The following is a 92,574-nucleotide window of genomic DNA, read 5'->3' on the forward strand; positions in this document are numbered from 1 at the left end:
AACACATCCGTGCTCGATCGAACTATGCGCCCCAAGCGCACGCAAACCAGCCTGGTGCATATCGAGCGGACGCGAACCGATCGCGTCGCCGCCTGGCAGCGCGACCACCGCACGATGACACCGCGCCATCAGCGGCCCCAGTACGCAGACCGAGGCACGGAACTGCTTCACGGCATCGAAATCGGCGTGATACTTCGGTTCAGCCGGAACATCGATGGTGACGGTGTCGTGGTCGACTTCGACGGTGGCGCCGAGGCCGCGGAGGACATCGGCCATCAACGGGACGTCGGCGATGTCGGGTGAGTTGGTCAGCACGGTCGTACCTTCGGCGAGCAAAGCGGCCGCCATCAGCTTCAACACGCTGTTCTTGGCCCCGCCGACGGACACCTCACCGGATAAGCGGGCACCACCGGTCACCAGAAAGCGATCATTCACCCAGACAGTTTATCTGTCCGACCACGCGGGTAGATTGCCAGCATGGCCGTGCATCTGACTCGCATTTACACCCGGACCGGCGACGACGGCAGCACCGGCCTGTCGGACTTCTCACGGGTCGCCAAAACCGATGCACGCGTCGTCGCCTACGCCGACTGCGACGAGGCGAACGCTGTTCTTGGCACCGCACTGACACTTGGTGCGCTCCCCGATGACGTCGCTGTCGTATTGCGAACCGTTCAGAACGACCTGTTCGACGCTGGTGCGGATCTCTCGACGCCGGTCGTCGAAGATCCGAAGTATCCACCGCTGCGCATCGAGCAGTCCTATATCGACGCCCTGGAGTCGTGGTGCGATTCCTACGGCGAGGATTTGCCCGCGCTCGATTCGTTCATCCTGCCCGGCGGGACGGCCGGCGCAGCGCTGCTCCATCACGCCCGGACCGTCGTACGTCGGGCCGAACGTTCCGCGTGGGCGGCGATCGACGAGAATCCCGACAACACCTCGGTACTGCCGGCGAAATACCTCAACCGACTCTCGGATCTGCTGTTCATCCTCGCGCGCGTCGTCGCGCGGCGAGATGGGAGTGGAGACGTGAAGTGGGTGCCGGGCGGCGAACGGGCACGGTAGTTTGTCGGGCCACCGGTTTAGCGTCAACTAGCGCTGGCCGAGGTACGTGGTCTCGATACACCCGGCTCGGCTAACGCCTCGCCGGGCACTCGACCAGCCGAAGGGGTGCCGGCACCCCACTTACCGGCGTTACCTCCGACGTTGCGAACGCGCCGACTGCCGCGATTCGAGCCACGAGGTGAACGCGGTCATCGCCTCGGCGCTCATCGCCAACTCGAATGCTCCCCCGATACCGTCGGCGCCTGGCTCCAATTCGACGATGCGCATTCCGGCGAGGATTTCATCCTCGGTCCCCTCCGGCCCGCGACGTCGTTGAATCTCGATGGCGGTACGGATGAGAGTCACCGTTGGCCCCGGCCTCAGCGACGACAGGCGGTAGAAACGCAAAACCTCGTCGCTGTACGCGATGGTCCCGTGCCGCCAGCCCTCGTCGGCCGCGGCGGGCACCAAACGCAACAGCACCGGAGTGCCTTCCCTACGCAACTCGGTCAACCGATATGCGATGAGGGCGAAGAACAGAATCCCGACGATCAGTGCGACGCCCAGCGCGATCAGTACAGCGCCCATCGGCTCACACCTCCTGCTCTCGTCCCGGTCCCCCTCCAGAATGCCAGTCGCCCGGAAGGTTCAAAACAAACCTTCCGGGCGATCAGCATATATGCCTTGCGAACTGCTACTTGGCGAGCTGCTCGGCGGCTACCAACCGCGAACGAGCACGCGCGTAGTCTTCCGAACCTGGCTCAGCCGCTTCGACGGCTTCGCGCTCGGCGGCGACGTCGACATCGTCGGCCCATTCGGCGAACTCGGCGAGGATAGTGACTACCTCGCCGGTCACCGAAAGGAATCCACCCGTGACCGCAGCGGCACGACGGTTTCCGCCTTCCTCGACGATCACCACGAACCCACCGGAGATCAGCTCTCCGAGCAGCGGCTCGTGGTTGGCGAGGATGCCGAGTTCACCACTGGTGGTGTGCGCGATGACGAAGGTGGCACTACCCGAGTACAACCGGTCATCCGCCGAGACAATCTCGACCTGAAAGCTCTTGTCTGCCATCGCGGACCGCTACTTTCCGGCGATCTTCGCGGCGGCAGCCTCCACGTCGTCCAGACCACCGCAGCTGTCGAATGCCTGCTCGGGCAGGTGATCGAACTCGCCCTTGCAGACGCGGTCGAATGCCTCGATCGTGTCGGCAAGCGGCACAACCGAACCGGTCTGACCGGTGAACTTCTCAGCGACGAGGAAGTTCTGACCCAGGAACTTCTGAATGCGGCGGGCACGCTGAACGGTGACCTTGTCCTCTTCGGAGAGCTCGTCCATACCGAGGATAGCGATGATGTCCTGCAGTTCCTTGTACTTCTGCAGGATGCGCTTGACCTCGTTAGCGACGCGGAAGTGCTCGTCACCGACGATCGATGCCTCCAGGATGCGCGAGGTCGAGGTCAGCGGATCCACGGCCGGGTAGATACCCAGCTGCGAGATCGGGCGCGAGAGCTCGGTGGTCGCATCGAGGTGGGCGAAGGTGGTCGCCGGCGCCGGGTCGGTGTAGTCGTCGGCGGGGACGTAGATCGCCTGCAGCGAGGTGATCGAGCGACCCTTCGTCGAGGTGATGCGCTCCTGGAGCTCACCCATCTCGTCGGCCAGCGTCGGCTGGTAACCCACGGCCGACGGCATACGACCGAGCAGCGTGGAGACCTCGGAACCGGCCTGGGTGAAACGGAAGATGTTGTCGATGAACAGCAGCACGTCCTGCTCCTTCACATCGCGGAAGTACTCCGCCATGGTCAGGGCCGACAACGCCACGCGCATACGCGTGCCTGGGGGCTCATCCATCTGGCCGAACACCAGCGCGGTGTCCTGCAGAACGCCCATCTCCTCCATTTCGAGGTGAAGGTCGGTGCCCTCACGGGTGCGCTCACCGACGCCGGCGAACACCGACGTACCGGAGAACTCACGCGCGATACGGGTGATCATCTCCTGGATCAGAACGGTCTTGCCGACACCGGCACCACCGAACAAACCGATCTTGCCGCCCTTGACGTACGGGGTCAGCAGGTCGATGACCTTAATACCGGTTTCGAGGATCTCGGTCTTACCTTCGAGCTCGTCGAATGATGGGGGCTTGCGGTGGATGCCCCACTGCTCGCCGTCGCGGCCGAGTCCGGGGGTGTCCAGGCAGTCGCCCAGTGCGTTGAAGACGTGACCCTTGACGACGTCGCCGACGGGCACCGAGATCGGCTTGCCGGTGTCGGTGACGGTGGCGCCACGAACCAGACCGTCGGTCGGCTGCATCGAGATAGCGCGGACCAAGTTGTCACCGAGGTGCTGGGCAACCTCGAGTGTCAGAGTCTTGGCCACCGACGGCAGCTCGACCTGCGAATGCAGGGCGTTGAACAGGTCGGGCACCGAGCCACGAGGGAACTCGATGTCGACCACGGGGCCGATGATGCGAACGACGCGCCCTGCCGCGGAGTCGCTCGCATTCGAGGATGCGGGATTTGTTACTGCAGCGGTCATTGTGGTTGGGTCACTTTCCTCTTCGGGGGTCTGGGTGGCAGCGATCTGGCGTGGGACTCGGGGCTAACCGAGCGCGCTCGCACCGCCGACGATCTCGCTGATTTCCTGGGTGATCTGGGCCTGGCGCAACTGGTTGGCCTCGCGCGACAACGACGTCGAGAGTTCTTCTGCGTTGTCGGTAGCAGCCTTCATCGCGGTACGGCGCGCGGCCGACTCCGATGCGGAACTGTCGAGCAGTGCCGCGTAGACGCGCGTCGCGACGTACTTCGGCAGCAGCGATGACAGCAAGTTCTCCGCGCTGGGCTCGAAGTCGTAGTTCCGCGACGGCTTCGAGTCGGCGTCGTCGGAATCGTCCTCGGTGACCACCAGCGGTGCCACCCGACGAACCTCGGGATTCTGCGTCAGCATCGACACGAACTTCGTGTAGACGATGTGCAGTTCGTCGACGCCCTCAAGGGAGCCTTCGCCGTCCGGCCGCTCGACGTCGGTGCCCGACCCCGCCACGAACAGGTCGACCAGGAAGTTTGATGCGGTGGCCGCATCGGAGTACTCCGGTGCCTGCGAAAAACCGGTCCACGAATCGGCGACCTCGGTGCCGCGGAAGCTGAAGTAGCCCAGCCCCTTCTGACCGGTCACGAACAGAACCGGCTCTTTCCCCTCTTCGCCGAGCAGCGAGAGGAGTTCACGCGTTGCCTTGAGCACATTCGAGTTGTAGCCACCGCACATACCGCGGTCACTGGTCACGACCAGCACCGCAGCACGCTTGGGGTTCTCCCGCTCGACGAGCAACGGATGATCGAGCGAACCTGCCGAGGAGGCCAGCTCGGAGAGCACCGTCGTCATCTCCTGCGAGTACGGCTTAGCCGCCGCGACCCGCGCTTGTGCCTTGGTGATACGCGAGGTCGCGATCAGTTCCTGCGCCTTGGTGATCTTCTTGGTCGACTGAACCGACCGGATACGCGAGCGCAACTCGCGAATGCTTGCCATCAGCGCACCCTCCTCTCAGATCGTGTAGAGCTCGATACAAATTCGATCATGGTCAGGACTTCCGGACCTTGATCTGCTCGTTCTCCACGTCCTCGGCATCCATCGCCTCGGCGGCCGCCTCGTTGACGACGCGCTTGCCGTCGTGGGTGAGGTAGCCGTTCTTGAACTTGTTGGTCTCGGCGACCAGCGACTCGGCCTGATCCGACGACAGCTTCGCGCCGCCGGCGATCGAGTCGTAGACACCCTGTGCGTTGTGGTGCAGGTGGCTGAGCAGCTGCTCCTCGAAGTTGCGGATGTCGTCGATCGGCACCGAGTCGTAGTGGCCCTCACCGCAGAGGTAGATCGAAACGATCTGATCCTCGACCGAGTACGGGCTGTACTGATCCTGCTTGAGCATTTCGACCCAGCGAGCACCGCGCTCGAGGCGAGCCTTCGAGGCATCGTCGAGGTCGGAGGCGAAGGCCGAGAAGGCTTCGAGCTCACGGAACTGTGCGAGCTCCAGACGCAGCGAACCGGAAACGGCCTTGAGGCCCTTAGTCTGTGCGGCACCACCGACACGCGACACCGAGGTACCGACGTTGATCGCGGGGCGAACGCCCTTGTTGAACAGGTCCGACTCCAGGAAGACCTGGCCGTCGGTGATCGAGATGACGTTGGTCGGGATGAACGCCGAGACGTCGTTGGCCTTGGTCTCGATGATCGGCAGGCCGGTCATCGAACCCGCACCCAGCTCGTCGGAGAGCTTCGCACAACGCTCCAGCAGGCGCGAGTGCAAGTAGAAGACGTCACCGGGGTATGCCTCGCGGCCCGGCGGGCGGCGCAGCAGCAGCGAGATCGCGCGGTAGGCCTCAGCCTGCTTGGTGAGGTCGTCGAACACGATGAGGACGTGCTTGCCGTCGTACATCCAGTGCTGACCGATGGCCGAACCGGTGTACGGAGCGAGCCACTTGAAGCCGGCCGAATCCGATGCCGGGGCTGCGACGATGGTGGTGTACTCCATCGCGCCGGCCTCTTCGAGAGCGGTCTTGACGCCGGCGATGGTCGAACCCTTCTGACCAATCGCGACGTAGATGCAGCGAACCTGCTTGGTCGGGTCGCCGGTCTCCCAGTTCGCCTTCTGGTTCAGGATGGCGTCGATGCAGACCGCGGTCTTGCCGGTCTTGCGGTCGCCGATGACGAGCTGACGCTGGCCGCGGCCGATGGCGGTCATGGCGTCGATGGCCTTGATTCCGGTGGCGAGGGATTCCTCAACCGGCTGGCGCTCGAGCACACTGGCTGCCTGCAGTTCGAGAACACGCTGCGCTTCGGCTTCGATGTCGCCCTGGCCGTCGATCGGCTGACCGAGCGGGTTGACGACGCGTCCGAGGAACTTGTCGCCGACCGGCACCGAGAGCACGTCGCCGGTACGGCTGACCTGCTGGCCTTCTTCGATCGTGTCGTAGTCACCCAGGATGACGGCACCGATCTGGTCCTCGTCGAGGTTAAGGGCAACGCCGAGCACTCCGCCGGGGAATTCCAGCAGCTCGTTGGCCATCGCGCCGGGCAGGCCACTTACGTGGGCGATGCCGTCGGATGTGTCGGTTACGGTGCCGACCTCTTCGCGGGAGGCATCGGCGTCGAACGACGAGACATAGCTCTCGATCGCTCCCTTAATCTCGTCTGGTGAGATCGTCAACTCAGCCATTGGGTTCTCGTCCTTCTTTTAGCGTGGCTTGTGGGATTCGGTGGTTAGCGCGTGCTAACTCGGTAGGTTCTCGGCGGCCTTCTGCAGTCGCGTCGCGACATCGCCTTCGATGACGTCGTCGCCGACGCTGATCCGCAATCCACCCAGCAGTTCCGGGTCGATTTCGGTCTGCACCGACATCGCGCGCCCATAGATATCGCCCAGCACCGAGGTCAGGCGAGTGGCCTGCGCGTCGGTGAGCTCCAACGGCGACACCACGTGCGCGACGGTTTCGCTCCGGCGGGCGGCGGCCAGTTCGGCCAGATTGGCGACAGCGACGTCGGCGTGCTGTCCGTTCAGGCCGGTGATGGTCTGTGTTAGCAGCGCTGCGGTGTGCGAACCGATCTGATCACCGAGTACCGACGTCAGCAGGCTGACACGACCGGCAACCGGCGTCGAGGTATCCGACAGATGCCGAGTCAGCTCAGGATTCGCATCGAGCAGGCGCCCGACGCGGAACAACTCGTCTTCGACTCGGTCGATGACGCCGTCGTTCTCCGCGGCCGCGAGGACCGCCAAGTCGCTCTGGCGCTGCAGGGCCGCGGTGAAGTCAGTACCCGACGACCACTTCTCCGCACTCGCCACCGCGACGATCGATACCGCGGCATCGGAGACCTTGCCGCGCAGCAGCGACGCTGCGAACGCCTTCTTGGCCTCACCGGCGTCAGCCGGCTCGGCAAGCTTCTTACGCAACACCGGCTCGCTGTTGAGCAGCGCGACAACCTGCGCCAGCTCGCCGCCGAGCGATGTCAGAGCCGCCGAATCGAGACCGTCGGTAACGGAGGTGAATTCCCGCGAAACCGCTTGTGCCGCATCGCGACTCGACGCACGCATGCCATGCAGGCCCACGAGGTCGGCGCTGGTGGGCACCGCGGTGTCGGGGCGTCCGCTACCGGACATCGCCGACAGTTCGTCGATCACGCGGTCGACCGACGCCGACTGCTCGGCCGGGTCGGCCAGTTGCGCCCGCACCAATTCGTCAGCACGCACGACCGCGGCCTGTCCCAGCTCACCGCGCAGGTCGCGCAGCAGGTTGGCGCGTTGCAGTTCAGCCTGCGATGCACCATGGCTGGAGATCCGCTTGACCTCTGCTTCCGACGCCGCGTGCAGATCCTCGGCGATAGCCTCGGCATCCTTGGCGCCGTCGGCCTTCAGCTGCTCGGCCTCGACCTTGGCATCGGCCACGGCCTGGTCGTGGGCGGCCTGCGCCTTGAGCAGGTTGGCCTTGGCGGCCTCACTCTCGGCGACCTGATCTTCGATCTTCTGCTGCGACGATTTGACCGCCTTGTTCAGCGGTGGCCATACGTACTTCCACAGCAGGAAGACGATCACGGCAAAGCCGATCAGCTGTCCAATGAAAACGCTCACTAGTTATTCACCTTCGCATCCGGGCGCGAACTTGCGGACTGACCCTTGAGGTCGCTACCGAGAATTCGACCGGCCAGGGTGGTCGCGAGATTGTCGAGGTCACCACGCGCGGACGATGCCGCGTCGGCTCCCTGGGCGGCCAATGCCTCAGCAGATGCGGCACGTGCCGCGTCTGCCTCGGCGGTCGCTTGATGGCGTGCGGCCACCAACTCCTCGTTGCCCTTTGCACGAGCCGCGTCGCGAAGGCCGGTGGCCTCGCCACGCGCATCCTTCAGCGCGGCCCGGTATTCCGAATCGGCACTCTCGAAGCTCGCCGCGGCAGCCTTGTTGTCCTCAGCCGTCTTAGCCACCATCGCCTCGCGCTCTTCCATTGCCTTCTTGATCGGCGGCACCACAAAGATGCCGATCACAGCGAAGACCACAAAGAAGATCACCAAGCACACAAAAAATGTGCCATTGGGGATGAGGAAGTTTTCTGCGGCGAGATTCGTCGTCATGTCGCTCCGTTTACTAGTTGTGCTCCGTCTCGCGCAGACTTAGGAAGTCTGGCCGCTGATGGGGGTAGCGAAGACGAACAGAGCCATGAAGGCCAGGTTGATGAAGTATGCGGCTTCAACCAGACCGACGGTGATGAAGAACGGGGTGAACAGGCGTCCCTGAGCCTCAGGCTGACGGGCGATGCCAGCGATCAGCTGCGCGCCGGCCAGGCCGTCACCGATACCTGCACCGATAGCACCGCCGGCCATGATCAGGCCGCCGCCGATGAGTGCACCCAGGCCAATCAGATTGGGATCCATTGAGAACTTTCCTTTCGGGTTACTGACAAGTCGCTTGTCAGGTCTGTGGTCCGAGCCGACACCGTGTCGGCCAGGAGGTCATTCAGTTGGGTCGATAGGTCTTCGCGTTGCCGCGGCGACGTTGTTCTCGCTGCTAGTGAGCGTCTTCTTTAGCCGTGGACTGGCTGAAGTAGAGGATGGTCAGCAATGAGAAGATGAAGGCCTGGATCAGTCCGACGAACAGGTCGAAGGATTTCCAGAGTGCGTTCGGCGCCCACAAGATGTAGGCGGGGAACATCGCGATCAAACCGACCATGATGCCGCCTGCGAACAGGTTGCCGAAGAGACGAAGACTGAGCGAGATCGGCTTGGCGATTTCCTCGATGATGTTGATCGGCGCCAGGCCCCAACCGTGCCCCTTGACCAGCAGTTTGGGATGGCCGATGATGCCACGCTCCATGAAGCCGGCGATGTGGTAGGCGAGGAAGACGAACAGTGCCATCGCGTAGACGAAGTTGGCGTCGGAGGCCGGCGGCTTGAGCCACTCACCTGCCGACGGGTTGCCGTGCTCGTTGGTGGTGCCGTACTGCACCGGCAGGACCGACAGCCAGTTGGCGACCAAAATGTAGACGAACAGCGTCACCGACAGCGGCAGCACGAAGGCGCTGATGCGGTGGCCGATCGAACCCTCGATCTGGCTGCGCATCTGCACAAAGATCAGTTCGAAGAAGGACTGGACCCAGCCCGGCTTACCCGAGGTGACCTTCCAGCGGACGATGAACGCCAGAGCGATGACGATGATCGCCGCGACCGAACTTCCCAAGATGGTGTCGGTGTTGACCGTCATGCCGAACCACTCGGCATGGGTGTGGTGACCGACCTCTAGCTCGAACTTCCCTTCCTCGCCACCTTCAGCGAGGAAAGTCGTCAGCGCCGCGGTCGGCGTAGATGACAGGATTGTCATGGTTGCTTGCGAAGTCCTTTCATCACCGGAATCACCGTATTCAGAACCAAGATGACCTGACCGATGGCGAGTCCAAACATCACGCCCAGCCCATCAGGCTGAACCAAAAACGCTGCGATCAGGGCGAGGACCGTGATGGTCCCTAGCCGAACCGCGGAATTAACCGCAAGAATCTTCTTACGTGGGTGGTCTTCGGCCGTGACCGCCTTGACCGAGTTGATCACCATCTGCGCGTTTCCGAAGATGGCGGCGGTGCCTAATAAAAAGAAAACGCCGAACCACGGGTGGTCCAGCGCGATGGCGGCGGCGGCAACGGCGAGTACGACGACCCCCACGATGATCGCGGGGCGACGCATACTGGTCGGAGCGGTCGGAAATACGTATGGCATGGAGTCGGCTGACGTGCTAGCGCTCATGAGCCTCTCCTCCACTCTTAGCGGGGCACCCTTCTTTGGGCACCAATCATCGTGCGTGCGTCGTCGACTATGCGGTCGCGGCGTAAGCTCACGAATTTCTCAGACTGTACCAAGCCGCCCTTACCTCCCTCACCGGGGGGTATTCCTAGCTACCGAGCGGCTACTACAGCCCATAGTACACGGTTCTTTACCAGGACATTAATCGCGGCGCCCGACGCCAACTCTGCGACGGCCGACGGCCTGATTGAGTACTCCGAGCGCGGACAATACCAGCACCACGACGACCATTGCTACCAACTGAGTACGCGCATCGTCGTCGGTCAGCATCAACACGGTCAGTGCGGCGAGCAATGCGAGCGCGAGAAACCCCGAATAGGGGTAGCCCCACATCCGTACCGGCAGATCACCCTCGGCGTCGAACTTGCGGCGCAACACCAGTTGAGCTGCCGCCGACATACCCCAGATGAAGAGCAACGTGGCACCAACCGCGTTGAGCAGGAAGGTCAATAGTCCCTTGATCTCCAGGAAGTTCAGCAGCACCACCAGAAAACCAGCAGCCACCGAGACCAGCAGTGCCACGGTCGGAACGCCTGACCCGCTGACCCGAGCGAGCGCGCGTGGACCGGCCCCCCGACGACACAGCGCGTACATCATCCTCGACGTCCCGTACATCTGGGCGTTGAACGCCGAGAGCAACGCAATCACGATCACGACTTCCATCACTCCGACGATGCCGTCGATCTTCGCCATCGACAGCACCGCGGTGAACGGGCTCTGAGCGGCCTCGTCTGCCTTGGCGAGGGTGTCCCACGGCAGCAGTAGCGCGATGATCAGCACCGATCCCAGGTAGAACACGACGATCCGCCCGACGACACTGCGCACCGCTCGACGTACCGCCGTCGCCGGATCGGAGGATTCCGCGGCGGCGATCGTCACCAATTCGATGCCCCCAAATGCGAAAGCCACCGCGAGCAAACCCGCTGCCACACCGCTCCACCCGTTCGGCATGAACCCCCCGTGGTGGAGCAGGTTGTCCAACCCAGGGGCGTCGGTGTTGGGCAGCCAGCCGAATACCAGCAGCACGCCGATCACCAAAAACGCGATAATTACCGCAACTTTGATGAACGCGAACCAGAATTCGAACTCACCGAAATTGGCGACCCGAGTCAGGTTGACGACGGTGAACCCGACCATGGCGATCATCGCCGGGATCCACGGATCGACGTCGAACCAGCCCCCGACAATCTGCGCCGCGCCGGTCAACTCGGCGCCCATCACCATCACCAGCATGTACCAGTACAACCACCCGGTCACAAAGCCGGGAAGTCGGCCGAAAGCCAGCTCGGCATAGGTGGAGAACGACCCCGACTCCGGGCGTGCCGCTGACATCTCGCCGAGTCCCCACATGACCAGCACGACGAGCAAACCCGCGGCCGCGTAGGAAAGCAGGACCGCCGGACCTGCGACGTTGATGGCCGCGCCGGTGCCGAGGAACAACCCCGCACCGATCGCCGAGCCCAACCCCATCATGGTGAGGTGGCGCGTCTTCAGTCCGGTTGATAGCGACTGTGTGCCAGCGTCGCTCCCCTGCGTGTCGGCCACGAGCCGCCTTTCATTTCGGTCACCCAGATATTCGGGCGTGAACAATCGGATCAGTCAACTCGCGTATGCGAGGTTCGCCAGCCGGCGATATTACGCCGGATGCGGGGAGCAAAAGTCGCCAATAGCGCCAACACAACACCGCAGGCGAATGCCGGTACTACCACCGAGAGCGGAAAGAGGGTGCTGGCCGCCACGGAGAACGCAAGCACGCCAACCCACAGGTAGATCACTAAGGCCACGCGACTCTGCGAGTGACCCAATTCCAGCAGCCGATGATGCAAATGCATCTTGTCCGGCGTGTAGAACCCGACGCCGGCCCGAGTACGTCGGATGACGGCCATCAGCATGTCCAGCATCGGAATGAAGGTCACCGCCGCGACCAGGATCAGCGGCGACAGAAGCGTGAACACGTCGGCCGGTCCGTAGGCGTTGACCGCGATACGACCCGACGCGCTCGTCGACGCCGCCGCGAGCATCAGGCCAATCAGCATCGCGCCGGAATCCCCCATGAAAATGCGGGCGGGCGAGAAATTATGCGGCAGAAAGCCGAGGCAGGCACCGGCCAGCGCGACTGCGATCAGCGCCGGCGGGTAGTAGCTGACATTGCCGCCCTGGTCGTGCAGCAGTCCCAGCGAGAACATGCAGATCGCCAGCGCCGCAATCAGTCCCAATCCGGCGGCAAGACCATCGAGACCGTCGACGAAGTTCACCGCGTTGATGGTCGCGACGGTAATCGCGACGGTCAGCAGGCCGGATTGGAGTGGATCGAGGACCAGGGTGCCAATATTGCCGAACGGCACATAGATGACATTCCAACTCACCCCCATCAACACCATCACACCCGCCGCGGTGAGCTGTCCGGCGAATTTTGTCAGGGCATCGAGCCCCCAGCGATCGTCGATGACGCCGACCAGCACGATGACCAGGCCCGAAACGATGACTGCCATCATGTCCGGCGTGTACGCGAAGCCTCGGTTGAGCGCCGGTAACTGCGCGGCGAGAGCAATCGCCGCGACCGCGCCGACAAACATTCCGACGCCGCCGAGTCGAGGCGTCGGGATGACGTGCACGTCGCGTACCCGCGGTACCGCGACGGCACCAACTCGAATCGCGAAGACCCGGACCAGCGACGTGAGGAAATAGGTGATGGCAGCGGCAGAGAGCCCAATCAGCATCAACTCGCGGATCGGTACGCCGATGCCGCCGCTGTTACTCGGCGCGGCTAATTCCCACATCGCTGCTCGATCTGGTCCTTGATCTCGGCCCGCGCCCCTTCGTCGGTCAATGCTCGTGCGATCCAGTCGGCGACGGTCGTCATCTCGGGCGCGGCGAATCCCTGTGTGGTCAGTACCGCTGTGCCCAGGCGGATCGCGGAGCCGTCGGCAACCGGGGCGGTGTCGTATGGCAGTACCGCCTTATCGACGACAATGCCGGCGTCGGCCAATGCGGCGGCCGCAGCGCGGCCAGTCAGTCCCGACGACGTCACGTCGATGACCGCCAAATGTGTGTCCGTTCCCGCCGATACCGTCCGTAGGCCCCGCTCGGCCAGCGCGATACTCAGCTCCTGCGCGTTGCGCACTACCGCGCGAGCGTATTCGGCAAACTTGGGTGTCGCCGCTTCGGCAAAGGTAATCGCTTTGGCCGCAATAGAATTCATGGCAGGACCACCCTGCAAGAATGGAAATACCGCCTTCTGCAGCGCCGGGGCATGCTCCTCGCGAGCCAATATCGCGCCACCGCGCGGACCCCAAAACACCTTCTGCGTCGACACCGTTACGACGTCGGCAAACGGAACCGGCGACGGCGCGGCGCCGCCCGCCACGAGCCCGGCCAAATGAGCGGCGTCGCACCAGAGGATGGCGTCGGCTTCGTCGGCGATCGATCGCAGCGCGGCCCAATCGATATGTCGCGAATAGCTCGACGAACCAGCCACGATGATCCCCGGCCGATGCACCAGCGCGGTATCACGCAGTTGGTCGTAATCGATCAATTCATCGTCTTCCCGCACGCGATAGGTAATCGGCGAGAACCAGCGGCCGGAAAAGTTCGCGCGCGACCCGTGCGTCTGATGGCCGCCGTGCATCAGTCGTAACGCCAACACCGGGTCACCCGGCTGGGCGAATGCCGCGTATACCGCTTGCCCGGCCGCAGATCCCGAAATCGCCTGCACGTTGGCGTAATCCGCGCCGAAGAGTCCACGCGCGCGCGAGATCGCGAGATTTTCTACCTCATCGACAACGCCGCAACCCCCGTGGTAGCGCGCACCCGGGTAGCCCTCCGCGTACTTGTCCCCCAGGTCGCTGGCTAGCGCGGCGCGCACCGCGGGCGACGCCACCGACTCGCTCGCGACTAATTGCAGTGTGCTGCGGCGCCGAGTCGATTCGGACTCGATAAGTGCGGCAACTTCCGGATCGGCATCAGCCAGCGACGAAGAGACAGCGGAGAAGGTCATGGACGCGGCTCCAGCAGCTCCTCGACGGCGATGTCGAGGACCTCGGCGACCGCGGTTGCGGCGACCGCGCCCTCGCGCAGGATGCGTGGAGTAGACGTAGACACATCGACGATGGTCGATGCCACCGCTGCCGTCGCCGGCCCACCGTCGAGGTAGACGGACACGTTGTCGCCCAACTGATCTCGCGCTTCACCTACCGTCGTCGCGGGCGGAAGACCGGATACGTTGGCACTCGACAGAGCCATCGGCCCAACCTCGCGCAATACTTCGATCGCCACTGGATGCAACGGCATGCGCAACATGACCGTGCCGTCGGTGTCACCCAAATCCCAGGCGAGCGAAGGTGCCTGCTGGACAACCAGACTCAATCCACCGGGCCAGAAGGCCTGCACGAGATCACGTGCCTGCTGCGATACCGACAACACCAAACCCTCAATGGTGTGCCAGGAGCCAACCACCACCGGGACCGGCATGTCGCGGCCGCGGTTCTTCGCACCGAGGAGATCGGCGACCGCGTCGGAATCGAAAGCGTCGCAGCCTATTCCATAGACGGTGTCGGTGGGCAGGACGACCAGCCGGCCGCCCTTCGCCGCACGCACCGCGGCGTCTATGCCGGCCGAGCGCGTCTGCGGATCGTTGCAGTCGAAAACCGTGCTCATCTATTCTCCCGTCGGGTGGGCTCGCCCTGTACTTTTCCCGTCGCGGGCTCGCGTTTGTCACATTCCGTCGTGCTCGCCTCTGTCATCCTTCCACGCGGGTCGCCGTGACGAACCGAGGCCGTCCGGCCAAGTCGCGATGCCCGGCGATTGCGGTGAAGAGGCCGTCATCTGCCAGTCGTGCACCTACCGCGTCGGGAGTGCTGTCATCGTGCTCGATGCCGACAACCCCGCCGGCCTTACAGACCTTGGCCAGCACCGGCACCATCGGATTAATCACGCTCATCCCGTCGAACCCCGCGAACACGGCCTCGGCCGGGTCGATATCGACCTCCGGCTCAACCTCGGTGTCCTCGGGAACATACGGCGGATTTGCCACGACAACATCGCAGGACGCCGGAGCCAGCCACTTCGCGACGTCGGAAGCTCGGGTCACGTCAGCATGAACCACCGTTATCCGGTCCGCCACATCGGCTGGCTGGGCGGCGACATTCCGCTTGAGCCACATCAACGCGGGTAGTGATTCTTCGATCGCGACCAAGCGCGCGTTCGGCAACTCGGTTGCCAACGAAATCGCCAACGCACCACTGCCACTACAGAAGTCGGCAATCAGGCAATCTCCATGGGGCGCAACCGAAATCGCCCACTCAGCCAAGAGTTCAGTCTCCGGCCGCGGGATAAACACACCATTGCCGACCTGTAGTTCCAGCGTACGAAAGGCCGCGGTGCCGACCAGGTACTGCAACGGGTAGCGCGCGGCCCGCGCTCGCACGAGGCGGCCGAACTCAGCCACTGCCCCGGCATCGATCTCATCCACGATCACCAATCGACCTCGGTCGACATCGGCAACATGCGCCAGCAGCCACTGCGCGTCCGCCAGCGGCGACGACACCCCCGCGTCATGCAAAAGTCCAGTGGCCCAGGCTAATTGATCATCGGTCCGCCGGGAACTCGGTTGCCCGCCGACACTCTCGCTCGCCCCGGTGACATTCCCCGTCGCTTCGATCACTGTGCTTGCAACCGCGCTTGCTTGTCGGCGTCCACTAGCGCGTCCAACAATGCGTCCATCTCTCCGTTCAGCACGGCGTCGAGGTTGTTGGCCTTGTAACCGATGCGATGATCGGTAATGCGGTTCTCGGGAAAGTTATAGGTACGGATGCGCTCGGAACGGTCGACCGTGCGAATCTGCGCGGCGCGGCCCTCAGCGGCGGCTGCATCGGCTTCTTCCTCAGCTAGAGCTTGCAAACGCGCGGCGAGTACCTGCATCGCGCGCGCCTTGTTCTGCAGCTGCGATCGCTCGTTCTGACAGGTGACGACGATGCCGGTGGGCAGATGGGTCAGCCGGACCGCAGAGTCGGTGGTGTTGACACCCTGACCGCCCTTGCCCGAGCTGCGGTAAACGTCCACGCGCAAATCGGTTTCGTCGATGACAACTTCGGCGACCTCTTCGGGTTCGGGGTAGATGAGCACGCCCGCTGCCGACGTATGGATACGCCCCTGCGACTCGGTGACGGGCACCCGCTGCACGCGGTGCACGCCGCCCTCGAACTTGAGTCGCGACCACACGCCGTCGCGCGTCGCCTCTTTCGACTTGATGGCGATGGTGGCCTCTTTGTAACCGCCGAGGTCGGATTCGGTGACACCGAGCAACTGAGCTTTAAAGCCCCGTCGCTCGCAGTATTTGAGGTACATCCGCGCGAGGTCCGCGGCGAACAACGCGGACTCCTCGCCCCCGGCACCCGATTTCACTTCCAACACAACGTCATCGCCGTCGTGCGGATCGCGGGGTGCCAGCAGATCGGTGAGCGTGGCGTCGAGTTCAGCGACCGACTCGGTCAGTGCCGGGATTTCCTCGGCGAACGCGGGATCGTCGGCCGCCAGTTCCTGCGCCGCGGCAAGATCGTCCCGCGCCGCGCACAGCTTCTGGTACGTCGCCATCACCGGCGCCAATTCAGCGAACCGCTTGCCGACTCGTCGTGCGGCAGTCGGATCGTCGTGTAACGACGGGTCCGACAGTTGCTGCTCAAGTCCGGCATGCTCGGCCAGAATGTCGTCGATCGCCGATGGCGCGTCGTGGGTGCTCACCGTCGTCCCTTCGTGAATGGTCTGGCAAATACAAACGACACCCGACCTGTGCCGATGCACAAGTTCGGGTGTCGAATGGAAAAGCTAAGCGTCGGCCTTGTCAGCCTTGGCGCGCTTGCCGTACCGAGCCTCGAAGCGGGCAACACGGCCGCCGGTATCGAGGATCTTCTGCTTACCCGTGTAGAACGGGTGGCACTGGGAGCAGACTTCGACGTTGATGCGGCCATCGGCCTTGGTGCTGTGGGTCTCGAAAGTATTGCCACAGCCGCAGACGACGGTGGTCGCTACGTAGTCGGGGTGAATACCCTGTTTCATGATGGATGTCCCTTTCTCATGGTCGCCGGGTCACCATCGTGGATCGATGGTGTGAACCGGAACCGGACTCGACCGATCAGTATGCCACGACGGGCGGTATTGCTACCAATCCGTCGACACACTGGGCGATCTCAGCAGCCTCAACCGCGATCGCGGAGCGAAAATTCCCGCGAACCGTGTCGGGGCTACCCACACCGGCACTACTGGACCGAGCGGATGCTCCACCAGCACCGATGATGCCCACGGGCACCGGCTGCCGTGCTAACACTGTGACGAAACCGACCTTCATCCGCGATCAGAGACGTCCACGGCTCCCCTAAAATAGTCCGGTGACCACGCGCGGGAGCGCATACCCCAACCTCCTCCCAACTGAGATATGACTTCGACGCATTTACACAACGCCGCCGACTCTGGCCGCCGAGACAACGGGCCCACCTCCCCGACGACTCCGAGTCGTCCCGAACGCCGTAAACGTTCGACGTGGGGCCGCAAGAACCCGTACCGCGCGGCGATAGTCGAGCGTGTTCAGTTGTCGGGACCCGACTCGGAGAAAGAGGTCCACCATCTGGTTCTGGACCTCGGCGACAGTGGCATCGAATATCAGCCAGGCGACGGCATCGGCGTGACGCCGGTCAACGACCCGACGCTCGTCGCCGCGATCCTCACTCGTCTCGACGTCGACCCGTCGACGCCGGTCACCGTCGGGCGCGACGAGGTCACGCTACTGGAGGCATTGAGTCACCGAGTTGAAATCTCAACTCCGTCAACGTATTTCGCAGACTTCCTAGCGGGGCGCCTACCTGGTTCGGAGTTAGCCGAAGCGATAGCCACCGACACCCTCGGCGTCTGGTTGCGCGGAAAAGATGTTCTCGACCTGCTCAATATCGACGACCAATTAGAGATTTCCGCGCAGGAGCTGATTGAGGAGTTGTCGCCCCTGGCCCACCGCACCTACTCGATCGCGTCGAGTCCGACCGAACATGCCGGAACCGTGCATATCACCATGTCGACCGTCCGCTACCACGCCGGCGACCGCATGCGCGGAGGCGTCTGCTCGACATACCTCGCCGACCGACGTGTTGTCGGCCATCCCGAGGACGCCCATATCGGCGTATTCGTCACCGCCAACCGCAGTTTCCGTCTTCCCGACCCGGCCACCAAGGTGATTATGGTCGGCCCCGGCACGGGTATCGCGCCATTCCGCGCATTCCTGTACGAGCGCAAGGCGACCGGCGCTACCGGCGAGAATTGGTTGTTCTTCGGTGACCAACGTCGCGATCACGACTTCCTTTACGCGGATGAGTTGATGCGGTTCACCGAAGAGGGTTTGCTATCCCACCTTGACTTGGCCTTTTCCCGCGATCAGGAGCACAAGGTCTATGTCCAGGATCGCATGCGTGAGCGCGGGGCAGACCTCTACGCATGGTTGGCCGATGGCGCCCACTTCTATGTCTGCGGCGACGCCGATCAGATGGCGGTCGACGTCGAAGGCGCTTTGCTGGATATCGTCGCCGAACACGGCGCGATGTCGAGGACGCAAGCCGAGGAATTCGTCGCCGAACTCAAGAAAACGAAGCGGTACCTGCGCGACGTCTACTGAGACGGCGCGGCTCAACTCTGCGGACCGAACTGCAGGGTTCCTGCGTGTTTGTTAATAGGTGCAGTGTACGAGTCTGAGGCCTGCCCGGTTCTTGTGCCGTGGCGGGCTGTGTTCGGCATCACATTCTCGCTATAGCCGGTGTGTGCGATAGTAAAGTTTCTCATTGCTGGTTCGGACTGGCGATTTTATGGGGTTTACCACTACAAGAGGTCGGGGATTGTGATGCGTAAGTTTTTAATTCCGCTGGGAGTGTTGCTCTCGGCGGCTGTTTTTTGTTAGCTCAGCTCGGGGCGGGGATAGCTAATGCTCAGGTGAAGCGGACTATTGACGGTAATGTGATAGCCGTCAATGCTTCGAAATCACGGGTTTTCCGGGTGGCTCCCATGGGTGCGCCGCTGCTCAACCATGCTGGGCAGATGGCCCTTGATGTTCGGGCAGGTATCTCGAATATTCGTGCTGATCAGATTGTGTCGGCGAAACTTGAAGTCGGTTATGTCGTCGGGTACACGGCTAATCTTGCCCCCAGTGGGGCGAAGGTCACCGCCAATACGCCTGAACTTAAGGTGAATGGTGGGGTCAATGCGAAGTTGAATCCGACCGTGAACATCAGTAGCACCGGCGGCGGAGGCAGTATTGGTGAGGTCGGCGGCCAGGCTGGTGTCGAAGCAACTATTGTTCCGTCGTCGACTGTCGAGTTTGATGTTGAGCCTGGCCGGGAAAAGATGGTGACAGTCGCCGAGGTTTCTCTGACTCGGCCGCGTGCGGAGATCACGGTTACTGGTATTCGGATTTCGGTGACAGGCGCTCCGGGTACTACCGGTGCGCAGGCCTATGCGCGGATCACGGTCTATACCGACACGGGTTCGTATGTCCTAACAAGTTATTCTTCGCGTACGGAAATCTGAGGCTGATGATCATGCGAATAACACGCAATAAAGCGTTTGGCACTCAAATCACTGCTGTTGTTGCAGTGTCTGCCGCTCTGGTGGTGGGAATCGCTGCTCTGGCAGGCACAGCGAGCGCTGAGACTCCTGCCGAGCGGTGCAAGCGGGAGACCGCTGCCTACAATGCCGCGTGGAAGCAGTCATGGCTGGCGACACATCCAGGGGCTGATCCGAGTGATGCTCCACCTCCGGCGATACCGTATAAGTGTGGTCAGCCACCGGCTACGGTGACGCCCACTACCTCAGCACCGACCTCATCGTCGCCATCAGCGACACCAACGAGTTCGGCAGCGCCCTCGTCGACTACGTCTCGACCCTCTCGGCCGTCAACCGATCCGCTCGCCCCAGATACGGTCACACCTCGTGGTGCGTTGCCGACGATTAACGCGCCCGGGGCGGGTATCGACACGGTAGAGCGCGCGAAGTTGCAGATCATTTCTGAACGTAACTACAACACTCCACTTCAGGTGGTGAAGCGCACTTTAGAATCGTATGCACAGAAGGTGTCGAAACCTTACTCGCAGGTATTGACTCAGGCCGCCAATAATGCTTTATCAGCCGTACCCCGCAACAACGCGTCAGATAACGGCGGTCCTAACTGCCGCAATGGCTCTGCATCGTCCTATACTCCGCCAGCACCCCGCGCGACCGGAGAAGCCCGCCACCGTGGGGACTACTTCTTCTCCAAGTCATGCACTTTCAACTTTAATCACGGGCACAACGGCATATTCATAAACTCCAGGGATACCGTTGAGGCCAGCAACGAGGAAACCCCCCGTCACAAGCCAGGCGTATTTGTTTCCAGAGGCTCGGCATTTAGCAAATCCCGCATTGAGCCGAGAATGTATGCGGTAAAAGCGCAGGATTGGGAGAAGGACAAAGCTGCTGACGTCGCCGAAGGGTACCCTGGTCGGAATATGAGTTATAACAACAGTTTTTATGACAATCGTAAGTCCGGCGATGGGGTGACTTCAATGAACTGCTCGCAGGTGGTGTGGGCAGCTTGGTGGGACAGCAGCAGTCATAAGATTGACCTCGACCATGATGGTGGCCCCGGCGTTTATCCTAAGGACCTTGCCAGGACGGGGTGGTCCAATGAGTACCCCACCTAGAGAGAGTTTTAAGCCGCATCGTGCGGGACTTTTCGTTGTGATTGCGTGCCTGGTCGGTGTGATGGCAGCCTGTGCAGACTCACCTCCCAAGGAAGCCTCAGCATTTGGTCCGAATGTTGACCGCATCCCCGCTGACGCGGTGTCGCTGGTCGTGATTTCTCCTATGGATGTCGCCAAAGACACTAAACCGTACTCGTGGCTGGTGTTTCTGAACGCACTTCGCAAACCCATCGGCTATCGCATTTATGACGGACTGGTCCACGGACAAGCAGCCATTACGCAGTCCAAAGCGATTGCGATCGGAGCTGGCGATTTCGTCGAAGTAATCACCGATAAAGGCGTGCAGCAGGCACCGAGTCAACCCAACGGCCGCGGATGGGGCGCATACTCCACCCCCCGTGATTCTGGACTCGACGCCTACCTGTGGCTTGACGCCGGGATCGGCGGGGACGGCAACCAGATGCGCGCCACTCAGATCAACGTTCGCGGGCAGACCGCAATGTTCGGCGAAAAGGGTTACCTCGCCGCTCAGGGCTACTGCAAGGACACGTACTATTATGCACTCTTCAAGGGATCCTCTGGTCCCGCCGGTGGCACGATGACCCTCAAAGCAAGGAAAACAGGGGCGAATCAATCGCGACACATCGCATCCTGGCATTCAGGATTCTCAATTGACCGCGGTCGAACCATCGTGTGTGCAGCAGATGGGCGCCGGGTAGAATTACCACTCATCAGCGGAACCGATGGCCCCATTAGGTCAGATGATTCAGGCCCGGATGGGCTCGCTGGCATGCGGTTAGTCGACCCCGATACCGGCACTTCCACGTTCCGGCCACTGAACGAGGCCTACGTGGGGTCCATGCATGAGCGACTCAGCGCCGCCGGGGGCAGCAACGTGTCGTGGTCGGAGTTGGGACGAACGTTCTACATCGACATGCACGGAAATCTGCAATCGGTTGCCAATGCCGCCGATGCACCACGCCTTGAAGCCGATCTCATTCCCGGTATACCGGTGGCCGATCGCTACATCACTGCGGCCAGTGTCAACTTTGGCACCGTCGGCATGATCGCCTACAAACGACTTGTTGACGGTGGACTAGCTGGGCGGGATTCGATCGTCTGGGTCGACCTGCACACTCGCAAGGAGATCGCGAGAGACGAGTCCCCCGACTGGCTCACTGGAGTCACAGCCAGCACACAGTACGAGGTCACCGACCTGATATCACTGCGTTAGCCGATATCGGGGAACGCAACCGTTACCGGTCAGTCTTTGGTGCCTGGTCGCCGATCATGGTTTTTCAGATGTGTTTGGCGAGTTGACGTTTGAGGCAGCGTAGGGCTTCGCGGCGGGTTCTGCCTTGATCGAGTTTCGGTGATAGTAGCTGTGGCCGGGACTTGATGCGGTTCTGGCTTGGCTGGCGGCTGCGGTGGGGATGGCGGCGTTGAGCCTGCGAACGCCCCGGACCCGACAGTCTGTGGCGTTGTCTGTCGGCGGAAGCAACTTCGATGGGTGCAGTTCCGGAGTAGGCGGCGGCGCAAGCCGACTGGTTGGGGATCGCGTCGGAGCGCGCCGGTACAGACCAGGGGGCGGCAGGCGACGATCGGCCCGATACCGCTGATAGTGGTCAAGGTGGCACACCTACGTACAAGTCGGAAGGGCATATCTCCCTCGGGCTGCCTGAAAGTGCAGGTACCGGCTCGACTTCGCGCAGTGACGCGAACCACAATCCGCAAAGGTTAGGCTTAGCTAAATCAGCCGCTAGACTCTCACCTGTCGCTTCAACGGCGCAGCGGCGCCACCCATCGGTAACCCGGGATCCCCGGGCCCGCTGGGTGTCTGCGAAGTAGTCCGTTGTGTCGAGAGTGTGGGACGTACATGGTGGTGCAAGCGCCACAGCCGTTGCTGTGGGATCCAAGCGATGAGAAAAGCAGTTGTGGAGTCGGGTTCATCACCCGGAAAGACGGCGTCCAGGGGCACGACGTCATCGACAGAGCACGCGAAGCACTTTGCTCGGTACCGCATCGCGGCGGAATGTCCTCACTCGGCGTCGGCGATGGCGGCGGTGTCTCAATGGACTTGTCGCAGAGCTTCTTTCGCAAGGTCACCGGTCGCCCGACGCTGAATCTCGGGCAGTTCTGCGTCGGCAACTTCTTCCTGCCCACCGGCGACGGCGCCGCACGCGCCCGCGAACTCATCGAACGTGTGATGACAGACCGCGGCTTCACGACGCTGACCGTACGGCCGGTTCCGGTCGACAATTCGGTGCTTCGACCAGCCGCGGTCGCATTGCAACTGCCCATCACCCAGTGGATATTCGCTGCCCCCTCCCGATGTCCAGACCCAACCGAACTCGATCGGCTCATCCAGCAGGCGCTGCTGCAGATCGAATCACTCGGATTCACCAGGCCAGAACTCGCCGGCCTCTATCCGTTGTCGTTGTCAGCGCGCACCCAGGTACTCAAAGGCAGACTGTCCTCCCCCGAGGTCGTCGACTATTTCACCGACCTCGCAGATCCAGATCACAAGATTCACACCCTGTACTTCCACACCCGCTTCTCCACCAATACCGACCCGCACCCGACGATGGCGCAGCCATTCCGCTATCTGGCGCACAACGGCGAGCTGAATACCGACAAGAAGAACCGGATCGCGCAGGTGACCGACGCTGCGGCACAACGCAAGAAGATCGTCCGACCGCCTGGACAGTCCGACAGTTGCCGGCTCGACCAGACCATCGCCGCCCGGGTGACCAACGACGAGATCGATCTGGTCACCGCGATCGTTTCGATGATGCCGCCGGCGTGGGAGAACGATCCGAGCCTCTCGCCGCGTGTGCGCGCTATGTTCGAGTACTTCTCGCTGTTCGAGGAGAAGAACGACGGCCCCGCGGCAGTTGTTTTCGGTGACGGCACCGTGATCGGCGCGCGCCTGGACCGACTCGGCCTACGACCGCTGCGAACCCTGGAGACATCGCAGTATCTCTGCGCCTTTTCCGAAGCCGGTCAGATCTCCGTTCCGCCCGAGACCGTGCTGTCGCGGGGGCGGGTTCGCGCCGGCGGCATGATCTATTACGACCATCGCGAGCATCGCACCTACACCACCGAGGAAGCGTACGAATCGCTCGCTGCCGCACGAGATTACCCGGCCTTGCTGGCCGCGGCGAAGGTTGATCTCGGCGAATTATCCGCCGCGCCAATAGATAACGCCCCCGTTGCGGATACCTATTCGGCGGCTACCCGCTATCGCGCGTACTTCTTGGACCAGGAGAGCTTCCGCTTCTTCATGGATCCGATGATCTCCGACGGCGTCGAGCGTGTGTCGGCCATGGGTTTCGGCAATGCGATCAACGCTTTAACCAATGTCGAAGCCAATGTCGCACGCTTCTTCTCCCAACGATTCGCACAAGTCACCAACCCGCCACTCGATAGCATTCGGGAAGCCGACGGCATGAGTCTGCGCGTCTCGCTCGGCCCGCGAGCGGCTCGCCGCGACCGCACACCGGTCCGAAAGATAGTGCTGCGCACTCCAGTTCTGACCGCCGCGGACCTCAACCTCCTGCGCGCCCAGTCGGAGGTACCTGTCGCGACCTTCGACGCGGTATTCGCCCTCGACGACGGAGCCGATCCGCATGCGGTGGTCGCCTCCTTCGTCAGCGCCGTCGAGCACCTGGGTGATCAAGTCGTCGACTTCGCACGCGGCGGCGGCATAGCCATCATCAGCGACCGTGCCGTGTCGCCGACGACGCCAGCATTGCCGATCATCTTCGCAATCTCGGCACTCAACCAGCGTCTCGTCAATGCCGGACTGCGCCTTAAGGTTTCACTGATCGCCGACACGGGCCAAATAGAGTCGTCACACCACCTGGCCGCTACCTTGGGCTTCGGCGCGGCCGCCGTGCATCCGCATTCGGTCGCTCGTCGGGCGAGCGAACTGGCTCCCGCCGATCAAGCACAAGCCGGCTTCGACCGGTGGGCGCGCGCGGCGGAGAAGTCGTTGATGAAGACGATGGGGCGCGTCGGATTGTGCACGGTAGAGAGCTATATCGGTGGAGAGTTCTTCGAACCGAATTTTCTCGACACCTCCGACGACCATCTATATCGCTGGTTTCCCGACCTGCGTTCACCGGTGGGCGGTGTTGGCTTGACCCCTATCGTCGAATCCCTCGTCACCGCTCATCGCGCGGCCTTCGCCCCCGAAACAGGCAGCACCGCAGTAGATCTCCCACTACTCGGCCTGTTCAAAGAACGCGCGGACGGCGCCGGCCATTCATTCGGCGCGACCGCCATTCGAACCTATGGCGACTTGACCGCTGAGCCCATCTCTTTCCCGACCGTCGATCCCAGCACCGACGCCGCACCGCGCGATGACCGAAATGCGTTGCGGCGCCTCACTCTCGCCGACCTGGACGGTGCTTTCGGCCTCGATGCCGACGCATACGTCGACACCAGCTTCGATCGCCTGCGCCCCGAACAGATCGACGCCTTCCAGATAACACCGGCATATCGATCTTTCGCGAGCGAGATGACGCAGGCACGTGCATTGCGCCCCAGTGCGTTACGCGACGTCTTGGGCTTCTACGAGGCACGTCGGGCGGGAAGCATCGACCTGGCGGACGTGGTTCCGGCACACCAGATAACAACCACCTTCGCCTCGGGAGCGATGAGCCACGGCGCTCTCGTGGCCCCGGCACACGAGGCGGTTGCCCACGGCACCAACATGGTTGGCGGAATGTCGAATAGCGGTGAAGGTGGCGAACATATTTCGCGCTACGGCACACTGCGCGCCTCGCGGATTAAGCAGTTCGCATCCGGGCGTTTCGGTATCTGGTCCGGCTACCTGGCCGATCCGATGCTTGAAGAACTGGAAATCAAGATCGGTCAGGGCGCCAAGCCGGGCGAGGGTGGCCAACTTCCGGCGCCAAAGGTGACCGTCGAGATCGCGGCAGCACGCGGCGGTACCCCCGGCGTCGAATTGGTCTCTCCCCCACCACATCACGACACCTATTCGATCGAAGACCTCGCACAACTCATCCACGACTGTAAGGCCGCACGAGTACGGGTCATCGTGAAACTGGTGTCCTCCGAAGGAATCGGCACCATCGCCGTGGGTGTGGCAAAAGCCGGCGCCGACGTCATCAATGTCGCGGGCAACACCGGTGGCACGGGAGCCGCATCGGTGAGCAGCCTTCGCTACGCCGGGCGCGCAGCCGAAATCGGGCTGTCCGAGGTGCATCAGGCGTTGTCCGCCAACGGTTTACGGCAGAAGGTGATTCTTCGCGCGTCAGGTGCCCACCAGATCGGACGCGATGTCGTGGTCTCCGCGCTCCTCGGCGCCGACAGCTTCGAGTTCGGCACCGCCGCACTGATGATGGTCGGCTGCGTGATGGCGAAGAACTGCAACATCAAATGCCCAGCCGGCCTCACCACGAATCCCGAAGTGTTCGAGGGAGATCCGCGTGCGATGGCTCAGTACCTACTGAATCTGGCCCATGACGTGCGGGAGACGCTAGCGGCGCTGGGACTGCCCAGTCTGCGGGACGCACGCGGACGCACCGACCTGCTGCACTTGATCGATCACCCGGCAATCGTCGGCGAACTGCGAGTTGATGCTTTGCTCGGATCTGTCCAAGCGCCAACCATCGTCGACCCGGTCTACCTTGAGCGCGACTATGCGATAGACGACGCCGCGGCTACGCAGGTACGGACCGCACTTCTCGACGATGGCGCCGAATTCGTCTCCACCACGCCGGTTGTCCTCGGCAACCGCAACAAGAGCGTCGGCGCTCAGCTCGCTGTCGATATTGAACGTATGCTCAATCACGAACTCGACGATGAGGTGGCTGACCGACTCGTCTGCGCCGACCTCGATGACCGGGGACGTCGCTACCTTCGGCCCGACACAGTCCGAATGGCGACCAGTGGGTCGGCTGGACTTTCCTACGCGGCGTTTTGCAACGACGGAATGTCGTTGACACACACCGGGACGTGTAACGACGGCGTCGGCAAGTCAATGTCGGGCGGAACCGTCACGGTGCGTTCCCCCGGCGGCGGTTCGGCGATCACCGGCGGAAATGTACTGATCGGCAACTTCGCTCTCTTCGGAGCCACCGGCGGACGCCTCTTCGTCGCCGGTGAGGCTGGTGACCGGTTCGCCGTCCGTAATTCTGGCGCGACGGCAGTTGTCGAGGGCATCGGTGAATACGGTTGCGAATACATGACCAATGGCGCGGTTCTCAATCTCGGCGACTACGGCAACGGCCTGGGTAACGGGATGAGCGGCGGATTCCTCTATCAGTATGACCCCGCCTGCCGACTCGAAGAAGCGATCAGCTCGGCATCGGTCCTCGTCGGCGCCATCACCGGAGTCGGCGACCCACTGGCCCCGATTCATCACGCCGCGGTTCACCACCTGCTCGAAATGCACGCCGAGGCAACGCAATCGCCCCTCGCGATGAGGCTCCTGCAGAACTGGGAGACCGAGCGTCACTACATCAGCTACGCGATGCCGCGCGCACTCGCGGCATACCAAGACAGTGACGCACTGGCCGCATCCATTGGTCACCGGGCGCTACTCGACGAATTGGCAACCTCATTGGCGACCGACCAGGTCCGCCAGTTGAAGATCAGTCTGCGACAACGACATCCCGTCGCCGACGGCGTAGTGCCGGAATACGGGCACACCGACGACGCCGATATGTACCGGCTACTCAACGCCTTCACCGTCTTCGCTTTCGCACGAGATGTCGCAACCAAGCGTCTCTCGCGCGGCAAGCGAGCAGGCGAGGCGACTAGGTGGAACGAGAGCCAAATAGGCACGGCGGCAGCCAATCTCGTCCTCACCGAGGATCACGAGTTACTGACGAAAATCGGCCGCTATGCCCGCGATGTTCTCGCCGGCTATACCCACGAGCAACTCGCCGCACTGATCTCGGCCAAACGTGTGGACGATTACAAGCGCGCATTGGCCCTGCGCAACGTCCGCTCGATGGACGCACCCGCGACATACGGCTGGATTCTGCTGCAGGACCGCAAGAACACCGAGAAGCTAGGCACTCTGCCGGATTTCGACGAACTCTTCGCCGCTGCCGCTATCCCCGACGTCGCCGCCGCTTTGCCTACCTCCGAAAGGGTCGGATAGTACGATGCAACTCCCTTACATTCCCGCCGACGTTCCCTTTACCGGCGACCAAAAGGCATGGCTCGCTGGGTTTCTGGCAGGACTCAACACTCGAATCAACATCGCGCCCGCCACACCGGGCGTCCCCGCGGTCGCCGGTTCTACCTCGACTGCCGACGCCGGACCGGTGGCGATCCAGATTGTTTACGGCAGTCAAACCGGTACCGCCGAGTTCTTGGCCGAGGAGGCCGCGAACGTCGCACGTGCCAAAGGCTTTCTGCCGTTGATATGCGGACTCGATGAACTGGAAATCTCGACACTGGCCGCGGTTCGCCGGCTACTCGTAATCACCTCGACTTACGGCGAGGGAGACATGCCCGACAATGCCGAATTCTTCTGGCAGGAGTTGGCCGCTCCCACCGCACCGCCGCTACCCGGACTCTTTTACAGTGTTCTGGCCCTTGGTGATTCGAGCTACGACGGCTTTTGTCAGGCTGGCAAGAATATCGATGCTCGCCTGGCCGAATTGGGCGCTACACGCGTCGTCGACCGCACCGACTGCGACCTCGATTTCGAAGACCCTGCAGCGGCGTGGACCGCGGCAGCCATCGATGCGCTGGCCCGTGTCGACGCGGACTCCGCGCCGGCAGTGTCCGCTATCGAAGACACCACCGCCGACGCCGCGCCGAGCAAAACGCCGCGCAAGTCCACCTGGAATCGCAAGAATCCTTATCGCGCAACAATTCTGGCGAATTCGGTGCTGTCCGGCCCCGGCTCGGACAAGGAGGTGCGCCACGTCGTCCTCTCGCTGGGCGACAGTGGCATCACCTACCGCCCAGGCGACGGCATTAGTATCGCGCCGATTAACGACCCGGCCCTAGTGTCGGCTGTCATCGAACGACTCGGCGTGTCCGGCGACACGGTAATCACCGACCGCAAGGGTGAAGTGACGCTGGCCGACGCGCTCACCCATCGCTTCGAGATCTCGACTCCGTCGAAGTATCTTGTCGACTACATCGCGCAACGTAGTCAGGATCCCGAACTCACCCATCTGACCGCGACCGGCGATCGGGAGGCGCTCGACGCCTGGCTCTGGGGTAAGGATGTACTCGATCTGCTCAATATCGATGCGGCACTGCCGATCACGCCCGACGAATTGCTCGCCGAACTGCGTCCCCTTCAGCCTCGCGTGTACTCGATTTCATCGAGCCCGCTGGCGCACGCCGACACGGTACACATCACGATGGACACGGTCCGCTACCGCTCGGGAGGCCGTCGGCGCGGGGGTGTCTGCTCCACTTTTCTCGCCGACCGCTGCGAGGTGGGAAGTGATGTGGGAGTGTTTATTTCCACCAACAACTCGTTCCGACTGCCCGACGACGACACCGATGTCGTCATGATCGGGCCGGGCACGGGCATCGCGCCATTTCGTTCGTTTCTGCACGAGCGAGCCCAGCGCGGTGCGTCGGGCCGCAACTGGTTGTTCTTCGGCGATCAGCATCAGGCCTGCGATTTCAGCTACGCCGACGAACTCGATCAGTTCAGCGCCGACGGTGTGTTGACCCGCCTCGATCTCGCCTTCTCCCGCGACCAGGACCACAAGATCTACGTGCAGAATCGGATGAACGACGCTGGCGCTGAGTTGTTCTCCTGGCTCGACGGTGGTGCGCACCTATATGTCTGCGGCGATGCGACCCGAATGGCGCGAGATGTCGACGCGATGCTCCACGAAATCGTCGGCAAACATGGCGGTTTCGATCCGGCCGGCGCGCAAGACTTCATCAATCAACTGAAGAAGAACAAGCGCTACGTGCGCGATGTCTACTGAAACCGATGGGATACGACGACGATGTCTACACCACATGACTCGGCCGCGCGCAATGATCTCGACGACCTACTAGGCGCACCGGGTTTTGCCGGTCAGGTACTGCGGGGATGCCCCGGTCGAGTGGCCGGACATCTGCCATTGCTCGACCAGGTCGTTGGGGTGACCGTCGCGGGCCCGGTGATCATGAACGACGTGGGAACCTATGCCGATCCCACCGGCATGGGTGGTCCGATTCGTTGTCGCGAATCGCAAATCACTTTACGACTCAACGCATCTCATTTGCGCACCGCGCTAATCACCGAACCGACCACGCAACGTTTACCCCCGACTCTACGGCTGTTCGACAACGACGGAGGTTGTGCGCATGTCACCTACCTGACCGATCGGTCCGATCGGCTGGCATTTGAATCCCTCACTCTCGCTGGCTATCTCACCCCGGCGACCGACATCGACGTCGATGCGCATCCGATCGCGTTGCGATTCGGCCAATGCGACCAACTGGACCAGCTCGATTCGGTGCTCTTCGATGGCGGACTCACTCGGCTTCGATCACTCCCCGCGCCCCACACCGACGCAACCCGCGTTTGTGAACGCCGCGCGATCGCGGCACTGAGTCACGCCGCACTACTGACTATGCCCACCACTCTCATCGCCGGTGGAGCGGGTTGCCTGCAGATGCACGACGGCGTGTTGACCGGATCTCGCGAACACGAAGGCTCGATGGTGCTGGCGTCGGGAAGCGCGCGAACCATGATCGACTTCAACCACATCAGCGAATGCTGGGTGACCTGGGCCAACGGAGCATGCGGCCGAACCGGGTCGCTCGAACTCTACGACGACAGCGGAAAGTGCCGCTTCATCGCCACGCAGACCGGGCCGCAGACAAGGGCGGGCGCCGCCGGCTGGGCCCAGTTGGTAGAGGACATAGCCGACCAGGCCGCATAGGAATATCGACGGGCCAAACCGACGCCCACCTCCCGATGGTCGAGTGCCGACGCCCGCCACCGACGGTCGAGTGCCGACGCCACCTCCGATGGTCGAGTGCCGGCGGGCGAGCTCGCGAGCACGCCGGTGTATCGAGACCACGCAACACAGACTCGAAAACCCAACCCCCACAACAAAATCCACGCAAACTCACGGAGTCTCGATACACCCGACTCGGCTAACGCCTCGTCGGCCACTCGACCAGCGGGGAAGGATCGGCAAGCGCCTCGCCGGCCACTCGACCAGCGCGACAGATCAACTAACGCCGCATCGACCACACGGCCGACCGACACCCACCACCGACGGTCGAGTGCCGACGAGCGAGCTCGCGAGCACGCCGGCGTATCGAGACCACGCAACCCGATCTAGTCGTCGTTTACGACTCCGGGCGCGTTCTTCTGCACCTGCATCAAGAATTCGACGTTGCTCTTGGTCTTCTTCAGCTGACTCATCAGCAGATCAATCGCCTGCTGACTGTCCAGACCCGACAAAATCCGGCGCAACTTGTGGACGATCTGGAATTCCTCTGGGGCAAGGAGCAATTCGTCCTTACGGGTGCTCGACGGATTGACGTCGACGGCCGGGAAGACCCGACGCTCGGCGATCTTGCGGTCCAATTTCAGCTCGGCGTTACCGGTGCCCTTGAACTCTTCGAAGATCACCGTGTCACCGGTCGAACCGGTTTCCACCATCGCGGTGGCGATAATCGTCAGCGACCCACCGTTTTCGATGTTGCGCGCCGCGCCGAGGAAACGCTTCGGCGGGTACAGTGCCGTTGAATCGACACCACCGGACAAGATACGTCCCGACGCCGGCGAGGAGTTGTTGTACGCACGGCCCAGGCGCGTGATCGAGTCCAGCAGCACGACAACATCTTTGCCGGTCTCGACGAGACGCTTGGCGCGCTCAATGGCCAATTCGGCGACGGCGGTGTGATCTGACGGCGGACGATCGAAGGTCGAGGCAATAACCTCACCGCGGACCGAGCGGGTCATATCGGTGACTTCTTCGGGGCGCTCGTCCACCAGCACGACCATCAGATGACACTCGGGATTGTTGGTGGTGATCGCATTCGCGATGTCCTGCATGATCGTGGTCTTACCGGCCTTAGGCGGCGACACGATCAGGGCACGCTGCCCCTTGCCGATCGGCATGATGAGGTCGATGACGCGGGTGGTCAACCGCTCCGGCGTCGTCTCCAAACGCAGCCGCTGATTCGGGTACAGCGGGGTAAGTTTGTTGAACTCGGGACGGTTCCGCGCGGCTTCAACCTCACCACCATTGACGGTGTCGAGCCGGACCAGCGGATTGAACTTCTGCCGCTGATTATTCTGCTCACCTTCACGGGGCACCTTCACGGCGCCGGTGATCGCGTCGCCACGACGCAGGCCGTTCTTGCGAACCATATTCATCGACACGTACACGTCGTTCGGCCCCGACAGGTAACCCGACGTCCGGACGAACGCGTAGTTGTCGAGAACGTCGAGGATGCCCGCGACCGGTGCGACGACGTCGTCCTCGTTCAGTTGCGGCTCGCCGCCACCGGCGCCGTCACGGTCACGTCCACGACGACGTTCACGGAATCGACGGCCCCGACGATTACGTCCGCCTTCGCCATCCTCGTCACGATTGTCGTCGCGGTTGTTCTGGTTGTTGCCCTGGCCCGAGTTTTGGTTCTGGCCACCGCCGCGATTGTTGGTGCCTTCGCGGTTGTTGTTGCCCTCGCGGTTGTTGTTGCCACCCTCGCGGTTATTGCGGTTGCGGTTCCGGTTGCGATCGCCACCGGTCGACTCGCCGTCTGACTTATCCCCCGCGGCCTTATCCCCGGCACCCTTATCTGCTGCGCCTCGGTCGCTCGCGGACTTGTCACCGGCAGGGTTGTCACCGGACTCGACGGCAGGCTTCTGGCCGGCCGACTTCTCCTCGCTCGCCGCTTGACCTGCGGGAGCCGAGGCTTCGGATGCCTTCTCGGCGACCGCGACCTGATCGGCGGTCTTATCGCCAACCGGTGTGTCATCGCCAGACTTCGCGTCTGCCTTCTTCGCACGCGAAGCCTTCGGTTCGCCCTTGGCCGCCTTCGCCGCCGATGGAGGCGGTGCGCCGGCACCTTCGGCCTGACGCTCGCGAATCGCGGCGATCAGATCGCCCTTGCGCATCCCGGAGGTTCCAGAGATGCCCAGCTCGCCGGCCAGCACACGCAGCTCGGAGAGAACCATGCCGGTGAGTCCGATGCGCACCGACGCGCGGCGGGGCTCGGCAGGTGAGGCTGCGTCCGCTTCCGGAGCAGCCGGTGTGATCAGGTCCGTATCGGTCACGGATATCCTTTCGTTCCCCGTCAGGTCGACAAACCACGGGGCTTGGCGCTTCCCCTGAGATCAGCGGAAGCTTCCACCCGACGAACGGGTGGTATAAGAGGCTTTCGGGTCTGGCACGAAATGCTTGTTAGAACACAGGTCCTGACCACGCAGAACTACGAGGTGGGACGGGCTGGTGACAAGCACGGCAGAACGTGGTCTGCATGGCTAGACGTTGCCATCATAACGCCGCTTCCGTTATCTGGGCAATAAGAGCAGCAAAATTCTCCATTCGGCGTGTCACGCCGACCGGCTGACTCCCCCGGCGATTGCCGCCTTACGCACTGCGAACCCCCGCTCACCGGCGTGTGCACACAGGTTAGCGGGAACATCTGCGGTGCCGAGCACCAGCACCGTTGGTCCCGCGCCAGAAATCGTCGCCGCGTGCCCCGCTCCTCGTAGCTTTGCCACCAATTCGGCCGACGGCGGCATCGCCGCACTTCGATATCCCTGGTGCAGACGATCGTCGGTGGCTTCGAGGAGCAAACTCGGATCCGACGTTAGCGCAACGACATTCAGCGCTGATCGACTCAAATTGAAGATCGCGTCGGTGCGCGGCACCATCTCCGGCAGCAGTCCCCTCGTCTCCGATGTCGACGATTCGACCGACGGCACGAATACGGTGGCCGTGATATTGGGGTGCACTTCGATATTGCTGGCACGATAGGCCGGGGTCCCACCCGGCGTCGTCCAGGTGACGACCGCGCCGCCGAGCACACTCGCCGCCGCGTTGTCCGGATGTCCTTCGAATTCGCTGGCCTGCTCGACCAGTACCTCATTGGAAAAACGTTGTCCCACACCGGATTCGGCAATCAGCTCCGATGCCGCGGCCAGTCCGGACACGACCGCGGCTGCCGACGACCCCAATCCTCGCGAGTGTGGAATGGCGTTGGTACACCGCACCCAGAGGCCGTTGACTTTCACCCCGGCAACCCCTAGGCCCCGCAGGATCGCACGCGCCACCAAGTGAGTTTCGTCACGCGGAACACCCGCGCTGCTCTCGCCGGTGGCGGTGACCTGCACACCATCGCCTCCGGTGGTCACCGTTACCTCGTCATAGATACCCAGCGCCAGCCCCAGACAATCGAAGCCCGGACCAAGGTTCGCACTCGATGCCGGGACCCGGATGGTCACCGACACACCATCGGGTAGTACCGGCACAGCGGTTCTCAGCGGCACGTCGTCACACCCGAATCATTGCGCGACGCCGAGCGCGCCAGCCACCGCGACCGGATCGACGTCGATCGCCTCCACCTGCGGCATATCCGACAGCGCGGTGTCGGGATCCTTCAAGCCGTTACCGGTAACCGTGCACACCACCGTCGAACCCGCCTCGATCCAGCCGTCGGCGCGCGCCGCAAGGAGTCCGGCCACGCTTGCCGCTGACGCCGGCTCCACGAACACGCCGTCGCGGCCGGCGATCAGTCGATACGCCTCGAGAAGTTTCTCGTCGGTCGCGGCGCGGAATTGACCACCCGACTCATCTTTGGCCGCAACCGCCTGGTTCCAGCTGGCCGGTGAGCCGATGCGGATCGCGGTGGCAATGGTTTCCGGATTAGTTACCGGTGCCCCGTTGACCAGTGGCGCCGCCCCAGCTGCCTGTACCCCCAGCATGCGCGGTCGGCTCGAGGTGATGCCGTCGGCGAAGTACTCGCAGTAGCCCTTCCAATAGGCGGTGATATTTCCAGCGTTACCTACCGGCAGAGCGTGGACGTCGGGGGCTTTGCCCAGCACATCGACGATTTCGAACGCAGCTGTCTTCTGACCTTCGATGCGTGCCGGGTTGACCGAGTTCACCAATTCGATTTCGGGATATTCGGAGGTGACCTTGCGAGCCAGCTCCAGACAGTCATCGAAGTTCCCGCGAACCTGAATGATCTTGGCGCCGTGCATAACAGCCTGCGCGAGCTTGCCCATCGCGATCTTGCCCTCGGGAATCAGCACCGCACAGGTAATGCCGGCGCGAGTCGCGTACGCCGCTGCCGATGCCGACGTGTTGCCAGTCGACGCGCAGAGAACAGCCTTTTTACCGTTGTTCACCGCGTTGCTGACCGCCATCGTCATGCCGCGATCCTTGAACGACCCCGTCGGATTTAGTCCCTCGACCTTGAGATACACCTCGCAGTCGGTGATCGACGACAGGTGCGTCGCCGCGATCAGCGGCGTGCCGCCCTCCAGCAACGTGACGACCTGCCAATCATCGCCGACCGGCAAGCGGTCGCGGTACGCCTCGATCAGACCGGGCCAGGCGGTGTGTACGGGGGTGTGGTTACTCATCGGTTCCCTCCAGTCGCAGCACACTCGAAATCTTCGTGACTGCATCCATATCTTCAAGTGCGGCAACGGTTTCCGACAATGACCCGTCTGGAGCGAGGTGGGTGACGACGATCAGTTGCGCCTGATCACCCGCCCCTTCCTGACGAACCACCGCGATACCGATGTGACGTTTGGCGAACTCACCGGCCACCTGCGCCAGGACGCCCGGGCGGTCCTCCACCTTCATCGACACGTAGTAGCGAGTGCCGACGGTGGCAATTGATGCCACCGGCAGGGACGCGTAGGTGGACTCAAGCGGTCCGCGCCCGGAATAGACCCTGTTACGCGCAGCCATCACGACATCTCCCATCACCGCCGACGCCGTGGGCGCGCCGCCGGCGCCCTGGCCATAGAACATCAGGCGACCCGAGTTCTCCGCCTCGACGACGACCGCGTTGAAAGCGCCGTTGACCGCGGCCAGCGGGTGGCTCAGCGGAATCAGTGCGGGATATACGCGAGCCGAAATCTGTTCCGTCCCATCGGCTTCGACAATCCGCTCGCATATCGACAACAGTTTGATGGTGCAGTCCAGTTTTGCCGCGCTCGCCAGATCTGCCGGCGTGATCGACGAGATTCCCTGTCGGTAGACATCCGCCGCGGTGACTCGGCTATGGAAGGCGATCGAGGCGAGAATCGCAGCCTTCGCCGCGGCGTCATATCCTTCGACGTCGGCGGTGGGATCTGCCTCGGCATAGCCAAGCCGACCAGCCTCGGCCAACGTCTCGGCGTAATCGGCACCGGTCTCGGCCATTGCGGACAGAATGAAATTGGTTGTGCCATTGACGATTCCGGCCACGCGCTGCACCGTGTCGCCGGCAAGTGACTGCATCAGCGGCCGAATCACCGGGATCGCGCCAGCAACCGACGCTTCGAAATAGAGGTCGGCACGGCTGTCCGCGGCCGCGGTGGCCAACTCACCGGTATAGTCGGCCAACAGCGCTTTGTTTGCGGTTACCACCGACTTTCCGCTATCGAGCGCGGCGCGAATGTGACTGCGCGGCGGCTCAATTCCGCCGATGAGCTCGATAACGATATCGACGTCGTCGCGGTCGATCAGAGCCGCGGCGTCGTCGGTCAATAACTCAGGCGGCACACCCGGTCGCTTCTTGCTCAGATCACGAACGGCGACGCCGCGAAGTTCGAGCGGCGCGCCGACGCGGGACCGAAGGTCATCGGTGTTCTCGGTCAGAATGCGGACGACCTCGGTGCCGACATTGCCCATGCCGAGTACCGCGACGCCGATGGGTTTGTTTGCACTACTCACTGCTAGCCTCCACGCCCGCTTCCAAACTCAAATAGTCCTCGACTCGCTCCCGCCGCAACAACAGTCGAGCTTGACCGTCGCGCACCGCCACCACGGCGGGGCGCTGAGCCAAGTTGTACCGCGAGGACATCGAATAGCAATACGCGCCGGTCGCGCCGACGACCAGCAAGTCGCCCGGCGTCAGATCTTCGTGTGTCCAACAGTCGCGAATGACGATATCGCCACTCTCACAATGCTTTCCGACGACACGGCTTACCACGCCGTCGGCCTGCGAAACGCGTGACGCGAGCCGCACGTCGTATTCGGCGTCGTAGAGAACAGCGCGAATATTGTCACTCATCCCGCCGTCGACCGACACGTACCGCCGCGTCGAACCGCCGTCGAGCGCAACGTCTTTGAGCGTGCCGACCTCATAGAGTGTGACACCGCCCGGCCCGGCAATGGCGCGGCCAGGTTCCACGGCGATCAGCGGCATCGGCAGGCCGAGTGCCTCGGACTCCTTTTTGACGATCTCGGCCATTCGCTCGGCGACCTTGTCAATGGGCAGCGGGTCGTCGGATGGAAGGTACGAAATACCCAGTCCCCCACCGAGATCCACAACCTCGAGCTGCTTGGTCTTCTCCACGCCGAACTCGGCGACGATATCGCCGAGCAAGCCGATCACGCGGTGAGCGGCCACCTCGAAGCCGTCCAGCTCAAAGATCTGCGATCCGATGTGACTGTGCAGACCGACCAGTCGCAGATTATCCGACGCGAAAACGCGTCGAACCGCATCCATCGCGATCCCACCGGCGATGGCGAAGCCGAATTTCTGATCGTCGTGGGCGGTCGAGATGAATTCGTGAGTGTGCGCCTCAACGCTGACCGTCACCCGCACGAGCACGTCGGCAACCACACCGCGTTCACCGGCGAGCGTGTCAAGCCGGTCGATCTCGTATGTCGAATCGACGACGACGTGACCGATGCCGGCATCGAGCGCGGCCGCCAGTTCGGCAACCGATTTGTTGTTGCCGTGCAACGCTATTCGCTCGGGCGGGAAGTTCGCGGCGAGCGCCACCGCCAGTTCACCGGCCGAGCAGACGTCGAGCGACAACCCCTCGTCGTTGACCCAGCGGGCAATCTCGGTGGAGAGGAACGCCTTTGACGCGTAATGCACACGTCCATGCGGTCCGAACGCCGATTGCATATCGGCACAACGGGATCGAAAGTCAGCCTCGTCGATGACGAACAGTGGTGTGCCGTACTGCTCGGCCAAGTCGGCGACGCTGATACCGGCGATCTGCAGCACGCCATTGGCGTCTCGACTCGAGCCTCGCGGGTAGACATTCTCCGGGATACGCGCCAAATCGGTTGCGGCCCGGCTTTGTTCGAGGTTCTCGCTCACATTCGCTCCGGTGCGCTCACGCCGACCAACGCCAAACCGTTGGCCAGAACTACTCGGGTAGCCGCGCACAGCGCCAGCCGTGCGCGATGGAGATCTCCAGCGGGTTCGTCGCCCTGAGGCAGAACCCGGCACTGGGTATAGAACCGATGATAAGCCCCGGCAAGGGCTTCCAGGTAACGGCAAATCCGGTGTGGCTCACGCAATTGCGCAGCCGTCGCCACCACTTCGTCGAAGTCGCCCAGCGTCCGGATCAATTCGCCCTCGGCGGGCTCGGTCAGCAACGCGACCTGCTCGACGTCGGGTGCCAGCCCCAGCTCGGCCGCGCTGCGCGAGAGCGCGGACAGCCGGGCATGCGCGTATTGCACGTAGTAGACCGGGTTTTCGTTCGACTGCTTGGCGAGCAGGTCCAGGTCGACGTCGATATTGACGTCGACCGACGACCGGATCAACGAGTACCGAGCGCCGTCGACGCCGACGGCATCGACGAGGTCATCGAGGGTGATGACGGTACCGGCGCGCTTGCTCATCCGTACTGGCTTCCCGTCGCGGACCAGATTCACCATCTGGCCGATAAGTACCTCGACGGTCGACGGGTCGTCGCCCAATGCCTGCGCGGCAGCCTTGAGGCGCACCACGTAGCCGTGGTGATCGGCGCCGAGCATGTAGATGCACAAGTCGAAACCGCGGTTGCGCTTGTCTTTGTAGTAGGCGATGTCGCCCGCGATATACGCCGCGTGGCCGTCGGACTTTATGACGACGCGATCCTTGTCGTCGCCGTAGTTCTTGGACCGTAGCCACCAGGCGCCGTCGGCCTCGTAGAGATTGCCATTGGCCTTGAGTTCGGCGATGCACTCTTCGACGAGACCCGATTCGAACATCTTGTTCTCGTGGGTGAAAACGTCGAAGTCGGTGCCGAACTCGTGCAGGCTTTCCTTGATGTGGTCGAACATCAACTCGACACCATTCGCGCGGAATGCTTCGAGCCGCTCGGCATCGGGCTGCGCGAGGATATCCGGAACCTTGGCGATCACCGACGCGGCGATGTCGTTGATGTATTCACCCGCGTAGCCGTCGTCGGGGGTAGGGAGATCGCGCGCCGCGGCATCGAGCGACCGGGCGAAGCGGTCGATCTGGGCGCCGTGGTCATTGAAGTAGTACTCGCGGGTGACGGCGGCGCCCCGTGCCGCTAAGACCCGCCCGAGCGCATCGCCGACCGCCGCCCAGCGGGTACCGCCTAGGTGGATCGGACCGGTCGGGTTGGCCGAGACGAATTCCAGGTTGATCTTCCGACCGTCGAACTCGTCGCCGCGGCCATAGTCGGCGCCAGCGGACAGAACGGTTGCCACTACGACATTTTGTGCCGCTGCGGCCAGCCGCAGATTCACGAAACCCGGCCCGGCTACCTCGGCGGACTCGATGCCGTCGGCGTTACCGAATGCGGTCGCCAGCCAGTCAGCCAGTTCACGTGGGTTGACGCCAACCTTCTTACCCAACTGGAGTGCGATATTTGTCGCGTAGTCACCGTGTTCTGGATTTCGCGGGCGCTCCACCGTGACGACTTCAGGCAACGCGGATACGTCGAGTCCATGCTCGGTGAGGACAGTCTGGGTCACGCCGCGCAGAAGGGCGGCGAGGTCGGCGGGAGTCACAGGTCAACATACTATTGGCCGAGTTGCCGATAGCGACAATCGCCTCGGCTTACGGGTTACTAAGTTCACGCCGGTAAGCTGTCGACTCATGGCGCGTAAACCTGGCCCCAGTGTGCCCAAAGCCCCCCGTAAAACCGGTGGAGTCCCCGCAACCGGCGTCCGCAACATTGACTGGACGATCATCGGCGCCGTCGTCGCGGTGATCGCGCTACTCGTTGGATTGGGCCTGTGGATCGGCCCGAAGATCATGGACAAGCGGGAAGCCTCCGCCAACGCGGTGCAGACCGTCGAGGAGTTCGTGCCGTCGCCGGAGAATCCGGACCCGTCGACGAAGATCCCCGGCGTCACGAAGAAGTACTACAAGGCATCGATTCACGTGAAGGCGACTCAGCGCGTCGACTATGACCAGGCGCCGCCATTCGGCGGCCCCCATGACGAGGTGTGGGCAACCTGCACCGGCATCGTCTACCCGAATCCGCTGCGCAGCGAGAACGCCGTCCACGCGCTGGAACACGGCGCGATATGGATCACGTACAACCCGGAGAAGGTGTCGGGGGACGATCTCAACAAGCTCAAGGGCAAGGTGACCGGCCAGCAATTCCTGTTCATGTCACCCTTCCCCGGTCAGAGCTCGCCCATCTCGCTGCAGAGCTGGGGCCATCAGCTCAAGGTGGATTCACCGACCGATGAGCGAATCAACCAATTCATCACCGCGCTGCGCCGCAACACCACACCCGGTGTGTATAAGGAGAATCCGCAGGAGGCTGCCTTCCCGGAGACACAGGCGGCATGTGCGGCGATCCCCGGAGCATTCGATCCGTCTAACCCGCCGCCGGCCGATCAGGGTAAGCCTGGCCGGGATGCGGTGAAGATGGATGGCACCGGCGCAAGCGTTCAACCTGGCTCGTAAGGACTGAGATGACCCACACCCCGGACGATTCCACCCAGCCGGCCGAGAACGCCGACATCGAAAAGGATTCGGCCTCAACAGAATCGGAGCCCCGACGCAGCAAAGCTGCCCTGATTCTGGGCGCGGTCGCTGTGCTGCTCGTCGGGCTGGGTCTTGGTGTCGGCCTCGGGACCTGGCTGGGATCGGACGACCACGAAGAGGTGCCGGCTGCGAACTCCGCCGCGGTCGGATTCGCGCAAGACATGATTCGCCACCACGAGCAGGGCGTCGAGATGGCGACGCTCGCGATCAACAACGGCACCGACCCTCAGGTCAAGAGCATCGCCTACGACATTCTCACCACCCAGACCAACGAGATCGGCCAGATGCAGTCGTGGTTGACGCGCTGGGGCTACCCGATCATCAATCCCGGTGAGCCCATGGCATGGATGGGTCATGCCGACGGTCACGACCACGGCGGCGACATGTCGGGGATGCCCGGGATGAGCCCGACAACCGAATCCACTGGGAATCACGGTGGGCACGACCATGATTCGACGTCGGCGCCCAATGCCGGCTCAGCGGACGAACCGCCGATGCCCGGGATGGCCACCGACGCCGAGATGGCGAAACTGCGTGGACTCAAGGGGCGCGAAAGCGACACCTACTTCATGCAGTTGATGCTGCGCCACCACGAGGGCGGCGAGCACATGATGGCGTATGCGGCCGACCCCGCCAACGTGTCGCAGGCTTACGTGCGCGACCTGGCGTCGGCGATGGCCCGCACCCAGGCCAAGGAGATCACCACGCTCAAAGCGATCCTCGCCGAATACGGCGCGCCGACGTTGCCGATGAACTGACCGGCCCGCAAACCCCACCTATTCCGCAAACCCCACCTGCGCGGACGTTCCCGACCCTATTTTCGGGTCGGGAACGTCCGCGCGAGTCGGGTTTGCGAGTGGGGCGGTGACTACACCAGCGCTATGGCCAGCAGTACGCAACCGATCGCTGGCGGCACGAGCTGCTTCAACGCGGCCGACGCCTTCGACGGATCGGAAAGCAGAAGCACCAAGCCGGCCGCGACCATGCTGCCCGCACCAGCAAACACCAGCGCTGAGCCGACATCTTTTGTGCCGCAAGCGATTACGACAATGCCCACCGCGATCAGGATGGCGAGGAAGAGGTTGTAGAAGCCTTGGTTGAAGGCCAGCGGCTTTGTCGCGTTCGCTTCTTCCTCGGTTGTCCCGAAGACAGCCCGCACCGAGCGCGAGGTCCACGCTATCGACTCCATGTAGAAGATGTAGACGTGAATGAGGGCCGCGAGGCCTGCGAAGACTAGTCCGGCAATAAGCACGGATGAAGTGTAATCCCTGGGTGGACCGTCGAATCTCGCACTGGCTAGGACCGTTCGAAACGGCACTAACGAAGCACGTATCGCTCTAGCTATCCTCGCGCGTCCACGGTGAATTGAGGTAACCCACCTCAGCTGAGCCGACGCGCCCGGGTCGTCGATCGCAGCACTAGATGTTGAGCCCCCAAAGGCCGACGACACTACATATTGCGTCCAGCCGGCGTGTCACCATGACTTCGAGCTCTTGTCGCAGTAAGTTGACCCGTAACACGAGTGGTCCTCAAGCTGACGGGATCGCCACCGAACCGGAAGCACGCCGCATGTTCACAAAGCAGGTCATGGGCGACAGAATCGCCCGAGATTTCGACCATCGTAGAAGCGGTACATTTGACAGTTCAATTGTTGCAAGCGGACATGTCGCTACGCGCTCTTTGGGACATCCTGAATTCGAAAATCTTCGCCCCGGGCAACGCCGAACCATTCCGCTGGTCGCAGTATTTCTAGACCTTACAAACTTCACAGGTCGTACATTCTGGGACCACCAAGACGAGGTCGCGGACTTAGCCCACGCGACACTGACCGGCTTCATAGAGATAGTAAGCAGTTTTGGCGGTTTTCCACTGGGGCTGCGCGGCGACGGACTCTTCGCGGGTTTCGGCGTGGGCGACACTGAATTCTCTGCCGCGATGTCGCTGAGCGCATGCGCATTTGCGCTCGACACGGTCGAAACTGTCGTAAACCCTTGGCTAAAGCAATCCGGTCTCGCATCAGTGCAGGCGCGAGCAGGGTTGGATTATGGCCCGATCACTTTCGTGAGATCAGGAAATTCCGAACACAGCGAAATTAACCCGATTGGTTTCGCTGCCAACTTCGCAGCGAAGTGCGAGAAGAAGGCCAATTCGTGGGAGATCGTTGTAGGACAGGGGCTCGCCGACATACTCCCCGACTTTGCGTACTTTAGCCACCACGAAGATTCGCCACAGTATTATTCGCGCGACAACGAGAAACGTGAGTACAGATTCTTCAAATATCGATGGCGAAACACTCTCCATCACCTGGACGAGGTGGCGGAGACTTTGAACAATACGCCGACCAGCGAAATTGCCAGGATATAGGGGACAAGAAATGTCAATGCCAGCATTACTAAGCCATTTCGGTATCAATAGAGCTAGATTTGTGACTCAATCGGGGCGGATCGTATTCGACGGCGTCTCTCGAACCTCGTCGAATGGATACTCGCACAGTGAGCACGGCACTGTTACCCCAGTCAATCCTCACACATTCCACGGCGGCGTCGATGAGCCGGACGATGCGGAGAAGAAGGCACCAGACTGGTGGAATGAAGGGCCCGCGATCAACCGACACAAGAAGGCTATGTCTGAGTCTTTTCCGCAGTTTGTTTTCTACTCAGCCGATAACGGTCGCGGACCTTTCTGGGTTGGTGATATCGACACTGGCCGTGGTCGATTCACAATCGGAGTGATTCTCCGCCGAGAGGGTGGTTTACCCAGCGTGCTGGTACTCAAGGGCGGACAGCTCGGCGCACGAGCCGGTCGTAGATGGATCAAATCTCCACACCTATATACGAGCGGCAATATCTGCGTCGCCGACCAGAGTGACTGGGACCCGGAAAGAGACACAGTCGCAACAGTGACGGCGTGGGCCGCACACTGGCTGGCGGCGTACACCGAATGGCGGTTCGCGCGCAATTGGCCGGTCGAAGGATTCGCGATGCCGGCGTAGCTCAATGCTAGGCACCTTTAGTCGGAATACCTGTCGCATGACATGCAGTGAGGTGTCGCTCGGTTGTCCGTTCTTATATTGATTGAGATGTTCAGGAGTACCTCGCAGTGACCCCAGATTCCTCCCCCCTGGAAGAAACGATGTTGGCCGAAGCGCGCATAGATGTCGCGCAGGCCGACCATAAAGCAACGCTCATCCTCACCATGCTTGGAGTTGGTGGTGGTGCACTGCTGGCCGGCGTACTTGCCGGAAGTTGGAAGCCAGCCTATTACAACGCAGTGGGTGAAGTTGTGTGGTGGTTCGCTGCCGCCGCAGCGGCTGGATCATTGGTCGCTGCTGCTGCCGCCGTGTGGCCGCGCTGGAAGAAGAATGACTCCAATGGGCACGTTTTCTACTGGGGCCACGTTGCAACGCACACAGATGTCACTGCACTCGGGGTCACTCTCGATCACCAGCAGGCGCAAAGATCGGATCGAACCCGCTACCAACTATTCGAGCTGTCTCATATCGTCGCCAAAAAGTATCGATGCGTGCGCGCCGCTATGATCCTTGCGGGTCTCGCCGGGGCTGTCTTTGGCCTCGCGGCATTGATTGGTTGATCAGCTTCAACCAATCAGGATTAGTAGTGTTACTATCTTATGCTCACGTAAGAGGGTGCAAACACACGGCCGAGGATTTGCGGCGACCAACCTTGAGAACCACGGTGTGCGCAATATCTCCTTGGGCACGCGATAGAAGTAGACGATGCACTCAACCGGGAGTACAGGCAGGCAGGGCTACTAACGTACCAATGTCCGCACGGGCCGTCACTCCTTCAGCAACACCAAATCCCGCCAAGCCCACTACCTTACAGCACGGGCATGGCGCGTATGCAGGGCCCGAAACTGTGCCCCCGGTAGGATTCGAACCTACGGCCTTCCGCTCCGGAGGCGGACGCTCTATCCCCTGAGCTACGGGGGCTCTTGGGCGAAACAAAGCCTAGCGCACCGCAAGCCCGCTACCCAAAACGCGGGGTCGGCGTTTCACCCATCTGCGCTCAGACCAGAACCGTCGATGCCGCGTCCACGTGCGCGTATCGCTCCGGAACACAGGTCAGGACAATAACTTGCGAATGTTTACCCGCCTGGGTCAGGACGTCGGCCATCGTCTCCGTCCGTCCGCTGTCGCTATTACCCAGCGCGTCGTCGATGATGACCGGAACGCCGTCATCCTCGTCGACCAGCATCGCGCACGCCAGTCGCGCCACTAGGCCAAGTTGTTCGCGCGCACCACCTGACAGCGACTCGTACGGCACTGTCACACCGCCGACCGTGCGCGATGTGATGGTCAGGTCGTCATCGACCGCGAATCGCACACCGTCGCCAAATAGCGGCCCACTTAGCTCTTCGAGACGCTTGCGGAAGGGATCGGCATACCTCGCGTGCGACTGTTGCCGCTTGCCCTGCAGCGTTGTGAACAACATCTGCGCTGCCGCCGCACGTTCAGTTACCCGAGATAGCGCATGCTCGGCGTCCTCCAACTCGGCTGCGGCGTCGTTCAGTTCATCAAGACGATTATCGGTGCGGCACACCTCGATTCGTGTCGACGTGGTGAGCACTTCTCGTTCCAAAGCGCCGATCTCTCGATCCAACGCCGCCAACTGCCCGTCGAGAACGCCTCGTCGACGATCTAGATCTGCGACGGCCAGCAACTCCAACTCCGCGCTCGTCTTCGCGACGACCCGCTCCGCCGCGACCTTGCCGGTCACCGCCTCGGCGGCCACCTGCTCAGCCTGCGCATCGGTCAATTCGGCTTCCGCCGAAGCGATCTGGCCGCGTAACTCGTCGATGTCGGTGTGGATGCGCGCCAATTCGGCATTGGCCGATTGCGCGGCCGCGCGATGCTCGCGCTCCACCGACCGCTGAGCGGCAAGTCGGCGTTCCACCTCGGCCACGACGGAAGCCCCCTCGACCGAACCCGGAGCCGCCAACTCCGCCGACAACGCGGAGACTCGACGAGTCAGTTCCGCGCGTTCGTCGGCGCGGCCTTCCATTTGTGCCAGCGACTCCAAACCGTGTGCCGTACAGAGGCTTCGCGCCTCCTCGGAAAGGATGTCCACGCGTCGCGCCAACGCCTCCGTGTCGGCAGCTGTCTTAATAGTCACCCGAACCACACCGTCGACTTCGACGATGGACTCGCCTGTCCCGGTACGGAATTGCGCATTGGTCACCGCCTCATCGCCGACCATCACCGGCTGATCACCCAACGCCTCGACCGAGAACGACGCCGCGGCCGACTCCCACCGCGCCGTGGTTGTCTCCAGATCACGAGCGAGCTGTCGAGACCGCGTCAGCACCTGGGCGTCAACATTGTTCTCGGCCAACGCCGTTTGGGCAGCGGCAAGTTGGCCCTGGACGGCCGCAACCTTAGCCGCGAGCTGCGTATCCACCGCTGCACGCGCAGCAGCGAGTTCACCTTCGGCGGCAAGCGCTTCTGCTGTAGCGGCATCGGCTAGTGTCGTCGCCTCGTCGCGCCGGCGCACCGCTCCGGCCTCCCGCTCGCGCAGTGCGACTAGCCGCGCACGTCGACCATTCCGTTCTCGCACGTCACGTTCCGCGTACGCGACGGTCGCTACGGCGAGTTTCAATGATTTCTGAGCGCTCGCATACGCCTCACGAACGGAAGCCGCCGCCGCGAGCTGCTCATCGACTTCCGCACCTTCGGCCCGGTGCAACTCGGCGCTGTGTGCCAACTCTTTCTTACGGATCAGGGCGGACTCCAGCGTGGCTGCATCCTGGGCCACCGCTTCGATGCCGCGGGCGCGCGCCGCGTAGGCCGCGCGCGCCACGCTCGCCCGCTGCTGCGCACCAGCTAGCTCACCGGTCGGACGTCCAGCCTTTTCGGTGTAGTAGCGGCAGTATTCGGCGGTCACCGCGGCCAGCAACTCCTCGGACCCACCATCAGCAACCTCGACCGAGCCGACGGCACGATCCAGCGCCCTGGTCAAAGCCGCACTGCCGGTGGCCTCTAGCAGCTCAGGATCGTCGGATTGCATCAATCGAACCGCTCGAAATAGCGCCAAATCCATTGCGCCCGAAAGCAATTCCTTTGCCCGCGCTTCCGCGTCCCGACCGCTGTGTTGTTCCGGTGACGGTGCATGGACAGTCAACTCAGTACCGACCGAACGATTGAAACGCTTGAAGTACGTGAAATGCCACCCGCCAGAACTGATCTCAGCCTCGACCTCGGTCCCGACGTCGCGACCCGACGGTGCTAGCGCTTTCACCCCACGTGATTTCGACGACGCGGGTATTTCCAACAATGCGTCAAGCGCCTCGATCATCGACGACTTGCCCGCCTCATTGCGTCCGGCGACCACGGTGACCCCTGAGTCGGCGAAGATGACCTCGCGATCGTCGATGCCTCGAAAGTTCTTCAGCCGCAGGCGATGAAGCTTCATGTGGGCTCTCCCCCACCGCGTGCCGACAGTCGCGCGAGTAAGGCGAGAGCTCCACGCGCGGTAACCGCGTCCGCGTCGGCGCCGCCTGCGCGCTCAACCAATTCCTCGGCCGCCCGCGCGGCGTACCCCCGCAGACCGAAGCCGTCGATATCGTCGGCGTCGGCGACCACCACCAGATCGTCGTGCGCGTCCCACCGGCGAAATGCGGCGAACCGATCGGCAGCGGTCTCCAAGATGCGTTGCAATTCAACATGTTCGACCACGGAGATGGTTCCAACAAGTGCCACCTGTACCACGACGCGGGACTTGTCGGCGATTTCATCGAGACGCTTCTCGAGATCGGCGACATCGGCGGCCGACGTGATGTCATGGCGGATAGACACGAATGACCACTGCCCCACCCGGTGCGGCGTTACATCGACGGCGCTACCGCCCGCACCGCGCGTCAGTGTCACCGCCAGGACCGAGCCCGGCTCGGCTTCGACGTTGTCGAAATTGGTGACCTCCTGCGCACCCGAATACCAGATGCGGCCAGAACCGCCGATCTGGGTGACCGAGTGCCGATCACCAAGTGCCACATAGTCGATGGTCTGGTCGGCGAATGCCTGTTCGAGCAGGCCGGTCTCGACCAGCGAGGGGGCCGAACCAGGACTGAGCGCGTCGGTCGCGCCATGCCCGACGACGATGCGAATCCGGTCAGTCGGATCGAGTTGACCCACCTGCGCTCCGACCAGGTCCGTCAGCGGTGCCTTATGCGACCACGGGGCGACGACCAACTCGGCATCGTCGGAAACTTCCACCACGCCGGGCTTGGAAAGCACCGTCACATTACTTGGGCACCGCGTTCGGAAGGTCTCCGACCGGTAGACCCCGGCTGCGTCGAAGGGATCGTGGTTGCCGGGCAACAGATACACCGGAACGGTGAATTCGCCTAGCCGGTCGAGCGTTTGGGTGATCAGCCTGGCTGAGACGCGATGGTCCTCGAAGACGTCGCCGCATACCACGACGAACTGCGCACCCGACGACGCTGCCAGGTCCCCAATCCGCCCGACCGCGTCTAGGCGCGCCGCGGTATAGGCATGCTGAGCATCGGCCGACAGGTACTTTCGGGTCATCCCCAGCTGCCAGTCGGCGGTGTGCAAGAACGAGACCCGACGCTCGGGCTGTGCAGCCGAACCAGGCCGACCGGCATCGACGACGGCATTCGGGGCGAGCGCACCCGCGGGGGCGTCGGCCGTATCGACATCGTCGAAGAGCGACCACTGCAAAGCCGGTTCCGCCATCACTCACCTCCTGCATCGACTCGTCCACTGCGGCACTACGAGCTACGTCCCGCATCTTACGAGCCATCACTGACAAGATGCGGGACGTCACTCGCGGGCCGAGCTGGTCCGCAAACCCCACCTGTTCCGCAAACCCCACATGCGCGGACGTTCCCGACCCATTTTTCGGGTCGGGAACGTCCGGGCGAGTCGGGTTTGCGATCGGTCATGCCCGCCCGGAGGACTCGCGGGCCGGCTTCTAGTCGACCGCTTTCGCCAGCGAGCCCGGTGTCGCTTGCGTCGGAGCTGGCGCATGGGTCCGTGGTCGTTCGAAGAACAAGGCCACCGCACCGCCGATCAACAGAATCACTGCGGGCAGATAAAGGGAGTGGCCCATCGCTTCAGCGAAGCCCGGCTTGACGAACTGCGGCAGGGCAGCGCCCACATCTCCGGACGAATCACCCGCTCCCGCACCAAGTTTCGACGTCAGCAAGGCTTGCATCAACACACCGACCGCTGCCGCACCGATGACCGATCCGATCATCCGGGTGGTGTTGTAGACGCCCGCGCCAGCGCCGGCCTGCTGCCAGGGCAGGTTTCGGGTGGCTGTCGCTGCCAGTGGAGCCCAGATGCCGGCCTGCGCGAAGCCCATGACACCCATTGGCAGCAACAGCTGCCACACGGGCGTTTCGGGGGTCATGATCGCCCCGGCCCAACCCACGGCGACCCCTTCCAGCAGCAGCGCTCCCGCGATTATGTTGCGCGGATGGACCTTGTCCAGGATCCGTCCGACGATCGGCGCGAGGAATCCGCTGATCAATGCCATCGGCATCATCATCAGTGCCGACTGCGTCGGGCTCATTCCGCCCACCAACTGCAGGTAGAACATCACCGGAATCATCAGGCCGGAGATCGCGAAACCCATCGACGTGATGCCAACATTGGCAATCGAGAAGTTTCGGTCCCTGAACAGCGAAAGCGGAACCAGTGGTTCGCCTTTCATCTTGCCCTGCCATACAACGAACAGCACCATAAATATCGCACCGACGATGATGAGCGCCCAGATCCACAGATCCCAATTGTTCTTCTCACCCTCCTGAATGCCGAACACCAGCGCGGTCAACCCGATGGCCGAGAGGGTCACGCCCACCCAGTCGAACTGGTGATCATGCGTGTCCACCGACGGCACCAGGAAGGCCGCGAGTCCCAGGCCGATGATGCCGACCGGGATATTGACGAAAAAGATCCATTCCCAGCTGAAGTTGTCAGTCAGCACACCGCCGAGCAGCGGCCCGACCAGGGTGGCGACACCGGCCACCGATCCCCACACGCCCATCGCGGCGCCGCGCTTTTCCGGCGGAAAGATTCGCGTGATCACGGCCATCGTCTGAGGGGTAATCAGCGCCGCACCGATGCCCTGCACCGCCCGCGCGGCGATCAACATACCGATACTGCCCGACAGGCCACACCACAGGCTTGCCGCGGTGAATACGACGAGCCCGATTTGATAGATGAGTTTCGGCCCGTATTTGTCACCAAGCCGGCCGGCCACCAGCAGCGGAACCGCATACGTCAGCAAGTAGGCACTCGACACCCAGACGACGCCGTTGAGGTCCGTGTGCAAATCTTCCGCGATCGCAGGCTGGGCGACGGCAACGATCGTCATGTCGACCAAGATCATGAAGAAGCCGACGCATAGCGCCAGCAACGCGGTCCAGGGATTCCCCGCGGCTGAGCCACCGGCCCCTGCGACGCCAGTTGGTTTCGTCATTACTAAATCCTTGTCAGTAGATGCTTGTTCATCGGTTAGTGGTCGTCGGAAGGTGCGCATTCGAACTTCCCGGTCTCTTGCTTGACTCGCAGCCGATGGACGAACCCCGGGTCATCGAGCCAGTCAATTGTCTTGTCTCGCAACCGCTTTACGAGAGTGGATAGCCAGTCGATCTGCGTCCGCAGCGTCGCCAACCGACATCCGCCATCGAGGAAGAACATCTCCGGGACATTCGCGGCCGACGCTTCTGCCGCCCGCGCGGCGAGTGTCTCGAGCTCTTCATTCATCGCCGCCAGCCGCTCATCGAGGAGTTCGATAACCTCCGCGCGGGGAAGATCGTGGGCCAATGCGAGCGCCATGAAAAGTTGCGGGAACTCTGGCCGGTGGCTGCCGAGCATCATCGTCACTGCCTGGAGATACGCTCGGCGTCCGGCCGGAGTGATGGCGTAGACGGTCCGTTCGGGACGGTTGCCTTCGCGTTCCACGTCATGGATTCGCACATGCCCCTGCCCCTCCAACCGCGAAACGGCGTGGTAGAGCGAGCCCGGCCGAATATTCGCCAGGCGGTCCTCGTGGCGGGCCATCGCGGTCTGCACCATCTCGTACGGGTGCATCGGACGCTCGATCACCAAGCCCAACACCAATACCGCCAACGGCGGTAGCGGCTTGCCATCTTGGGCCACCCTCAGTCCTCCTTACACTTCAGTTCAAATATTCCAGTTGGAATATACAGGCTGGAACACTTGATGCCAACACTTGTCGTCGCCGTCGCTGAAAGCGTCAGACATAGTCGTTACTGTGGGCACTGTGACGAACAATTCCGCAGGATCAACGCAAGGCACCTACGTACACCAAGGTGCCGAGTTCGTTCGCGACACCGCCTACATCGAAGACCGCATCACCCGTGACGGGCGCGACGGATACCCCGTCGAACCCGGCAGGTATCGACTCGTCGCAGCGCGGGCGTGTCCGTGGGCCAATCGAACTCTGATCGTTCGACGCCTACTCGGCTTGGAAGACGTGATCTCCCTTGGCCTTTGCGGGCCGACCCACGATGCCAATTCGTGGACGTTTGACCTAGACCCCGGTGGCGTCGACCCGGTTCTGCGCATTCCCCGCCTCAAAGACGCCTACGAGAAGCGTTTCCCCGGCTATCCCAAGGGAATCACCGTTCCCGCTGTCGTCGACACCACTACCGGCGGGGTCGTCACCAACAACTTTCCGCAGATCACCGTCGACTTCGAGCTGGAATGGACCGACTACCACCGGCCGGGCGCGCCTGAGCTCTACCCAGAGCACTTGCGGGAGGAGATCGACGCGGTCAATCGGGGCGTCTACACCGAGGTCAATAACGGTGTATACCGGTGCGGATTCGCCGGAGACCAGGCGTCCTACGACGCCGCCTTTACGCGGCTGTTCACCAAACTCGATGAATTGTCCGAACGTTTGACGTCCCAGCGCTACCTCGTGGGCGACACCATTACCGAGGCCGATGTCCGACTGTTCACCACATTGGCACGATTCGATCCCGTCTACCACGGACATTTCAAATGCAATCGGTCCAAACTGTCGGAGATGCCGGTGCTGTGGGCCTACGCCCGCGACCTGTTTCAGACTCCGGGATTTGGCGACACAACCGATTTCACCCAGATCAAACAGCATTACTACATGGTTCATCGCGACGTAAACCCATCCGGCATCGTGCCGAAGGGACCAGACCTCTCGGGGTGGCTCACCCCTCACGGCCGCGAAGAATTGGGTGGCCGCCCCTTCGGGGATGGCACTCCGCCACCGCCTCCCTCGGGCAATGACATTGTCCCCGAACAGAATTGGGTGCCAGTCCATGACAAGTAAAGATCGCGTTCCACCGAAGGCCGAATCGGGTTCGACGCCGCCAAAAGCCGCCGTCGACGTCACCAGCAACATCCTGGATAAGGCCCAGCGACTACAGGCGCCCGCCGTCGCGAAATATGTTGCGAGCCTTCGCAACAGCAATCCAGAGGCAACGCCGACGGAAATCATCGAGAAATTGGAGAAGCGATATCTCACCGCCGTGACCAGCTCGGGTGGCGCGGTTGGCGCGACGGCGGCGGTTCCCGGCATCGGTACCTTTACCGCCCTTGGCGCGATCACCGGTGAAACCGCTCTCTTCATCGAAGCTTCCGCCCTACTCGCGTTGGCGATCGCCGAAGTGCACGGCATCGAGCCGCATCAGACCGAACGGCGCAAAGCGCTGGTTCTCTCGGTGGCTCTTGGCGAGGAAGGTGTCCTGGCGCTCGGCAAGGTCGTCGGGTCGAACGGTGGTGCGTTGCGCAAACTCGCCGGCGGTGCGATTCCACTGCCAAATCTGTCTGCGCTCAACAAGAGTCTCACCAAGAAGATCATCAACAAATACGCACTGAAGAAGGCGCCACTCATCATCGGCAAATTGATGCCGGCCGGAATCGGCGCGACGATAGGTGCTGTTGGCAACCGGGCAATGGGTAAGCGCGTCATAAACAATGCGCGTCAAGCATTCGGGCCGCCACCACCATTTTGGATCCTCGAAGGTGAACTGGCCCCCGGACCCAACGACCAACTGCCTCCCGGCAATCGTTGAACGGACCGATAGCCCGACTCCTCGGGCAGGTACGACAACACCGAACACTGCTGGCCATTACTCTTGTGGCGACTCTGGCAGGTGTCGCCGCCGACGTCGTGGTACCGCTGGTCAGCCGCGCCGCGGTCGATCAGGCCACCGGCGAACGACCCGCACACCTATCGGTCACGACCATTGTCGTGCTGCTCGTGATACTGGCGATCGTCGTCTATGGCGGACACGTGGGACGCCGGCTTTCGGCTGGCGCACTCGCACTACGGGTACAGAATTCGTTGCGCCGCAAGCTTCTTGACACTGTGTTGCATCTGTCCGGCAACGCACAGGATCAGATCCGCACGGGTCAAGTGGTGTCGCGAAGCATCTCCGACCTGCAACAGGTACAGGGACTCCTGGCAATGGGGCCGCTCACGCTGGGCGCCGTGGTGCAGGTACTTATCACTGTGGTCATCATGGCGTATCTGTCGCCAATACTGACTTTGGTGGCCCTGCTCATCGTCCCCGCCGTCGGCGTCGTAGCCTTCCGTAGCCGCCGTAAGCTCTACGCCGCCACGTGGTCGGCGCAGCAGGCGGCGGGCGAGGTCGCGAGCCACGTCGAGGAAACGGTGACCGGCGTCCGAGTGGTGAAGGGTTTCGGCCAAGAGGATCGTGCCGTCGACGAACTGGTTGACCTAAGTTCGTCCTTGTACGCCAAGCGAATTCGAGTCGGTACAAACAATGCCCGATTCGCCCCGACGATGGCACAGGTACCCCAACTGGGCTTGGTCGCCGTGCTCGCTGTCGGCGGCTACCTGGCCTATCGGGACTCGATTACCGTTGGCACCTTCCTCGCGTTCACCGCGTATGTCGGAACCATGACCGCGACGGCGCGACTTCTTACCAACTTCGTGCTTAACGCCCAGTTGGCGGGTGCCGCGGCATCGCGTGTCTTCGACGTCGTCGACACTCCTCCCGATCATGAGCCGGCCAAGCCAGTTTCGCCGCCGGACCCCGCACACGGCATCGGCATCCAATTCCGTTCGGTGAGTTACCGATTCGCCGATACCGATGCCACTCGGCCGCCGACACTCGACCGCATCGATCTCGCTATCGCGCCCGGCGAATGCGTGGCCGTCGTCGGCGGGCCCGGCTCGGGCAAGACCACTCTGGCCAATCTCCTTGAGCGACACTACCGCCCGACGTCGGGCACCATCACCCTGTCCGGCGCCGAGCGTACCGTCGACCTCAATGATCTGGCCGCCGACGATCTGCACCGGCTGGTGGCCGTCGTGTCCGACGACCCCTTCCTCTATTCCGATACGGTCGCGGCAAATATCGGCCTCACCCCGCACTCGGACGACGCAGACCAGGCGATCGCCGATGCCGCCACCCGTGCTGACGCGGTCGAATTCATCAACGGACTACCCGACGGTTTCGACTCGGTCGTCGGCGAACGCGGGTTGACCCTCTCCGGCGGGCAGCGACAACGAATCGCTTTGGCGCGCGCACTATTCGCCAACCCGGCGGTACTCGTGCTCGATGACGCGACGTCGGCGGTTGATGCCACGACCGAAGCGCGGATCTTCAGTCGATTGCGAACAGCGCAGCCAACAATGCTTGTGCTGGCACACCGCCGCTCGACCCTAGCGCTAGCCGATCGCGTCGCGGTCTTGGAGGACGGCCGGATCACCGACGTCGGCACTGTCGCCGAACTCACCGAACGCAGTTCGCATTTTCGACTACTGATGTCAACGGGCGACTGGGACTCCGCGGAGGTGGACCACACCTATTCCGAAGACCAACTATGGCCTGCCGCAACAACATCGAAGATCGATGGGGACAGTTCGGGACTGGGGTCACAGACCGTTCCGCCGACGGTCGCACGGACCCTGGAAACTCTCGGCCCAGCCGCCGAAGAACCCGGCATCGACGCGGCGCAAGCGCGGAAGGACGATCCGCGCTTCTCGCTCCGCCAGATTTTGCGGCCCGTCCGCTGGCTGCTCGCCGTCTCGATCGGCCTCGTCGCCGTCGATACCCTTGCGAGCCTTGCCTTTCCGACGCTCGCCCGCGCAACCATCGACTCGGCGGTGGCTCAGCATCTGGATCAGATGGCGATCGCCGTCGGCATCGGCGTGGCACTGGTGATCGGTGATTGGATCTGCGGAGCCGCACTGATCATGGCGTCCACTCGCGCGGGCGAGCGCATGCTATTCGGTCTGCGGGTGCGCAGTTACGCCCATCTGCAACGGCTCGGCCTCGACTATTTCGAACGCGAATTGTCCGGTCGAATCATGACCCGGATGACCACCGACATCGATGCGCTGTCGACTTTCCTGCAGACCGGGCTGACGTCAGCGGCAGTCGCCGTCCTCACTCTGGCCGGCGTCAGCGTCGCGCTGGTCATTACCGATCCGCTGCTCGGGATGGTCATTCTCATCGCCGTCTTGCCCGTGTTGGTGGCGACGACCATCTGGTTCCGTCGAGTGTCATCGGCGTCGTATACGCACGCCCGCGAACTGGTCAGCGTCGTCAACGCTGATTTTCAAGAGAACATCGCCGGTGTCAAGACGTCGCGCGGCTACCGGCACGGGCCGGATGCGGCCGCACGTTTCGCGGGTCGCACCAACGATTGGTACCGCGCCCGGATGACCTCACAGCGGGCGGTGTCGCTGTACTTTCCGTTCATCATCCTGCTGTCGAATCTCGCGGCTGCCGCGGCGATTGGCATCGGCTCGGCTCAGATTGCCGACGGTGGCTCGGCGGGCACGCTGATCGCATTCCTGCTGTACCTGTCGATGTTGTTCGGCCCAATCCAGCAGTTGACGCAAGTATTCGACGGTTATCAGCAGGCCGCGGTCGGATTGCGCCGCATCGGCGACCTCCTGCGCACGCCAAGTTCACTGTCGGCGTCGGGAACGGCCCTCCCACCGTCGGGCGGATTCGACGGGCACGCCGCGCTCGACGACGTGACCTTTCGCTACGGCGGTCTCGATTCCGCTGACGACGTTGCGACACCGAATGCGCTCAGCAACGTCGACCTGGAGATTCCACCTGGTACCTCCCTCGCACTCGTCGGGCAGACCGGTGCCGGCAAGTCGACGATCGTGAAACTGCTCGCCCGGTTCTACGACACAACGTCGGGAGCGGTCCGGATGGATGGCACCGACATCCGCGACTTCGCCCTGCGCGGCTATCGGCAACGATTGGCGATCGTGCCGCAGGAACCGCACCTGTTCACCGGAAGCATCGCCGACAACATCGCGTATGGCCGGCCGACAGCGTCGCGGGAGGACATCGTCGACGCCGCACGGGCGGTCGGCGCGTTGGATATGATCGCCGGTCTCGACGGCGCGATGACCTACGCCGTCGGGGAACGGGGACGAGGATTGTCGTCGGGGCAGCGGCAGTTGATCGCGCTGGCTCGCGCCGAATTGGTGCAACCGGATCTGATCCTGCTCGATGAAGCGACTGCCACCCTGGATCAAGCAACCGAGGCGCGGGTACTTGCCGCGGGTGAACGGGTCACTCGCACAAGGACATCGGTGATCGTCGCACACCGCCTGGCGACAGCGTCGCGCACCGACCGGATCGCCGTCGTCGAAGACGGGCGGATCGTCGAGTTGGGAACCCACGACCAATTGCTGGCGGAAAATGGCCGCTACCAACAGTTTTGGCGGGACGGCGCCTCGCCTGATGCGGATACGTGTCGGTTGATATCCGAAAGTGACGACGCACCGGCTCCGTCGGCGCCCTAGCCGAGATAGACACCCAACGCGTCGAATAATCCGCGGGTCCCCTGTTCACGGCCGGGACCGTCGGCCCAGAATTTGTCGAAGAAGACGCCGTGCTCGATATGCGTGAATCGGGTGCCGACGTCGATCGGGTCGAACTCCAGCGATGCGACCGACGTCGACATATGACTACCGTCGAGCCACATGTCGTAGGTGGTGACGATGCGGAGATGTTCGACGATATCGGTGTAAGTCGCCTCGTACCGCGACACCGGACCGTCGTGAAATGTTCCCTCGGCAATGTCACGGCCACCGACGCGGAAATCGAAGACCCACTCCCCGTGCGTGACAGCATCGCCACCTCCCCACCAGGCCAGCTTCTCCTGTTCGTCGGCAAACGCGTTCCACACCCGTTCCACCGGAACTGGGTAGTCACGAATCAGGGTGAACTCGGCGCGGGCCAGTCGGCGTTCGCTTGTCATGTCGCGTCCTCACCGCGTGAAGGTGATATGGATCGTGCCGCTTTCGGCTACTTCCGATGCCACCTGGTGGGTCTGGTCGAGGTTGGGTACCTCGTCCCACAGTCGAGTCCCACGGCCGAGCATGATCGGCGCGATCATGAGGTGCAACTGGTCGACCAGGCCGGCACGCAGAAATTCGAACGCCGTGCTCGCACCGCCACCGACCCGTACATCGAGCCCGCCGGCCGCCTCCGACGCTTCGGACAACACATCATCGATTGCTCCGCCGCGGAAGTGGAAGGTGGTACCTCCCCGCATCGAAATCGATGGGCGCGGCGCGCTATGGGTAAGGACGTAGACTGGGGTGCCAAACGGCGGCTCGTCGCCCCACCAGCCTTTCCAGTCCGGGTCGTCAGGGAAGGCGTGCAAGCCGAACATCGAAGCGCCGATGATCTCGGCACCGATCCCGTCGAAATGCGCTGCGGCATAAGCGTTGTCGACACCGGTCGTCCCCGCGCCACTTGTGTCACCGAGGATGCGCTCCTGAAAGGTGCGGGTCTGCGCGTACGCGGCCGTTAGGCGTCCCCAGTCTTCCCCCATCGGGTTGTCGGCGCTCTGGCCGGTCGTTGCGATATAGCCGTCCAACGAGGTGAACATGTCGATGCGAACACGGGTCATATCAGTCTTCCTTTGCAGCGGAGCGGATCAAATGGATGCCGAGGCGATCGGCTTGGTGTTCGGCCGGGGTTCGCTGCTCCCCGAGCCACAGATGCAGGACGTCGAGTGCTCCTGGGCGCAAGCTCACCGTCCGCACGCGGCCATGTTTGTGCGATGCGACGAGTCCGGCTTCCTCAAGGACGCGCAGATGCTGCATGAACGAGGGCAACGCCATCGAGAATGGCGCAGCCAACTCCGACACCACGGCCGGCGATTTGGCGAGGCGCTCCACGACTGCCCGGCGCGTCGGGTCCGCGAGAGCTCGGAGAACCCCGTCGAGCGCGTCGTAATACTTAGGCACGCGACTAAGTATTACGACGGAGGTCGCGCCCAGTCAAGACCACCCCCAGTTGGGCGGGAGCAAAAAGTGGTGACCTGCCGTGAAAATCGTCCGAATAGTTGGTCACCAAGGGCAGATTGCCCTTGCCGACGGCTTATTCGGACGATTTTCGCGACGACGATAGCGCCGACGCCAGTGCGATGACTGAACTAGATATCTAGCTCGATGATGAACTGATCGCACATGCGACTCGCGGTCTCGAAGACGGAAAGCCGTTGGGTGCAAACGCGCGCCGTCCGCGCGCAGCCAAACCCTCGACACCGCCACCAATCGCAAACGCGCGACTAACACTCCGTGACACGGGCCACACTGCCCCCTCGTGAGTCCAACCACTGAGCGCACTCAGGAGCGATACGCGTAGCATCCTATGGTGGTTCACCTGCTACGGGTTACCACTTGAGCAGCGAGCCACCCGCGTACCCGACACGCTTGAGGGAATTGAGGCGAAACACCGCTGTGAGCAGTTCGACATCAGACTTCGGACAGAACACCTGGCTGGTCGATGAGATGTACCAGCAATATGTAAAAGACCCCAACTCGGTCGACCCGAGCTGGCACGAGATTCTGAAGGACTACAAGCCTTCGGCGAACGGGACGAACGGCAGCGCACCGACGCCGACCGCGAAAACCGCATCCCCGGCCGTGGCCCCTTCCCCTCCCGCGGCCCCCGCGTCCACCCACAAGCCCAGTGCCCCGGTAACCCTCGACACCGAGCCGACCCGTGCGCCCGCACCGGCCCGCAAGGCAACCCCTACGCGGGAAAGTCAGGCAACCAAAGCGGCGTCCGGCCGCAGCATGGCCGAGACCGCCAACCGTCCGCCGGCCCCCGCCCCAGCTAAGGCACCCGCACCTCAGCCCACCGCCGAAGAGACCAAGGTCCTGCGCGGCGCGTCCGCCGCGGTCGCCAAGAATATGGCGGCATCGCTCACGGTTCCGACCGCGACCAGCGTGCGTGCCATCCCCGCCAAGGCGATGATCGATAACCGCATCGTCATCAACAACCACCTCGCCCGCACTCGCGGCGGCAAGATCTCGTTCACCCACATCCTCGGGTACGCGATTGTCCAGGCGATCAAGTCGTTCCCCAATATGAACCGGCACTTCGCCGAGATCGACGGCAAGCCGAATGTCGTCACCCCCGCGCACACCAACCTCGGCCTCGCGATCGACCTCGCTGGCAAGGATGGCAATCGTTCACTCGTCGTCGCGGCGATCAAGAACACCGAGACGATGAGTTTCGCCGAGTTCCACGCCGCGTATGAGGACATCGTCCGACGTGCGCGCGAAGGCAAACTGACCGCGGAGGATTTCGCCGGCGTCACCACTTCGCTCACCAACCCGGGCACTATCGGCACCGTGCATTCAGTCCCCCGGTTGATGAAGGGGCAGGGCACCATCGTCGGCGCCGGCGCGATGGAATATCCCGCTGAGTTCCAAGGCGCAAGCGACGAGCAGATCGCCGAGCTGGGCGTCGGCAAGTTGATGACGCTGACGTCGACCTACGACCACCGGATCATCCAGGGAGCCGAGTCGGGCGACTTCCTGCGCACCATCCACAACCTGCTGATCGACGACTCCTTCTACGATCAGATCTTCATCGCGTTCCACATTCCGTACGAGCCGGTCCGCTGGCGTCGCGACATCCCCGCCGGGCTAGTCGACAAGAGCACTCGCGTTCTGGAACTTATTGCGGCATACCGCAATCGCGGCCACCTGATGGCCGACATCGACCCGCTGATGATGGATTCCGACGCCCGCGCCGCGCATCCGGATCTCAATATCCAGACCTACGGTCTGACCCTGTGGGACCTCGACCGCAGCTTCCGGGTCGGCGGCTTCCACGGACAAGAGCGCATGAAGCTGCGCGATGTCCTGTCGATCCTGCGCGATGCCTACTGTCGCCACGTCGCCATCGAATACACCCATATCCTCGACCCTTCGCAGCAACGCTGGGTTCAAGAGCGGGTCGAGATCAAGCATGTGAAGCCACCGGTCGGCGAGCAGAAGTACATTCTGTCGAAGCTGAACGCCGCCGAAGCATTCGAAACCTTCTTGGCGACGAAATATGTTGGGCAGAAACGCTTTTCACTTGAGGGCGCGGAGTCGGTTATCCCGATGATGGATGGCGTGATCGATCAGAGCGCCGAGCACGCGCTGACCGAGGTCGTCATCGGTATGCCGCACCGCGGTCGCCTCAACGTGTTGGCGAATATCGTCGGCAAGCCGTATTCGAAGATCTTCACCGAATTCGAAGGCAACTTGAACCCATCGCAGGCGCACGGATCAGGCGACGTCAAATACCATCTGGGTGCCGAGGGCAAGTACTACCAGATGTTCGGCGACAACGAGATCACCGTCTCGCTGACCGCCAACCCCAGCCACCTCGAAGCAGTCGACCCGGTTCTTGAGGGACTAGTTCGGTCCAAGCAGGATGAGTTGGCAACCGACGAGCAGCCATTCCCGCTCCTACCGCTGATGTTGCACGGCGACGCCGCATTCGCCGGTCAGGGCGTCGTGGCCGAAACGCTCAACCTCGCTCAGCTGCCCGGCTACCGTACCGGCGGCACGATCCACATCGTGGTGAACAACCAGGTCGGCTTCACGACCGCGCCAGAGCATTCCCGATCGACCGAGTACTGCACCGACGTCGCCAAGATGATCGGCGCGCCGATCCTGCACGTCAACGGCGACGATCCGGAAGCCTGCGTCTGGGCAGCCAAACTGGCCGTCGACTACCGGCAGGAATTCCATAACGACGTCGTCATCGACCTCGTCTGTTTCCGACGCCGCGGCCACAACGAGGGCGACGACCCGTCGATGACGCAGCCGGCGATGTACGACGTCATCGACACCATGCGCGGCGTTCGCAAGAGCTACACCGAAGCCCTCATCGGCCGTGGTGATATCTCAACGAAGGAAGCCGAAGACGCACTGCGCGACTACCAAGGCCAGTTGGAGCGAGTCTTCAACGAAGTCAAGGAGCTCGAGAAGTACACCGCCGAGCCAAGTCCGTCGGTCGAGGCCGACCAGACGCTGCCCACCAAGCTGGTCACCGCGGTCACCCCGGAAGTTCTCACCGGTATCGGCGACGCGTTCGTCAACGTGCCCGAGGGATTCACCCCTCACCCACGCGTCAAGCCGGTGCTCGAACGTCGTCAGAAGATGTCCCGCGAAGGCGGCATCGACTGGGCGTTCGCAGAATTGCTGGCGTTCGGCTCGCTGGTGCAGGAGGGACGGCTGGTGCGTCTGTCCGGCCAGGATTCGCGCCGCGGCACGTTCACCCAGCGCCTGTCGGTGCTGATCGACCGGGAGAACGGTACCGAGTTCACACCGCTCAACCACTTGCCGAAGATCGACGGCACCGAGAAGGGCGAGTACCTGGTCTACGACTCGCCGCTCAGTGAGTACGCGGTACTGGGATTTGAGTATGGCTATTCGGTCGGTAACCCGGCGGCACTGGTTCTCTGGGAGGGACAGTTCGGCGACTTCGTGAACGGTGCCCAGTCAATCGTCGATGAGTTCATCTCGTCCGGCGAGGCCAAATGGGGCCAGACGTCGGGCGTCGTGATGCTGCTGCCGCATGGCCACGAGGGCCAGGGACCCGACCATACGTCGGGTCGCATCGAGCGTTTCCTGCAACTGTGTGCCGAAGGGTCGATGACGGTGGCGCTGCCATCGACACCCGCGAGCTACTTCCACCTGCTGCGTCGCCACGCACTCGACGGCATCGAGCGTCCGTTGGTGGTCTTCACGCCGAAGTCGATGCTGCGCAACAAGGCCGCGGTCTCGCCGGTCGAGGATTTCACCGATTCGAAGTTCCTGTCGGTGATCGACGACCCCAAGTATGCTGCGGCCGGCGCTGACGCCGATCGGGCGAAGGTGTCACGCGTGCTGCTAGTGAGCGGCAAGCTCTACTACGAGCTCGCCGCCCGCCGCGACAAGGAGAACCGCGACGACATCGCGATCGTCCGAATCGAACAGCTCTACCCGGTGCCGCACCGTCGTCTGCGAAAGACGTTGGAGCAGTACAGTTCTGCCACCGACCATGTGTGGGTGCAGGAGGAGCCGGCCAACCAGGGACCGTGGCCATACCTCGGCCTATGGCTGCCGGAGGTCCTGCCGGACATCTTGCGCGGTCTGCGTCGGATCTCCCGACGCGCGATGAGCGCGCCGTCGTCGGGTTCGTCGAAGGTGCACGCCGTCGAGCAGCAGGAGATCATCGACGGGGCATTCGAGGCGTAACACCCCTCAACCGCAAACCCCACAGCAAACGACAGTCCCGACCCGGTTTTCGGGTCGGGACTGTCGTTTTCAGTCGGGTTTGCCAGCGGGTGCTGCCACCGCGCGGATGACGATCGCGATCAGGTCGCGGATATGCGCGCGGTCGGCTGGTTGTTTGGTGACCAGCCGTCGGTAAACGATCGGCCCGAACAATAGATCGCGCACCATGTCTGGGGTCACATCGGATGCGATGGCGCCGGCGTCGCGGAGACGATCGATCATCCGGTCCAGGATCTCACCGCGCGGCGAAAGATAGCGAGCAACCAGGTCACCGAGTTGCGGGTCGTAATCCGCGCAAGCATGCAATTGCATGACCACGCCGAAATGTCCGCTGTCGATGAATGCGGCCAGGAAGTCGCCCGCCGACGCCGCGAGGTCAGCCACCGGATCGCCGGTATTGAACTCGCGCACCGGCGGCACCGACCGGGTAATCGCGGCCACGGCCAGTTCGGCAGTGGTGGCGCCGCGGCGATAGATGGTCGACCGCGGCACTCCGGCTTCGGACGCGACCTTGCTAATGGAGAGTCCATGAAAACCGTTGGCGGCCAACAACTTCAGCGTCGCAGCGGTGATCTTGCGATCCACCACACCATCCGGCGGCCTGCCGAGGGGCCGGCGTTCTGACGAGCTCATGAGCCGATTATGTCATTACGCTTCATAGTGTTGCGTAATTCAGTATCGTACTCGCTGTGAAAACACCAAAGTTTGCGGTTGCGGCCGCACTGATATTCGCGACGATGTCGTCTCTCTACGGGACGACCACTTCCTCGGCAGCGCCCTCCTGCTCTCCATCCGACGCCGGCGTCGTGATTCCCGCGAGCCCGCCCGGTTTGTCGTGGGCAGAAAACGTCGGCTACGACCGCGCGGGCAATCTCTGGGTGTCACGTTCGGTGCGCAACGTCGTCGAACGCTATGACCAGGCCCGTCGACTGACCGGCTCGGTGCCAATTGAATCTCCCGGCGCGATACGGCTGGGACCAGACGGTCGCATGTACGTGGCTTCCGGCGACTCTCCGGTAAATATGATCCCGGGTCTACCGAAAACCGGTCGCATTATGACCTTCGCCCCGTCATCGAAACAGCCCCGCGCGCGGGTCTACACAACTGGACTTGGAATGCCGAACGGTCTCGCGTTCGCCAACGACGGCGCGATGTACGTGGCCGACAGCAGCATCGGCGTGGTTCGAATCGATCGGCGCGGGGTGATCGACAGATCGTGGACCGCGCGGGCACCAAAGAACCTGTCCCCCAACGCCATTGTCAACGGCACCGGGATGAACGGCATCGTCATCATCGACGACATCGCTTATGTCACGCTCACTTCCAGTCTCACCGGACGGATTCTGCGCATTCCACTTCGGAATCCGACTGCCGTCGGTGTCGCCGTCGATCTCACCGCTCCGCTGCCCGGCGTAGTCGACGACTTGGCCGCGCTCGACAGCCACACCATCGCAGCGGCTACCACGACGGGGCAGGTCATCGTGGCAGATCTGCGTACCGGTCGGCGCTGCTCGGCGTCCTTGGGCGAGCCGCTGACCTCGGTGGCTGTCATTCCTTCTCAGCGGCACAGTCTCGTCGTCGGAACCGAGTCCGGAAATATCCGCCTCCTACGACGTTGAGCATCGCCCTCCACCGCAAACCCCACAGCAAACGACAATCCCGACCCGGATTTCGGGTCGGGATTGTCGTTGCGAGTCGGGTTTGCGAACGGGGTCAGCAGCCGAAGGACGACGCTGTCGCCGCCGGCATACCTGTGTCCCGGCAGATGAATCCACTGCCTACTGCGACGGCACTCCAGCCACCACCGGTGTAGTGGAACGCGACTCGTGCTGGCTGGGCGGCACTCGAGACGGTCGTGCCGATCGCCCAGTCCCCGGCGCACTGGATATTCCCGATGGTGAACGGCTGAACCAATTGCGAGCCGTACTGCATGTTGGCGACACCCTGGAGCATATCCGGGGTAGCCGAATCACAGTGCGACACAGTGGTTGTCGTCGCGGCAGGCGTCGACGTCGCCGGCTGAGTCGATGTCGGTTGAGTCGTCGTCGGCGCAGTCGTCGTTGCCTTCGGACCCTCTGCGAGGGACTGCGACGGCACATTTCCGCTGGCGGTGATCGTCTTGCCATTGAGCGTGTAGACAACTGTCACCGGACCACCGGTCGGATTCGCGTTGGCGTCATTCTTGTTGAGCCAGCGATAGGCAACCGACACGGTGTTGTCGGTCGAACCGACCACCGATGTGAATGCCGTATTGCGGTCGGTGTCGGTCCGTAGGAATCCGTCAGCGTCGAAGAAGAGCACCTGTTCGGGCGAACTCGCCGTTCCACCGCGCAACTCCGCCTCGACCCACATCAACTTCGGGCAATTGCCGAGTTTCGCGTCGGTGCCGCGAACAGCAACAAGGTCTTTTCCGTAGTAGGTGTCGATGTTGCCGACCGCTCGAGTGACGACCGGTGACGTCAGGTCTAGACACTTTCCACCTCCAGCGGTGGCGGGCGTTCCGGTAGTGCCGGTCGTAGTCGAGTTCGCCGGTGTCGACGCCGGGGCGCCAGTCGTGTTTGCCGTACCGGTCGACGTCACTGTGACCGACGGCGATTTCGTCGGTGAGCCAATGTCGTCACCGGGCTTACATCCGGTCACGGTTACTGCGATACAAGCCGCCACCCCGAGCGCGGTCACTAGTCTTTTCATGCGTCCTCCATCATGGGCTCCCCCCGGCGAGGTGCCGGCGGATGAGTAGCAACGCGTGCTGCCGACGGTGAATTCGCACTGAAGAGATGGACCGTTAGCGTTCGCAATCATTGTCCATTTAGTTGAATGACCTGCCCGGCCGGGCCTATTGAGAAACGGCGGCGGCCACACTCGCGAGCATCGGCAACGACCCGGTGATCAGCCCGAGGAGCTGATCACGATCGACGTCAGCGTGGTCGGCGAGCCAGGCAAGAGTGACTTCCTCGACAAATGACAGCCAACCGTGCACCGCCATCTCGACCAGCGGGGTCACCGCGATTCCGAGGACTTCGCTGTAGTCGGTGATGCGCTGGGCCATCGTCGCCCGCGTCTGCGCGAATACCTGCTGCAGTGCCGGATCGGCACTTGCGACGCCACGCAGAATCGCGCGATACGCGCCCGCGTTGCTGTAGACGAAATCCACGAACGCCGACATCGACCCGCGCAGGATCTCCAACGGCTCCCCAAGCGATGGATCGGGCGCGGTGCGCTCGAGCATGGCTTTGGCCTGCGCCGACGCCAGGGCAACGTGAAAGTCCTGCTTGGATTCGAAGTAGTGGAACAGCAACGCCCGCGATACCCCCGCCGCGTCTGCGATCGCCTCGGTCGTCACATCCTCCAGCGAGTGATCGCGGAGCATCTCCATGCCGAGGTCCAGAAACTGCTCCCGGCGGGCCTGCGGCGTCATACGCGTGCGCTTGGCTGGCACGTCGGTTCGGGAGGTCACCGGTCAACCCTAACCTTCTATTGACATTTGTTCAATAGGCTATTGACGGCTGTTCAATAGCGCTCTATGGTGATGACCATGACAACGAGTGATGTACAAGTCGCGATCATCGGCGCAGGTTTCTCCGGACTGGGCGCAGCCATCAAACTCACCCAGGAAGGCATCTCTGATTTCGTCCTGCTCGACCGGGGCAGCGACTTCGGTGGAACCTGGCGAGACAACACCTATCCCGGTGCCGCGTGCGATGTCCCGTCACACCTCTACTCATACTCATTCGCGCTCAACCCGTCGTGGTCGCGGTCGTACTCGCATCAGCCCGAGATTCACCGCTACATCAACGGCGTCGCGGACACCTACGGTGTTCGGTCCAAGGCTCGGTTCAATACCGAAGTGACACAGGCAAACTGGGACGATAAAGCATCTCAGTGGGTAATCGACACCATGTCCGACGGGGTCAAGAAGCAGATTCGCGCGGCGGTCATGGTCGGCGCCGTCGGCCCGCTGTGTGAACCAAACCTGCCAGATATCAAGGGATTCAACGACTTCGAAGGCAAGGTCGTCCATTCGGCCCGCTGGGACAACGACTTTGACTACTCGGGCAAACGAGTCGCGGTCATCGGCACCGGGGCGTCGGCTATCCAGATCGTCCCGCAGCTGGGCAAAATCGCCGCGCAGCTCGACGTCTACCAGCGCACCGCGCCGTGGATCGTGCCCCGCAATGAGCGTCGCTACCTCAAAGCGGAGAACTGGGCATTCAAGAATGTCCCCGGTTACCAAGCGGCCGCTCGCGGAACCATCTATACCGCAAGCGAATTCGTGGCCTTCGGCATGACGTATGCGCCAGCTGTCCTCAAGCCGGTGGAAGGGGTATGCCGCGCGACGATTGCCCGCGCGATCAAGGACCCGGTGCTGCGCGAGAAGGCGACACCGAAATTCGCCGTCGGGTGCAAGCGCATTCTCAAGTCCAACGAGTGGTACCCCACCCTGGCTCGCGACAACGTCGACCTGGTCACCGACGGCATCGATGAAATCACCTCGACCGGCATCAAGACCGCCGACGGCACCGTCCGCGATGTCGACGTTATCGTCGTCGCCACCGGCTTCCACGTCACCGACTCCCCCGCCTTCGAACGTATCGTCGGCGCCGATGGCCGCTCGCTCGCGGAGGTCTGGGAGGAGGGCGGCATGCAGGGGTACAAAGGATCATTCGTCCACGGCTTCCCGAATATGATGCTGATGGTCGGTCCGTCGACCGGCCTGGGCCACACCTCAATGGTCTACATGATCGAATCGCAGTTGAACTACCTGGTGGATTACCTCAAAACCGCCCGCAGCGGTTCGATCACCCGGGTGGACGTCAAAGCTGATGCGCAGCGCGACTACAACACGTACATCCAGCGCAAACTGCGCCGGAGTGTCTGGACCAACGGCGGTTGCGCCTCCTGGTACAAGGACGCCCACGGCAACATCACTACGCTATGGCCAGGATTCACCTTCGACTTCCGGCGGATCACCCGCAGTTTCGACGCCGGGGCGTTCGACATCGTGCGTGGCTTGCCGAAGTCGTCGGCAGCCACTACTTCGACGGTCACCGTCGACGCAGTCTCCTAACCGTCCACAACGTCACTCATTTAAGGACTGAACATGAAAGACTTCCGCGGAAAAGTAGTCGTCATCACCGGTGCCGGATCAGGCATGGGCCGTGACCTCGCCGTCAAGCTGGCTAAGCGGGGCGCCAAGATTGCCATCTCCGACGTCGACCCGACCGGTTTAGCAGCCACCGAAAAGCTCGTCGCTGAGGCTGGCGCACAGGTGCACAGCCAGCTTCTCAACGTCGCCGAGCGTGAAGCGGTGCTCGAATACGCAGACACCGTCGCCAAACACTTCGGCACCGTCAACGTCATCTTCAACAACGCCGGCATCGCCCACAACGGCGACGTCGAGAAGATGGAATTCAAGGACATCGAGCGTGTCATGGACGTCGACTTCTGGGGAGTTGTCAACGGCACCAAGGCATTTCTGCCCTACCTGATCGCATCGGGCGATGGCCACGTGGTTAACACCTCGTCACTCTTCGGTCTGCTGTCCGAGCCCGGCCAGTCGGCGTACAACTCGGCGAAGTTCGCGGTACGCGGCTTCACCGAGGCGCTGAACCAGGAGATGATCGTCGCCAAGCATCCGGTCAAGGTGACCTGTGTGCATCCCGGTGGCATCAAGACCGCCATCGCGCGCAACGCGACGAGTTCGGGTGACGACCCCAACCACGACAAGTTGACCGCTGCATTCGAGAAGTACCTACTCCGCATGCCGTCGGAGAAGGCGGCCGACATCATCATCCGCGGCGTCGAGCGCAATCGTGCGCGCGTGCTCGTCGGAAATGACGCCAAGTTCTTGGATTTGTGGGTACGACTAGTGGCGTCGGGCTACCAGGGCATCACCGCGCGGCTCACGGCGCTCGGCACCAAGCGCTTCACCAAGTAGCCTCCCCGTTCCCAAAAAATCTGGACAATGCGATGTCGTCGAGGGCAATCTGCCCTCGGCGACATTGTTATCTCCCGATCTTTAGTGGGTCAGGCCGTGGGTAACTACCCAACGCGCGGCCACCGTAGCCGGGTCTGTCTTCTCCGACTCGTGCGTCAACGCCAACAAATCGTCGGCGGTCAATTCGCCGGCGACCTTGTTGATGGTCTTGACCTGCTCACGGCTCAATGCGGCACTTCGGTACACCGGCACCAACTGCTGCGATGGCCCGGCCGGTTTGTCCAACGTATCGGTATCCGACGCTGCCCCAGTTAGGCCGGACTTGGTCACCGACGTCGGGTCGGCGAGCGAAACCCCCTGTGGCAGAGCCTTATTCAACGCGACATAGGTCGAGTCGAAGTCGCTTGCGGTCGCCGACGTCACTTTTGCCGCATCCTCCTCGAAGCCTGGCGGCACGAGGGAAGCGAGAAGCTCTCCGGTGAAGGCGGGAAACAAATCCCGCTCGGTCTGCCCCATCGCGGTCAGTTGTCGAGAATCGTCGGCGATGACGATGTCCCGCGACACCGCCGAGCCCGCGGCGGCAAGCGCGGCTCGATAAATATGGGCGGCCATCGTCAGTGCCGGGTCGGATGACGCACCAACGACGAGCGTTCTCGCCTCGCTCGGCGTGGTCTGCACAGTGCAACCGCCCACCGCGCCCAGCGCCAGCACAACCGCCACCGCGGTGGCCAACCACGTTGCCGAGCGTCGGGGGTAGGGCATTCGGTTCACCTGCACGACCCTAAGGTACCGGGTTCGGACACCACGTTCCGGCGCCGCCGGCATCTGATAGCGCTTATCTGCGAGTACCATCTGCAACTGTGCCGTCGATACCCAGTATTCGTGGACCCGGCTGGGGGCAGCCGTCCCGCCGCGATCATTCGTCGCTACCTCATATCCCGGTACCAGTCGCACGGGCCATCGTCGACTGTGCCATTTACGTCGATGGGCAACGTCTGCCTGGAAAGTACGCGTATACCGCCGCCCTGCGGCAGGTACGCGAGCGCGGCGAGGGATTCGTCTGGCTTGGCCTGCACGCACCCGACGACGGTCAAATGCAAGGCGTCGCAGACGCTTTCGGTCTCCACGAGTTGGCGGTCGAGGACGCGGTGCACGCACATCAGCGGCCAAAGCTCGAGGTCTACGACGAAACACAGTTCCTCGTTCTGCGGACAGTGAAATATGTAGAACACGAGTCGATTCAAGCGACCAGCGAGGTGGTCGAAACCGGCGAAATCATGATCTTCTTCGGCAAGGATTTCGTCATCACTGTCCGCCACGGCGATCACACCCATCTATCCGACCTGCGGCACCACCTCGAAAAACGACCCGAACAACTCGCCCTCGGCCCGACGATGGTCATGCATTCCATCGCCGACCTGGTCGTCGACAGCTACCTGGCGGTTACCGATCGGATGGAGGACGACGTCGATGCGATCGAACAGTCGGTCTTCGGCCGCGGCGGACTCGACATCGACCCGGTCTATCTGCTCAAACGCGAAGTGCTCGAAATGCGCCGGGCCGTCGCGCCGCTGATCGGACCGCTCAGCCAGCTGACCGCATCGAATCAGGTTCCCAAAGAAGTGCGACGTTACCTCCGCGACGTCACCGATCACCTGACCACGGTTATCGATCGCGTCATCGAATTCGACGACGTGCTGTCGTCACTACTCGACGCGGCCGCGGCAAAGGTTGCGCTGCAACAGAATACGGATATGCGCAAGATCTCGGCCTGGGTAGCGATGGCGGCCGGCCCCACGATGATTGCCGGCATCTACGGCATGAACTTCGACCACATGCCCGAATTGCATTGGGGCTATGGCTATTACATCGTGTTGACGGTGATGGTGCTGCTCACGATCGTATTGTGGCGCAACTTCCGTAAGCACAATTGGCTGTAGATTCACGGTATGCATCAGCTTTTCTCCTACGGCACACTGCAATTGCCAGGCGTACAAGAAACGACCTTTGGTCGTCTGCTCGACGGCCGACCGGACGCGATCGTCGGATTTCGTAGTGAGATCCTCACCATCACCGACCCGGTGGTAATCGAGCGCAGCGGGAGTGACGAACACCCGATCCTGCTGCGCGGCAACGCATCCGATGTAGTCGAGGGCACTACATTCACCATCAACGACGCCGATCTCGCGGCAGCCGACGAATACGAAGTGGACGACTACACCCGGATCGAGGTGCCGCTGCGGTCGGGAGGCGTTGGGTGGGTCTATATATTCGGTGGAGATCACCCGTTATCGACTATATGATCCGTATCGTACGCAGCAAGGAGCGCGGAACGCGGAAAGTACCTCTTGTTCTGGACAAACGCCGATCCTCGACCTGACTTTCGATGGAGAATTGGACTGTCTTCGGCGCGCCTAAGAGTCTCGGCTGATCTCAATTCCGATAAAAGAAAGATCTGGTATTGCGCACCCTCCCAACCGTTCTTCAACGCATAACCCATTACTCTGGCCACCTTTTGATCAGAAACATCCGACGATTCTGCGAGTGCGTCTCGCTCACTCCGGTTCCATCTACTGGGAACAATCACATCGCGAATTCGAGGAAAGTATGGCTCGATCTTCTTGTCGCAGTAGAATCCCATATACGAAATTGGCGCAAATGAACGATCACTGGGACACACACGTATGCAGACACGGCCTTATACATAGCGATCGCCTGATCAGCACTAGCCCCAACAACTACCACGTCGGACTGCGGTTGTACGGGCCGTTCCTTCGCTACCTCCGACACCGATTCGATTGACTCAATCCAGATTCTCGCCTTCGGGTCAATCCACTCCACCAGGGACAAGAGCTTTCGAAGTTCGATTCGAGCATCAAATTCGAGTAGGGAATCCTGATGAGCACACCTATTTCTCAGGACTTTCATGTCCGTCAGCGCCTTGTGCACAGAGTCTCGCGTCCCAGGGGATCCAGGAAATGCTCTGCGAAGACTCTGCCTCCATAATTCTTCGTTCTCAGGAACTTTACTTAGCAAACTCGCCCAAAACCCCAATGTGAGTTCCGATATGATTGCATCAGGCGAGGCTACCTTCGTAGTTCCATCTCGACGCTTGAGTGCGGCATCCGCAACACTTGACAGTGCCTTTTGCCACGGGTAGCCAAGGGGGTGGATGGTCGCCAGCTGCGTCATCATCGCATTACGCACAAGGACTTCGGTGTGATGGAAGCACTCAAATAGGGCCGATGCCATGCGGGCATTCCACTCGTAGAGGGTCCACGCCAAATCAACGTCATTTCCGCAGGCGCTCAAGAACGGCGCAAAACGCGCCTGCGAAACCCACCCCACATCCCGCTCCATCAAACGATGGTATCGTAAGCGGTGCACCGCCTCTGATGTTTCACGTCATGCGGCAGGGTCCGGATGTTGCCTCTGCTGGTTCGCCAGTACGCATGCCGGGCCCTTTGTCTGTCCGAGAATCTACAGCCGCGCTCCCGACCGCGTCGGATCGGTCACGTCAATGCCGGCCTCGGTCCACGCATCACGCAGTGCCGCAGCACCTTTCAGGCGCACCCAAGCCGCTTCATTTGCAGTGATCGGTATAGCGCGCAGAAAGATCACCGGCTCCATCGGGTCGGGCAGCTCGACGTCGGCGATCTCGTCATCCGCCAAAAGTAGTGCGGTACAGGATGATCCGTCCCACAGCGGCTCCCCCAAGTCCACCAGGGCATCAACCGACAGAATGAGGCCCTCAACCGCTGGAGCCGCAGCAACAGTGGCAAGCCGCTTATGCAGTCCCGGCAGCGGTGACGTCGGCGCCATCCGCACGACAATCTCCGCGCGCGGCCCTCGGACCGGGTCGGCATGCAGATCCGTCGGATCACCCATCGGATGCCGAGAACAACCGACCGTCGCGTAGACCAACTGCGGTCCGCCGTCGGTGTCGATAGCTATGCGCAGGACATCAATCGGTTCGACACCGAGAAATGTCACCGACGCGCGTTGGGGCGCAGCATCACCCAGCCCCGCTAGGTGTTTGGTGACTAGCTCGGTAACCGATTCACTCACGGTGCCACCCTACCGAGTAGGGCGGCTGGCAATACAAAGCCCACGGGTCAGATGACAGCGGGAGGTCTACCCCTTATGCAGGTTCTGCCCGCTCGCTTGATCGAAGACAGCGACCTTGTTCGGCTCGTAGAACAACTCGGCGGGCGCGCCTTTGACGACCCCCGACTCGGCGTGCAACCGCGCGACCATCTCGCCACCGCCGAGCGCGGAACCGGTCTCTGCGGAAAGCTCTGCGAGCGTTGCACTTTCGGCCGACGACGAAATGTCGAAATAGGCGTACTTATCCGAACCGAGCGACTCCAACACGTCGACGTTAACCCGGAAAGTGTTGCCGCGACCCTTCAGCAGCGGATCAACCATCGATGCGTCGGAAAGATGTTCCGGCCTAATCCCGATGATCACCTCACCGTTGCTCTTCGCGGCACCGGCCCGCTGCACAATGGCTTGATAGTCGGGCACGGCGATGGTGCCGATCGGCGTCTCGACGCCGCTCACGCCAAGATGCCCCGGTAAGAAGTTCATCGACGGCGAGCCGATGAATCCCGCGACGAAGAGGTTCGACGGATCGTTGTATAACTCGGCCGGCGTGCCGATTTGCTGAACGTGTCCAGCTCGCAACACCACGACCCGATCGCCGAGCGTCATCGCCTCGGTTTGATCATGAGTCACGTATACCGTCGTGGTATTCAGCCGATTTTGCAGCCGTGCAATCTCGGTCCGCATCTGTACGCGTAGTTTGGCATCGAGATTCGACAGCGGCTCATCCATCAGAAAGGCCTTGGGGGACCGCACAATCGCGCGGCCCATCGCGACCCGTTGCCGTTGGCCACCGGAGAGGTTCGCCGGTTTGCGGTCTAGGTGCTTCTCGAGGTCGAGAATGCGTGCGGCCTCGTCGACCTTCTGCGCGATTTCCGCTTTCGGCAATTTAGCCAGCGTCAGTGGGAAGGCAATGTTCTGTCGCACGGTCATATGCGGGTACAGCGCATAGCTCTGGAACACCATGGCGATATCGCGGTCGCGTGGCGCGCGTTCGTTGACACGCTCACCGCCGATCCGCAGTTCGCCGCCGCTGATGTCTTCGAGACCGGCGATCATGTTGAGAGTGGTCGACTTTCCGCAACCGGACGGCCCGACGAGAATGACGAACTCGCCGTCGGCGATGGAGAGGTTCACTCCGGCGACGGCCACCGAACCGTCGGCATACTGCTTGGTGACGTTGTCCAAGACGATGTCGGCCATGAATTATCCCTTCACCGCACCGGAGGTGAGTCCGGCGACGATTCGACGTTGGAAGATCAGCACAAAGATGATGATCGGGATGGTGATGACGACCGCGGCTGCGGCGATCGAGCCGGTCGGCTCCTCGAATTGGGAGCTGCCGGTGAAGTTCGCGATGGCGACCGGCGCGGTGATCGCACGTTCGGTCGACGTCAGCGACAACGCCAGCAAGAGGTCGTTCCAGGCAAAGATGAAGACCAGGATCGCCGCGGTGACGACGCCCGGCGCCGCCAACGGTGCGATGACCCGACGAAATGCCTGCCACGGCGTTGCGCCGTCCATTTTCGCGGCTTTCTCCAGTTCCCACGGGATCTCGCGGAAGAATGCCGAGAGTGTGTAGATCGCCAGCGGCAACGCGAAGGTGATGTACGGGATGATCAGCCCTGGCCAGGTGTCGAAGAGGCCGACACTGCGCTCAATGTTGAACAGCGGTGTGACAAGCGAGATCTGGGGGAACATCGCGATCAGCAGCGCGGCGCCGATCAGAACCTTCTTGCCCGGAAAGTCAAGCCGCGCAACAGCGTAGGCCGCCATCGTCCCGATGATCACCGCGATAATGGTGGTGATGAGCCCGACGCCGATCGAATTGATTAACGCGCTGGTAAACGCGCTGGTGTCGAAGATGCCTTTGTAGTTCTCCCAGGTCCATTCCTTGGGAATGAAACTGCCATCCTTGACGGTGCCCGACGATTTGAACGAGAGACTCACGATCCAAAGCAGCGGAATGACCGCATAGAGCACCACCAACAGATTGGCGACGGTCCAACCGACCTTCTTGTTCACTGAAGTAGCCATGATCTCACTTCCCCTCCGCGTCGGAACCAGGTGCGGCCGTACCGAATCCGATGACGAACACCGCTGCGATGATCGCCACGCAGATGAAGATCAAAACGCTGATCGCCGAGCCGATGCCGAGGTTGAAAGCCTTGAATAGGTTGTCATAACCCAAGATTGACACCGAACCGGTCTTATTCGCACCGGCGGTCAGGACGTAAATATTGTCGAATATTCGGAACGCGTCGAGTGTGCGGAACAGCAGAGCCACCAAGATCGCCGGTTTCATCAATGGAATGATGATGCGCCACAGGCGCGTCCACGCCCCGGCACCATCGACTTCGGCGGCCTTGAGCAAATCGTCGGGGACGAGCGCAAGTCCCGCGAGCAAGAGCAAGGCCATGAACGGCGTAGTCTTCCAGACCTCGGCGAGCACTATCACGGCCAGTGATTGCCATTGATGAGTCAGCGGCGCGGATCCGTCGGGTAGCAGATTGGCGAGGTAGCCGGTATCCGGCGTCCACGCGTAGTACCACGAGAATGCCGCGGCGACGGTGACGATCCCATACGGGATTAGCACGAGGGTCCGGATGGTGCCCTTACCGAAGATGGTGCGATGCATGACCAATGCGATCGCCAAGCCCAATGCCAGTTCGATGGCGACGGACACGATCGTGATTAGCAAGGTGGTCCCGAGTGCCGTCCACCAGTAGGAGTCGGAGAGGACGGTCGCGTAGTTGTCGAACCAGACGAAGGAACTCTCCCCCGGCGCCGACAGGCTCGATTTGTTCAGTGACAACCAGAACGCGTAAATGATCGGGTACCCGGTCACCACTGCCATGAGCAGCGCGGCCGGTGCGACCATCCAAAAGGCAAGTCGCCGTTCACTGGACCGACCGCCCGAGAGTTTCGCTGGCCGCGCCGGTTTCTCGGCTGGCTTTGCGGCGAGCGCAACCCCCGAGGCGCCGGGGACCGGTTTCGACGGCTCACTCGACTGCGAGCCTTGCGAATTCACGGGCGGCGCGGAGCGTTGCACATTCGACGTCTGCGGTGTGTTCGACGGCGAAGGATCGGGCAGCGCGTGCCGGCCGGTCCGGGGCGCATCGGCGCCTCGGCCGTCGTCGGCGGAACCATCGCGGTATGTCATGGCACCAAGCCTTCCCCGTCGATTGCCTTACGGACCTGTTCGACCAGCGGATCGACCATTGCCTCCGGGTCCCACTGTCCGACCGGACTCAGCTTCGCCGTGATCAGCGTCGAAATCGATTGGTAGACAGGTGATGCCGGGCGAGCTGGCGCACCGGTGATCTCCAGCTGTCGGCGAATATCGTCACCCATCGGGTAACTCGCTTTGAAGTCGGGCTGATCGTAGATGGACGCGATAGTCGGTGGTGTACCACCGGAAATGGCGTACTGCTTCTGCGCCTGCTCGTTGGTAAGGCATTGTGCGGCTTTGAATGCCAACTCAGGCTGGCGCGATGTGCTCGCGACGGCGAGATTGATTCCACCGAGCGGGGGCCGCATCGTGTGATCGGCGCTGACGCCGGGATACAGGCCCCAATTGAACTTGGTCCGGACCGCCTTATTCGCGGGTGCGAGTTGCGCATCGGTCGGCGGATTCTCTTCGTCGGTCAGCATTGATGTGTACGGAGCCAGCGCCGGAATGATCTTTCCCGACGAATCTTTGAAGAACGGCACGTCGCCAGCAGCAGCGTTTGATCGCATCGAGGCCCACACGAACGGCCAGTTGATCTCGAACGACGCCTTCCCGGTCTCCATTCCCAACCGGGCCGACCCCTCGTCGGAGTTGGTCAGCGACGGGTCATGGCCCGGTGCGGTCGCCACCGCCTTGAGAATGCTCAGTGCCTTGACGGTGGCCGCCCGGTGCTCGGGCGTATCGGCGAGAGTGATTTTGTTCGGATCGGTGGGGCTAAGAATCGCTCCCCCCGCACTGGCCAGCACCGAGGTAAACCACACCATCAGGCCCTCATATTGTTTGCCCTGCACCATGATGTAGCTCGGGCCACCGGCCTCGGTGATGGTCTTGTTGTCGGAAAGAAGCTGATCCCACGTCTTAGGCGGCGTCGCGCGTTGCAAATACTGGCGCATCACATCCGGTCGGTACCAGACGAATTGAGTGTTGGTCCATGTCGGGATGGCGTAGAGGCGCTTCTCGGTGTCGCTCGCCCTCTTCCAGCGCGCGGTCTCCAGCGGGCCCGAAAGCGTTTGCGCGGAAATGGTTTTCGCAAGGTCATCGGGCACCGGCTTGATCCATCCGGCGTCGGCGAACTCCGCGGTCCACACCACGTCCATCCCCATCAGATCCAGCCCGTGATCGTTGCCGGCAAGGCGGCGAGCCAACTGGAGGCGCTGGTCATCGGCCGACTTGGGCAGCGGGGTGCTGACGATGCGGTAGGCGCCGCCCGAGCCGGCAGAACATTTCTCAGCGATCTTCGCGATCTCGGATGCACCATCCGCGGGCGGGTACACGTTGATGACGCCGGCTTGATACCCGGACCCGCATGCCGCAACCCCGGGGATTGCTATTCCGAATGCTGTCGCCGCGATGACCAATTTGGTCCGCAACCTGCGCTGCACGACGCCTCCTCACGCGTAGAAGTCACGAGTACAAATGACGGCTAACAGTATCGGTAGCCGTTCGTGACATGCAACACATTCGGTACGGGCGTGGCATTTTCACTCCCGCTCGTGCGACGAGCCGCGGGTTGCCGCTGGCTAGATATTCAGCTTCGCGAGCATGTCGCGCGCACGTTCGGCATTGCGTGGCTCACAGAGGACGTCGTATCGGCCGGCGACCAATTGCATCGTCGACGCGAAGTCACGGGTGCCTCGGGTGGCCGCATATGGAATGGAGGTAGATATGACACCGAATACCAAGCCGCCGACGATGCCGATCGCAATTGCCACAATCGGTTCCCCCACAACGAAACTCAGCAACAGGCCAAAGAACAGGCCGAGCCAGGCACCCGAAACCACTCCTCCCCCAATGACTTTGCCCCACGTCAATCGCCCGATGACGCGCTCGACCTGCATGAGATCGACGCCGACGATGGTGACCTCCCGGACCGGGAAGTCTTCGTCGGACAGGTAATCGACCGCTCGTTGGGCTTCGGCATAGGTCCGATACGAGCCGATCGGCCAGCCTTGCGGCGGCGTCGGGAGTCCCGGCGTCTCTCGGCCCGGGCGCATGGGATTGGTCATGACTCACCTTCCGTTGTCTCGAACCTTTGTCTCGAACCTGTTCAGATCGACGCGAGTGCCTCATATTTCGGAAACTCGCCGCCACTACGGTCAAACCGGATCTCGGTGCGCGCGGGGATTACGCTAACCGCATGGCATCGGTCAACAAGCTCTTCGTGGCCAGACTAGTCGGCCTCGCGGTTCTTGGCCCGGACGGCGAATCGATCGGTCGCGTCCGCGACGCGGTTGTCTCGATCCGTCTCACCGGCCAACCCCCACGAGTGCTCGGACTCGCTGTCGAATTGACCACTCGCAGAAGGATATTCGTCCCGATGCTGCGTGTCACCACCATCGATCCACAATCGGTCACGTTGACCACCGGAACGATCAGCATGCGCCGACTCAACATCCGGCCCGGCGAAGCACTCGCCGTGGGACAGATTCTCGACACCAGGGTCCGCACCGACGACCCCGATCTCGTCGACCTGCACGGCGCGGACCTCACCGTGGTCGATCTGGGCATCGAACAGACCCGTACCCGCGATTGGGTGGTCAACAAGGTCGCCGTCCGCGGTGGCCGGTTGCGATTGGGTCGACGAGGCGAGACCCATATCGTTGAATGGTCACACGTGCAGGGCATTACTCACACGTCCCTGAACCTCCCCGGGCAGGGCGTCGCGCAGGTGCTGCTGCAATTCGAAGGTATGCGCCCGGCCGACGTCGCCAACGCGCTGCGGGAGCTTCCGGACAAGCGGCGCAACGAGATTGCCGCCGCACTCGACGACGAACGACTCGCCGACGTGCTCGCCGAACTCCCGCCCGACGACCAGACCGCGATGATCGCGCGGATGGAACGCAGCCGCGCCGTCGACGTCCTCGAGGCGATGGACCCCGACGACGCCGCCGACCTTCTGGGCGAAATGTCACTGACCGAGGCAGAGGCACTGCTGACACGGATGGACCCACAGGAGTCCGAACCCGTCCGACGGTTGCTGATCCACTCTCCTGATACGGCCGGTGGTCTGATGACCCCCGAGCCGTTGATCGTGACGGCCGCGACCACTGTCGCCGAGGCGCTAGCCCGTGCCCGTAACCCCGACGTCACTCCCGCGGCGGCGAGTCTGGTTTTCGTAGTCCGTCCGCCCACCCAGACACCGACCGGAAAGTATCTGGGCTGTGTGCATCTTCAGGCGCTGTTACGTGAGCCGCCGGCGAATATCGTCGGCGGCATCCTCGACACCGACCTGGCATCACTCAAGCCCGAGGACTCGATGGAAACCGTCACCCGCTACTTCGCGACCTACAACCTGGTCTGCGGTCCCGTCGTCGACGACGATGGACATCTGCTCGGCGCGGTCAGCGTCGACGACCTGCTCGACGAAATGCTTCCGCGCGATTGGCGGGAGACCGAACCCGACGAAGACACCGCGCCCCTCGCCCAGGACGGTCGAGCATGAGCGCCGAGTCATCGGGCCGCCGCCTCGATACCCCCAAATCGGGCCGCCGAGGTCCATTCCTCAATATCGACGCCGACATCATCGGCGTATACGCCGAACGCATCGCTCGGTTCCTGGGCACCGGCCAGTATCTGGCCTATCAGACCATCTTTGTGATCATCTGGGTGACGCTGAATCTGGTCGCGGTCACCTGGCGGTGGGACCCCTACCCGTTCATCTTGTTGAATCTGGCCTTCTCTACACAGGCCGCCTACGCAGCACCACTTATTCTCCTCGCACAGAACCGTCAGGAGAATCGCGACAAGATCGCGCTCGACGAGGATCGTGCCCGCGCGGCTCAGACCAAGGCCGACACCGAGTTCCTCGCGCGCGAGCTCGCCGCGGTGCGACTTGCGGTCGGCGACACGGTGACTCGTGACTACCTGCGTAAAGAACTCGATGACTTGCTCGATGACCTCGTCGAACGGCTGGCAAAACGACCGTCGGATGCCGAATCAGGTGAAGCGGAGTAGTTCGGAAAACCTACAGATATCAGGGTTCGCGATACTGCACTCGATTGCGAAATGTATGGTGGGACACATTCGTGCATCTTGACTGATAGGGGGATGGCGGTGTCACCGACCAGCCATCGGGCGCGCGGGAGTCTACGATGACCAGCCTGCGCTTCTGGCAGCGTGCCCAAGGACCGAAACGCCCATCGTCGGCGCGCCGCGTTTTGACGACCGGCGTCGGCGGTGCGTTAGCTGCTGCTCTCATGCTCGGCGCCGCGACGTCGAGCGCTCATTCCGACGACGCCGCCCCCACCCTCGTCGGCCAGCCCGTTGCGGCACCTTCGGTCGTCGACGTAGTACCGGCCGCATCGAATACCGTGGCTATGAGCAATTTCGCACCGCCGGCGCCACTGCCGGCATCACTGATCGCACCGCAGTTCCGACTGGCAGCCGATCTCCCATCGGGCCCGTTGGGTATCCCCGGCGTCGTGCTGCAGGCATACAAACTCGCCGCCAGCCGGCTCGGCGACGAGCAGGCGGTCTGCAAACTTCCCTGGTACCTGCTCGCCGGCATCGGACGCATCGAGTCGAATCATGCGAGCAATGGCAACGTCGACGCATTCGGCACTACCCTGACGCCGATCAACGGTCCAGCGCTGGACGGCACGCTCGCCGGTAACGAAGTGATCCTCGATCACCGTGGGCAGGGTGTCAGCGCGATGGGGCCGATGCAGTTCATTCCCGGCACCTGGAATCGCTGGGGCTCCGACGCCAACGGCGACGGGAAAGCCGACCCCAACAACATCTTCGACGCGACGTACTCGGCGGGACGCTACCTCTGCGCTGGGGTCAACGACATCATGGCCGGTCAGAACGAAGTCTCTGCCGTGCTTCGGTACAACCACTCCATGGAGTACGTGACCAACGTTCTCGGCTGGGCCGCCGCCTACGCCACCGGTGTGATGCCGACCAATCCTCCCAAGGATCCGCGGCGGGCCGCGGATAAGTCGACGTCGCCCAAGCCGTCGACGTCGGGGCCGTCGACGAGCACGAAACCGTCGACCGAGCCCAGTCCCACCACCCGTCCGCAGCAGAATTGTTTCATCGTGTGCTTGCCGACCCTGCCGGCGCCGAAACAACAGCCCGCGCCAAAGCCGGCCCCAAAGACAGCTCCGAAGCCCGGACAAGCCAAGCCGCAGACACCGAAGCGGACCCCCGCGGCGGTACCGCAGCCGCGCTGAGATTCCCACGCCGGTAGGCTGAATGGCGATGTCTACCGTCGCCGTCCCCACCGAATCGTCGGTGCGCGCTGCCCTGTCTAAGGTCAACGACCCCGAGATCGGCAAGCCGATCACCGATCTCGGAATGGTCAAATCTGTCACCGTCAACGACGACTCGAGCGTCGACGTCGTGATCTATCTGACGACGTCGGGCTGTCCGATGCGTACCGAGATCTCCGGTCGGGTGCAGACCGCGGTCTCCGATGTCCCCGGCGTCGGCAAAGTCGACGTCGAGCTGGACGTGATGAACGACGAACAGCGCACGGAGTTGCGCAAACAGCTGCGTGGTGAGGCGGCCGAACCAGTCATTCCATTCGCCCAGCCAGGCTCGCTCACCCGCGTGTACGCGGTGGCGTCGGGCAAAGGTGGCGTCGGAAAGTCAAGTGTCACAGTCAATTTGGCGACGGCGCTGGCGTCGCGCGGATTGTCGGTCGGTGTTCTCGACGCCGATATCTACGGCCATTCGGTCCCGCGCATGTTGGGCAGCGACGCCAAGCCGACGCAAGTCGAGCGAATGATCCTGCCGCCGATGAACCACGATGTGAAGTTCATTTCGATCGGCCAGTTCACCGACGGTAATACCCCGGTGACCTGGCGGGGGCCGATGTTGCACCGCGCCCTTCAGCAGTTTCTCGCCGACGTCTACTGGGGCGACCTGGACATCCTGCTACTCGACCTGCCGCCGGGCACCGGTGACGTCGCCATTTCCATCGCCCAGCTAATCCCCGGAGCCGAGATACTGGTCGTCACGACTCCGCAGCAAGCCGCTGCCGAGGTGGCCGAGCGGGCCGGCGCTATCGCTCTACAGACTCGTCAGAAGGTCCTCGGCGTCATCGAGAATATGTCCTGGCTCGAGTTGCCCGACGGCACGCGGATGGAACCATTCGGCGCTGGCGGTGGCGAACAAGTTGCCGAGCGCCTGACTCGCGCCGTCGGCGCGAAGGTCGAATTACTCGGCCAAATCCCGTTGGAGACCGCCCTGCGCGAAGGGGGTGACGCCGGCAATCCGGTGGTGTTGTCGGCGCCCGATTCGCCGGCAGGATCGGCCTTGCTGGGCATCGCCGACAAGCTCGCGGTCCGCAAGCGCGGGCTGGCGGGCATGAGCCTGGGAATCGACACGACGCGACACTAGGTCGCAGGCGGACCTTGAGCCGTGAAAATCGTCCGAATACTGGCTCACCGGGGGCATATTGCCCTAGGTGGGCAACTATTCGGACGATTTTCCCGAGCTGGGCGCGGGACTAGGTCGCGTCCCATTCGCTGACGTCGTGGCGCGGCTTCGCAGGTTGCGCGGGAGCCGACGCCGACTTTGACATATCCACCGACGACGCGGGAGCCGACTTACTCAGCGAAGGCGTTGGGGCAGAGCTCTTTTCGTCGTCGAAATAGGTTTTCGGCGACAACAACGACGAATCACCGTCGAGCAGATGTTTGGTGACGAACCCGGTCGGGGTCATCCCGCGTAGTTCGTTGAGATCGGCGAGCGGCTTACGAAGATCCTCGAACTCGGGTCCGAGTTCACCTTTGAGTTGACTGGTTGCTCCGGTCGCGTAGTCGCGTACCTGACGCAGTGATTTGAATGTCCACGACACGGCGCCGGGAAGACGCTCGGGGCCCAGGATGATGAGCCCGGCGGCGAGAATGATCAGAATCTCGCCCCCGCCAATGTTATTGAACATAACCGCGACCTTAGTCCGATGCCGGCGTGATGGTGCCGTTAAAGGTCCGGCCGTTGCGCCAGAACGTAAATGGGACAGGTTTGCCGATCTGGGATTTGAAAACCATCACCGTCAATTCGTCGGCGGATTGCACCAATTGACCGCCAAACCCGGTCACCACGTCACCCTCACGCAGGCCCGCGCGGTCGGCCGGCGAACCCTGCACGACATTGACCACTTGAGCACCGAGCACTCGCACATTGCGCACGTCCCGGGTGTTCACTCCGATCTGCGGGTGCGAGATCTTCTCTCCTCGAATCAGCCGCTGCGCGATGGACATGGCCTGGTCGATGGGGATAGCGAAGCCAAGACCGATCGACCCGCCAGTGCCCGAGCGAAGCAGATAATTCACGCCCATGACAGCGCCCGAGTCGTCAACGAGCGGACCACCGGAGTTACCCGGGTTAATCGCGGTGTCCGTTTGAATAGCGTCGATGACCGAGGGCACATCCGACTCGTCTTCCTGCGGGCCGACGGTCGGTCGGTGCAGAGCGCTCACGATTCCGCTGGTGACTGTTCGCTCCAGGCCCAATGGCGACCCGAAGGCGATCACTTCCTGGCCGATCTGCAAGGTATTGGAGTCACCGATCTTGGAGACCGTAAGGTTGTTCACGTTGTCGACCTTGATGACGGCGGTGTCGTTTCTGGGATCGCGCCCGACGATCCGTGCCGGCACACGGGACCTATCAAAGAACACAACCTCGACCCGGCTGTCCTTGGGATCCTCTGCCGCCATTGCCACCACGTGATTGTTGGTGAGTATGTAGCCGGCTTTATCGATCACGAAGCCCGACCCGGTACCGCCCGACGATCCGGCCCGAACATCAATCGAAACCACCGACTTGGCGACCGCGTTCGCGACCCGGGTGACCGCGCCCGCGGGGTTGCGGTCGTCGGAATTTCCCTTGGCAAGTTCAACCGTATCGGAGTTGAGCGGAGCGACGACCTCAGCGGTCCAGCGGCCCATCAGGCCACCGACCAGACCGATAAGTAGTGCGATGACGCCGAGCGTAACCAGAGCCGGCCAGGCAATACCCCGACCAAGCAGTACCTCTTTGACACCGAGTTTGGGACCGGGACCCGTCGGCGCGGCGCGCTGCTTCTTCGCGAGCGCGGGAGTAGCTAACGACGCCGCGCTTTCCGGATTCCGCCACGGGTCAGGTTCAGCGTCGGGTACTTCATGCTCGCCGTACCGGGCGTCGGGGTCACGGGGCAATGACTCGCTGCTACCTGGTGGACGTCCGAACGCTTCGGCGAGTACCGGGTCCGGTGGCGCGACGGCCGGCTGTGGCTTATCCGACGATGCCGTTTTCGATTCGTCAAACGACCCTTGAACCCCATTGGGACGACCGAACACACTGGCCTCGGTCGGCGACTTCACCCCGGTCAACCTATCGACCCCGCCTGGGGTGCAGTGGACCACGGTTAGTCATGTCGATCTCCTGAGTCGGAATTGCGGCGAGCTGCCCGAGCAACGACGGCGGCACCGACAACGGCCCCGACGATGAACGAAGCATAGTACGCGCGGCCGACTGTGCGTCGACAGCGGCCCGACATTCCGCACATACCTCTAAATGGCCGGCGGCACGCAGATGAGCGTTGACGGTAAGTTCACCGTCAACGTACGCGGCGACTGCCTCCGGTGCGAGGTGCTCGGTGGCCGCGAAACCGCGTCCCCCAGGCGTGCCGGGAGCGCGATAGCGCGGGTTGGCCGCGAAAGAAGTGGTGATCGGGGTCCAGGTAGCCGGATTCCAGGGTGAGCGCCGCCGTCTGCGCATGTCATTCGCATCGTTGTGCGGAAAACTCGCATCTCCCGCGAACGGAGTGCCTGGAGTGCGATCGTGCACCTTGCGACCCCTTTCGTTCGTGGAAGCCGAACACCCAGCGCGCTCGACCACCTTCCAAGACTATCCGAGGCTACCAACGAACGGCGCGCACGAGAGGTTCCCGGGCTGGACTTCACTCGTTCGGTCTATCGGCCGATGAGTGGTTTCGCGGGTGAAGAGGTTAGTCGGTCGAGCGAATGATTACTCCCGGCGTCGCCGCAAATGGAGCTACTTTCCGATGTGCACGGCCCGAGAATCGGTCAGGCCCTGCGCGGTCAGGTAATCGCGAATCGTCTGGCGACCCCGGTGGATACGGCTGCGGACCGTACCGAGTTTCACACCCAAGGTGGTAGCGATCTCCTCATACGACAGACCCTCGATATCACACAGAACCACGGCGGCACGGAACTCGGGTGCGAGCTGATCGAGTGCCCGCTGCAACTCGGGATCGAGATTGGCATCGGCGAATATCTGCTGCGGATCTGGCGTGTTCGCCGGCACGCGGTCGTATTCAGCCGGCAGCGCTTCCATCCGAATCTTGTTGCGCCGTCGAACCATATCGAGGAAGAGGTTCGTGGTGATGCGGTGCAGCCAGCCTTCGAAGGTTCCCGGCTTGTAGTTCTGCAGCGAGCGGAACACCCGGATAAAGGTTTCCTGGGTCAGGTCCTCGGCATCATGCTGATTGCCCGACAATCGGTAGGCCAACCGGTAAACACGATCCGCGTGCTCACGGACGAGTTCATCCCAGGACGGCATCAGCGTCGAATCGCCGGTTGCGTCGAAACCCGCGGTTCCTGACGTGCTTGCCATGGACTCCGATGCGCTCGCCGAATCGACTTCGTCCCGAACTGTTGGGGTGAACACTGCAGGATCAGTCATCGTGTGTGGCCAGTCCTTCCCGCGGCACAGCATGTGCCATCTGCACTATGGAGAACGTCACCACGCTCGGCGGTATTCCGTCCGTTGGTATAGACCCTCTCCTACCGCTGTGTGGCAGCCGTATGAGCGGCCTGAGTGTTGCCTGAGGATGTAGTTGCGCCGGCTCGGAGCACCTATCCCCTAAGCTTCGAGGGGTGACCGACTCTCGCGCGCAGGCGCCGTCTCCCGAGGCCGCAATACTCGCCTACGCCGAATCGGCGATCGTCGAAGACGACGCCCTCCTCGCCGCGCGCGAACGCGCAACCGAATTGGGCGCCCCGACAATCGCCCCGTCCGTGGGCGCACTATTGTCGCTACTCGCGCGAGCCGCCGACGCTCGCGCGGTCGTCGAAGTGGGTACCGGTGCGGGCGTGAGTGGTTTGTGGCTGCTCAACGGCATGTCCGAGACCGGCGTCCTGACGACCATCGATCCCGAGATCGAGTATCACCGTGCGGCGCGTGAATCATTTCGCGGCGCCGACGTCGCGCCCGGACGAACCCGGCTAATCAACGGCACTCCACGAGATGTGCTGCCTCGTCTCGCCGACGAATCCTACGACCTCGTTTTCATCGACGGCCCGGTGATCAATCATCCGCAATTCGTCACCGAGGCGACTCGCATCCTGCGACCCGGCGGCATCGTGGTGGTACATAACGCCACCGCCGACGGCACCGTCGCAGATCCCGAAGCGAATGATGCCGTCACCGTCGCCGCGCGCGAAGCCGCCCTCATCATTGCCGACGACGACCGACTTCTGCCGGTGGTCATTCCGCTAGGTACTGGCGTGCTGGCCGCCGCGAAGGCGCGGTAGCCGCCGGGCGCCACTGGAAATGTCCCCATCACGGCCGCAGACGGCGATATAGCGCCTGCTCGGCTCAGGGGGACAGTTCCAGCGGGGAGTCAGACGTCGGTGCTGAACCGCACCCCGTTATCCGGAATCTGAACTCCGGGCCAGACCCGCGCCCCGCGTAGGAGTTCGCACCGCGCACCAATATCAGCGCCATCGCCAATTACGGTGTCGCGCACCAGAGCTCGCGGACCAAGACGTGCGCCGTAACCGATGATGCTGCGTTCGACGACCGCTCCGGCCTCGATTATCGCGCCGTCGAAGACAACCGCGCCGTCGAGCCGGGCCCCCGGTCCGATCTCCGCACCGCGCCCGACCACCGTGCCGCCGATCAGCAGCGCCCCCGGAGCGATGCCCGCACCCTCATGTACCAAGAACTCGCTGTGCCGATCGCCAAGTGCCGGCGACGGCGCGATACCCCGGACCAGGTCCGCGGACCCGCGGACGAAGTCTTCGGGCGTTCCCATGTCTCGCCAATAGGCGTGGTCGACGTGGCCCTGCACGTGGCGACCGTCCGCCAGCAACCCCGGGAAAACTTCGCGTTCCACTGACACCGGACGACCCGCCGGAATCTCTTCGATGACAGACCGCCGGAACACATAGGTGCCCGCGTTGATCTGATCGGTCGGCGGATCTTGCGTCTTCTCCAAAAAAGCTGTGACGCGGCCGGATTCGTCGGTGGGTACGCAGCCGAAGGCACGGGGATCGCTGACCCGAACCAGGTGCATGGTGACGTCGGCGCCCGACGATTCGTGCGTATCTAGTACGTCGCGCACATTGGTGCCGCCGAGAACATCGCCGTTAAACACCAGAATCGTGTCGGCGGTCAACTGCGACAGCACATTGCGGATGCCTCCGCCGGTACCTAGCGGCTCGGTCTCGGTGACATAGCGCAGCTTCATCCCCAGCTTGGAGCCGTCCCCGTAGTACTCGGAGAACACCTCGGCTTTGAACGACGTGCCGAGCACCACATCGTCGATGCCGGCCGCCTGGATACGCGACAGCAGATGGGTGAGGAAAGGGATACCCGCGGTCGGCAGCATCGGCTTGGGTGCCGACAGTGTCAGTGGCCGCAGCCGGGTCCCCTTGCCGCCCACCAGGACGACGGCCTGCACCGGCGGCCGCTCCGACGCATCGCGTTCAGTCGACATTCGACGTTCCTTCCTGATCACGGGAATTTCCCGCGGCCGCGGCGTCGGCCTTATCCAACGCGCGACGCGCTGCCGCGACGGCAACTTTCGACCGCACCGCCAGGCCGGCCCGCAACGCCAACCGCAACGGAGCACGCCACGGTCCCGGATTGCGGTCCGCCTGGAAACGGTAGGCGCTCTGATGATGGGCGGGGAGCATCTTCTCCGGATGTCGTCCGGCCGCATGACCCTTGGTGTGCACGATGTGTGATGTCGGGACGAAGATATTCAGCCACCCGGCCTTGCCGAGTCGATCACCCAGGTCGACATCTTCCATATACATGAAGTAGCGCGAGTCGAAGCCGTCGATCGAGTCAAAGGCATTGCGCCGCAACAACAAACACGACCCCGACAGCCAACCCACCGGACGTTCGGTCGGTGCGGCGTCTTCTTCGCGATATGCCGTTGTCCACGGATTGGACTTCCAGACCGCGCCAAGCAATGCGTGTCCCGTCCCTGAGATGAGGTCGGGAACGCGCCGCGCCGATGGATAGATGGTGCCGTCGGGTTCGCGGATCATCGGTCCGAGCGATCCGGCGCGCGGCCAACGTCGGGCGGCGCTGAGCAGTTCGTCGAGCGAGCCGGGTTCCCAGGCGACGTCGGGGTTGGCGATGACGACGAACTCGACATCAGGATCGATCTCGGTGACGCCACGATTCATCGCGCCGCCATATCCGATGTTGCCGCCGGTACGGACCAGAGTCACATTGTCGTGCTCTCGTTCGGCCCGCTCGGGCGCGCCGTCGTCCGAGCCGTTGTCGGCGATGATTACGCGATGATTCTCGCTGGTCGCCGCCTTAAGGGTGTCCAGGAAGGTCGTCAGGTAGTCGCCCGAGGAATACGTCACCGTCACCACGGCCAACTGATCAGTCACCGGGTCAGGGTAACCAACGCTCCCGCAACGTCGAAAATCCCAGCGATGATCCCGGTGCGATCAGTCCTCCGACAACGCGTCCGACAGCGCCCGACGCCAGTCGCGAAACGGCGTCAGCCCCGCTTGTGCCCACGACGCCCCCGACAGGACCGAGAAGGCCGGACGCGGCGCGGGACGCGGAAATTCGTCGGTCGTGCACCGCTGCACCCGCTGAGGGTCGAGAGACAGGTCGACGAAAATCTCCCGCGTCAGTTCCCACCAGGTTGCCCGACCGGCATTTGTCGCGTGCAGTACCGCCCCTGCCACCCTCCGCCTCGGCATCGCGGCGAGTTCCCAGAGTCCGCGCGCCAGATCGATGGCATATGTCGGCGATCCGGTCTGATCGTCGACGACCGAGAGAATGTCGCGTTGTGCCGCCAGTCTGCGCATAGTTCCCACGAAGTCCGCGCTGTCCTGGCGGCCGGTATAGACCCACGCTGTCCGAACGACGGTGACGTCGGGATTCGCTTTCAACGCAGCGCGCTCACCAGCGAGTTTGGTTTCGCCGTACACGGTGGGCGGCGTCGATGCGGCAGCTTCGGCCGGCTCGTACGCCGCGGTGCGGGACGACACGATGCCGCCACCTGCCGCGGGGCCGTCGAAGACGTAGTCGGTCGAGATATGAATGAGCCACGCACCCGACGCCGCGCATGCCCCGGCGAGGTTGGCCGGTCCGTGCACATTCCCCGCCCAGGCTTCTTCGCGTTTCGATTCGGCGCCGTCAACATTCGTATACGCGGCACAGTTGATCACGACATCGTCGGGGCTCAATTCTCCGAATCGACGTGCTACCGCGGCGTCGTCGGCAATATTGAGATCCCTCGACGTCAACGGCACCACCCGCAGGTCGTTGGGGGCGGTTGCCAGCAGCGCTCGGCCCAATTGGCCACCGGCACCCGTGATGAGAACCACACCTGCATTCATATGACCATCCTGCACGTCAGTGTTCCGTGGACAAATTCTCGGCGTCTGCCTCGGCGTTGCGCTCCCCGACTTTACGCACGGCGCAAGTAGCCTTGCGGTAACACCAGAAACTTTTGCAACAGCAACATCACCAGACGCAGCGCGGTTCCGCTGCCCGAATTCGGAGGGAGCAACCCGGCCGGTGGATTCTCGTTCCCCCCGCACACCCGATCAGCGACGTGCCAAGCCCCCGACGTCGGAGGAGCGCGCGGCAACTCGTGGGGGTGCCGCACGCCCAAACCGCGCTCAGCCATCACGCGGAGGGCAGCAACGACGCCCCGTCGACGCGGAACGCAAGCCTCGACGCCCGCGCCCCGACGGTGACCGCCCTCGCCCCGAGCGGATCCCCAACGAAGGCGAAGTCCGTCGATCCTCTGGTGAAATCCATACCCGCGAACAAGAGGCTCGACGTCGACCCAAGCCGGGGACCAAGAAAGCAGCGCAGCGGCCGCCGCAAGCTGCCAAAACCGGCGCCCCAAAACCGAAGTCCCCGCGTGCCACCAAACCAAGCGCCGGCGGGACAGAGCCCGCGCGCACGAAAGTCGGCGCGCCACCGGCAAAGTCGCGTCCGCCGCGCCCCAAGGTGTCGCCCACCGGGCCTCCCCCGCCCGACGGCACGCCCTCTACCGCGCTGCTCGCCGCGATACCTCCGCGGGGACGCCTAGCCGGCCGATTCACGATCGCCATACTGTCCGCGGTCGTACTACTGGTGTGCGGATACGCGTGGAACAGTGTCCGCGGCCTCGAAGGCGGAATCACTCAACTCGGTGGTCTCGACCTCGGTTCGGGCGACGACGGTGCCGTCGACGTATTGCTGGTCGGCACCGACTCCCGAACCGACGCCAAAGGAAACCCGTTGTCGGCGAAGGAACTTCGTTGGTTGCGCACCGGCGACGATGTCTCGACGAGCACCGACACCATCATCCTCGTCCGCATTCCCAATAACGGTTCATCGGCTACTGCGGTGTCGATCCCGCGTGACGCCTACGTCGATGTGCCCGGTCTGGGCAAGAGCAAGATCAACGCGGCCTACGGCGCGACGCGAGAACACGTGCGACGCACCGAAGTTGAGGCCGGCAAGGATCCCAAGCAAGCCGAGACCGACGGTGTGCAGGCAGGTCGTAAGGCCCTTGTGCGCACCGTTGCCGACCTCACCGGTGTACAGGTCGATCACTACGCGGAAGTCGGCCTCCTCGGTTTCGCGCTACTGACCGACGCCGTCGGAGGTGTCGACGTCTGTCTGAAAGCTCCAGTGCGCGAACCGATGTCAGGAGCACGGTTCAAAGCGGGACGGCAAACCCTTACCGGCGGAAAGGCGTTGAGTTTCGTCCGGCAACGACACGACCTGCCCCGCGGCGACCTCGACCGCATTACTCGCCAACAGGTGTTCATGGCGTCACTGGCGCAGAAGATTCTCTCCACTCAGACGCTGACCAACTCCAGTCAGCTCTCCAAACTGCAGAATGCGGTCTCCCGGTCAGTGGTTATCGACGACAACTGGGACATCCTTAAATTCGCCGAACAGCTCAAGGACTTGACCGGGGGCAATGTCAAGTTCTCCACCGTTCCGGTCGTCACCGAACAGGGTTGGAGCGACGACGGTACCCAGAGCGTGGTGAAGGTTGATCCCGCCGAGGTGAAGAAGTTCACCGAGAAACTGCTGAGCAGCGGGACGTCGTCGAAGTCGAAGAGTTTCGACCGTGGCGACTACACAGTCGACGTCGTGAACGCGGGCACCATCGACGGCCTGGCGGCAAATGTGGGAAATATCTTGTCCAGCAAAGGTTTCCAGACCGGCAAGACATCGACGTCGACCGCGAATGACCGCGACAGTGTCGTCTATACGCACAGCAAGGGTGACGCATCGCAGACACTCGCGCGCGACCTGGGCAACCTCACCGTGCGCGAAGATGCGTCGCTGCCCGAGAACACGATGCGTGTGGTGCTCACCAACACCTTCGCTGGACCCGGCTCGATTGCCGACACCGGCCCGTCCTCCGATGCCAGCCAGGCTGCTGCCAGCGCCAAACCCAAAGCGCCCGCACCGATTTCGGCGGGTACCGACGGACCGGTATGCGTGAACTGATGGGACACAACACAATCACCGCGGCACTCTTCGACGCCGTGACCGATTACTCCCAGCCGATGCTGACCTTCTATCACGACGGCACCGGCGAACGCACCGAACTGTCGGCGGCGACGTTGGGCAATTGGGCGGCGAAGACAGCCAACTATCTCCGGGACGAGGTCGGAATCGGCCCGGGCGACGATGTCGTGATCGACCTACCCGAACATTGGCAGACCGCGGCGATCCTGCTGGGCGCGTGGTGGGCCGGTGCGCATGTCCACACCGCCTCGGTCGAGAGCGCGCACATCTACGCGGCGTTCACCACGGTCGACGACGTCGACCGCTTTGACGCCGACGAAATTGTCGTCGCATCACTCGACCCATTCGCGCTCGCCATCAAGGATCTACCGATCGGGGTTGCCGATTTCGGTAGCGCGGTTCGGGTACACGGCGACCAGTACTCCCCCAGCGGATTTTCCGCCGGGGCGGCACTCGACGGCCAATCGGTGGCCCAAGTACTCGATACCGCCGCCACAAATGCCGCCGACAGTGGCATCACGGCCGATTCACGCGTACTAACGACCCGCCCGTGGAACGATGCCGACGACATCGTCGAGCATCTGGTGGCACCACTGGCCGTCGGAGCCTCTTTGGTGGTCATCGCCGACGCGGACCCGGCCAAAGTCGACGCCAAGGTGACTGCCGAACGCGCCTCGATTCGCCGTTAGGCCCGGCCCGCGCGTCCTATTTTCGGACTACACGGGAAAATTCGATCCTGTGAATTCCGGCCCGCGTGTCACGGCGTGTCGTCGGCGTGTCGCCCGGCATGTCGGACACGAGATGGTCTCTATGCTGTGTCGTCAGCTTTACATGACCTAGTTAGCCGACCTATTTTGTGACGCATGGGCATCAAAGTGAAAGTTGCTGGGTTTCTTGCTGCCAGCGTTGTCGCGGTGACTACCGCATTAGGTGCGGCCCCCGCCGCGCAAGCGTCGCCAACTACGGTCGTCAACGGCATCCTCTCGACTGTCGGCGGATGCCAAACCGCCAACGACGATCTCATCAAGTTCTGTACGAACCTCGAACGGCTCACCCCCGAAGTCCCCATGATGCTCAAACTCAATCCTGTTGGCACCCGGATCGTGGTACTCGGCGCGGGGCTCAATCGCGATGGCTCGATGAAGCCGGTCCTCGTTACCCGACTCAAAGCCGCTTTGTCCCTTGCCCGCGCGTTTCCGACCGCGGGCATCATCACCACCGGCGGCTTGCCCAAGGGCGGGCACACCGAAGCTCAGGCGATGCGCAAGTGGCTACTGGCCCACGGCGTCTGGTCCTGGCGCGTGGCCACCGAAAACCGCAGCCGTACCACCGTCGAGAACGCCCGCTACACCGCGCGCATGTTGGCAGCGGGGCGGGCAAGCGGTGCCGTGGTGGTCAGCAGCCCGACTCACGTCAAGCGCGCGATGATCAACTTCCGGCAGGCGGTACGCGGCTCGATCCCTGTCGCCGGTGTGATCTCGGGCTACACCAACGGTGCGCCGGCCGACGGCGGCTCCAGCTCCGGATCAAGCTAGCGACAATAGCGGCGAATGGCCCCGACATCGAAA

The 92,574-nt window shown here is 62.6% G+C and carries 80 protein-coding genes and 1 tRNA gene; 31 read left to right on the top strand and 50 right to left on the bottom strand.

Features of this window, described 5'->3' with window-relative positions; translation table 11 throughout:
- Positions 1–435, bottom strand: a 435-nt coding sequence (locus tag GOEFS_RS02120) for a carboxyvinyltransferase (protein ID WP_007316222.1), incomplete at its 3' end; no start/stop codon positions are given.
- Between the two features lie 42 nt (positions 436–477).
- On the opposite strand from GOEFS_RS02120, the gene GOEFS_RS02125 reads away from it, so the two are divergent.
- Complete coding sequence (locus GOEFS_RS02125; protein ID WP_007316223.1) at positions 478–1,065, top strand: cob(I)yrinic acid a,c-diamide adenosyltransferase; 588 nt, start codon at positions 478–480, stop codon at positions 1,063–1,065.
- Positions 1,066–1,194: 129 nt separating this feature from the next.
- On the opposite strand, the gene GOEFS_RS02130 is transcribed toward GOEFS_RS02125, so the two are convergent.
- The 17 genes from GOEFS_RS02130 to rpmE all read right to left on the bottom strand — a co-directional run bounded on the left by GOEFS_RS02130 (position 1,195) and on the right by rpmE (position 16,924).
- Positions 1,195–1,632, bottom strand: a complete 438-nt coding sequence (locus GOEFS_RS02130; RefSeq protein WP_007316224.1) for a DUF2550 domain-containing protein — start codon at positions 1,630–1,632, stop codon at positions 1,195–1,197.
- 106 nt (positions 1,633–1,738) lie between these two features.
- Positions 1,739–2,119: a F0F1 ATP synthase subunit epsilon gene (locus tag GOEFS_RS02135; RefSeq protein WP_007316225.1), complete on the bottom strand. Its 381-nt coding sequence runs from the start codon at positions 2,117–2,119 to the stop codon at positions 1,739–1,741.
- Between the two features lie 9 nt (positions 2,120–2,128).
- On the bottom strand, positions 2,129–3,580 hold the full coding sequence (gene atpD, locus GOEFS_RS02140; RefSeq protein WP_007316226.1) for a F0F1 ATP synthase subunit beta: 1,452 nt from the start codon (positions 3,578–3,580) through the stop codon (positions 2,129–2,131).
- 63 nt (positions 3,581–3,643) lie between these two features.
- Entirely contained in the window at positions 3,644–4,567 is a 924-nt protein-coding gene (locus tag GOEFS_RS02145) for a F0F1 ATP synthase subunit gamma (RefSeq protein WP_007316227.1), read from the bottom strand.
- 52 nt (positions 4,568–4,619) lie between these two features.
- Positions 4,620–6,251 (bottom strand): F0F1 ATP synthase subunit alpha, encoded by a 1,632-nt coding sequence (atpA, locus tag GOEFS_RS02150; protein ID WP_007316228.1) that lies wholly within the window; start codon positions 6,249–6,251, stop codon positions 4,620–4,622.
- Between the two features lie 54 nt (positions 6,252–6,305).
- Positions 6,306–7,658 carry a F0F1 ATP synthase subunit B/delta gene (locus tag GOEFS_RS02155; RefSeq protein WP_007316229.1) on the bottom strand — a complete coding sequence of 451 codons (1,353 nt, stop codon included), beginning with the start codon at positions 7,656–7,658 and terminating at the stop codon, positions 6,306–6,308.
- The gene (locus GOEFS_RS02160; protein ID WP_007316230.1) at positions 7,658–8,155 is read right to left on the bottom strand and encodes a F0F1 ATP synthase subunit B; all 498 of its coding nucleotides are present in this window, start codon (positions 8,153–8,155) and stop codon (positions 7,658–7,660) included. The genes GOEFS_RS02155 and GOEFS_RS02160 overlap by 1 nt, the downstream gene beginning before the upstream one ends.
- A gap of 39 nt (positions 8,156–8,194) precedes the next feature.
- Complete coding sequence (locus tag GOEFS_RS02165; RefSeq protein ID WP_007316231.1) at positions 8,195–8,455, bottom strand: F0F1 ATP synthase subunit C; 261 nt, start codon at positions 8,453–8,455, stop codon at positions 8,195–8,197.
- A gap of 133 nt (positions 8,456–8,588) precedes the next feature.
- Positions 8,589–9,398, bottom strand: coding sequence for a F0F1 ATP synthase subunit A (gene atpB, locus GOEFS_RS02170; protein WP_007316232.1), 810 nt, complete (start codon positions 9,396–9,398; stop codon positions 8,589–8,591).
- A complete protein-coding gene (locus GOEFS_RS02175; protein WP_007316233.1) occupies positions 9,395–9,814 on the bottom strand; it encodes an ATP synthase subunit I in 420 nt (139 codons plus the stop codon). The genes atpB and GOEFS_RS02175 overlap by 4 nt, the downstream gene beginning before the upstream one ends.
- Positions 9,815–10,012: 198 nt before the next feature.
- On the bottom strand, positions 10,013–11,416 hold the full coding sequence (locus GOEFS_RS02180) for an amino acid permease (RefSeq protein ID WP_007316234.1): 1,404 nt from the start codon (positions 11,414–11,416) through the stop codon (positions 10,013–10,015).
- A 50-nt stretch (positions 11,417–11,466) separates the two neighbouring features.
- Positions 11,467–12,651: a glycosyltransferase family 4 protein gene (locus GOEFS_RS02185; RefSeq protein WP_007316235.1), complete on the bottom strand. Its 1,185-nt coding sequence runs from the start codon at positions 12,649–12,651 to the stop codon at positions 11,467–11,469.
- Positions 12,639–13,868, bottom strand: a complete 1,230-nt coding sequence (glyA, locus tag GOEFS_RS02190; RefSeq protein WP_007316236.1) for a serine hydroxymethyltransferase — start codon at positions 13,866–13,868, stop codon at positions 12,639–12,641. Before glyA ends, GOEFS_RS02185 begins: the two co-directional genes overlap by 13 nt.
- Positions 13,865–14,527, bottom strand: a complete 663-nt coding sequence (locus GOEFS_RS02195; protein ID WP_007316237.1) for an L-threonylcarbamoyladenylate synthase — start codon at positions 14,525–14,527, stop codon at positions 13,865–13,867. The genes glyA and GOEFS_RS02195 overlap by 4 nt, the downstream gene beginning before the upstream one ends.
- A gap of 82 nt (positions 14,528–14,609) precedes the next feature.
- On the bottom strand, positions 14,610–15,533 hold the full coding sequence (gene prmC, locus GOEFS_RS02200) for a peptide chain release factor N(5)-glutamine methyltransferase (RefSeq protein WP_007316238.1): 924 nt from the start codon (positions 15,531–15,533) through the stop codon (positions 14,610–14,612).
- Positions 15,530–16,609, bottom strand: coding sequence for a peptide chain release factor 1 (gene prfA / locus GOEFS_RS02205; protein WP_007316239.1), 1,080 nt, complete (start codon positions 16,607–16,609; stop codon positions 15,530–15,532). Before prfA ends, prmC begins: the two co-directional genes overlap by 4 nt.
- A gap of 84 nt (positions 16,610–16,693) precedes the next feature.
- Entirely contained in the window at positions 16,694–16,924 is a 231-nt protein-coding gene (rpmE, locus tag GOEFS_RS02210; RefSeq protein ID WP_007316240.1) for a 50S ribosomal protein L31, read from the bottom strand.
- 376 nt (positions 16,925–17,300) lie between these two features.
- Between rpmE and GOEFS_RS02220 the strand changes: the two genes are divergently transcribed.
- The 8 genes from GOEFS_RS02220 (at position 17,301) to GOEFS_RS02255 (ending at position 30,470) form a co-directional block, all read left to right on the top strand.
- Positions 17,301–18,524 carry a diflavin oxidoreductase gene (locus tag GOEFS_RS02220; protein WP_007316241.1) on the top strand — a complete coding sequence of 408 codons (1,224 nt, stop codon included), beginning with the start codon at positions 17,301–17,303 and terminating at the stop codon, positions 18,522–18,524.
- A gap of 335 nt (positions 18,525–18,859) precedes the next feature.
- Positions 18,860–19,429, top strand: a complete 570-nt coding sequence (locus tag GOEFS_RS02225) for an MspA family porin (protein ID WP_280985269.1) — start codon at positions 18,860–18,862, stop codon at positions 19,427–19,429.
- A 244-nt stretch (positions 19,430–19,673) separates the two neighbouring features.
- The gene (locus GOEFS_RS02230; RefSeq protein WP_007316243.1) at positions 19,674–19,853 is read left to right on the top strand and encodes a hypothetical protein; all 180 of its coding nucleotides are present in this window, start codon (positions 19,674–19,676) and stop codon (positions 19,851–19,853) included.
- Positions 19,840–20,580, top strand: a complete 741-nt coding sequence (locus tag GOEFS_RS23110; protein ID WP_007316244.1) for a hypothetical protein — start codon at positions 19,840–19,842, stop codon at positions 20,578–20,580. Before GOEFS_RS02230 ends, GOEFS_RS23110 begins: the two co-directional genes overlap by 14 nt.
- The gene (locus GOEFS_RS02240; protein WP_138917843.1) at positions 20,564–21,814 is read left to right on the top strand and encodes a hypothetical protein; all 1,251 of its coding nucleotides are present in this window, start codon (positions 20,564–20,566) and stop codon (positions 21,812–21,814) included. The genes GOEFS_RS23110 and GOEFS_RS02240 overlap by 17 nt, the downstream gene beginning before the upstream one ends.
- Positions 21,815–22,456: 642 nt before the next feature.
- Positions 22,457–27,718, top strand: coding sequence for a glutamate synthase-related protein (locus tag GOEFS_RS02245; RefSeq protein ID WP_007316247.1), 5,262 nt, complete (start codon positions 22,457–22,459; stop codon positions 27,716–27,718).
- A gap of 4 nt (positions 27,719–27,722) precedes the next feature.
- On the top strand, positions 27,723–29,525 hold the full coding sequence (locus GOEFS_RS02250) for a sulfite reductase subunit alpha (RefSeq protein WP_007316248.1): 1,803 nt from the start codon (positions 27,723–27,725) through the stop codon (positions 29,523–29,525).
- Between the two features lie 21 nt (positions 29,526–29,546).
- A complete protein-coding gene (locus tag GOEFS_RS02255) occupies positions 29,547–30,470 on the top strand; it encodes a ChuX/HutX family heme-like substrate-binding protein (RefSeq protein WP_007316249.1) in 924 nt (307 codons plus the stop codon).
- 404 nt (positions 30,471–30,874) lie between these two features.
- Here the strand turns inward: GOEFS_RS02255 and rho are convergent, their stop codons facing one another.
- From rho to argS, 6 genes are all read right to left on the bottom strand, one after another.
- Complete coding sequence (gene rho / locus GOEFS_RS02260; protein WP_007316250.1) at positions 30,875–32,824, bottom strand: transcription termination factor Rho; 1,950 nt, start codon at positions 32,822–32,824, stop codon at positions 30,875–30,877.
- Between the two features lie 279 nt (positions 32,825–33,103).
- Positions 33,104–34,042 carry a homoserine kinase gene (thrB, locus tag GOEFS_RS02265; protein WP_007316251.1) on the bottom strand — a complete coding sequence of 313 codons (939 nt, stop codon included), beginning with the start codon at positions 34,040–34,042 and terminating at the stop codon, positions 33,104–33,106.
- Positions 34,043–34,057: 15 nt separating this feature from the next.
- Entirely contained in the window at positions 34,058–35,140 is a 1,083-nt protein-coding gene (gene thrC / locus GOEFS_RS02270; protein WP_007316252.1) for a threonine synthase, read from the bottom strand.
- Complete coding sequence (locus tag GOEFS_RS02275) at positions 35,133–36,443, bottom strand: homoserine dehydrogenase (protein ID WP_007316253.1); 1,311 nt, start codon at positions 36,441–36,443, stop codon at positions 35,133–35,135. The genes thrC and GOEFS_RS02275 overlap by 8 nt, the downstream gene beginning before the upstream one ends.
- The gene (gene lysA / locus GOEFS_RS02280) at positions 36,436–37,827 is read right to left on the bottom strand and encodes a diaminopimelate decarboxylase (protein ID WP_007316254.1); all 1,392 of its coding nucleotides are present in this window, start codon (positions 37,825–37,827) and stop codon (positions 36,436–36,438) included. The genes GOEFS_RS02275 and lysA overlap by 8 nt, the downstream gene beginning before the upstream one ends.
- On the bottom strand, positions 37,824–39,476 hold the full coding sequence (gene argS, locus GOEFS_RS02285) for an arginine--tRNA ligase (protein ID WP_007316255.1): 1,653 nt from the start codon (positions 39,474–39,476) through the stop codon (positions 37,824–37,826). Before argS ends, lysA begins: the two co-directional genes overlap by 4 nt.
- An 88-nt stretch (positions 39,477–39,564) precedes the next feature.
- On the opposite strand from argS, the gene GOEFS_RS02290 reads away from it, so the two are divergent.
- Positions 39,565–40,386, top strand: coding sequence for a thioredoxin-like domain-containing protein (locus GOEFS_RS02290; protein ID WP_007316256.1), 822 nt, complete (start codon positions 39,565–39,567; stop codon positions 40,384–40,386).
- Between the two features lie 8 nt (positions 40,387–40,394).
- Positions 40,395–41,225, top strand: coding sequence for a DUF305 domain-containing protein (locus tag GOEFS_RS02295; protein WP_007316257.1), 831 nt, complete (start codon positions 40,395–40,397; stop codon positions 41,223–41,225).
- A gap of 110 nt (positions 41,226–41,335) precedes the next feature.
- Here GOEFS_RS02295 and GOEFS_RS02300 read toward each other — a convergent pair whose 3' ends face one another.
- Positions 41,336–41,719: a DUF1304 domain-containing protein gene (locus GOEFS_RS02300; RefSeq protein ID WP_007316258.1), complete on the bottom strand. Its 384-nt coding sequence runs from the start codon at positions 41,717–41,719 to the stop codon at positions 41,336–41,338.
- A gap of 335 nt (positions 41,720–42,054) precedes the next feature.
- Here GOEFS_RS02300 and GOEFS_RS02305 point away from each other — a divergent pair, with 335 nt between their 5' ends.
- From GOEFS_RS02305 to GOEFS_RS02315, 3 genes are all read left to right on the top strand, one after another.
- Positions 42,055–42,831: an adenylate/guanylate cyclase domain-containing protein gene (locus GOEFS_RS02305; RefSeq protein ID WP_245549748.1), complete on the top strand. Its 777-nt coding sequence runs from the start codon at positions 42,055–42,057 to the stop codon at positions 42,829–42,831.
- A 61-nt stretch (positions 42,832–42,892) separates the two neighbouring features.
- A complete protein-coding gene (locus tag GOEFS_RS02310; RefSeq protein ID WP_007316260.1) occupies positions 42,893–43,459 on the top strand; it encodes a type II CBASS E2 protein in 567 nt (188 codons plus the stop codon).
- 107 nt (positions 43,460–43,566) lie between these two features.
- Positions 43,567–44,058, top strand: a complete 492-nt coding sequence (locus GOEFS_RS02315; RefSeq protein ID WP_007316261.1) for a Pycsar system effector family protein — start codon at positions 43,567–43,569, stop codon at positions 44,056–44,058.
- A gap of 288 nt (positions 44,059–44,346) precedes the next feature.
- Here the strand turns inward: GOEFS_RS02315 and GOEFS_RS02320 are convergent.
- The 5 genes from GOEFS_RS02320 to GOEFS_RS02340 form a co-directional block, all read right to left on the bottom strand.
- Positions 44,347–44,419 (bottom strand) — tRNA-Arg (locus GOEFS_RS02320).
- 76 nt (positions 44,420–44,495) lie between these two features.
- Positions 44,496–46,898: an AAA family ATPase gene (locus GOEFS_RS02325; RefSeq protein ID WP_007316262.1), complete on the bottom strand. Its 2,403-nt coding sequence runs from the start codon at positions 46,896–46,898 to the stop codon at positions 44,496–44,498.
- Entirely contained in the window at positions 46,895–48,181 is a 1,287-nt protein-coding gene (locus tag GOEFS_RS02330; protein WP_007316263.1) for a metallophosphoesterase family protein, read from the bottom strand. Before GOEFS_RS02330 ends, GOEFS_RS02325 begins: the two co-directional genes overlap by 4 nt.
- 238 nt (positions 48,182–48,419) lie before the next feature.
- A complete protein-coding gene (locus tag GOEFS_RS02335; protein WP_007316264.1) occupies positions 48,420–49,931 on the bottom strand; it encodes an MFS transporter in 1,512 nt (503 codons plus the stop codon).
- A 35-nt stretch (positions 49,932–49,966) separates the two neighbouring features.
- On the bottom strand, positions 49,967–50,614 hold the full coding sequence (locus GOEFS_RS02340) for a PadR family transcriptional regulator (protein ID WP_007316265.1): 648 nt from the start codon (positions 50,612–50,614) through the stop codon (positions 49,967–49,969).
- A 115-nt stretch (positions 50,615–50,729) separates the two neighbouring features.
- On the opposite strand from GOEFS_RS02340, the gene GOEFS_RS02345 reads away from it, so the two are divergent.
- From GOEFS_RS02345 to GOEFS_RS02355, 3 genes are read left to right on the top strand one after another with little or no spacing between them, the layout of a single operon-like run.
- Positions 50,730–51,785, top strand: coding sequence for a glutathione S-transferase family protein (locus GOEFS_RS02345; protein WP_007316266.1), 1,056 nt, complete (start codon positions 50,730–50,732; stop codon positions 51,783–51,785).
- Positions 51,775–52,530 carry a hypothetical protein gene (locus GOEFS_RS02350; protein ID WP_007316267.1) on the top strand — a complete coding sequence of 252 codons (756 nt, stop codon included), beginning with the start codon at positions 51,775–51,777 and terminating at the stop codon, positions 52,528–52,530. The genes GOEFS_RS02345 and GOEFS_RS02350 overlap by 11 nt, the downstream gene beginning before the upstream one ends.
- On the top strand, positions 52,527–56,261 hold the full coding sequence (locus GOEFS_RS02355; RefSeq protein WP_007316268.1) for an ABC transporter ATP-binding protein: 3,735 nt from the start codon (positions 52,527–52,529) through the stop codon (positions 56,259–56,261). Before GOEFS_RS02350 ends, GOEFS_RS02355 begins: the two co-directional genes overlap by 4 nt.
- Here GOEFS_RS02355 and GOEFS_RS02360 read toward each other — a convergent pair.
- From GOEFS_RS02360 to GOEFS_RS02370, 3 genes are read right to left on the bottom strand one after another with little or no spacing between them, the layout of a single operon-like run.
- Positions 56,258–56,719 (bottom strand): SRPBCC domain-containing protein, encoded by a 462-nt coding sequence (locus tag GOEFS_RS02360; RefSeq protein WP_007316269.1) that lies wholly within the window; start codon positions 56,717–56,719, stop codon positions 56,258–56,260. The genes GOEFS_RS02355 and GOEFS_RS02360 overlap by 4 nt on opposite strands.
- Before the next feature lie 9 nt (positions 56,720–56,728).
- Positions 56,729–57,376, bottom strand: coding sequence for a dihydrofolate reductase family protein (locus GOEFS_RS02365; RefSeq protein WP_007316270.1), 648 nt, complete (start codon positions 57,374–57,376; stop codon positions 56,729–56,731).
- Between the two features lies 1 nt (position 57,377).
- Positions 57,378–57,716, bottom strand: a complete 339-nt coding sequence (locus tag GOEFS_RS02370) for an ArsR/SmtB family transcription factor (protein ID WP_007316271.1) — start codon at positions 57,714–57,716, stop codon at positions 57,378–57,380.
- 495 nt (positions 57,717–58,211) lie between these two features.
- Here GOEFS_RS02370 and GOEFS_RS02375 point away from each other — a divergent pair, with 495 nt between their 5' ends.
- Positions 58,212–61,997 carry a multifunctional oxoglutarate decarboxylase/oxoglutarate dehydrogenase thiamine pyrophosphate-binding subunit/dihydrolipoyllysine-residue succinyltransferase subunit gene (locus GOEFS_RS02375; RefSeq protein WP_040524329.1) on the top strand — a complete coding sequence of 1,262 codons (3,786 nt, stop codon included), beginning with the start codon at positions 58,212–58,214 and terminating at the stop codon, positions 61,995–61,997.
- 69 nt (positions 61,998–62,066) lie between these two features.
- Here the strand turns inward: GOEFS_RS02375 and GOEFS_RS02380 are convergent, their stop codons facing one another.
- A complete protein-coding gene (locus tag GOEFS_RS02380) occupies positions 62,067–62,669 on the bottom strand; it encodes a TetR/AcrR family transcriptional regulator (RefSeq protein ID WP_007316273.1) in 603 nt (200 codons plus the stop codon).
- A gap of 56 nt (positions 62,670–62,725) precedes the next feature.
- Between GOEFS_RS02380 and GOEFS_RS02385 the strand changes: the two genes are divergently transcribed.
- Entirely contained in the window at positions 62,726–63,655 is a 930-nt protein-coding gene (locus tag GOEFS_RS02385) for an SMP-30/gluconolactonase/LRE family protein (protein ID WP_040524330.1), read from the top strand.
- 94 nt (positions 63,656–63,749) lie between these two features.
- Here the strand turns inward: GOEFS_RS02385 and GOEFS_RS22280 are convergent, their stop codons facing one another.
- Complete coding sequence (locus GOEFS_RS22280; RefSeq protein WP_007316275.1) at positions 63,750–64,727, bottom strand: LppP/LprE family lipoprotein; 978 nt, start codon at positions 64,725–64,727, stop codon at positions 63,750–63,752.
- A 145-nt stretch (positions 64,728–64,872) separates the two neighbouring features.
- On the bottom strand, positions 64,873–65,493 hold the full coding sequence (locus GOEFS_RS02395; RefSeq protein WP_007316276.1) for a TetR/AcrR family transcriptional regulator: 621 nt from the start codon (positions 65,491–65,493) through the stop codon (positions 64,873–64,875).
- Between the two features lie 78 nt (positions 65,494–65,571).
- Here GOEFS_RS02395 and GOEFS_RS02400 point away from each other — a divergent pair, with 78 nt between their 5' ends.
- Complete coding sequence (locus GOEFS_RS02400) at positions 65,572–67,104, top strand: flavin-containing monooxygenase (protein ID WP_040524338.1); 1,533 nt, start codon at positions 65,572–65,574, stop codon at positions 67,102–67,104.
- A gap of 33 nt (positions 67,105–67,137) precedes the next feature.
- The gene (locus GOEFS_RS02405) at positions 67,138–67,974 is read left to right on the top strand and encodes an SDR family NAD(P)-dependent oxidoreductase (RefSeq protein WP_007316278.1); all 837 of its coding nucleotides are present in this window, start codon (positions 67,138–67,140) and stop codon (positions 67,972–67,974) included.
- A gap of 81 nt (positions 67,975–68,055) precedes the next feature.
- Here the strand turns inward: GOEFS_RS02405 and GOEFS_RS02410 are convergent, their stop codons facing one another.
- Entirely contained in the window at positions 68,056–68,736 is a 681-nt protein-coding gene (locus GOEFS_RS02410) for a type 2 periplasmic-binding domain-containing protein (protein ID WP_083837214.1), read from the bottom strand.
- Between the two features lie 107 nt (positions 68,737–68,843).
- On the opposite strand from GOEFS_RS02410, the gene GOEFS_RS02415 reads away from it, so the two are divergent.
- Both GOEFS_RS02415 and GOEFS_RS02420 read left to right on the top strand, forming a co-directional pair.
- Positions 68,844–69,914, top strand: a complete 1,071-nt coding sequence (locus tag GOEFS_RS02415) for a magnesium and cobalt transport protein CorA (protein ID WP_040524339.1) — start codon at positions 68,844–68,846, stop codon at positions 69,912–69,914.
- Positions 69,915–69,923: 9 nt separating this feature from the next.
- Entirely contained in the window at positions 69,924–70,277 is a 354-nt protein-coding gene (locus tag GOEFS_RS02420) for a gamma-glutamylcyclotransferase family protein (protein ID WP_007316282.1), read from the top strand.
- A 1,177-nt stretch (positions 70,278–71,454) separates the two neighbouring features.
- On the opposite strand, the gene GOEFS_RS02430 is transcribed toward GOEFS_RS02420, so the two are convergent.
- From GOEFS_RS02430 to GOEFS_RS02455, 6 genes are all read right to left on the bottom strand, one after another.
- A complete protein-coding gene (locus GOEFS_RS02430) occupies positions 71,455–72,042 on the bottom strand; it encodes a suppressor of fused domain protein (protein WP_007316284.1) in 588 nt (195 codons plus the stop codon).
- 66 nt (positions 72,043–72,108) lie between these two features.
- On the bottom strand, positions 72,109–73,281 hold the full coding sequence (locus tag GOEFS_RS02435; protein WP_007316285.1) for an ABC transporter ATP-binding protein: 1,173 nt from the start codon (positions 73,279–73,281) through the stop codon (positions 72,109–72,111).
- Positions 73,282–73,284: 3 nt separating this feature from the next.
- Positions 73,285–74,115: a carbohydrate ABC transporter permease gene (locus GOEFS_RS02440; protein WP_007316286.1), complete on the bottom strand. Its 831-nt coding sequence runs from the start codon at positions 74,113–74,115 to the stop codon at positions 73,285–73,287.
- Between the two features lie 4 nt (positions 74,116–74,119).
- Positions 74,120–75,241 carry a carbohydrate ABC transporter permease gene (locus GOEFS_RS02445; RefSeq protein WP_007316287.1) on the bottom strand — a complete coding sequence of 374 codons (1,122 nt, stop codon included), beginning with the start codon at positions 75,239–75,241 and terminating at the stop codon, positions 74,120–74,122.
- Complete coding sequence (locus GOEFS_RS02450; RefSeq protein WP_007316288.1) at positions 75,238–76,692, bottom strand: extracellular solute-binding protein; 1,455 nt, start codon at positions 76,690–76,692, stop codon at positions 75,238–75,240. Before GOEFS_RS02450 ends, GOEFS_RS02445 begins: the two co-directional genes overlap by 4 nt.
- A gap of 138 nt (positions 76,693–76,830) precedes the next feature.
- Positions 76,831–77,316, bottom strand: a complete 486-nt coding sequence (locus GOEFS_RS02455; RefSeq protein ID WP_007316289.1) for a YflT domain-containing protein — start codon at positions 77,314–77,316, stop codon at positions 76,831–76,833.
- A 131-nt stretch (positions 77,317–77,447) separates the two neighbouring features.
- Here GOEFS_RS02455 and GOEFS_RS02460 point away from each other — a divergent pair, with 131 nt between their 5' ends.
- The 4 genes from GOEFS_RS02460 to GOEFS_RS02475 all read left to right on the top strand — a co-directional run bounded on the left by GOEFS_RS02460 (position 77,448) and on the right by GOEFS_RS02475 (position 81,655).
- Positions 77,448–78,752 (top strand): magnesium transporter MgtE N-terminal domain-containing protein, encoded by a 1,305-nt coding sequence (locus GOEFS_RS02460; RefSeq protein ID WP_007316290.1) that lies wholly within the window; start codon positions 77,448–77,450, stop codon positions 78,750–78,752.
- Positions 78,749–79,264 (top strand): DUF1003 domain-containing protein, encoded by a 516-nt coding sequence (locus GOEFS_RS02465; protein WP_007316291.1) that lies wholly within the window; start codon positions 78,749–78,751, stop codon positions 79,262–79,264. Before GOEFS_RS02460 ends, GOEFS_RS02465 begins: the two co-directional genes overlap by 4 nt.
- 137 nt (positions 79,265–79,401) lie before the next feature.
- Positions 79,402–80,484 carry a lytic transglycosylase domain-containing protein gene (locus GOEFS_RS02470; RefSeq protein WP_007316292.1) on the top strand — a complete coding sequence of 361 codons (1,083 nt, stop codon included), beginning with the start codon at positions 79,402–79,404 and terminating at the stop codon, positions 80,482–80,484.
- A 28-nt stretch (positions 80,485–80,512) separates the two neighbouring features.
- Positions 80,513–81,655, top strand: a complete 1,143-nt coding sequence (locus GOEFS_RS02475) for an Mrp/NBP35 family ATP-binding protein (protein WP_040524341.1) — start codon at positions 80,513–80,515, stop codon at positions 81,653–81,655.
- Positions 81,656–81,764: 109 nt separating this feature from the next.
- Here the strand turns inward: GOEFS_RS02475 and tatB are convergent, their stop codons facing one another.
- The 4 genes from tatB to sigE all read right to left on the bottom strand — a co-directional run bounded on the left by tatB (position 81,765) and on the right by sigE (position 84,946).
- The gene (tatB, locus tag GOEFS_RS02480; protein ID WP_007316294.1) at positions 81,765–82,202 is read right to left on the bottom strand and encodes a Sec-independent protein translocase protein TatB; all 438 of its coding nucleotides are present in this window, start codon (positions 82,200–82,202) and stop codon (positions 81,765–81,767) included.
- 10 nt (positions 82,203–82,212) lie between these two features.
- The gene (locus GOEFS_RS02485; protein ID WP_007316295.1) at positions 82,213–83,622 is read right to left on the bottom strand and encodes a S1C family serine protease; all 1,410 of its coding nucleotides are present in this window, start codon (positions 83,620–83,622) and stop codon (positions 82,213–82,215) included.
- A gap of 10 nt (positions 83,623–83,632) precedes the next feature.
- Positions 83,633–84,088, bottom strand: coding sequence for a zf-HC2 domain-containing protein (locus tag GOEFS_RS02490; protein ID WP_007316296.1), 456 nt, complete (start codon positions 84,086–84,088; stop codon positions 83,633–83,635).
- 207 nt (positions 84,089–84,295) lie between these two features.
- Complete coding sequence (gene sigE, locus GOEFS_RS02495; RefSeq protein WP_050949748.1) at positions 84,296–84,946, bottom strand: RNA polymerase sigma factor SigE; 651 nt, start codon at positions 84,944–84,946, stop codon at positions 84,296–84,298.
- A gap of 194 nt (positions 84,947–85,140) precedes the next feature.
- Between sigE and GOEFS_RS02500 the strand changes: the two genes are divergently transcribed.
- The gene (locus GOEFS_RS02500; RefSeq protein WP_007316298.1) at positions 85,141–85,797 is read left to right on the top strand and encodes an O-methyltransferase; all 657 of its coding nucleotides are present in this window, start codon (positions 85,141–85,143) and stop codon (positions 85,795–85,797) included.
- Between the two features lie 89 nt (positions 85,798–85,886).
- On the opposite strand, the gene manB is transcribed toward GOEFS_RS02500, so the two are convergent.
- Genes manB through rfbD form a run of 3 tightly spaced genes read right to left on the bottom strand, consistent with a single transcriptional unit; the run spans position 85,887 to position 88,860 of the window.
- Positions 85,887–86,984 (bottom strand): mannose-1-phosphate guanylyltransferase, encoded by a 1,098-nt coding sequence (gene manB / locus GOEFS_RS02505; protein WP_007316299.1) that lies wholly within the window; start codon positions 86,982–86,984, stop codon positions 85,887–85,889.
- Entirely contained in the window at positions 86,974–87,897 is a 924-nt protein-coding gene (locus GOEFS_RS02510) for a glycosyltransferase family 2 protein (protein ID WP_007316300.1), read from the bottom strand. Before GOEFS_RS02510 ends, manB begins: the two co-directional genes overlap by 11 nt.
- 60 nt (positions 87,898–87,957) lie before the next feature.
- Positions 87,958–88,860, bottom strand: coding sequence for a dTDP-4-dehydrorhamnose reductase (rfbD, locus tag GOEFS_RS02515; protein ID WP_007316301.1), 903 nt, complete (start codon positions 88,858–88,860; stop codon positions 87,958–87,960).
- Positions 88,861–89,041: 181 nt separating this feature from the next.
- Here rfbD and GOEFS_RS02525 point away from each other — a divergent pair, with 181 nt between their 5' ends.
- From GOEFS_RS02525 to GOEFS_RS02535, 3 genes are all read left to right on the top strand, one after another.
- Positions 89,042–90,985 (top strand): LCP family protein, encoded by a 1,944-nt coding sequence (locus GOEFS_RS02525; protein WP_083837210.1) that lies wholly within the window; start codon positions 89,042–89,044, stop codon positions 90,983–90,985.
- A complete protein-coding gene (locus GOEFS_RS02530; RefSeq protein ID WP_007316304.1) occupies positions 90,973–91,695 on the top strand; it encodes a TIGR03089 family protein in 723 nt (240 codons plus the stop codon). The genes GOEFS_RS02525 and GOEFS_RS02530 overlap by 13 nt, the downstream gene beginning before the upstream one ends.
- 174 nt (positions 91,696–91,869) lie before the next feature.
- Complete coding sequence (locus tag GOEFS_RS02535; RefSeq protein WP_007316305.1) at positions 91,870–92,541, top strand: YdcF family protein; 672 nt, start codon at positions 91,870–91,872, stop codon at positions 92,539–92,541.
- Positions 92,542–92,574 lie beyond the last annotated feature (33 nt).

The organism is Gordonia effusa NBRC 100432, from assembly GCF_000241305.1.
In the GTDB taxonomy this organism is placed as follows: domain Bacteria; phylum Actinomycetota; class Actinomycetes; order Mycobacteriales; family Mycobacteriaceae; genus Gordonia; species Gordonia effusa.

What these genes read in the sequence shown, in the direction of transcription:
- GOEFS_RS02125 (WP_007316223.1), top strand. Translation starts at nt 478, where the DNA reads ATGGCCGTGCATCTGACTCGCATTTACACCCGGACCGGCGACGACGGC.
- GOEFS_RS02130 (WP_007316224.1), bottom strand. Translation starts at nt 1,632, where the DNA reads ATGGGCGCTGTACTGATCGCGCTGGGCGTCGCACTGATCGTCGGGATT.
- GOEFS_RS02135 (WP_007316225.1), bottom strand. Translation starts at nt 2,119, where the DNA reads ATGGCAGACAAGAGCTTTCAGGTCGAGATTGTCTCGGCGGATGACCGG.
- atpD (WP_007316226.1), bottom strand. Translation starts at nt 3,580, where the DNA reads ATGACCGCTGCAGTAACAAATCCCGCATCCTCGAATGCGAGCGACTCC.
- GOEFS_RS02145 (WP_007316227.1), bottom strand. Translation starts at nt 4,567, where the DNA reads ATGGCAAGCATTCGCGAGTTGCGCTCGCGTATCCGGTCGGTTCAGTCG.
- atpA (WP_007316228.1), bottom strand. Translation starts at nt 6,251, where the DNA reads ATGGCTGAGTTGACGATCTCACCAGACGAGATTAAGGGAGCGATCGAG.
- GOEFS_RS02160 (WP_007316230.1), bottom strand. Translation starts at nt 8,155, where the DNA reads ATGACGACGAATCTCGCCGCAGAAAACTTCCTCATCCCCAATGGCACA.
- GOEFS_RS02165 (WP_007316231.1), bottom strand. Translation starts at nt 8,455, where the DNA reads ATGGATCCCAATCTGATTGGCCTGGGTGCACTCATCGGCGGCGGCCTG.
- atpB (WP_007316232.1), bottom strand. Translation starts at nt 9,398, where the DNA reads ATGACAATCCTGTCATCTACGCCGACCGCGGCGCTGACGACTTTCCTC.
- GOEFS_RS02175 (WP_007316233.1), bottom strand. Translation starts at nt 9,814, where the DNA reads ATGAGCGCTAGCACGTCAGCCGACTCCATGCCATACGTATTTCCGACC.
- GOEFS_RS02185 (WP_007316235.1), bottom strand. Translation starts at nt 12,651, where the DNA reads ATGTGGGAATTAGCCGCGCCGAGTAACAGCGGCGGCATCGGCGTACCG.
- glyA (WP_007316236.1), bottom strand. Translation starts at nt 13,868, where the DNA reads ATGACCTTCTCCGCTGTCTCTTCGTCGCTGGCTGATGCCGATCCGGAA.
- GOEFS_RS02195 (WP_007316237.1), bottom strand. Translation starts at nt 14,527, where the DNA reads ATGAGCACGGTTTTCGACTGCAACGATCCGCAGACGCGCTCGGCCGGC.
- rpmE (WP_007316240.1), bottom strand. Translation starts at nt 16,924, where the DNA reads ATGAAACAGGGTATTCACCCCGACTACGTAGCGACCACCGTCGTCTGC.
- GOEFS_RS02220 (WP_007316241.1), top strand. Translation starts at nt 17,301, where the DNA reads ATGACTTCGACGCATTTACACAACGCCGCCGACTCTGGCCGCCGAGAC.
- GOEFS_RS02240 (WP_138917843.1), top strand. Translation starts at nt 20,564, where the DNA reads ATGAGTACCCCACCTAGAGAGAGTTTTAAGCCGCATCGTGCGGGACTT.
- GOEFS_RS02245 (WP_007316247.1), top strand. Translation starts at nt 22,457, where the DNA reads ATGGTGGTGCAAGCGCCACAGCCGTTGCTGTGGGATCCAAGCGATGAG.
- GOEFS_RS02250 (WP_007316248.1), top strand. Translation starts at nt 27,723, where the DNA reads ATGCAACTCCCTTACATTCCCGCCGACGTTCCCTTTACCGGCGACCAA.
- GOEFS_RS02255 (WP_007316249.1), top strand. Translation starts at nt 29,547, where the DNA reads ATGTCTACACCACATGACTCGGCCGCGCGCAATGATCTCGACGACCTA.
- thrC (WP_007316252.1), bottom strand. Translation starts at nt 35,140, where the DNA reads ATGAGTAACCACACCCCCGTACACACCGCCTGGCCCGGTCTGATCGAG.
- GOEFS_RS02290 (WP_007316256.1), top strand. Translation starts at nt 39,565, where the DNA reads ATGGCGCGTAAACCTGGCCCCAGTGTGCCCAAAGCCCCCCGTAAAACC.
- GOEFS_RS02295 (WP_007316257.1), top strand. Translation starts at nt 40,395, where the DNA reads ATGACCCACACCCCGGACGATTCCACCCAGCCGGCCGAGAACGCCGAC.
- GOEFS_RS02305 (WP_245549748.1), top strand. Translation starts at nt 42,055, where the DNA reads ATGGGCGACAGAATCGCCCGAGATTTCGACCATCGTAGAAGCGGTACA.
- GOEFS_RS02325 (WP_007316262.1), bottom strand. Translation starts at nt 46,898, where the DNA reads ATGAAGCTTCATCGCCTGCGGCTGAAGAACTTTCGAGGCATCGACGAT.
- GOEFS_RS02330 (WP_007316263.1), bottom strand. Translation starts at nt 48,181, where the DNA reads ATGGCGGAACCGGCTTTGCAGTGGTCGCTCTTCGACGATGTCGATACG.
- GOEFS_RS02335 (WP_007316264.1), bottom strand. Translation starts at nt 49,931, where the DNA reads ATGACGAAACCAACTGGCGTCGCAGGGGCCGGTGGCTCAGCCGCGGGG.
- GOEFS_RS02350 (WP_007316267.1), top strand. Translation starts at nt 51,775, where the DNA reads ATGACAAGTAAAGATCGCGTTCCACCGAAGGCCGAATCGGGTTCGACG.
- GOEFS_RS02360 (WP_007316269.1), bottom strand. Translation starts at nt 56,719, where the DNA reads ATGACAAGCGAACGCCGACTGGCCCGCGCCGAGTTCACCCTGATTCGT.
- GOEFS_RS02365 (WP_007316270.1), bottom strand. Translation starts at nt 57,376, where the DNA reads ATGACCCGTGTTCGCATCGACATGTTCACCTCGTTGGACGGCTATATC.
- GOEFS_RS02380 (WP_007316273.1), bottom strand. Translation starts at nt 62,669, where the DNA reads ATGAGCTCGTCAGAACGCCGGCCCCTCGGCAGGCCGCCGGATGGTGTG.
- GOEFS_RS22280 (WP_007316275.1), bottom strand. Translation starts at nt 64,727, where the DNA reads ATGAAAAGACTAGTGACCGCGCTCGGGGTGGCGGCTTGTATCGCAGTA.
- GOEFS_RS02400 (WP_040524338.1), top strand. Translation starts at nt 65,572, where the DNA reads ATGACAACGAGTGATGTACAAGTCGCGATCATCGGCGCAGGTTTCTCC.
- GOEFS_RS02405 (WP_007316278.1), top strand. Translation starts at nt 67,138, where the DNA reads ATGAAAGACTTCCGCGGAAAAGTAGTCGTCATCACCGGTGCCGGATCA.
- GOEFS_RS02410 (WP_083837214.1), bottom strand. Translation starts at nt 68,736, where the DNA reads ATGCCCTACCCCCGACGCTCGGCAACGTGGTTGGCCACCGCGGTGGCG.
- GOEFS_RS02420 (WP_007316282.1), top strand. Translation starts at nt 69,924, where the DNA reads ATGCATCAGCTTTTCTCCTACGGCACACTGCAATTGCCAGGCGTACAA.
- GOEFS_RS02435 (WP_007316285.1), bottom strand. Translation starts at nt 73,281, where the DNA reads ATGGCCGACATCGTCTTGGACAACGTCACCAAGCAGTATGCCGACGGT.
- GOEFS_RS02440 (WP_007316286.1), bottom strand. Translation starts at nt 74,115, where the DNA reads ATGGCTACTTCAGTGAACAAGAAGGTCGGTTGGACCGTCGCCAATCTG.
- GOEFS_RS02445 (WP_007316287.1), bottom strand. Translation starts at nt 75,241, where the DNA reads ATGACATACCGCGATGGTTCCGCCGACGACGGCCGAGGCGCCGATGCG.
- GOEFS_RS02455 (WP_007316289.1), bottom strand. Translation starts at nt 77,316, where the DNA reads ATGACCAATCCCATGCGCCCGGGCCGAGAGACGCCGGGACTCCCGACG.
- GOEFS_RS02460 (WP_007316290.1), top strand. Translation starts at nt 77,448, where the DNA reads ATGGCATCGGTCAACAAGCTCTTCGTGGCCAGACTAGTCGGCCTCGCG.
- GOEFS_RS02465 (WP_007316291.1), top strand. Translation starts at nt 78,749, where the DNA reads ATGAGCGCCGAGTCATCGGGCCGCCGCCTCGATACCCCCAAATCGGGC.
- GOEFS_RS02470 (WP_007316292.1), top strand. Translation starts at nt 79,402, where the DNA reads ATGACCAGCCTGCGCTTCTGGCAGCGTGCCCAAGGACCGAAACGCCCA.
- GOEFS_RS02475 (WP_040524341.1), top strand. Translation starts at nt 80,513, where the DNA reads ATGTCTACCGTCGCCGTCCCCACCGAATCGTCGGTGCGCGCTGCCCTG.
- tatB (WP_007316294.1), bottom strand. Translation starts at nt 82,202, where the DNA reads ATGTTCAATAACATTGGCGGGGGCGAGATTCTGATCATTCTCGCCGCC.
- sigE (WP_050949748.1), bottom strand. Translation starts at nt 84,946, where the DNA reads ATGACTGATCCTGCAGTGTTCACCCCAACAGTTCGGGACGAAGTCGAT.
- manB (WP_007316299.1), bottom strand. Translation starts at nt 86,984, where the DNA reads ATGTCGACTGAACGCGATGCGTCGGAGCGGCCGCCGGTGCAGGCCGTC.
- rfbD (WP_007316301.1), bottom strand. Translation starts at nt 88,860, where the DNA reads ATGAATGCAGGTGTGGTTCTCATCACGGGTGCCGGTGGCCAATTGGGC.
- GOEFS_RS02530 (WP_007316304.1), top strand. Translation starts at nt 90,973, where the DNA reads ATGCGTGAACTGATGGGACACAACACAATCACCGCGGCACTCTTCGAC.
- GOEFS_RS02535 (WP_007316305.1), top strand. Translation starts at nt 91,870, where the DNA reads ATGGGCATCAAAGTGAAAGTTGCTGGGTTTCTTGCTGCCAGCGTTGTC.